General features: G+C 71.7%; 94 protein-coding genes, 2 tRNA genes and 1 pseudogene (1 of these 97 cut by a window edge). 61 read left to right on the top strand and 36 right to left on the bottom strand.

Translation table 11 applies throughout. From position 1 onward, the window contains the following. Positions 1 to 353 precede the first annotated feature (353 nt). On the bottom strand, positions 354 to 1,280 hold the full coding sequence (locus K4S16_RS28100) for a LysR family transcriptional regulator (protein WP_149262024.1): 927 nt from the start codon (positions 1,278 to 1,280) through the stop codon (positions 354 to 356). Between the two features lie 133 nt (positions 1,281 to 1,413). On the opposite strand from K4S16_RS28100, the gene K4S16_RS28095 reads away from it, so the two are divergent. The 5 genes from K4S16_RS28095 (at position 1,414) to K4S16_RS28075 (ending at position 9,935) form a co-directional block, all read left to right on the top strand. Then, positions 1,414 to 2,130: an alanine--tRNA ligase-related protein gene (locus tag K4S16_RS28095; RefSeq protein ID WP_149262023.1), complete on the top strand. Its 717-nt coding sequence runs from the start codon at positions 1,414 to 1,416 to the stop codon at positions 2,128 to 2,130. An 88-nt stretch (positions 2,131 to 2,218) separates the two neighbouring features. Continuing rightward, positions 2,219 to 3,712 carry a CHAT domain-containing protein gene (locus tag K4S16_RS28090; RefSeq protein ID WP_160161060.1) on the top strand — a complete coding sequence of 498 codons (1,494 nt, stop codon included), beginning with the start codon at positions 2,219 to 2,221 and terminating at the stop codon, positions 3,710 to 3,712. A 67-nt stretch (positions 3,713 to 3,779) separates the two neighbouring features. Next, the gene (locus K4S16_RS28085) at positions 3,780 to 6,077 is read left to right on the top strand and encodes a helix-turn-helix domain-containing protein (protein ID WP_149262021.1); all 2,298 of its coding nucleotides are present in this window, start codon (positions 3,780 to 3,782) and stop codon (positions 6,075 to 6,077) included. Between the two features lie 6 nt (positions 6,078 to 6,083). After that, positions 6,084 to 8,915, top strand: a complete 2,832-nt coding sequence (locus K4S16_RS28080; RefSeq protein ID WP_149262020.1) for a toll/interleukin-1 receptor domain-containing protein — start codon at positions 6,084 to 6,086, stop codon at positions 8,913 to 8,915. Positions 8,916 to 9,092: 177 nt separating this feature from the next. Further along, a complete protein-coding gene (locus K4S16_RS28075; RefSeq protein WP_149262019.1) occupies positions 9,093 to 9,935 on the top strand; it encodes a hypothetical protein in 843 nt (280 codons plus the stop codon). 165 nt (positions 9,936 to 10,100) lie between these two features. Here K4S16_RS28075 and K4S16_RS28070 read toward each other — a convergent pair whose 3' ends face one another. Then, positions 10,101 to 11,615: a PLP-dependent aminotransferase family protein gene (locus tag K4S16_RS28070; RefSeq protein ID WP_160161059.1), complete on the bottom strand. Its 1,515-nt coding sequence runs from the start codon at positions 11,613 to 11,615 to the stop codon at positions 10,101 to 10,103. Positions 11,616 to 11,891: 276 nt separating this feature from the next. Here K4S16_RS28070 and K4S16_RS28065 point away from each other — a divergent pair, with 276 nt between their 5' ends. The 22 genes from K4S16_RS28065 (at position 11,892) to K4S16_RS27960 (ending at position 33,645) form a co-directional block, all read left to right on the top strand. Continuing rightward, entirely contained in the window at positions 11,892 to 13,025 is a 1,134-nt protein-coding gene (locus K4S16_RS28065) for a CapA family protein (RefSeq protein WP_149262017.1), read from the top strand. A 213-nt stretch (positions 13,026 to 13,238) separates the two neighbouring features. Next, a complete protein-coding gene (locus K4S16_RS28060; protein ID WP_160161058.1) occupies positions 13,239 to 14,270 on the top strand; it encodes a BMP family ABC transporter substrate-binding protein in 1,032 nt (343 codons plus the stop codon). A 7-nt stretch (positions 14,271 to 14,277) separates the two neighbouring features. Further along, positions 14,278 to 15,843, top strand: coding sequence for an ATP-binding cassette domain-containing protein (locus K4S16_RS28055; RefSeq protein WP_149262015.1), 1,566 nt, complete (start codon positions 14,278 to 14,280; stop codon positions 15,841 to 15,843). After that, entirely contained in the window at positions 15,840 to 16,943 is a 1,104-nt protein-coding gene (locus tag K4S16_RS28050) for an ABC transporter permease (protein ID WP_149262014.1), read from the top strand. Before K4S16_RS28055 ends, K4S16_RS28050 begins: the two co-directional genes overlap by 4 nt. Beyond that, positions 16,936 to 17,832, top strand: a complete 897-nt coding sequence (locus K4S16_RS28045; RefSeq protein ID WP_149262013.1) for an ABC transporter permease — start codon at positions 16,936 to 16,938, stop codon at positions 17,830 to 17,832. Before K4S16_RS28050 ends, K4S16_RS28045 begins: the two co-directional genes overlap by 8 nt. Beyond that, positions 17,829 to 19,058, top strand: coding sequence for a Tm-1-like ATP-binding domain-containing protein (locus tag K4S16_RS28040; RefSeq protein WP_149262012.1), 1,230 nt, complete (start codon positions 17,829 to 17,831; stop codon positions 19,056 to 19,058). Before K4S16_RS28045 ends, K4S16_RS28040 begins: the two co-directional genes overlap by 4 nt. Positions 19,059 to 19,136: 78 nt before the next feature. Further along, positions 19,137 to 20,735 carry a GMC family oxidoreductase gene (locus K4S16_RS28035; protein ID WP_200842162.1) on the top strand — a complete coding sequence of 533 codons (1,599 nt, stop codon included), beginning with the start codon at positions 19,137 to 19,139 and terminating at the stop codon, positions 20,733 to 20,735. Then, positions 20,732 to 21,205, top strand: coding sequence for a hypothetical protein (locus tag K4S16_RS28030; protein WP_149262010.1), 474 nt, complete (start codon positions 20,732 to 20,734; stop codon positions 21,203 to 21,205). The genes K4S16_RS28035 and K4S16_RS28030 overlap by 4 nt, the downstream gene beginning before the upstream one ends. A gap of 46 nt (positions 21,206 to 21,251) precedes the next feature. Then, positions 21,252 to 22,115, top strand: coding sequence for a phosphoenolpyruvate hydrolase family protein (locus K4S16_RS28025; protein ID WP_149262009.1), 864 nt, complete (start codon positions 21,252 to 21,254; stop codon positions 22,113 to 22,115). Then, positions 22,112 to 22,480, top strand: a complete 369-nt coding sequence (locus tag K4S16_RS28020; RefSeq protein ID WP_149262008.1) for a cupin domain-containing protein — start codon at positions 22,112 to 22,114, stop codon at positions 22,478 to 22,480. Before K4S16_RS28025 ends, K4S16_RS28020 begins: the two co-directional genes overlap by 4 nt. Next, positions 22,477 to 23,835 (top strand): MmgE/PrpD family protein, encoded by a 1,359-nt coding sequence (locus K4S16_RS28015; protein WP_149262007.1) that lies wholly within the window; start codon positions 22,477 to 22,479, stop codon positions 23,833 to 23,835. The genes K4S16_RS28020 and K4S16_RS28015 overlap by 4 nt, the downstream gene beginning before the upstream one ends. Continuing rightward, positions 23,832 to 24,533: an MmgE/PrpD family protein gene (locus K4S16_RS28010; protein WP_149262006.1), complete on the top strand. Its 702-nt coding sequence runs from the start codon at positions 23,832 to 23,834 to the stop codon at positions 24,531 to 24,533. The genes K4S16_RS28015 and K4S16_RS28010 overlap by 4 nt, the downstream gene beginning before the upstream one ends. Continuing rightward, complete coding sequence (locus tag K4S16_RS28005; protein ID WP_149262005.1) at positions 24,530 to 25,165, top strand: cysteine hydrolase family protein; 636 nt, start codon at positions 24,530 to 24,532, stop codon at positions 25,163 to 25,165. Before K4S16_RS28010 ends, K4S16_RS28005 begins: the two co-directional genes overlap by 4 nt. A 23-nt stretch (positions 25,166 to 25,188) precedes the next feature. Then, positions 25,189 to 25,491: an NIPSNAP family protein gene (locus K4S16_RS28000; RefSeq protein WP_149262004.1), complete on the top strand. Its 303-nt coding sequence runs from the start codon at positions 25,189 to 25,191 to the stop codon at positions 25,489 to 25,491. Next, positions 25,488 to 26,987: an aldehyde dehydrogenase family protein gene (locus K4S16_RS27995; RefSeq protein WP_160161057.1), complete on the top strand. Its 1,500-nt coding sequence runs from the start codon at positions 25,488 to 25,490 to the stop codon at positions 26,985 to 26,987. Before K4S16_RS28000 ends, K4S16_RS27995 begins: the two co-directional genes overlap by 4 nt. Then, positions 26,984 to 27,316 carry a Dabb family protein gene (locus K4S16_RS27990; protein WP_149262002.1) on the top strand — a complete coding sequence of 111 codons (333 nt, stop codon included), beginning with the start codon at positions 26,984 to 26,986 and terminating at the stop codon, positions 27,314 to 27,316. Before K4S16_RS27995 ends, K4S16_RS27990 begins: the two co-directional genes overlap by 4 nt. After that, positions 27,313 to 28,179, top strand: coding sequence for an NAD(P)-dependent oxidoreductase (locus K4S16_RS27985; RefSeq protein WP_149262001.1), 867 nt, complete (start codon positions 27,313 to 27,315; stop codon positions 28,177 to 28,179). The genes K4S16_RS27990 and K4S16_RS27985 overlap by 4 nt, the downstream gene beginning before the upstream one ends. Next, a complete protein-coding gene (locus tag K4S16_RS27980) occupies positions 28,176 to 29,084 on the top strand; it encodes an alpha/beta fold hydrolase (protein WP_149262000.1) in 909 nt (302 codons plus the stop codon). The genes K4S16_RS27985 and K4S16_RS27980 overlap by 4 nt, the downstream gene beginning before the upstream one ends. Further along, the gene (locus K4S16_RS27975; protein WP_149261999.1) at positions 29,081 to 29,566 is read left to right on the top strand and encodes a VOC family protein; all 486 of its coding nucleotides are present in this window, start codon (positions 29,081 to 29,083) and stop codon (positions 29,564 to 29,566) included. Before K4S16_RS27980 ends, K4S16_RS27975 begins: the two co-directional genes overlap by 4 nt. After that, on the top strand, positions 29,550 to 30,794 hold the full coding sequence (locus K4S16_RS27970) for an amidohydrolase family protein (protein ID WP_149261998.1): 1,245 nt from the start codon (positions 29,550 to 29,552) through the stop codon (positions 30,792 to 30,794). The genes K4S16_RS27975 and K4S16_RS27970 overlap by 17 nt, the downstream gene beginning before the upstream one ends. A 270-nt stretch (positions 30,795 to 31,064) precedes the next feature. Beyond that, on the top strand, positions 31,065 to 33,050 hold the full coding sequence (locus K4S16_RS27965; RefSeq protein WP_149261997.1) for a DNA translocase FtsK: 1,986 nt from the start codon (positions 31,065 to 31,067) through the stop codon (positions 33,048 to 33,050). A 49-nt stretch (positions 33,051 to 33,099) separates the two neighbouring features. After that, the gene (locus tag K4S16_RS27960) at positions 33,100 to 33,645 is read left to right on the top strand and encodes a hypothetical protein (protein WP_149261996.1); all 546 of its coding nucleotides are present in this window, start codon (positions 33,100 to 33,102) and stop codon (positions 33,643 to 33,645) included. A gap of 710 nt (positions 33,646 to 34,355) precedes the next feature. Here the strand turns inward: K4S16_RS27960 and K4S16_RS27955 are convergent. The 4 genes from K4S16_RS27955 to K4S16_RS27945 form a co-directional block, all read right to left on the bottom strand. Next, positions 34,356 to 34,766, bottom strand: coding sequence for a DUF4304 domain-containing protein (locus tag K4S16_RS27955; protein WP_160161056.1), 411 nt, complete (start codon positions 34,764 to 34,766; stop codon positions 34,356 to 34,358). Positions 34,767 to 34,919: 153 nt separating this feature from the next. Then, positions 34,920 to 35,084: a hypothetical protein gene (locus K4S16_RS44515; protein WP_160161055.1), complete on the bottom strand. Its 165-nt coding sequence runs from the start codon at positions 35,082 to 35,084 to the stop codon at positions 34,920 to 34,922. A gap of 897 nt (positions 35,085 to 35,981) precedes the next feature. Next, positions 35,982 to 36,055 (bottom strand) — tRNA-Phe (locus K4S16_RS27950). A 20-nt stretch (positions 36,056 to 36,075) separates the two neighbouring features. Next, positions 36,076 to 36,153 (bottom strand) — tRNA-Asp (locus tag K4S16_RS27945). A gap of 271 nt (positions 36,154 to 36,424) precedes the next feature. Between K4S16_RS27945 and K4S16_RS27940 the strand changes: the two genes are divergently transcribed. The 3 genes from K4S16_RS27940 (at position 36,425) to K4S16_RS27930 (ending at position 40,696) form a co-directional block, all read left to right on the top strand. Next, a complete protein-coding gene (locus K4S16_RS27940; protein ID WP_200842161.1) occupies positions 36,425 to 37,843 on the top strand; it encodes an amino acid permease in 1,419 nt (472 codons plus the stop codon). A gap of 87 nt (positions 37,844 to 37,930) precedes the next feature. Then, entirely contained in the window at positions 37,931 to 39,637 is a 1,707-nt protein-coding gene (locus K4S16_RS27935) for an adenylate/guanylate cyclase domain-containing protein (RefSeq protein ID WP_149261994.1), read from the top strand. A gap of 117 nt (positions 39,638 to 39,754) precedes the next feature. Continuing rightward, positions 39,755 to 40,696, top strand: a complete 942-nt coding sequence (locus K4S16_RS27930; protein ID WP_200842160.1) for a glycerophosphodiester phosphodiesterase family protein — start codon at positions 39,755 to 39,757, stop codon at positions 40,694 to 40,696. Here K4S16_RS27930 and K4S16_RS27925 read toward each other — a convergent pair whose 3' ends face one another. Continuing rightward, positions 40,697 to 41,578 (bottom strand): LysR family transcriptional regulator, encoded by an 882-nt coding sequence (locus K4S16_RS27925; protein WP_149261993.1) that lies wholly within the window; start codon positions 41,576 to 41,578, stop codon positions 40,697 to 40,699. It abuts the gene before it with no gap. Positions 41,579 to 41,770: 192 nt separating this feature from the next. Here K4S16_RS27925 and K4S16_RS27920 point away from each other — a divergent pair, with 192 nt between their 5' ends. Continuing rightward, positions 41,771 to 43,117: a HAMP domain-containing sensor histidine kinase gene (locus tag K4S16_RS27920; protein WP_149261992.1), complete on the top strand. Its 1,347-nt coding sequence runs from the start codon at positions 41,771 to 41,773 to the stop codon at positions 43,115 to 43,117. A 125-nt stretch (positions 43,118 to 43,242) separates the two neighbouring features. On the opposite strand, the gene K4S16_RS27915 is transcribed toward K4S16_RS27920, so the two are convergent. After that, entirely contained in the window at positions 43,243 to 44,697 is a 1,455-nt protein-coding gene (locus K4S16_RS27915; RefSeq protein WP_149261991.1) for a cyclic nucleotide-binding domain-containing protein, read from the bottom strand. Between the two features lie 907 nt (positions 44,698 to 45,604). Between K4S16_RS27915 and K4S16_RS27910 the strand changes: the two genes are divergently transcribed. The 3 genes from K4S16_RS27910 (at position 45,605) to K4S16_RS27900 (ending at position 48,735) form a co-directional block, all read left to right on the top strand. Then, a complete protein-coding gene (locus K4S16_RS27910; protein WP_149261990.1) occupies positions 45,605 to 46,477 on the top strand; it encodes a helix-turn-helix transcriptional regulator in 873 nt (290 codons plus the stop codon). A 255-nt stretch (positions 46,478 to 46,732) separates the two neighbouring features. Beyond that, positions 46,733 to 46,945 (top strand): DUF397 domain-containing protein, encoded by a 213-nt coding sequence (locus tag K4S16_RS27905; RefSeq protein WP_149261989.1) that lies wholly within the window; start codon positions 46,733 to 46,735, stop codon positions 46,943 to 46,945. Between the two features lie 284 nt (positions 46,946 to 47,229). Continuing rightward, positions 47,230 to 48,735, top strand: coding sequence for an alpha/beta hydrolase (locus tag K4S16_RS27900; RefSeq protein ID WP_149261988.1), 1,506 nt, complete (start codon positions 47,230 to 47,232; stop codon positions 48,733 to 48,735). 50 nt (positions 48,736 to 48,785) lie between these two features. On the opposite strand, the gene K4S16_RS27895 is transcribed toward K4S16_RS27900, so the two are convergent. The 12 genes from K4S16_RS27895 to K4S16_RS27840 all read right to left on the bottom strand — a co-directional run bounded on the left by K4S16_RS27895 (position 48,786) and on the right by K4S16_RS27840 (position 62,912). Then, positions 48,786 to 49,469: a maleylpyruvate isomerase family mycothiol-dependent enzyme gene (locus K4S16_RS27895; RefSeq protein ID WP_149261987.1), complete on the bottom strand. Its 684-nt coding sequence runs from the start codon at positions 49,467 to 49,469 to the stop codon at positions 48,786 to 48,788. Continuing rightward, the gene (locus tag K4S16_RS27890) at positions 49,466 to 52,402 is read right to left on the bottom strand and encodes an AAA family ATPase (RefSeq protein WP_149261986.1); all 2,937 of its coding nucleotides are present in this window, start codon (positions 52,400 to 52,402) and stop codon (positions 49,466 to 49,468) included. The genes K4S16_RS27895 and K4S16_RS27890 overlap by 4 nt, the downstream gene beginning before the upstream one ends. 58 nt (positions 52,403 to 52,460) lie before the next feature. Further along, positions 52,461 to 53,078 (bottom strand): alpha-ketoglutarate-dependent dioxygenase AlkB, encoded by a 618-nt coding sequence (locus K4S16_RS27885; protein WP_149261985.1) that lies wholly within the window; start codon positions 53,076 to 53,078, stop codon positions 52,461 to 52,463. Positions 53,079 to 53,141: 63 nt separating this feature from the next. Further along, entirely contained in the window at positions 53,142 to 54,026 is an 885-nt protein-coding gene (locus K4S16_RS27880) for an ADP-ribosylglycohydrolase family protein (protein ID WP_149261984.1), read from the bottom strand. 21 nt (positions 54,027 to 54,047) lie between these two features. After that, the gene (locus K4S16_RS27875) at positions 54,048 to 55,982 is read right to left on the bottom strand and encodes an AarF/ABC1/UbiB kinase family protein (RefSeq protein WP_149261983.1); all 1,935 of its coding nucleotides are present in this window, start codon (positions 55,980 to 55,982) and stop codon (positions 54,048 to 54,050) included. A 104-nt stretch (positions 55,983 to 56,086) separates the two neighbouring features. Continuing rightward, positions 56,087 to 56,953 (bottom strand): helix-turn-helix transcriptional regulator, encoded by an 867-nt coding sequence (locus K4S16_RS27870; RefSeq protein WP_235037112.1) that lies wholly within the window; start codon positions 56,951 to 56,953, stop codon positions 56,087 to 56,089. Positions 56,954 to 57,120: 167 nt separating this feature from the next. After that, positions 57,121 to 58,158: an XRE family transcriptional regulator gene (locus tag K4S16_RS27865; protein ID WP_149261982.1), complete on the bottom strand. Its 1,038-nt coding sequence runs from the start codon at positions 58,156 to 58,158 to the stop codon at positions 57,121 to 57,123. Between the two features lie 16 nt (positions 58,159 to 58,174). Beyond that, a complete protein-coding gene (locus tag K4S16_RS27860) occupies positions 58,175 to 58,816 on the bottom strand; it encodes a hypothetical protein (protein ID WP_149261981.1) in 642 nt (213 codons plus the stop codon). A 28-nt stretch (positions 58,817 to 58,844) separates the two neighbouring features. Further along, complete coding sequence (locus tag K4S16_RS27855; RefSeq protein ID WP_149261980.1) at positions 58,845 to 59,633, bottom strand: glutamate ABC transporter substrate-binding protein; 789 nt, start codon at positions 59,631 to 59,633, stop codon at positions 58,845 to 58,847. Between the two features lie 97 nt (positions 59,634 to 59,730). After that, positions 59,731 to 60,309 (bottom strand): hypothetical protein, encoded by a 579-nt coding sequence (locus K4S16_RS27850; RefSeq protein ID WP_149261979.1) that lies wholly within the window; start codon positions 60,307 to 60,309, stop codon positions 59,731 to 59,733. Positions 60,310 to 60,456: 147 nt separating this feature from the next. After that, positions 60,457 to 61,131, bottom strand: coding sequence for a hypothetical protein (locus K4S16_RS27845; RefSeq protein WP_149261978.1), 675 nt, complete (start codon positions 61,129 to 61,131; stop codon positions 60,457 to 60,459). A 143-nt stretch (positions 61,132 to 61,274) separates the two neighbouring features. After that, the gene (locus K4S16_RS27840) at positions 61,275 to 62,912 is read right to left on the bottom strand and encodes an FAD-dependent oxidoreductase (RefSeq protein WP_149261977.1); all 1,638 of its coding nucleotides are present in this window, start codon (positions 62,910 to 62,912) and stop codon (positions 61,275 to 61,277) included. A 336-nt stretch (positions 62,913 to 63,248) separates the two neighbouring features. On the opposite strand from K4S16_RS27840, the gene K4S16_RS27835 reads away from it, so the two are divergent. The 4 genes from K4S16_RS27835 (at position 63,249) to K4S16_RS27820 (ending at position 67,031) form a co-directional block, all read left to right on the top strand. Continuing rightward, a complete protein-coding gene (locus K4S16_RS27835; protein ID WP_149261976.1) occupies positions 63,249 to 63,707 on the top strand; it encodes a nuclear transport factor 2 family protein in 459 nt (152 codons plus the stop codon). Positions 63,708 to 63,799: 92 nt separating this feature from the next. Next, positions 63,800 to 65,074, top strand: coding sequence for a hypothetical protein (locus K4S16_RS27830; RefSeq protein WP_235037111.1), 1,275 nt, complete (start codon positions 63,800 to 63,802; stop codon positions 65,072 to 65,074). Further along, complete coding sequence (locus tag K4S16_RS27825; protein WP_149261975.1) at positions 65,074 to 65,859, top strand: SDR family oxidoreductase; 786 nt, start codon at positions 65,074 to 65,076, stop codon at positions 65,857 to 65,859. The genes K4S16_RS27830 and K4S16_RS27825 overlap by 1 nt, the downstream gene beginning before the upstream one ends. 14 nt (positions 65,860 to 65,873) lie before the next feature. Beyond that, positions 65,874 to 67,031 carry a sulfotransferase gene (locus K4S16_RS27820; protein WP_149261974.1) on the top strand — a complete coding sequence of 386 codons (1,158 nt, stop codon included), beginning with the start codon at positions 65,874 to 65,876 and terminating at the stop codon, positions 67,029 to 67,031. A gap of 168 nt (positions 67,032 to 67,199) precedes the next feature. Here the strand turns inward: K4S16_RS27820 and K4S16_RS27815 are convergent, their stop codons facing one another. Then, positions 67,200 to 68,621, bottom strand: coding sequence for a DHA2 family efflux MFS transporter permease subunit (locus K4S16_RS27815; RefSeq protein ID WP_149261973.1), 1,422 nt, complete (start codon positions 68,619 to 68,621; stop codon positions 67,200 to 67,202). A 133-nt stretch (positions 68,622 to 68,754) separates the two neighbouring features. Here K4S16_RS27815 and K4S16_RS27810 point away from each other — a divergent pair, with 133 nt between their 5' ends. The 4 genes from K4S16_RS27810 to K4S16_RS27795 all read left to right on the top strand — a co-directional run bounded on the left by K4S16_RS27810 (position 68,755) and on the right by K4S16_RS27795 (position 72,295). Beyond that, entirely contained in the window at positions 68,755 to 69,738 is a 984-nt protein-coding gene (locus K4S16_RS27810; protein WP_149261972.1) for a sigma-70 family RNA polymerase sigma factor, read from the top strand. Positions 69,739 to 69,819: 81 nt separating this feature from the next. Further along, on the top strand, positions 69,820 to 70,596 hold the full coding sequence (locus K4S16_RS27805; RefSeq protein WP_149261971.1) for a class I SAM-dependent methyltransferase: 777 nt from the start codon (positions 69,820 to 69,822) through the stop codon (positions 70,594 to 70,596). Positions 70,597 to 70,723: 127 nt separating this feature from the next. Next, positions 70,724 to 71,269, top strand: coding sequence for a copper chaperone PCu(A)C (locus tag K4S16_RS27800; RefSeq protein WP_149261970.1), 546 nt, complete (start codon positions 70,724 to 70,726; stop codon positions 71,267 to 71,269). A gap of 153 nt (positions 71,270 to 71,422) precedes the next feature. Continuing rightward, on the top strand, positions 71,423 to 72,295 hold the full coding sequence (locus K4S16_RS27795) for a diacylglycerol kinase family protein (RefSeq protein WP_160161054.1): 873 nt from the start codon (positions 71,423 to 71,425) through the stop codon (positions 72,293 to 72,295). Between the two features lie 21 nt (positions 72,296 to 72,316). On the opposite strand, the gene K4S16_RS27790 is transcribed toward K4S16_RS27795, so the two are convergent. From K4S16_RS27790 to K4S16_RS27780, 3 genes are all read right to left on the bottom strand, one after another. Then, complete coding sequence (locus tag K4S16_RS27790; protein ID WP_200842159.1) at positions 72,317 to 73,165, bottom strand: class II glutamine amidotransferase; 849 nt, start codon at positions 73,163 to 73,165, stop codon at positions 72,317 to 72,319. A 273-nt stretch (positions 73,166 to 73,438) separates the two neighbouring features. Beyond that, positions 73,439 to 73,996, bottom strand: a complete 558-nt coding sequence (locus K4S16_RS27785; protein WP_149261968.1) for a snapalysin family zinc-dependent metalloprotease — start codon at positions 73,994 to 73,996, stop codon at positions 73,439 to 73,441. Positions 73,997 to 74,027: 31 nt separating this feature from the next. After that, positions 74,028 to 74,750 carry a trypsin-like serine protease gene (locus K4S16_RS27780; RefSeq protein WP_149261967.1) on the bottom strand — a complete coding sequence of 241 codons (723 nt, stop codon included), beginning with the start codon at positions 74,748 to 74,750 and terminating at the stop codon, positions 74,028 to 74,030. 447 nt (positions 74,751 to 75,197) lie between these two features. Between K4S16_RS27780 and K4S16_RS46985 the strand changes: the two are divergent. Together K4S16_RS46985 and K4S16_RS27770 are read left to right on the top strand one after the other, a co-directional pair. Continuing rightward, a pseudogene (locus K4S16_RS46985) lies at positions 75,198 to 75,374 on the top strand (DNA-binding response regulator); the annotation flags it as partial. A gap of 208 nt (positions 75,375 to 75,582) precedes the next feature. Next, the gene (locus K4S16_RS27770; RefSeq protein WP_149261966.1) at positions 75,583 to 75,804 is read left to right on the top strand and encodes a hypothetical protein; all 222 of its coding nucleotides are present in this window, start codon (positions 75,583 to 75,585) and stop codon (positions 75,802 to 75,804) included. 14 nt (positions 75,805 to 75,818) lie between these two features. On the opposite strand, the gene K4S16_RS27765 is transcribed toward K4S16_RS27770, so the two are convergent. Further along, positions 75,819 to 76,568, bottom strand: coding sequence for a TIGR02206 family membrane protein (locus K4S16_RS27765; RefSeq protein WP_149261965.1), 750 nt, complete (start codon positions 76,566 to 76,568; stop codon positions 75,819 to 75,821). A 221-nt stretch (positions 76,569 to 76,789) separates the two neighbouring features. On the opposite strand from K4S16_RS27765, the gene K4S16_RS27760 reads away from it, so the two are divergent. Beyond that, positions 76,790 to 77,032 carry a hypothetical protein gene (locus K4S16_RS27760; protein WP_149261964.1) on the top strand — a complete coding sequence of 81 codons (243 nt, stop codon included), beginning with the start codon at positions 76,790 to 76,792 and terminating at the stop codon, positions 77,030 to 77,032. A 31-nt stretch (positions 77,033 to 77,063) separates the two neighbouring features. On the opposite strand, the gene ppk2 is transcribed toward K4S16_RS27760, so the two are convergent. Then, a complete protein-coding gene (ppk2, locus tag K4S16_RS27755) occupies positions 77,064 to 77,867 on the bottom strand; it encodes a polyphosphate kinase 2 (protein ID WP_149261963.1) in 804 nt (267 codons plus the stop codon). 178 nt (positions 77,868 to 78,045) lie between these two features. Here ppk2 and K4S16_RS27750 point away from each other — a divergent pair, with 178 nt between their 5' ends. The 3 genes from K4S16_RS27750 to K4S16_RS27740 are packed head-to-tail and all read left to right on the top strand — an operon-like array spanning position 78,046 to position 81,315. Further along, positions 78,046 to 79,569 carry an NAD(P)/FAD-dependent oxidoreductase gene (locus K4S16_RS27750; protein ID WP_200842158.1) on the top strand — a complete coding sequence of 508 codons (1,524 nt, stop codon included), beginning with the start codon at positions 78,046 to 78,048 and terminating at the stop codon, positions 79,567 to 79,569. Between the two features lie 17 nt (positions 79,570 to 79,586). Continuing rightward, on the top strand, positions 79,587 to 80,708 hold the full coding sequence (locus K4S16_RS27745) for a hypothetical protein (protein ID WP_149261962.1): 1,122 nt from the start codon (positions 79,587 to 79,589) through the stop codon (positions 80,706 to 80,708). 4 nt (positions 80,709 to 80,712) lie between these two features. Further along, a complete protein-coding gene (locus tag K4S16_RS27740; protein WP_149261961.1) occupies positions 80,713 to 81,315 on the top strand; it encodes a TetR/AcrR family transcriptional regulator in 603 nt (200 codons plus the stop codon). 51 nt (positions 81,316 to 81,366) lie between these two features. Here K4S16_RS27740 and K4S16_RS27735 read toward each other — a convergent pair whose 3' ends face one another. From K4S16_RS27735 to K4S16_RS27725, 3 genes are read right to left on the bottom strand one after another with little or no spacing between them, the layout of a single operon-like run. Further along, on the bottom strand, positions 81,367 to 81,951 hold the full coding sequence (locus K4S16_RS27735) for a TetR/AcrR family transcriptional regulator (protein ID WP_149261960.1): 585 nt from the start codon (positions 81,949 to 81,951) through the stop codon (positions 81,367 to 81,369). Between the two features lie 56 nt (positions 81,952 to 82,007). Further along, positions 82,008 to 82,736, bottom strand: a complete 729-nt coding sequence (locus K4S16_RS27730) for an ABC transporter ATP-binding protein (protein ID WP_149261959.1) — start codon at positions 82,734 to 82,736, stop codon at positions 82,008 to 82,010. Next, positions 82,733 to 83,863, bottom strand: a complete 1,131-nt coding sequence (locus tag K4S16_RS27725; RefSeq protein WP_149261958.1) for an ABC transporter permease — start codon at positions 83,861 to 83,863, stop codon at positions 82,733 to 82,735. Before K4S16_RS27725 ends, K4S16_RS27730 begins: the two co-directional genes overlap by 4 nt. 129 nt (positions 83,864 to 83,992) lie before the next feature. On the opposite strand from K4S16_RS27725, the gene K4S16_RS27720 reads away from it, so the two are divergent. Next, positions 83,993 to 85,096 (top strand): hypothetical protein, encoded by a 1,104-nt coding sequence (locus K4S16_RS27720; protein ID WP_149261957.1) that lies wholly within the window; start codon positions 83,993 to 83,995, stop codon positions 85,094 to 85,096. Positions 85,097 to 85,160: 64 nt separating this feature from the next. Here K4S16_RS27720 and K4S16_RS27715 read toward each other — a convergent pair whose 3' ends face one another. Next, the gene (locus K4S16_RS27715; RefSeq protein ID WP_149261956.1) at positions 85,161 to 88,145 is read right to left on the bottom strand and encodes a WD40 repeat domain-containing protein; all 2,985 of its coding nucleotides are present in this window, start codon (positions 88,143 to 88,145) and stop codon (positions 85,161 to 85,163) included. 267 nt (positions 88,146 to 88,412) lie between these two features. On the opposite strand from K4S16_RS27715, the gene K4S16_RS27710 reads away from it, so the two are divergent. The 4 genes from K4S16_RS27710 (at position 88,413) to K4S16_RS27695 (ending at position 92,656) form a co-directional block, all read left to right on the top strand. Next, complete coding sequence (locus K4S16_RS27710; RefSeq protein WP_149261955.1) at positions 88,413 to 89,705, top strand: CaiB/BaiF CoA-transferase family protein; 1,293 nt, start codon at positions 88,413 to 88,415, stop codon at positions 89,703 to 89,705. Positions 89,706 to 89,795: 90 nt separating this feature from the next. Then, positions 89,796 to 90,626 (top strand): ABC transporter ATP-binding protein, encoded by an 831-nt coding sequence (locus K4S16_RS27705; protein ID WP_149261954.1) that lies wholly within the window; start codon positions 89,796 to 89,798, stop codon positions 90,624 to 90,626. Next, positions 90,623 to 91,498, top strand: a complete 876-nt coding sequence (locus K4S16_RS27700; protein ID WP_149261953.1) for an ABC transporter permease — start codon at positions 90,623 to 90,625, stop codon at positions 91,496 to 91,498. Before K4S16_RS27705 ends, K4S16_RS27700 begins: the two co-directional genes overlap by 4 nt. Before the next feature lie 27 nt (positions 91,499 to 91,525). Continuing rightward, positions 91,526 to 92,656, top strand: a complete 1,131-nt coding sequence (locus tag K4S16_RS27695) for an ABC transporter substrate-binding protein (RefSeq protein ID WP_149261952.1) — start codon at positions 91,526 to 91,528, stop codon at positions 92,654 to 92,656. A gap of 112 nt (positions 92,657 to 92,768) precedes the next feature. Here K4S16_RS27695 and K4S16_RS27690 read toward each other — a convergent pair whose 3' ends face one another. From K4S16_RS27690 to K4S16_RS27680, 3 genes are all read right to left on the bottom strand, one after another. Continuing rightward, positions 92,769 to 93,974 (bottom strand): amidohydrolase family protein, encoded by a 1,206-nt coding sequence (locus K4S16_RS27690; RefSeq protein ID WP_149261951.1) that lies wholly within the window; start codon positions 93,972 to 93,974, stop codon positions 92,769 to 92,771. A 97-nt stretch (positions 93,975 to 94,071) separates the two neighbouring features. After that, entirely contained in the window at positions 94,072 to 96,201 is a 2,130-nt protein-coding gene (locus K4S16_RS27685; RefSeq protein ID WP_149261950.1) for an acetate--CoA ligase family protein, read from the bottom strand. 123 nt (positions 96,202 to 96,324) lie between these two features. Next, a complete protein-coding gene (locus K4S16_RS27680) occupies positions 96,325 to 96,972 on the bottom strand; it encodes a TetR family transcriptional regulator (RefSeq protein WP_200842157.1) in 648 nt (215 codons plus the stop codon). Between the two features lie 234 nt (positions 96,973 to 97,206). Here K4S16_RS27680 and K4S16_RS27675 point away from each other — a divergent pair, with 234 nt between their 5' ends. Both K4S16_RS27675 and K4S16_RS27670 read left to right on the top strand, forming a co-directional pair. Further along, the gene (locus K4S16_RS27675; protein ID WP_149261949.1) at positions 97,207 to 99,564 is read left to right on the top strand and encodes a LuxR C-terminal-related transcriptional regulator; all 2,358 of its coding nucleotides are present in this window, start codon (positions 97,207 to 97,209) and stop codon (positions 99,562 to 99,564) included. A gap of 9 nt (positions 99,565 to 99,573) precedes the next feature. Next, complete coding sequence (locus K4S16_RS27670) at positions 99,574 to 101,643, top strand: AAA family ATPase (RefSeq protein ID WP_149261948.1); 2,070 nt, start codon at positions 99,574 to 99,576, stop codon at positions 101,641 to 101,643. Here K4S16_RS27670 and K4S16_RS27665 read toward each other — a convergent pair. Then, positions 101,633 to 102,541, bottom strand: a complete 909-nt coding sequence (locus K4S16_RS27665; protein WP_149261947.1) for an FAD:protein FMN transferase — start codon at positions 102,539 to 102,541, stop codon at positions 101,633 to 101,635. The genes K4S16_RS27670 and K4S16_RS27665 overlap by 11 nt on opposite strands. 621 nt (positions 102,542 to 103,162) lie before the next feature. Between K4S16_RS27665 and K4S16_RS27660 the strand changes: the two genes are divergently transcribed. Both K4S16_RS27660 and K4S16_RS27655 read left to right on the top strand, forming a co-directional pair. Continuing rightward, a complete protein-coding gene (locus tag K4S16_RS27660) occupies positions 103,163 to 103,882 on the top strand; it encodes a hypothetical protein (RefSeq protein ID WP_149261946.1) in 720 nt (239 codons plus the stop codon). A gap of 179 nt (positions 103,883 to 104,061) precedes the next feature. Further along, the gene (locus K4S16_RS27655) at positions 104,062 to 105,573 is read left to right on the top strand and encodes an RtcB family protein (protein ID WP_160161053.1); all 1,512 of its coding nucleotides are present in this window, start codon (positions 104,062 to 104,064) and stop codon (positions 105,571 to 105,573) included. A 54-nt stretch (positions 105,574 to 105,627) separates the two neighbouring features. On the opposite strand, the gene K4S16_RS27650 is transcribed toward K4S16_RS27655, so the two are convergent. Next, complete coding sequence (locus K4S16_RS27650) at positions 105,628 to 106,659, bottom strand: dipeptidase (protein WP_149261944.1); 1,032 nt, start codon at positions 106,657 to 106,659, stop codon at positions 105,628 to 105,630. Between the two features lie 84 nt (positions 106,660 to 106,743). Here K4S16_RS27650 and K4S16_RS27645 point away from each other — a divergent pair, with 84 nt between their 5' ends. Then, positions 106,744 to 107,238 (top strand): hypothetical protein, encoded by a 495-nt coding sequence (locus K4S16_RS27645; RefSeq protein WP_149261943.1) that lies wholly within the window; start codon positions 106,744 to 106,746, stop codon positions 107,236 to 107,238. Continuing rightward, a complete protein-coding gene (locus tag K4S16_RS27640) occupies positions 107,210 to 108,079 on the top strand; it encodes an alpha/beta fold hydrolase (protein ID WP_200842156.1) in 870 nt (289 codons plus the stop codon). Before K4S16_RS27645 ends, K4S16_RS27640 begins: the two co-directional genes overlap by 29 nt. Positions 108,080 to 108,111: 32 nt before the next feature. Here K4S16_RS27640 and K4S16_RS45225 read toward each other — a convergent pair whose 3' ends face one another. Then, complete coding sequence (locus tag K4S16_RS45225) at positions 108,112 to 109,656, bottom strand: serine/threonine-protein kinase (protein ID WP_200842155.1); 1,545 nt, start codon at positions 109,654 to 109,656, stop codon at positions 108,112 to 108,114. A 258-nt stretch (positions 109,657 to 109,914) separates the two neighbouring features. On the opposite strand from K4S16_RS45225, the gene K4S16_RS27630 reads away from it, so the two are divergent. Continuing rightward, on the top strand, positions 109,915 to 110,529 hold the full coding sequence (locus K4S16_RS27630; protein WP_149261942.1) for a hypothetical protein: 615 nt from the start codon (positions 109,915 to 109,917) through the stop codon (positions 110,527 to 110,529). Between the two features lie 20 nt (positions 110,530 to 110,549). Then, positions 110,550 to 110,560, top strand: the beginning of a protein-coding gene (locus tag K4S16_RS27625) for a sensor histidine kinase (protein ID WP_235037110.1). 1,120 nt of this gene lie beyond the right edge of the window; the window shows 11 of its 1,131 coding nt (coding positions 1–11); it begins with the start codon at positions 110,550 to 110,552; the stop codon falls past the right edge of the window.

Below are 110,560 nucleotides of genomic sequence, written 5' to 3'. Positions count from 1 at the left end.
CGAGGGCTTCAACATCTGCTAGCTCGACCCCAGGCGCGGCTGGGCCCTGTAGGTCGTGGACTAACGTCCTGACCTGATGTGCCCGGCGCCGGTGACCAACCGCTGCCGGGTACATCCACGTCCGGCATGACGCCAGCCGCCAGCCGCCCAGTTGAGGCAAGGAACGGTATTGGACTCGACTGGTTCCGGGTCTTTCGGCTGGAATGAGGTGCGGGCAGGGCGGGAGCGAACCGCCGGCCTTTCGCTTTGCCGACGACGGCGGCACTCTGACCCTTGGCGCCGGGTGGATTCCAGGGTGGTTAGGAGCTGCCCCTGCGTGCCTTGTGTCGTTTGATTGCCGCGGCTGCGGAGGGTCAGAGGTTGAAAGGCAGCTTCTTGGTGAGGGCGACCGACGTCTGACGGAGGGCGTCGCGGAAGGACATGGCCGTGGTGGTGGAGGGCATGGGGCGGTGGACTACCAAGACTCTGCGGGCCTCGGTGACTCCCAAGGGTCGAACCCTTACGCCTCGCTGCTCTGTGAAGACCGTGACGGACGACGGCATCACTGTGGCGCCGGCGCCTGCGGCGACCAGCGCGAGGGTGACGGCGTAGTCGCGGGTTTCGAATTCGATCCGCGGGGTGGCGCCCGTTCCCGCGAGCATCCTTTCGAGGGCGAGGCGGTTGGCATGGCCGGGGCCTCCAGAGATCAGGGGCACTTTTGTCAGCTGCTCCAGAGGCAAGGCTTCGCGGTCTTCACCGGTGAGCCAAGCCTCCGGAAGGACGGCCACCAGCGGGTCAACGAAGAGTTCCTCTGCGACGAGCCCTTCGGGATCGGGTGCGGTCATTCCTGGATAGACATGTGACAGCAGCAGATCCAGTTCGCCGGTGCGGACGCTGTCGTAGCCGCCCGGCGGCTCGACCTCTACGAGTGAGAGGCGGACGGCCGGGTGAGCGGCCTTGAAGGTCACGACGGTGGGGGCCAGCAGGATCAGAGCGCCGGAGGTGAAGCTTCCGAGCCTGACCTCTGAGGCGCGTAGCTGCGCGACGTCCCGTACAGCCTGTTCCGCTGCGCCCAACCGTTCCAGGATCGCGTCGATGTGGGTGAGCAGTGCGCGTCCTTCGGCGGTGAGCTCGACGCCCCTGTGGGTGCGCGTCGCGAGGACGGCGCCGGTCTGCCGCTCCAGCTTGCTCAGTTGCTGGGACACCGCGGAGGGGGTGTAGCCGAGTTCCTTGGCGGCGCGGGCGATCGAGCCCGTCCGGGCGACCTCGGCGAATATCTTCAGCCGCACTACATCGAGCATAAGCAGAGGTTAATGCCTCTTCTATGAACCGGCTTGTCTGCTTATTGCCTGGCTGGTCACACTTGACGTACAAGACCCGGGCCCGCGCCGTTCGCATCCGGCCTACCGGCCCCCCACCACACAGAGGACCTCCATGCCCACGCGGCTGCTCTATCTGGACGACTCCCAGCTCACCGAGGCGGACGCCACGATCCTGAAGGTGCACCATGACGAGGGGGGCACCACGGTCGTCCTAAACGAAACGATCTTCTATCCGCAGGGTGGCGGCCAGCCGACCGACCGCGGGCGGCTGACCACCGATCAGGGCGTGCTCGACATACGGCGCGTCTCGTTCGCGGACGGGGAGGTGCTGCACACCGGTGCCGCGGAGGGCGTGCTCGCTGAGAGCGCGGTCGCGCGCCTGGAGGTCGACGCGGCGCTGCGGCACCAGCACGCGCTGCTGCACACCGGCGGGCACCTGGTGATGACGGCGGTGGACCGGCTCGTCGGTTACCGCCCGACGAAGGGCTACCACTTCCCGAACGGCCCGTACGTGGAGTTCGACCGCGCACTACCAGTGGAGGAGCGTGAGTCGTTCGCGGCGAAGGTCCAGGAGACCATGGACGCGATGGTGTCCGAGGACACGGAGGTGACGAGCTACTTCTGCGAGCCGGAGGAGCTCCGGGCGAACGGCGTGTACGTGCCGACCGAGATCCCGGCGGGAAAGCCCACCCGGGTCGTGGTGACGGCCGGGTACCGCTCGCCGTGCGGCGGCACTCACGTGCGTCGGCTGGGCGAACTGTTCGGGCTGCGTGTCAGGGGCGTCAAAGTGAAGTCGGGCCGAACTCGAGTCAGTTATCTGGTCGGCTGAGGTGGCCGGACAGGCGGGGGACGACCCGCATCAACAGCACATCGAAGGGCTGGTCGCGTCCTACGAGGAGCTCGTCGAGCTGATGCAGATGGTGAGCCTGCACCGGCAGGAGGTCACGACCGGCGACGGCTCCGCCGATGTGCGCACCGTGCTGGCGCCCAGTCCTGATGAGTCACGTGCATCCAGGAAGCTGTTCGCGGAGTACATGGCGCGGGTGCGTGTCGTCCTGGCGTTCCTGCGCAGGGTGGACACGGGGACGGCCGAGCGGTTCGCCCGGACGGCCGAGGAGCTGTCCAGCTACTTCCTCCTGCGTCGCCAGGGCGGCGACATCTCCTTCGACCTGTGGAGGGAGCTGTTCGCGCGGGAGTCGGCTGCGCTCGTGGGGCGGCAAACGCGGCTCATCGCCGGCAACGAAGACGCGTTCGCGCTGCTGCGGGCGCGCAAGCCTGCGTGGCAGGTGGACTTCGATCTGAGTATCGTGCGCAACGGGGACGAGTTCCGGCTGGACGCGCGGTCCCCGCTGGGGTCGGCCAGAAGCACGCTGAAACTCGACCTCACCCCGGACGAGTTGGAGCACTTCGTCCTGGCCTACTGCGGACCTAGGCCCGTCGTCCGGCGCGGCGGCGTGCCGAAGGCCTTGGAGCCGTTGGCGGAGTTCGGCGGCAAGCTCTTCGAGGGGCTGTTCCGGGAGTCGGTACGGGATCTTCTTCAACAGACCCGCGCGCAGGCGCTGGGCGCGGGCAACGGGCTGCGGATCCGAATGCGGCTGCCCGAGGCGCCGGAACTCCAGACCATTCCGTGGGAGCTGCTGTACGACGGGACAGACTTCCTCTGCCTGTCACCGCATCACTCGCTCGTCCGGCACCTCGACCGTATGGCGACACAGGCCGCGACGATTCGAAGCCACCCTCTGCATGTGCTGGTCACGGTGAGCTCGCCGCGGAATCTGCCGAGCCTCGACACCGAGGCGGAGATCGAGACCATCAAGGTGGCGCTGGGCCCGCTGATCGAGCTCGGGCTTGTGAAGCTGAGCTTCACCCGGGACGCGACCCTGCTCACGCTGCAACGGACGTTGCGCAGGGCCAACGAGTCGGGCCAGCCTGTGCAGATGTGGCACTTCATGGGGCACGGCCACATCGACCCGCAGGACGGGCTGGCGATGCTCGACTTCGAGTCGAAGGACGGCCGGAGCGCACCGGTTTCCGGATTCCACCTGGGCACACTGTTCCGGAACCACCCCCATCTGCGACTGGTGGTCCTCAACGCATGTGAGACCGGGGCCATGGACCAGCTCGACACCATGTCGAGCCTCGGCGGCGCGCTCGTCGAGCGCGGGGTCCCGACGGCGGTCACGATGCAGTTCCCCATTACCGACGATGCGGCGGTCACGTTCACAGAAGAGTTCTACGCCTCGCTGGTCGACGGCCTGACCATCGACGCCGCGGTCACCGAGGCGCGGCGGGCGATCTTCTTCGTTCCCAACCACTGCGAGTGGGCCACGCCCGCCGTGTTCGCGCGCCACCCGGACGCCGAGGTTCTGCTCCGACCGGAGCACGGCGATCCCGATACCGTCAAGATATAGCGGTAGGCCTTCCGGAGCCGCGCCAGCGCCGGGCTGCCGGGGCATCGACGGGATCAGGCGAGGTTTCATGGACCACGCTCCGGACTTCGGTTCCGAACTTCGTCGGCTGCGCCAGGCCGTCGGCTGGTCGCTGGCCGAGCTGTCCCGCAGGACGAACTACAGCAAGGGATATCTCAGCAAGATCGAGACCGGTAGGGCCCGTGCCAATCCAGTCCTGGCGAAGCGGTGCGACGACATCCTCGAAACCGGCGGTGTGCTCCGCGGCCTGCTGGCGCGCGGCGCGCGCCCGGACCGTTCGCCGAGGCCCCCTTCCGAGGCCACGACGCCGTGGGGCCGCCCGTCGGGGCTGCCTCGCGACACCGTTCACCTCCCGGGACGGGACGCCGAGATCGTAGAGATCGTCGAGTCCATGTCAGACAGGCGCGTGGACGCCCCGGGCGTTGTCGAGGTCTGCGCGATCGTCGGGATGGCGGGCGTCGGCAAGACCGCCCTGGCCGTCCGCGCCGCGCATATGCTGCGGGAGCGCTTTCCCGACGGATGCCTTTTCATCGATCTGCACGGATATGCCGATACGGCGATGGTGCTGCCGGCGGACGCCCTCGACCGCCTTCTCCGCCGATTAGGCGTACCCGGTGAGGCCATTCCCCTGCATGTGGACGACCGGACCGCCCTGTTCCGCGACCGCGTCGCGGAACAGTCCCTGCTTCTGCTTCTCGACAACGCCCACAACGCCGCGCAGATCCTGCCGCTCCTGCCGGGTACGAGCGGCTGCCGCGTCCTCGTTACCAGCAGAAACGAACTCAGCGCCCTGGAGGACGTCCACCGCGTGCGGCTCGCTCCGCTGTCGCACGCCGACGCGGTCGGCCTGCTTCGCGTGCTGGGCAGGATTCGGCCCGGGACGGGAGGGACGGCGCTTGACGAGATCGCGGAGCGGTGCGGACGGCTTCCCCTGGCGCTTCGCATCGCGTCGGCTCAGTTTCGCGCTGACCTGGACGCCGAGATGTCGTCCCCGACCGCCCAGGCGTGGAAGCGGCTCGCCGATTTCGACGACGGTGAACGGAGCCTGGACGGGCTGTTCGACGCTTCGTTCCGTTCGCTGACGCCGGACCTGCGCCAGACGTACCTGCTGCTCGGGCTGCATGCGGGCCCGGACTTCGGCTTGGGCGCGGCCGCGGCCCGGGCTGGCATCGGAAGGCCGGCGGCCCGTAGGCGAATGCGCCGGCTGCTCGACGCCCACCTGCTGACCGGGCGCGGATCCGGTCGGTTCCAGTTCCACGACCTGCTGCGCCAGTTCGCCCGCGAGCGCGCGGCGGCCGCGCTGCCGCAGGCGGAACGAGACGCCGCCCTGCGCCGAGAAGCCACCTACTACCTGTGGTCGTTGGAGGCGGCCGACCGGCTCATCACTCCGCACCGCTACCGCATCGACCCTGTGGACGAAGACGTCCACGTGGAGGCGCGGGTCCACGACGAGTACGACGAGGCGATCGAGTGGATCGTCACCGAACAGGACAATCTCCTGGCGGTGTGCCGGGCTTCCTTCGCGGCCGGGCTGGACGGCCATTGCTGGCGGCTGGCCTACGCATTGCGGGGTTTCCTGTTCGTCGCCAAGACCATGGACGTGTGGATCGAAACGCATGAACTCGCTCTCCGCGCAGCGCGCAGGGCCGGTGACCTGGACGCCGAGGCCAAGACGCTGAACAATCTCGGCCTCGCACTGATGGAAATCGATGACCGCGACGCCGCCGCCGTCCACTACGAGCGGGCGCGTCGCATCTCCAGGCGCATCGGCGATGCGTACGGCGAGCACACGGCGGTCGCGCACCTGGCGTGGGTCCACTTCTCCCGGGGCGATCCGCACAAGGCTCTGGAGGAAAGCCGGAGGGCGCTGGCCTTCGTGGAACGTCACGGTCTGCCCCGCAACAAGGCGATCCTCTCGCGCGACGTGGCCCTCATCGAAATCGAGCTGGGCAGGTACGCCGACGCCATTTCACGCTTGTACGCGGCACTCGAGGAATTCATGGCGCTCGGCCTTCACGTCGACGCGGCCATGGCGCTCAACTGCCTCGGCGAGGCCCACAGAAAGCTCGGGCAGCCGACGCGGGCGCGGGATCTCCTGCTCCGCGCGGCGGAACTCGGTCGGTCGTGCGGCAGCCGGCACGAGGAGGCTCGCGCCCACGGCAACCTCGGCTGGATCGCCGCCCACAGGTCCGACCGGTCCCGCGCCCTGGCGCACTGGAACATCGCCCTGGCGAACTACACAGAGCTGTGCGACGCGCGCCGCACCGAACGCGTCCGCGCCTGGATCGACGCCTTCCTGACCACACCCGCGGATCCGGCCATGAACGGCCGCGCCGACGAAAGGTGAGACCAGATGCCTGACACCGACGGCTACGACGTCTTCTTCTGCTACTCGTGGAAGGACAAACGGACAGCAGACGCCCTGGTCGAGGCACTGAAGGCGCAGCAGGTGGACGGCCGCCCCCTGCGGGTGTTCCAGGACGACAAGGAGATGGCGGACTATGACCCCATCACTCCAACGGTCAACGCGGCGCTTGCCAGATCGCGCTGTCTGGTGGTGCTCTACTCGGAGAACCTGCCGTCCAGCGCGTATTGCCGCTTCGAAATGCGGTACTCCCTGTCGGCGGCGCATCGTCTCGACGGGACGTCGCAACGCGTCATGGCGATCCCGTGGAACATCGAATACGAGCGGATACGCCCGGGACGCCTGGGAGACCTGCGCCTTCCCTCTCCGCGCGGTGTCAACCCGGCGGAACTCGCGGCATCGGTCGTCGCGCGTGTTGCGAAGACCGACGCCTGCGTGTTCGGTGACGCGCCGAGCCCGCCGGAACCCGACTGGCAGCCGTCCCCGCTCGTCGGCACCCGTGAACACTTCGGCAGGGACATCGAACTATGGGAGGTGCACGACGCGCTCCACGGCCACCAGGACCCGGGCATGGGCGGCGCGCCGGTGGCGCGGATCGTCGGCCTCGGCGGCCAGGGCAAGACCATGCTGGCCGAGTACTACGCGCGGCAGTTCGCCGCCGACTATCCCGGCGGGGTGTTCGTCCTGCGCGGGTTCGGGAGCCACCTCGCCGAGAAGGCCGACCGGCACCATGTGCGGGCTCGCCGCGCCGACCAGGTGGCGGACTTCGCGCACCGCCTGGACCTGGACGTCCGGGGCCTGGACACGGCCGCGATCGACCGGGCGTTCCGGGCCCATCTCGCCAGTACCGGGCGGCCCTACCTGTGGATCGTCGATGACCTTCCGGCGGCCGTAGACCGGGACACGTTCCTGACGCTGCTCGCGCCGACCCTCGACGGTCACACCCTCATGACCACCCGCTACCTGCCCGCCGACTACGGCTGCCCGTGGGGCGGGGAAGTGCGGCTGGACGGTCTCGACGCCGGCGCGGCACTCGGCCTGCTCACCAGCAAGCGGCCCGCCCGGGACGCCCGTGAGCGGCGCGACGCCCTTGCCCTCGCGGAACGGCTGGGCATGCATCCGCTGGCGCTGGCGGTCGCAGCGGGACTCGCGGCCCGTTCCGACCAAGGCGGGTTCTCCGGGCTGCTCGCCGCGATCGAGCGGCCCGGCCCCGACGTTCTCGAACTCGGCGAACGGCTGTGGGGAGAGCTGCCCACCGGGCACAGGGCGAGCATCGCCGCGACGATGCTCCGCAGCGTCGATCGGCTCAGCGGCCCCGGACGGGAGGTGCTCCGGGCCGCGAGCCTCATGGCCCCGACCCCGATTCCACGGCCCCTCATCGAGGGCGTCCTCGCCCGAAGCGATGGCACCGGCGAGCCCGCCGCGCGGGACCTCGTGACGGCGGGCACCGCCGACGCGGTCGGCTGCTCGCTCGCCGCCGTCGTGCCCTCGGGCGGCACCGCGCTCCTCAGCGTGCACGCGATGGTGAGCCGAACCTTGCGGTTCGCCGACATCGACCACACGAGGCGTGCTCTGCTCCAAGCCGAGGCGGTCAACGAGCTCACCGACCGCATCGAAGGCAGCAAGACGACGTACGTGCACCGGGCTCTGGTCGACTACCTGCCGCACGTCCACGAGGTGGCCGGGGCGCTGGCGGACGAGGACGAATGGCATCTGTTCAACGAGACCGGCCGCGTCCACGCGGAACTGGGCGACGGCCGCGCGGCGCTGACCTGCTATGAGCGCCTGTACCGGGCATGCTCGGCCGCCCTCGGCGCAGGACACCGGACCACGTTGACCGTCCTGGCCGGCCTCGGCATCGCCTACGACCTGGTCGGCGACCACGGAACCGCACTGGCGTACAAGCGGCGCGCCTACGAAGGGCTCGCGGCGCTCTTCGGCCCCGATGACCTGGATGTCCTCATCGCCTACAACAACGTCGCCGTCAGCCACCACGAGCTTGGCGCCTACGACACCGCCCGGAGGATTTACGGCGAGGTGTACCGGGCACGACGCCGCCTGCTCAATGTCCAGCACCCCGACACCCTGGCCGCGCTGAGCAATTACGCCATCGCGACGGGGAATGCGGGAGACCACAGGCTCGCGCTGAGGCTCAAGCGCATCGTCCACGAACGTTGCCGCGTCGTCCACGGAGACGATCACCCCGCCACGCTCGACGCCCTGAACAACCTGGCCGCCAGCCTCAACGCCCTCAACGACAAAGCTCAGGCACATGACATCCTCACGGCCGTGTACGAGGCGCGGCGGCGTGTGCTCGGCGAGGATCACGCCGACACGTTGACGGCGCGGAAGAACATGGTGATGACCGCGGAGGCACCTGAACGGCTGTTACCGGATCTGGAGGTCGTCTACCGGCTCCGGCTGGAGAAACTCGGGCCCGGACATCCCGAGACGGTGCACACCCTCCGCAACCTGCTGGAACTGTCTCTGCCCCGCGAGGCCGTCACCGCGGCTCACCGTCGGATCGACCTCGGCGACGACGAGGCCGACGTGCTGGTGGCGACGCTGCTGGCCCTGGAACTGCACGAGAGCCGCGTCCGGGAGTTCGGAGCGGACGACGTCCGGTCACTGGTGGCGTGCTGCTTCCTCGCACACGCCACCGCGCTCCAGGCGGCGGGCCCCGGTGCGCTGCCCTTGATCAGTGATGCCGTGGCGGGCCTGGTCGAGGAACTCGGTGGAGGCGACCCCCGCGTCGGGGCCGCAGCCCTCCTGCATGACTGGATCGCGGTCGTCGAGGATGGTGAAGATCTCGCCGAGTAACGAGAGTGTCCGGGACGTCGAGAACCGACCTGGTCACCATCGGTTTCCTGTTGCCAGTTCCTCTTGGCAACCGTGGGCGTCTTAGCGGTCGCTTGCAGGACCCCCATCATCGGCATGGACGGGACATTTGGCGGGGTGCAGGTGCACCGATCGCCCGACCGGCTCAGGGGATCCTCCATGGCTACTCCGATCACCGACCCTCAGGCTTCGAAGCCCTCCGATCTGCGCGATCCGCTTTTCGTGGCGCGCTCGATTACCGCGGCCGCGCTGTCACGGGGGCACATCGCGGAACTCGTCAGCGGCACCGTCGTCGCCCTGCAGATCAAGGATTTCGTTCCAGCGGATCTCTGCCGGGCGGCCATGGCGAGGATCGCCGACCCCGGCTTCCCCATGGACCGCTACGACAGGGCCCGCGTCGATCCTCCGATCGCCCGCTTCGGCCCGGTGCTCAACGAGTACAAGGAAGGCGGAGGCCTGCGGTCCGACTACTGGGACGACATCGCGCTCGCGCGCCACGTCTGGCGCACATGGATGCACGACGCCGATCCGCTGGGCTTCTCGATCAGCCGCCTGTCGGCGGCCTGGCAGGGGCGGCTGCGGCCCGCGCGCATTTCAGGCCGGGAACTGTTCGCCGGAGCGATCCGGGAAATCAACAACGGTGCGCTCATTCACTTCGATGACGTCCGGCGCGAGTACGGCCACGATCTCTTCGACGAAGGCGCTCCCGTGGTCCAGTTAGCGTTCAACGTGTGGATGTCCGTGCCCCCCGAAGGTGGCAGAACCCACATCTACCGGCACCAGTGGGATCCGGCGGACAGTGCGTCGAGAAGTGGGTACGGCTACCACCGAAACGTGATCGACGGCGAGCAGGAGATTGTCCTGTCCGTCGAACTCGGCGATGCCCTCCTTTTCGATCCCCGGTATTTCCATTCGGTCGATCCCAGCCCGCAAGGACGCAGAATCGCCGTTACGTTCTTCCTCGGCCTCAACAGCCGAGGCGAACTCATCATGTGGTCCTGACGAACGGCGGCTTGCCTGCGGCTCATCGCCCCGGCGGCCTTGCCGCCGGGCTCGCGCCGCCGCACATCAACGTGCCTCGCGGCCAAGCGCAGAGCCTGCCCACGAGTGGGAGCACCATCAAGTCCGAACGGCCACTTCCGACCTACCGTCCGCCGAAGCCCGAGGCTAGGGCGTGAGCAGGGCACTGGGCTGGCCCATTAGCGCGACGACGGCCTCACAGATGGCCGTGGCGAGTTGCGGGGCGTGCTCTGTGGGAAGTGCGCCCGCGTTGATCCGCAGGTGGCGCTGGTGGCCGGGGGACAGGAAGAAGGGCTGCCCGGCTGCCAGCAAGAACCCTCGCTGCGCCGTGGCTTCTACCACTCGATCGGCATCACAACCACCGGGGAGCGTGACCCAGACGTGCAAACCGTCAGTGTCGTACTCGGGGACGAACAGGCCGATCTGCTGGGAGGCGCCGGCCTGCCGGAGGGCCTCGCGGACGGCGGCCCGGCGGTGCGCGTACTCGGTGCGCGCCTCCGCGAGAAGTTCGTCGAGTCGGGGGTCGGTGAGCGTCGCCGCAAGTACGCGCTGGGACGTCCGGGACGTCCATCCGTCGGCGAAGGACTTGGCCAGCGTGAGCGGATGGCGGATCGGCTGCTTGGCGAGGGCCACCGCCAGCCGCATGTCAGGGGCGATGGACTTGGAGAACGAGCGGAGGTACACGACGCGGTCCCGTAGCCGGGGATCGGTGTACAGCGAGCCTGGTCGCAGGGTCGCGGCCTCGGCGAACTGGTCGTCCTCGATGATCCAGACGTCGGGATGGGGCGCGAGGGCGTCTGCCAGCGCGCGTCGGCGCTGCGCCGTCCAGCAGCAGCCGGTCGGGCTGTGGGCGCGCGGGGTGAACAGCACGGCCGAGACACCCGCGTCGACGGCACCGAGCAGCCCCTCGACGGTGACCCCCGCCTCGTCCAGCGGCATGGGGACGAGCCCCAGTCCGTGGAATTCGAGGGTGTCCATGGCGGTCTGGTAACCGGGCTCCTCGACGCCCACCAGGACGGTTTCGCCAGGGGAGCGACGTTGCAGCAGCATGGCGAGCAGCGCCAGGAACTGCTGCGTGGAACTGGCGACGAGCAGATCGTCGGCATCGGTCTCGATCCCGTCGTGGGCGAGCCGTTTGGCGAGGGCATCGGCCAGTTCCGGCTCGGTGCTCAGCGTCGCCGGATACTCCAGGTCCTGCGCCTGCAACCGGGCGGCGACGTCCCGGTAGGCGCGCTTGACGACCGCCAAGGGAAGCAGCCGCGGGTCCGGGCCGCCGCGTGTGAGGTCGCGCGCGGTGGGATGGCTGTGCTTCAACCGCGCCTCGGTCTGGGCGAGGACCTGGCGTCGCCAGGCGCTCCCCCCGCGAACGGGTCCCACGGCCTCACCGCCACTGGAGGGCGGTGCCGTCTGCGGAAGGTCGGGAGCCTCGCTGACGAACGTGCCGCGTCCGGCCTCCCCGTGGACCAGGCCGAGGTCGCCGAGCCGGGCGTAGACGCTCATGACGGTCGTGACACTGAGACCCAGGTCGGTCGCCAGTTGCCGGACGGACGGCAACCGCTCACCGGGGCGCAGCTCGCCTGACCGGATCGCCTGGGACATCTCATGCGCCACTCGCTCGTAGAGCGGACGCCCGTTGCCCGATGAGTCTCGCAGGGTCGCCATCCGCCGTTGCACCTCAAGCATCACGCATACATTTTACCAGTACGCATAACTGTTGGCGGGCGAACCAGGATGCGCCAGCGCCCGATGCCTGCTGAAAGGCCTTTGCGCCAGGGCCTTTCGCGCACTCGGGTCCCCCGGCGATGTGCGGTGCCCGGCCAGGAGCTGTGGACGGAGACACGTCAGCGTCATCGCTGATTGTACTCCTAACGTATTGACTGTGTTAGGCGAGCGTGACACCGTGACGTCCGTTCTCACCGCCGTACCGTCTGGTCCGGCATGGCCGGACATGACCGCCGTTTCGACGGTGTGCGCCGGTACGGCGACCATCCGCAGTGCAGGAAGGCGCCGCCCGTGATCTCCCATCTGACCGCCACCGGTGACATCGTTCTCACCAAGTCCCTGGCCGAGGTGCCCGCCGCCCCCGGGTTCACCGCGCTTCAGGAGGTGCTCGGAGCGTCCTCCTGCGTGCTGTCGAGCGTTGAGCTGCCCTTCTCCGACCGGGGTCACCCCTCCGACCGGATCCTCAACTTCCGAGCGCGTCCGGAACTCGTCCATGAGCTGGCCGCCTTCAACCTGAAGGTGGCGACGCTCGCCAACAACCACAGTTCCGACTACGGCTGGGACGCCCTGGACGACACCGTGCGGCGACTGCGCTCGGTGGGAGTGACGGCGATCGGTGCGGGAGAGGATCTCGCGGCCGCCGAGGAGGCCGCCGTCCTGGAGATCGCCGGCCGCCGCGTGGGGATCCTCGCCTGGTCCTGCCTGCTGCCGCTGGGGGCCGCGGCCGGCCCGTCCAAGCCGGGTATCTCTCCCGTGCACGTAGAGACCGAGTGGGTGGTGAACGGGGAGTTCCAGCTGGAGGAACCGGGCGTGCCCCCGGTCATCCGCACTCGGGTACGCGCGGCCGACCACGAGCGGGTCATCGGCCGCGTGCGGGAAGTGCGGGAGCGCGTCGACGTCGTGGTGGTCACCGTGCACTGGGGATTCGGGTTCGGCAGCGCGCGCGCCGAGTACCAGCGGGTGTTCGGACACGCGCTCGTGGACGCGGGGGCCGACATCGTCCTCGGCCATCACGTGCACGCCCCGCAGGGGGTGGAGGTGTACCGGGATCGGGTCATCGTGTACAGCCCGGGCAACTTCGTCGCCCAGCAGCCGAGGGAGAACATCACCCCGGAGATCGAGGAGATCTACGACGCGTTCAGCCGGGACGCCTTCATCACGGTCGTCGACCTGGCCGGCGGAGACGTCCCGCAGGTGTCACTGGTGCCGATCATGACGGCCGACCACGGGCTCCCCGTCCTGGCGGACCCGGAGAACGCCCGCCGTATCGCGGACCGGCTGGCCGTCGAGTCGGCGGATCTCGACACCGTCGTCGCGTTCGACGGCGCTCGCGTGACCGTCACCGGCTGAATCCCGCCCGCCGTGCCCGCCGGTGCAACGCCCCGGCGGGCACGGCCTCTCCGTCTGCTGCAGCAAGGTGTTCCAGAGCAAGCGTACTGATTGTTATGCATACATCCTCTAGACACCAGGATGACAGCCGTGTACGTTCGCAGAACCGCCGGGCGCAGGACCCGGCGGACGAAGGACCGTGTCGGTGAACGGGCCGACAGAACGGAGCCTGTTATGCGTCTCGGAACAGGGCCGCTGAACCGCCGTCGTTTCCTCGTCGCCGCGAGCCTGGCCTCGGCTCTCGCGCTCACCGGATGCGGGACCGGAGACCAGCGGGGAGGCGGAGACGAGAAGTCGGTGGCGCTCGTCACCCCGCAGAAGGCCGGGGACGGAGGGCCGACCGACAACCTGATCGCCGGTCTGAACACGCTGAAGGCGGCCGGCTACACCACCCGCCACGTGGCCGCGCCCGACCCCTCCTCGCACGAGTCGACGCTGCGCAGCCTGGCCCAGTCGGGGACGCCGGTGATCGTCGTGTCGTTCTCGGACTTCACGCAGGTGCTCAAGACCGTGGCGCCCGACTTCCCCAAGACCAAGTTCGTGCACATCTACTCCGACCCGTACAAGCCCGAGATGCCGAACGTCCAGACGGTCTCGTTCGACACGCAGGGCCCCTCGTACCTGGCCGGTGTGCTGGCCGCCACCGTGTCGAAGACGGGCGTCGTGGGGTTCATCGGCGGAACCGCGATCCCCTCGCTGAACGCCGACTATCACGCCTTCGAGGCGGGGGCGAAGGCCACCCGCGCCGGCATCGCCGTCAAGAGCGCGTTCGTCGGGTCGTTCGGCGACCCGGTGAAGGGCCAGCAGATCGCCCAGACCATGTTCAACAACAAGGTCGACGTGGTCCTCGCCTACGCGGGCGGCTCCTCGGTCGGCGTCGTGAAGGCCGCCGACCAGGCCAAGGCCTTCGTCATCTACGACAACGCGGAGAGCGCCCAGACCGCTACCAGCGTGATCGCGGTCGCGTCGCAGCACTACGGCGCCACCATGGCCAAGCGGGTGCTCACCATCGCCGACGGGACCTGGAAGCCCGGTGGCAGCGAGGCGGGTCTCGCCGACGACGGCACCTTCCTGGAACGCGCCAAGATGTTCCGGCCCGGTGCCGGGGCCCCGGACCTGGACTCGGCGTTCCAGAAGGTCGGCGAGACCAAGCAGAAGATCATCGACGGTTCCGTCGACGTGCCCGTCAACACCGACAACGTGTGAGCGAGCCATGCGAGCCCGACCACACGAGAGAACCGGACCCGCCGCGGCGGGCGGCCCGCACCGCGCCGGAGCACCCGTCACCTGCCAGGACGTCTCGGTACTTTTCGGTGACTTCCGTGCCCTCGACGGAGTCAGCGGGACCTTCACACCGGGCAAGGTGCACGCCATCGTCGGCCAGAACGGCGCCGGCAAGACCACCTTCGCGCGGGTGCTGGCCGGACTGGTCGAACCCTCCGGTGGCACCGTCCGGGTGGGAGAGCACCTGCTCGCCGGAGGGAACGTCGCCGAGTCGCGGAGACAGGGCGTGGAGCTGGTCCATCAGCACTTCGCGCTGCCCTCGGACTTCACCGTCGCCCAGGCACTGGAACTGTTCAACGACGAGCCCCGACCCCTCGGCGGCTTCTCCAAGGCGGGGTTGCACCGCAGGGCGCGGACGCTGCTGGAGGACGGGGGAGCCGCCGTCGCCCCGGACGCCCTGATCGGCAGGCTGCCGATCGAGACGATGCAGGCGGTCGAGATCGCCCGCGCCCTCGCCTCCGGCCCCCGCGTGCTGGTCCTGGACGAACCCACGGCGGTTCTGCCGCCGCCCGCGATGCGCGGGCTGTTCGACCGGCTGCGCGACCTGGCCGCCGCGGGCCTGTGCGTGATCGTGGTGCTGCACAAGCTGGACGAGGTGTTCGCGGTCGCCGACACCGTCACCGCGCTGCGCGCCGGCAGGCTCGTCCTGGAGCCGACGCCCATCGGCGACCTGGAGCCGGCTGACGTGTCGCGGGCCATCATCGGCGACGCATCGGTCAAGGCGGTTCCGGTCGTCGCGAAACCCGCGCCGGACGCCGCGGCGGTGCTGAGCACGACCCGGCTGACCGCGCGGTCCGGGTCGCACGACGCGGCCGCGACCGACGTGTCGCTGGAGATCCGCGCAGGAGAGATCGTGGGCGTCGCCGGCGTCGAGGGCAACGGGCAGCGCAGCCTCGTCGAGGCGCTCGTCGGGATGGCGCCGCTGCGGGGCGGGACGGTGTCCCTGGCAGGCGCCGACATCTCGGGGGCCTCGGTGCGGCGGCGCCGTGACCGCGGCCTGCGCGTCATCCCGTTCGAACGCAACGTGGAAGGGGTCAGCCTCAGCAGCGCCCTGTGGGAGAACCACGCCGCCCCGCGGCGCGCCGGGGACGGGCCGATGCTCGATCCAAGGGCCCTGCGGGAACGGTGCCGCGAGGCGCTGGACCGCTGGCGGGTCGCGTACCGGGCCGAGACCCAGCCGGCCGGGAACCTGTCCGGCGGCAACATCCAGAAGACCGTCCTGGCGCGCGAGATCACCGGTGACGTGCGGGTCCTCATCGCCGCGCACCCGACACGCGGGCTGGACATCGCCGCGGCCGGTGACGTGCGGGCGGCGCTGGTGGACGCCGCGGCGTCCGGCGCCGCCGTCCTCGTCGTCAGCGCGGACCTGGAGGAGATGTTCGAGGTGTGCCATCGCGTACTGGTGATGTTCGCCGGGCGCGTGGTGGCCGAGTTCGACCGGCCCTTCGATCTGGACCGGGTGGGCGGCGCCATGGTGAGGGGTGAGGCGGCGTGAGGTTTCGGCCAAGGCCGGCCGCGGCCCGGCCCGTCGCGGTCATCGGCGCGTCCCTGCTGCTGGTCCTCGGCATATTCGCCGTGTCCGGCTATGACGTGGGGGCGATCAGCGCGGGGACGATCGACGGCAGCGTCGGCTCGCCGGCCGCGTGGACGCAGACGATCCGCTGGGCCATTCCGCTGCTCGTCATCGCGCTCGGAGTCGGGCTCGCCTTCCAGGCCGGCTACTTCAACATCGGCGCCCAGGGACAGATGTACGTCGGGGCGATCGGCTCCCTCGTCGTTGGCCTGGGGTGGCGGGACGGTCCCGCGCTCGTCGTGGTCCCCTGCGCCTTCGCGGTGGGGATCGCGCTCGGCGCGCTGTGGTCGCTGGTGCCCGGGGTGCTGCGGACGCGGCTCGGTGCCGACGAGGTCGTCACCAGCCTGATGATGAACTTCATCGCCGTGCTGCTGCTGGAGTGGGTCTGCACCGGCCCGCTGAAGAGCCGCGACGGCACCGGCCAGGCGGCCACGACCGACCAGCTGCCAGGGGCCTTCCGGCTCAGCGACGGCAGCGGTGTCTCGCCCATCCTGCTGATCCTGTGCGCCCTCCTCGTGGCGGGCGCCGTGGTCCTGACCGGCCGTACGCGGCTCGGTTTGGAGATCCGCCTCGTCGGACGCAACCCGGTGATGGCGCAGTGGATGGGCATCCGCGCCTCCCGGGTCGGCCTGGTGGTCTTCGCGCTGAGCGGTGCGGCGGCCGGGCTCGCGGGCGCCGTCGAGACGTACGGCCCGTCGGGCAGCCTGCGGGTCGGGTTCTCGCCGATGGTCGGCTTCATGGCGGTCATCGTGGCGCTGGTCGGCACGTTCGGTCCGCTCCGCACGCTGCTGGCCGCGGTGTTCTTCGGCGCGCTGCGCGCCGCCACGATCTACCTGCCGGTCGTGAGCGACCTGCCGCAGGCGGGTCTCGACATGCTCAACGGGATGGTCGCCTTGTGGATCACGGTGTCCACGGTGCCCGCCCTGCTGAGACGCCGGCGGACGCGGGCCGCGGCCCGCGCCGGTGATCCGTCCGGTGGGCCCGCCCACCGCGATCCGGAGGTGGTGAACTCCCGTGGTTGACTTCCTGGGGACCTGCCTGCAGGCCGCCACGCCCATCTGGCTGGCGGCGCTCGCCGGAATGTTCGCCCAGCGCAGCGGCGTCCTGCACCTCGGCTTGGAGGGGCTGATGCTCAGCGGCGCGTTCGTCGCGACCGCCACCGCCATCCGCACCGGGTCGGTTCTCGCGGCCATCGTGGCCGCCATCGTCGTGAACGCGTTGCTGTCGCTGCTGTTCTGGGTGCTGGTCACGCATTTCAAGGCGAACGTGCTCATCGTCGGGCTCGGCCTGTCGATGACCGCCGCCGGTGCGACGGGCTACGCCCTGGTGGCCTTCTTCGACACCGAGGCGGCCATCGAGTCGCCTGTCGGGCTGCCGCGGCCGCTCGGCGGGATCGGCGGGCCGCTCGCCGACCTGTCGGTGCTGACGTTCGCGGCGTTCGCGCTGACCTGGCTGTCGTGGTGGACGCTCCGGCGGACCCGGGCGGGGCTGAAGCTCAGCGCCTGCGGCAGCGACCCGTTCGCGGCGCGCAGCGCCGGCGTCCCGGTGGACCTCTACCGGATGGCGGCGCTGCAGGTCGCCGGGTTGCTGTGCGCGCTGGCCGGCACGGAGCTGTCGCTGGCCCAGGTGCGGTCCTTCTCCGACAACATCGCGCAGGGCCGCGGCTACCTCGCCTTCGCGGCGGTCCTGCTCGGCGGGCTGGCCCCGGTCGGAGTCTCGGCGGCGGCGCTGTTCTTCGGGACCGCGCTGGCCTTCGGCATCCAGTCGCAACTGGACTTCAACGGCGTCCTGCCGCCGCAGTTCGTGCTCATGCTGCCCTACGCGGCGACCATCGCCGCCATCTCGGCCACGGTCGTGATCAAGCGGCGCCGGGGAGAGCAGCCCCCAGTGATCATGGAGCGGACGCTGTGAGCCGGGTCGTCCTCGCCGGAGCGCTCGACACCAAGGGCGCCGAGTACGCCTACGTCCGGGACCTGCTGGCCGCCGCGGGCATGCGTCCGCTGCTGGTCGACACGGGTGTCCGCGGGGAGCCGCAGACCCGGCCCGACGTGACCCGCTCGGAGGTGGCGCGGGCCGCGTCCCGCGACCACCGGGAGATCGCCGCGCTCGCCACCCGGGCGGAGGCGCTGGCCGCCATGGCCGAGGGGGTGGTCGCCCTGCTCGGGTCTCTGCGGCATGCCGGCGAGGTGGACGCCGCCTTCGGCATGGGCGGCTCGGGAGCGCTGAGCGTGCTGGCGCCGGGCTTCCGGTCCCTGCCGCTGGGGGTGCCCAAGATGATCGTCACCACGATGGCCTCCGGTGACACCCGTCCCCATGTGGGAGCCAGCGATCTGCTGCTGGTCCCTTCCATCGTGGACATCGCCGGACTCAACACGGTGAGCCGCTTCGTCCTGGAACGTTCGGTGGCGATGCTGGCCGCCCAGTTGGGGCGCCCGGTGCCGTCCGCGAAAGGCGGAGAAGGAAAGCCGATGGTGGCCGCCAGCATGTTCGGGGTGACGACCGCCGGCGTGTCGCAAGCCTGCCGGCTACTGGAGTCGCGGGGCCTGGACGTCCTGGTCTTCCACGCCAACGGGCTCGGCGGCAGGACGCTGGAGTCGCTGGCCGAGGACGGATGGCTGTCGGGGGTCCTCGATCTGACGACGACGGAGCTGGCCGACGACCTCGCCGGCGGCGTGGCGAGTGCGGGGCCGGACCGCCTGACCGCCGCCGGCCGGCGCGGGATCCCGCAGGTCGTGTCCACCGGGGCGCTGGACATCGTCAACTTCGGGGCGCCGGAGACCGTACCGGAGCCGTACCAGGAGCGGCGGCTCTACTCGCACAACCCGACGGCGACGCTGATGCGCACCGACCCGCGGGAGGCCGCCGTCCTCGGCGAGCGGCTCGGCACGAAGCTCTCGGCCGCGCGCGGACCGGTCGTCCTGCTGCTGCCCGCCGGCGGGACGTCGGCCCTGTCGGAGCCTGGCGGCGCGTTCCACTGGCCCGAGGCGGACGCGGCGCTCGAACGAGCGCTGCTGGACTCCCTGGCCCCCCACGTCGCCGTGGAGCGTTCCCCGGCGGCACTGAACACCCCGGCGTTCGGCGAGCAGGCGGCGCAACTGCTGCTGGCCCGGCTCGCCGGGACGCCGGCGGCACGGTAGCCGCGGACCGTGATGGACACCTCGCCCGGACGGCCCGGTACGGGCGGCCCGGAGGAAAACGAAGGAAAGGACGGGGATGTGCGCGACGACTGCGACGTCCTGATCGTCGGTGCCGGCCCCTCGGGCGCGGTCGCCGCCCAGGAGTTCGCCCGCGCCGGGATGCGGGTCACGTGCCTGGAACAGGGGGACTGGCCCGACTACGAGAAGGCGCGCGCGGGCCATGCCGACTTCGAGCTCGTGTCCCGCAAGCACTGGAACTGGGATCCGAACCAGCGCCGCGCCGGCGGTGACTATCCCATCGACGACGCCGAGTCGGACGTCACCGCCCTCATGTACAACGGTGTCGGCGGCAGCACCGTCCTATACGCGGCGCACTGGGAACGCTTCCTGCCCTCGGACTTCCGCACCCGCACCATGGACGGTGTCGGCGACGACTGGCCGATCGGATACTGGGACCTGGAGCCCTACTACGACGAGGTCGAGCGGCAGTTCGCCGTCAGCGGGCTCGAAGGCGACCCGGCCCTTCCCCCGAGCACACCGCCGCCGCTGCCGCCCGTCCCGCTGAACAAGCTCGGCCGGCGGGGCGCGGAGGCGCTGAACAGGCTCGGTTGGCACTGGTGGCCCGGCAGCAACGCCATCGCCACCGCCGAGTACGGCCCCCTGCACGCGTGCGCGCAGCGGACGGCCTGTCCGTTCGGCTGTCCCACCGGAGCCAAGGCGTCCGCGGACCGCACCCACTGGCAGTCCCTTGCCAAGGACAAGGTGCGCCTGACGGTGCGGGCGACGGTCGAGCAGGTGCTCCTGGACGACCGGGGCCGCGCCACCGGCGTCGTCTACCTCGACGCCGACGGAGTCCGCCATGACATTCGCGCCGGCGTCGTGGTGCTGTGCGCCAACGCGATCGGCACGCCCCGCATCATGCTCGCGTCGGCCGACGGGTCCGGGGTCGCCAACTCCAGCGGCCTGGTCGGCAGGCGCCTCATGATGCACCCGTTCGGCAACGCGATCGGGATCTTCGACGAGGACCTGGAGTCCTGGCGCGGGCCGCTCGGCCAGTACCTGCACTCCCTGGAGTTCTACGAGACCGACCGGTCGCGCGGCTTCGTGCGCGGCGCGAAGTGGAACCTGATCCCCTCCGGCGCGCCGCTGTCGTTCATGCTCCCGGGCACCTGGGGGGACGAACCGGTGTGGGGACCGAACTTCACCCGGCTGCTGCGCGAACGGCTGGGCCGCTCGGCGATCTGGGGTGTCATCTGCGAGGACCTGCCCGACCCCGCGAACCGGGTGCTGCTGGACGAGGGGACCACCGCGGACGGAGTCCCGGGCGTCCGGATCCAGTACCGCACGTCCGACAACACGCGGGCGATGATGGCCTGGCACCTGGAGCGCCTTTCCGAGGTGCTCGACGCCATGGGAGCCACCAAGAAGATCCTCAATTCGGGCCTGCGCGGCACCGGATGGCATCTCATGGGCACGGCCGTGATGGGCGAGGATCCTCAGGCCTCCGTGGTCGACCCGCACGGCCAGTGCCATGACGTGCCCAACCTCTACGTCTTCGACGGCTCGGTCTTCCCGACGTCCTCCGGCGTCAACCCCACCGCGACCATCGCGGCCAATGCGCTGCGCTGCGCCCGGTCCCTGGTCGCTCGCCGCCGCGAAGTGGAGGTGGCCTCGTGACCACCGCGGAGAACGGGGAGACGCGGGACATGACCGTGCCGCCGGAGGCCCGCCAGCGGCTAGGGCAGGTCGCGGACGCGCTGATCGAGGCCGGCGCCGGGCTCCCGTCCGGGACGCAGGCCGGTGTGCACACCGATCTGCTCGACCAGGTGATCAAGGCGCGTCCCGACCTCGTCCCGCCGCTGCTGCTGGCGCTGGACGAGCTGGGACCCGCCCTCGACCTCGCGGCGGTCGAGCGACTGGCCGAACGGCGGCCGGAACTGCACGAGGTGCTGACGCTGGTCGTCGCGGGCGGCTACCTGATGTCGCCGCGCGTCGCCGCGCTGCTGAAGTACCCCTTCCAGGAAGCCAAGATCGTCGATCCGCGAGAGATCGCGGTCATCGTCGATGAGGGCCTGCTCGACCCGGTCGCCGAACGCGCGCCCCTCTACCGGCTGCCCCCCGACGCACCGCCGGAGCACCGCCCGTGACCGGGCGGGAGGCAGCCCGTCCCACACCCACTTGGAGGTAACGGCAATGAGCCGCCAGCACTACGTCCCCCTTTTCCACGAGCGGGTCCGGTCGGGCCGCGCCCTGATCGGCGCGGGTGCCGGCACCGGCCTGTCCGCCAAGTGCGCGGAGGAGGCCGGCGTCGACTTCATCGTCATCTACAACGCGGGCAGGTTCCGTATGGCCGGGCGCGGGTCGATGGCCGGGATGATGCCCTACGGCAACGCCAACGACATCGTCGTGGAGATGTCCGCAGAGGTCCTCCCGGTCGTGCGCAGGACACCGGTGCTCGCCGGCGTCTGCGCCACGGACCCGTTCAAGAACATCCCGCTGTTCCTGGGGCAGCTCAAGGAACTCGGGTTCGCCGGCGTGCAGAACTTCCCGTCGGTCTGCCTGTTGGACGGCAGCGTGCGGGCGGACCTTGAGGCCACGGGCTACGGCTTCGACAAGGAGGTGGAGATGGTCCGCACCGCCCGCGAGATGGACCTGATCACGGCCGCCTACGTGCGCACCGAGCAGGAGGCGCGTGACATGGCCGCCGCGGGCGCCGACATCGTCGTGGCGCACGTCGGGCTGACGGCCGCCGGCATGATCGGCGCCAGGTCCCCCATGTCGCTCGCCGACGCGGCGGCGCGCACGCGGGAGATCCGCGACGAGGCCAAGTCCGCGCGCGAGGACGTGCTGGTCGTATGCCACGGAGGACCGATCGCCACGCCCGGCGACGCCCAGGAAGTGCTGCGGATGGTCCCGGGCGCGGCCGGTTTCCTGGGTGCGTCCAGCATGGAGCGGCTGCCCGCAGAGACCGCCCTCGTCGACACCATGCGGCGCTTCACCGAGGTCTCCGTCGAACCCGTCGCCGACGGTCCGCACGAGAGGGAGGTCGTGGCGTGAAGCTCTTCCGTACCGCGGACCTGCTGAAGGACCCCGCACCGGTCCCCGAACCGGAACGCTTCACCGGCGCCGCGTTCAGCTCCTCCGTCCAGGGGTGCCCTACCAGCAAGGCGACCACCGCGCTGATCCGGCTCGACCCGGGCGTGCGCGGCCACTGGCACAGCCACGCCGACGGCCAGGTGATCCACATCGTGGCGGGTTCCGGCTACGTCGGGCGCCGCGGCCGCGACCCGTTGGAGGTGACCGAGGGCGACATCGTGTGGATCGAGCCGGGGGAGGAGCACTGGCACGGGGCCTCCGACGCCGGGCTGGCCCAGCTGGCCTTCTCCTTCGGCGCCATCACCTGGCTGGAGCCGAGCACATGACCACCGGTGCCGCACCCTCCTACGAGGAGATCGCCGAGGCGGTGCTCGACTGCGCCTCCCGGCCGCTCCACGGGGAGGTGGCGAAGGCCGCGCGCCGGACGCTCTTCAACGTCCTGGCAGTGGCTCTGGGAGCGTCCGGCTCCCCCCAGGTCGGCAGGCTTGCCGCCGCCCTGGCCGCACCGACCGGCATGCCCGCGGCTCCGGGTGTGCGCGGGAACGCCGGCCCGGCCGACGCGGCGCTGCTCACCGGCTTCGCCGCGCACCTGGACGATTTCGACGACACCCACCTGGAGACGGTCATCCACCCCGGGGCGAGCGTCCTCGGTGCGGCCTGGGCGGCGGGCTGGCCCGCCGGCGCATCCGGGCGGGACCTGCTGGCGGCCTTCGCCCTCGGCTGCGAGGTGCAGCTGCGGCTCGGCCTGGCGGTCAGTCCGGAGCATTACGACCGGGGCTGGCACATCACCGGTACCTGCGGGGTCGTCGGAGCCGCGGCCACCGCCGGACTGCTCGGCGCGCCCGGTCGCGACCGGCTGGCGGCCGCGCTTCGGCTGGCGTCCCTGCAAACGCTCGGGCATCGGGAGGCGTTCGGTACCGAGGTCAAGCCCTTCCATGCCGGGAAGGCGGCCGCGGGCGGGGTACTGGCCGCCGCCGAGGCCGCCCGCGGCCGGTTCACCGGGGGCGCCGCGGCCGTCCTCCCGGACACCGGCGGGCTGCTGCGCGCCCTCGCGCCCGGGGGGCGGTCCCCTGACCGCCTTCTCGACGGGTTCGGGACGCGTTGGGAGCTTGCCGACAACACCTTCAAGCCCTATCCGTGCGGCATCGTCGCGCACCCCGGCATCGACGCGGCCGTTGGAGCCCACGACCGCGGTGTAGCCCCGGCGGACGTCGTCCGGATCCGCTACCGCTGCCATCCGCTGGTTCCGGAGCTGATGGGGCGGCTCGACCCGCGGACCGGTCTGCAGGCGCGCTTCTCGGCGGTGCACGGGGTGGCCGCCGGCCTGGCCCGCGGCACCGGCGGGCTCGCCGAGTTCGGCGACGCGGCGGTGGCCGACCCGGTGCTGGCCCGCCTGCGGGCGCGCGTCGAGCTGTGCCCGGAACCCCGCATGCCGCGGGACTCGGCCGTACTGGAGATCCACACCGTCGACCGGGGAACCGTCGTGTCGGCCGTCGAGCACGCGCGGGGAAGCCTGCTGCGCCCGCTGACCGACGACGAGCTGATCGGCAAGGCCGAGGCCCTGGTGCCCGGCCGGGCAAGGGCGATCTGGGAGGCGGTCGCGCGCCTGGGGGAGGGTTCCGGACCGGGGACCGTCCAGGCATTGCTGGAGGAGTCCCAGAGGGAAGTGGTGGTCCGATGACCGTTAGCGAGGGGACGACCGCGAGCGTCGCCGGCTTCGTCGCCGAGACGCCCGTCCCGCCGGACGCGGCCGCCGCCGCGACGGCTCTGTGCGAGAACCTGTCCGGACTGGAGGCGGCGGCCGGCCGCGACCAGCGGGCGGCGGTCGGCTACTGGGTCGCCTGCGCCCTCCTGCACCACGCCGGCAGCGCCGACGACCGCGCGACGGAAAGTCTGGCCGCCGGGCTGGAACCCGCTCTGCGGGTGCGCGACTCGCTCGACGGCCACGTCGTGGGCGGGTGGGATCCGGTGTGCGCGGCCGTGCTCGTCGGCTCCGCCTGCGCCGCCGCCCGCCACGACGGCCTGGACGGGGAGGCGACGGCCCGCGCGGTCGGTATCGCCGTCACCCAGGCGTCCGGGCTGGAGATCCTGTCAGGCACCCTGCTCGGAACGTTCCAGCGATGCCTGGCCGCCCGCAACGGACTGGAGGCCGCCCGGCTGGCCGGCGCGGGCATGACCGCTCCGGTCACCGGCCTGGAAGGAAGGCGCGGCCTGTACGCGCTGATGGCGCCCACCGCGGACCCGGCCGCCGCGGCCGACCGGCTCGGCCGGCGGTGGCTCGTCACCGCGCTCCCGACCGAGGCGGGCCGGTCCCGCCCGCCCGGCGCGGAGGCGCGGCGGCCGGACCCGATCGAGCACGCCACGGAGGCACTGTCATGACGGCGACCGCCACGCTGGCCGACCGGCTGCGGCCGGACCGGACGGCGCTGATCCTCATCGACCTGTCCAACGACTTCGTCCATCCACGCGGCAAGGCCGCCACCGTGGGCGGCCGGGACGTCAGCCACGCCCAGCGGATCCTGCCCGTGGCCGCCGACCTTGCCGAGGCTGCCCGCGATGCCGGGGTGGCCGTGATCCACAGCCAGCACACCACGCTGCCGGGCGGCGCCTCCGACTCACCGGTGTGGCGGGACGCGCGCTCACGCGCCGCGTACTCCGCCCCCGACATCTGCCTCGACGGATCCTGGGGGCAGGAGATCGCCGAGGAGGTCGCGCCCCGGCCCGGAGACCATGTCGTCAAGAAATACCGCTACGGCGGCTTCACCGGGACCAACCTGGAACTGATCCTGCGGAGCCTGGGATGCGACAGCGTCCTCTGCTGCGGCGTCTCCACCAACGTCTGCGTGGACACCACCGCCCGCGAGGCGTTCGCCCGCGACTTCCACGTCACCATCGCCGCCGACGCCTGCGCGTCGTGGGACATGGGTCTGCACGCCGCGGCGCTCCGCACCGCCGAGAGCCGGTTCGCCGTGGTGGCGGCGACCGGGGACGTCCTTGCCGCCTGGACCTGACCGAATCCGACGAGGAGGCCCACATGATCGCAGAACTGCGCTACTACACCATCACGCCAGGCCACACCGAGGCGCTGCTCGACCAGTTCGTCGGCACCAGCCTCCCCCTGTTCGACAAGCACGGCATCACCGCGCACGGCCCCTGGCTGCGGCGGTTGACCAAGGGAGAGCAACTCGTCTACGTCCTGGAGTTCGCCGACGAGCACGACCGCGAGACCCGCTGGACGGCGTTCCGCGAGGATCCCGAATGGCAGGCGGTCGTCGAGGCCGGCCGGGGCCAAGTCCCGCACATCGCGGGCAGCGAGATCGTGGAGCTGAGCCGATGAGCTCCCGTGACACCGCCGTCCGCGTCCACGGCCACCACATCGCCGGGGAGCGGGTCGACGGCCCGCTCCTGGAGCGACGCGCCCCGGCCTCGAACAGGGTCGTGGCCCGCTACGCGGCCGGCACGGCGGACGACGTGGACGCCGCGGCCTGCGCCGCCGCCCGGGCGTTCGCATCCACGGAATGGCGGCGCACCCCCGCGATGGCCCGCGCCGCGCTCCTGGAGAACCTGGCCGCACTTCTGGCACACGACGCCGACCGGCTCGCCGCCCTCGACTCCGAGGAGGTCGGGAAGCCGCTGGCGTTCGCGCGCGGCGACATCGAACTCGGCATCGCGCACGTCCGGCAGGCCGCGGCGCTCGCCCGCACGTCCAAGGGCGAGGCCTACACCGGCCTGGCGCCCGCGTACACCGCGCTCGCGACCCGGGAACCGGTGGGGGTCGCCGCGCTGATCATCCCGTGGAACTTCCCGGCGCTCGTCCTCCTGCAGAAGCTCCCCTACGCCCTGGCCGCCGGATGCACCGTGGTGGTCAAGCCGTCGGAGTTCACCTCCGGCAGCGCGCTGGAGATCGCCGCCCGCTGCGAGGACGCGGGCTTCCCGCCCGGTGTGGTGAACGTGGTCACCGGCACGGGGCCCGGCGCCGGGCTCCCCATGGTGACCCACCCCCTGGTCTCCTACGTCTCGTTCACCGGATCCACGCGGGTCGGCCGGGAGGTGATGCGCGCGGCCGCCGACTCTCTCACCCGGGTCGGGCTGGAACTGGGCGGCAAGACCGGCAACGTGGTCTTCGCCGACGCCGACCTGGAAGCCGCGGCCGACGGCATCGTCTTCGCCGCCTTCGCCAACCAGGGGGAGTCGTGCGTCGCCAGCTCGCGGCTGCTCGTGGACGAGACCGTGGCCGACGATTTCACCGCCGCCGTCGCCGCCCGCGCGTCCGCGCTGCGGGTGGGGATGCCCGACGACCCCCGGACCGACATCGGGGCGCTCATCCACCACGAGCACCGGGACCGGGTCCACGCGGCCGTGCTCGCCGGGGTCGACTCCGGCGGGAAGGTCCTGACCGGGGGGAGTCCACCCGACGACCCCGAACTGGCGGAGGGCGCCTTCTACCAGCCGACCGTGATCGCCTCCGTGGACCGCGAGTCGCCGGTGTTCCAGAAGGAGATCTTCGGGCCCGTCCTGTCGGTGACGACGTTCGGCACCGACCGAGAGGCCGTCGACCTGACGAACGCCACCGAGTACGGCCTCGCCCAGTCCCTGTGGACCAGGGACCTCGACCGCGCCTTCGCGGTTAGCGGCGAGCTGCAGGCCGGCACCGTCTGGGTGAACACCGCCAGCGACGGGTCACCGGCGCTGGCGTTCGGCGGCGTGAAGGCGTCCGGCTTTGGACGCGAGGGTGGCGAGGAGGGGATGCGGGAGTTCACTGAGTACAAGACGGTGCAGTTCCGCAGCGAACCCCGTGTGAGCCCGTTCGCCAGAGAAGAGTCGGCCCGATGAGCCTCGTCCACATCGTGCTCGTCAGGCCCCGGGACGGACAGGAGTCACGGGCAGACGACCTCACCTCCCGGCTCGCCGCGCTCGCCGCCGAACTGGGCGCCGGCGACGTCTACGCCGGTCCCGACGTGAGCATCGAGCCGTTCGGCGGCGGCTACACGACCGGGCTCGCCATCGCCTTCCCCGGCGAGCGCGCCCGCGACGCCTACCTTCGAAACCCCCGGCACGCCGAGTTGGCCCGCGAACTGCCCGCGGCGGCCGATTCGGTGCTGGTCGTCGACCTGCCGGCGGCCGCCACCGGCCTCGCATCCCAGGGAGCGCAGCGGACATGACGGAGAGCATCGGCTTCATCGGCCTTGGCGCGATGGGCCTCGGAATGGCCGGCAACCTCGTCAAGGGCGGCCACGAAGTACACGGATACGATCCCTCACCGGAACGCCGCGAGAAGGCCGCCGAGGCGGGCATCCGGCTGGTGGACTCCCCCCGCGAGGCGGCCAGGGCGTCCTCTGGCGTGATCCTCTCCGTGGTGCGGGACGCCGCGCAGACCCGCGAGGTCCTGCTCGGCGAGCATGGCGTCGCCCGGGAGGGCCGCCCGCTCACCGTCGTCGTGGCCAGCACCCTCGACCCATCCACGATGCGCGCGCTGGCGGCCGAACTCGGCGGACACGGCGTGACCGCCGTCGACGCGACCATGTCCGGGGGACCCTGGGGCGCCGAGGCGGGCGCACTGACGCTGATGGTGTCGGCCGCACCCGAGGTGTTCGGGCGGCTTCGCCCCCTCCTGGACCTCATGGGCCGCAACATCTTCCATGTCGGTGAGGAGGTGGGCACTGCCCAGGCGGCCAAGCTCGCCGTGCAGCTCACCTTCGGCGTCAACATGATGGGCGTGTACGAGGCGATCCGGCTGGCCGACGAGTTCGGCGTTGGTGAAGACCAGTTGATGGAGATGCTCTCGGTCAGCGTGGGCGGCAGTTGGGTCGTGGACAACTGGCGGCGTGTCAAGCCCTGGTGGGAGCACTACGTGCCCGGCGAGGACCTCGACATCCTCCTGAAGGACATGCGGTCGGTGCAGCGGGAAGCGGACAGTGGCGACTTCCCCATGCCCGTCACCGCGCTGGCGTTCCAGCTCATGCGGCATGTGTGGCCGGCATGGGCCGCGCTCAAGGCCGCCCGGGCGGGGGAGGCGCCGGAATGACCACCGTGACGACCCCCGACGGCACTCGCCTGGCGGTCGAGGTGGAAGGGGCCGGTCCGCCCCTGCTCTTCCTGCACGAGGTGGCCGGTGACCTGCACGACTGGCGAGCGCAGGTGGCGCATTTCGCCGACCGGTACACCTGCGTCCGTTACAACGCTCGCGGCTACCCGCCGTCCGACGTCCCAGTCGGCTCGGACAGCTACGGGCAGCACATCGCCGTCCAGGACGCGATCGCCGTCCTGGACGGGCTGGCCTTCGACGCCGCCCACGTCGTAGGGCTCTCGATGGGCGGCTTCTGTGCCGTCCACCTGATGCTGCAGCACCCGGAACGCTGCCTCAGCGCGACGGTGGCCGGGGCGGGGTACGGCTCGGCGCCGCACCAGCGGGCCGGGTTCACCGAAGAGGCGCGCACGGCCGCCCGCATGTTCCGGGAGGACGTGCGGGCCGCCGCGAACGCCTACCAGAACGGCCCCACGCGCGTGCAGTACCGGCTCAAGGACCCCGACGGATGGCGGTCGTTCGGCGAACGGCTCGCCGGACGGGACCCGATCGGCATGTCGCTGACGTTCTCCCAGGTTCTCGCCGAACGTCCCTCGCTTTACGACCTGCGCGACCGCCTGGCGGTGGTGCGGACCCCCGTCCTGCTGGTCGTCGGCGACGAGGACGACGGCTGCCTCGACGTCAAGGTCATGCTCAAACGGACCATCCCCGGGGCCGCCCTGGCGGTGCTGCCGCGTACCGGCCACACCCTCAACCTCGAAGAGCCCGCGGCGTTCAACGCGGTGCTCGACGACTTCTTGGAGAAGGTCACCCACGGCCGCTGGGCGTCCAGGGATCCCGCCACCCTCGGCCGCGGTCTTGTCGGCATGACACCCGAACGGCTCGAAGCGAAGGAGTTGCCATGACCACCGAAAGAGACGACGCCCCCGCCGTCCGGCAACTGCGCCTCGTCATCGAGGCGGAGGACTACGGGGCCGCCGTCGCCTTCTTCCGCGACGCGCTCGGCCTGCCCGAGCAGGCCGCGTTCTCGGGCGAGGGCGACGCCCGGGTAGTGATCCTCGACGCCGGCCGGGCCACGCTTGAGATCGCCAACCCGGCGCAGAAGCGGCTCATCGACGAGGTGGAGGTGGGCCGGCAGGTCGCGCCGAAGTTCAGGGTCGCGTTCGAGGTCGGCGACACCCGCTCGGTCAACGAACGACTGCTGGACGCGGGCGCCGAACCCGTCGCCCCGCCCACCGTCACGCCCTGGCAGTCGCTCAATGCCCGCCTGGATGCGCCCGGCGGCGTGCAGATCACCCTGTTCGAGGAGCTGACGACCCTGGAGGAGCGCAGCGCACTGGACGGGTTCGGCACCGAGCAGGGACAGCCCGATGCCACGGGAACCTGAACCACTGCTGATCCGCGGCGCCCGCCTGCTCGACTCGACCACCCCGGTCGACGTCCACCTGGCGGGCGGGCGGATCGCCGCGATCGGCGACCTCCCGGCCCCGCCGACCGTGAAAATCATCGACGCTGAGGGCGGGCTTCTGGCGCCCGCCTTCGTCGAACCTCATTTCCACATGGACAAGGCGCTCACGCACCCGAACCTGCCCCCGAGCGCCCATGACCATCCCCTGGACGCCGCGCTCGAGCGCACCCGGCACGTCAAAGCCCGCTACACCCCCGAGGAACTGAAGGACCGCGCTACCACCGCGATCCGGCTCGCCGTCGGCCATGGCGTGGGAACGTTGCGCGCCCATGTCGACGTCGACCCGGTGGGCGGACTGTCGGCCCTCGGCGTCATGGCCGACCTGCGGGACCGGCACCGCCACCTGATCGACATCCAGCTCGTGGCGTTCCCCCAGGAGAGCATCGTCCGCGACCCCGGAGCCCTGCGGCTCCTCCGCGAAGCCCTGGCCTCGGGCGCCGACGTACTCGGCGGGGCCCCCGACGTAGAGGAGCCGCAAGACCGGCTCCGGCACCTCGACCTGCTCGTCGAACTGGCAGCGGAGACCGGCGTGGACCTCGACGTCCACTGCGACTACAGCTACGACCCCGCCCAGCGCGACCTGGAGGAACTCGCGCGCAGAACCATCGGCGCCGGCCTCACCGGCCGCGTCCGAGCCGGCCACTGCTGCGCCCTGGACGCCTACGACGAAACGACCGCCAACGAGGTCGTCGAAGCAGTACTCGCCGCCGGGATCGCCGTCTGCGTCTGCCCGATGGGCAACCTGCTGCTGGTCGGGGACGCCCCATGCCCGCCAGGCAGGGGAGTGGCCCGTCTCAGGTCGCTGCTCGCCCGGGGCGTCACCGTCGCCGCGGGAAGCGACAACATGAACGACATGTGGTTCCCGTTCGGCCGCCTCGATCCGGCGGAAGTCGCCATGGTGACCGCCATTGCCGCCCGCATGTGGTCGGACCGGCAGCTCAGGCAGGTTTTCGACATGGTGACGGTGAACGCGGCGCACTATGTCGGCGCACCGGCCGAAGGCATCCATGTGGGAGCCGTGGCGGACCTTGTGCTGTTCTCGGCCACTCGGCTCACCGACGTGCTCCGCAACGCCCCCGGCCGCCGTACCACCATCAAGCGGGGCCACGTGGTGGGCGGCACCGACTCGTCCGTCTGGACGGCCTGAACGCACGCAGGACTGATCATCGCGGATCCCGGACGCCTCCCCTTCCAAATACTCGGTACTTCTCCCGTGCCATGCCGCATAGGGCCGGATCGCCAAGGCTTGACCGTTGCTCGGCTCTGTAGGAGTCGCCCTGGTACAGCCGGTGAAATGTCCTAGGCTTGGTGGGAGCCGTGCGGCTGGGGCGGTGGACGGCGTGAGGGCGGGATTGTGCAGCCGGGACTGGAATTGGCGGGCCGGTATCGCCTGGAGGCATTGCTGGGTCGCGGCGGTATGGGTGAGGTGTGGCGCGGGCTCGACTTGCTATTGGAGCGTCCTGTCGCGTTGAAGGTTCTGCTGCCCAACTGGCGCGATGAGATCGAAATGGTCCAGGCGATGGGCCGGTTCCGCCGCGAGGGCCGGGCCGCCGCCCGCCTGTCCCACCCGTCCATCGCCGCGGTCTTCGATGTCGGTGAGGACCGCGGGCACCCGTTCCTTGTGCTGGAGTTGCTGGCCGGACAGGACCTGCGCAAGATTCTGGAACAGCGACCCGGCGGCCTGCCCATCGAGCAGATAATGGATTATGGGGCCCAGGTGGCCGAAGCGCTGGCGGCCGCGCACGCGGCCGGTGTGGTGCATCGCGATATCAAGCCGGCCAATCTGATGCTGCTGCCCGGAGGGCAGGTGAAGATATGCGACTTCGGCATCGCCAGACTCCAGGGCGCCACGGCGGGACTGTCGGCGGCAGGCGTCCGAATGGGCACCTTCGCCTACATGGCCCCCGAGCAGGCTGCCGGCAAGCCCCTGGACGGGCGGGCCGACCTTTACGCCCTCGGCTGCACTCTGTTCCACATGCTCACCGGTCGGCACGTCTTCCCCGGCGACGATCTGCAGGCCGTCGTCGCCCAGCACCTGGCCAGACCCGCCCCTTCCCCCTGCGCGCTGCGCCCCGACACCCCCACCGATCTCGACGCGCTCATCCTGGCCTTGCTCGCCAAAGACCCCCAGGATCGGCCTGCGGACGCCGCCGCCGTAGCCCGCGAACTGAAGCGCATCGGGCGCCTGTCATCGCCGGTCAACGCTCAGTACGTGCTGCCCGACCCGTCGACGCTGCGGCCGGGCAGCGTGTCCAAGCCGCGCACGAAGGCCAACGACACGGTGGTGAACGCGCTCACCGGCGTGCTGGAGCAGTTCGACATCGACGCGCAGGTCACCGGGTTCACCCGCGGCCCGACGATCACCCGGTACGAGATCGAGCTCGGCCCGGCGGTGAAGGTCGAGAAGGTCACCGCGCTGACCAAGAACATCGCCTACGCGGTGAAGAGCGCCGACGTGCGCATCATCTCCCCGATCCCCGGCAAGTCCGCGATCGGCGTGGAGATCCCCAACACCGACAAGGACATCGTCAGCCTCGGCGACGTGCTGCGCTCGCCCGCCGCGACCAACGAGCACCACCCGATGATCGTCGGGCTCGGCAAGGACGTCGAGGGCCGCACGGTCGTGGCGAACCTGGCGAAGATGCCGCACATCCTCATCGCGGGCGCCACCGGGGCCGGCAAGTCGACGTGCATCAACGGCCTGATCACCTCGATCCTGATGCGCGCCACCCCCGACGAGGTGCGGATGATCCTGGTCGACCCCAAGCGGGTCGAGCTGACGATGTACCAGGGCATCCCGCATCTGATCACGCCGATCATCACCAACCCCAAGAAGGCCGCCGAGGCCCTCGACTGGGTCGTGGGGGAGATGGACCGCCGCTACGACGACCTGGCCGCGTCGGGGTACCGGCACATCGACGACTTCAACAAGGCGGTGAAGGCGGGCAAGCTCACCGCGCCGCCCGGCAGCGAACGCGTCTACACCCCGTACCCGTACATGCTGGTGATCGTGGACGAGCTGGCCGACCTGATGATGGTCGCGCCGCGCGACGTGGAGGACTCGGTCGTCCGCATCACCCAGCTGGCCCGCGCCGCCGGCATCCACCTCGTCCTGGCGACGCAGCGCCCGTCGGTCGACGTCGTCACCGGGCTCATCAACGCCAACGTGCCCTCGCGGCTGGCGTTCGCGACCTCCTCGCTGTCCGACAGCCGCGTCATCCTCGACCAGCCGGGCGCGGAGAAGCTCGTCGGCCAGGGCGACGCGCTGTTCCTGCCGATGGGCGCGAGCAAGCCCATGCGCATCCAGAACGCGTACGTGTCGGAGAAGGAGATCCACGGCGTCGTCGACCACTGCAAGAGGCAGACGACGGCGAACCACTACGGACGTGCACAGCACGGCTGAGCCCAGTCGTAGCGGCTACGCTGCGGCCATGTCGGCAAGAGAGGACCAGGTGTTCGATGCGGTCGTCCGGCGGATCGCTGCGGGCGGCTATATCGACGAGGTGCCACCCGGCCGATCGGCGCCGCTGCGACCGGCACCGCCCTCCGCGGTCGCGGAGGCCGAGGAACTCGCCGGCCGACCGCTGCCATCGCTGCTGCGTCGGCTCTACCTGGAGGTCGGCAACGGCGGTTTCGGTCCGGGGTACGGGCTCCTCGGTCTCAGGGACGGGCACCGAGCCGGCGGCCTGAACGCGCTGACGGGGATCAAGGGGGGTGTCCTCACCCTGTGTGACTGGGGTTGCGGAATCAGCAGCGTGCTCGACCTCACTGACGATCAGGTGTGGGGCTCCGACCCGAACCCGGCGCCGGACGGTGTGCCATGCGCGTTCCCGCAGCACATGACCATCGTTGACTGGTTCTCCAAGTGGACGGAGGGCACGCTCTACCAGCCGTGGCTGGTCCAAGACCCGACGAACGGGGAGTGGCGCGGCGCGACCGACGCCGAGTACGCAGAAATGCTCGAGGACGCGTTCGACCCCAACGGCTCTCCGGCCTGACAAGAGAGCTCCGCCCCCGCCGCCGAGAAGGGCATCCCCGTCTTCACCGACGAGAACTCACCAAGCTCAGCGATGGTCAATTGCGCCAAAGCATGTCGCCGCCAACACCGATTGACCGACATCCGTGAGAGAACCAGACCCCGTCCACTCGCACAGCGAACGAGCAGACGCCGGACGAACCGGCGACTGAGCCTCCACCCCGCGTATACCTCGTCGCCCGAGGCCAGACGGCACTCGCCGCGCGCTCCGCCCAAGGCACCCCGCCAATGTAAATCCTGGCTCACATCGGTGGCCGACCGTCTGCGTCTTGATGTCGTGCGCGGCGGCCAAACACAACGCTCCGGAGCGCGTGGCTCCGGGGCGTCTCTGCTGCTCGCAAGTGTGGGCAGGGGCGGGGTCGAACCGCCGACCTTCCGCTTTTCAGCTTTAGCTACACCCCTGGCGCGCCAGCATCGACTGAGGCTGACTGGCTGCCACTGTGCTGGGGATGGCGCCTGCTGTTGCTGTCAGTCTCAGCCCGTCTTGATGAAGGTCACGCGCTGCGCGGGCAGGTTCGGGCGGGCCTGGTAGCCGGTATCCAGCCAGACGGCTTGAGTGTGCTTCGGGTCAGTGCCCCACCAGGCTGGATGATCGTAGGCGCTGCGGGCAACGTCGTGTTGATCACCGTGGCCACTTCTGTGAACGCCATCTCGATGCGCTCGCGAGCAGTCTCAGGGTGTGGTCTGCCGGCGAATCGCCGGTAGCACGTGATCCCGCACTCCTGCGATCACCTCGCGAGCAACGGCCTCTGTCGGCTCCCCGTCCTTGAGTTGCCACCAGACGTCTCGTGGTTTCGGTGGCAGTAAATGGCCGATCCGGTGCTGCCACAGCACGTTGGGCGCGTAGTAGCGATTGGGGTTCGGTTGTTCGGGAAGGTGCGACCTCTGTTCACGCCGCTGATCCCAGTCGGCCTTCGAGAACGCAAGCACGTTGATCGTGAACGAGATCACGTCAGGAGCCGCCCAATAGGAGCGTTGAAAACCGATCATTGCCCAGTGGTCGGGAACGTCCAAGCGGTAGGTCTGGCCGGACCCCTTGAACCCCATCTCTCGGAGGGCCGGAGCAATCTGGTTCTTGAGCATCTCCCTAAAGCTGGCCTGCACTCGGGCTTTTGCGTCCACCATCAGGCTCCGGTTGTCGTTGCTGCGATGCCAATGGACGGATGACTCTCGGACCACACCAAGTCACGGACGGGCATTCGCACGGTCGCCATCCCCGATGCGATCAGGCCCCACCTAGTCGCACACCTGACCAAGTACACCAAGAAAGATGACGATGCCCTCGTCTTCACTACGGGCTTCTCTGTAGCCGTAATGACTCAGGAACTTCTCGCGGCCACGTTCCTGATACTCAGTAAATGCCTTAAGAACGGCTTCACACGTGATCTCTGTGAGCGCCATGGAGCAGAGCGTACGCCCAATCGGAGACGTTCGTCGCTGGCTTGAGTCCGCCACGGTCGGCAACCTGAAGCATCCGCCAGGTCGGTGCGCGTGCTGCCTGGCCATGCAGCGCGGACGGCCTGCGCCGGGGGATGCGCGTGACTGCATACCTGCACGTCGGACCTATCTTTACCCTATCTGGGGACAGCCCACGAGCGTCCAGGCATAATACTTCTCGAAGCTCTACCGGGAGGTACCCCACCCCGCTGCCTGGCATGGCGGGGTCGTCTCCCCTGGACGTCGTCCAGGACAACCGAATAGCAAGACTGCACGCCCTTGGGCGCGCTCATGCACGCATTGCGGAAGACGCCTGGCCAGGCAGGCACGGCCTTGAAACCCTCATAAGAGGTCGCTGCTTCCGTCTCTGCGCTGCACGGGTGCGTCTTTTTGTGTGCCTGGAAGCTGTCTGTATGCCTGGAAGGAGGTGAATTGATGGGATGGCCCGAGGAAGTTGGGCGGGCGGCCCGGCTGGCTGTCGAGATGGCCCTCGGTAGCTGGTCCGGGCTCGCCCGCCTGTGCGCCTTGCTGCTCTCGGCAGCGGTGGCAGGCGCGGTGTTCCTAGCCGTTCTCGACACAGTGCGCGCCCTCGTAAGCGGCTAGCGTGGCGAGAGAGGAACATTCCCACTGTACGCGCCGGCCCTCTGCTCGGCCGAAGGTTCGTCGAGCGAGGGCCGGTGCGGCTCCCTCTGGGGGCATCTCAGCGTGTCCGGCGTCCGCTCGTGCGGGGCAGCGCTTCGGCGCGTATTCGGCACAGACGCTCGCCGAGGGCCGGTGACGGTCGGACACAGCCGGACGGACGAGAGAAGCGCCCGGACCTGTTCTTGCAGGTCGGGCGCTTCTTTGTGAAGCTTGATCAGGTGGGCAGGGGCGGGGTCGAACCGCCGACCTTCCGCTTTTCAGGCGGACGCTCGTACCGACTGAGCTACCTGCCCAGGACGCGCGTCGGCGCGTCTGGCGGTCCTGACGGGATTTGAACCCGCGGCCTCCACCTTGACAGGGTGGCGAGCACTCCTAACTGCTCCACAGGACCTTGCTGCTCCGAGCCTAGCGGCTCTGGAGGGGTGTCTTGGCCGGTTTTCCCGGCGCTTGGCGACGTCCGAGAGCATACGCGATGGCCGAGTGCGTCGCCAACTCGATTACCCCGGGCGGGGGAGGGGACGAACGGGGCAGGGAGATACCGGGCGGGCAGGTGTGTTTCGTGTTTGTGCTTGGGGCTCCTACTCTGTCCGGGTTACGCAACCGTGCGTGATCGGAGGGTGGCGCCGCTTCCCCTGTGGGGACGGCTGTAGAGAGGAGGCCGCGTGGTCGCGAAGCTCCCAAACGACCAGAGCGCGGAGGACTACCAACGCGGGCTTGGCACCCGCCAGATCCAGATGCTGGCCATCGGCGGGACGATCGGCACCGGGCTGTTCCTGGGCGCCGGAGAGAACATCGCCAAGGCCGGGCCGAGCCTGATCCTGACGTACGCCGTGGCGGGGCTGGCCCTGTTCTTCGTCATGCGGGCGCTCGGCGAGCTGTTGACGTACCGGCGGACGGAGGGCGGGTTCGCCGGGTATGCCCGGGAGTTCCTCGGGCCGTTCTGGGGCTACGCCACGACCTGGACGTACTGGATCATCTGGGTGACGACCGGGATGGCGGAGCTGACCGCGGCCGGCAAGTACATCCAGAAGTGGTGGCCGGGCGTCGAGCAGTGGCAGACGGCGCTGGTCGCGCTGGTGGTGCTGTTCGTGGTGAACCTGATCTCGGTGAAGCTCTTCGGCGAGCTGGAGTTCTGGTTCGCGATGATCAAGGTCGCGGCGATCGTGATGATGATCCTGGTGGGGCTCGGGGTGCTGGTCTTCGGGTTCAGCGACGCCGGGGACACCGCGCGGGTCGGGAACCTGTGGGACCACGGGGGCGTGTTCCCCGAAGGGGCCGGGGCCACGATCATGACGCTGCAGATGGTGATGTTCGCCTACCTGGGCGTCGAGCTGGTGGGCGTGACGGCGAGCGAGGCCAAGGACCCGGAGAAGAACATCCCGCGGGCGATCAACGCGCTGCCGCTGCGGTTCGCGCTGTTCTACCTGGGGTCGCTCCTGGTGATCCTCGCGGTGGTGCCCTGGACGGCGTTCAAGGGCGGGGCCAGCCCGTTCGTGCTGGCGTTCGACCGGATCGGGATTCCGGGCGGCGGGGACATCGTCAACTTCGTGGTGCTGACGGCGGCGCTGTCGTCCTGCAACGCGGGCGGGCTCTACTCGACGTCCCGGATGCTGCGGACGGCCGGCGTCAACGGGGACGGCCCGAAGGTGCTCGGACGGCTCAACGGGCGTGGTGTGCCCGTGCTGACCGTCGTCATCTCCGCGCTGGTCATGGGCATCGGCGTGGTCGTCAACGCGGTCGTGCCGGACAAGGCGTTCGAGTACATCACGTCCGTCTCCACCGGTGGGGCCCTGCTGGTGTGGACGGTCATCCTGCTCGCGCACATGGCCTACAGGCGGCGGGCGGCGGCCGGTGAGCTGCCGGAGGCGTCGTACCGGATGCCGTGGGCGCCGTACACGAACTGGGCCGTGCTGGCGTTCTTCGCGTTCGTCACGGTGACGATCGCCTGGGAGGCCGACACGCGGATCGCGCTGTACGTGATGGGCGCGTGGGCGGCGCTGGTCGTGGTCGGCTGGCCGTTCGTCCGGCGCAGCTCCCAGGAGGCGCGGGTTCCGGTGGCCGTGGCCGAGGAGAGCGTCTGAGGGAGGGGCGTCCCGGCGGTCGGCCCGCCGGGACGCCCTCCGCCGTGGGATGATCCCCCTGGCGGTTCCTTCCCTCCGGAGGCGCGCGTGACCAGCAGGCTCGAGATCCGGGTGCGGTGGGTCCTGCTGTTCGTCGTGGGCGTCGCGAACGCCGTCGGCGCGCTGGTGGTGCTGTTGTTCGCGACGTTCGTCGTCCCCGATCCGCCGCTGGACGACCGCGACTACGTGCACCTGGTCAACGCGGTCGCGTTCTTCAGCTACCCGGTCATCGCGGCTCCGGCGGCGCTGCTGTGCGGGTTGTGGCTGTGGCGCCCGGTGGTCACGTTCGTCCGGGACGGGGGCGAGCCCGACCGGCGGCAGCGCCGGGCCGTGCTGCTCGGGCCGCTGCGGCTGACGCTGCTCGTCGGAGCGCTGTGGGCGGTCGGCGCGCTCGGCTGGGCGGCGCTCGACCTGATCCTGTTCACCGGGCGGCTCGCGGTGAAGACGGGCCTGACGTGCCTGCTCGGCGCGGGCACGACCTGCACGATCGTCTACCTGCTGTCGGAGCGGCTGCTGCGGCCGGCGGCGGCGCTGGTGCTGGGCGCGGAGCGGCCGAAGCGGCTCCGGCTGCCCGGGGTGACGACGCGGGTGATGCTCGCCTGGGCGCTCGGGACGGCGATCCCGGTGTTCGGGCTGATCTGCGTCGCGATCGCGGCGCTGGCCTCGCCCGACATCAACGTCGCCCAGCTCGCGATCACGATCCTCGGGCTCGGCGGCGCCGCGCTGCTCGCCGGGGTCTGCGTGATCTACATGGCGACGCGGGCGATCGCCGATCCGATCAAGGCGGTGCGCAGCGGGATGGCGCAGGTCGAGCGGGGCGATCTCGGCGCCGAGGTGGCCGTGTACGACGCGAGCGAGGTCGGGCAGCTGCAGGCCGGGTTCAACCACATGGTCGCCGGGCTCCGCGAGATCGAGTGGCTGCGCGACCTGTTCGGGCGGCACGTCGGCGAGGAGGTCGCCGACCTGGCGCTGGAGCGCGGCGTCGTCACGCTCGGCGGCGAGACGCGCGAGGTGGCCGTGCTGTTCGTCGACCTGACGGGGTCCACGAGGCTGGCCGACACGCGCAGCCCGGACGAGGTGGTCGGGCTGCTCAACAAGTTCTTCGGCGTCGTGGTGTCGGTGGTGGCGAAGCACGGCGGCTGGATCAACAAGTTCGAGGGGGACGCGGCGCTGGCGATCTTCGGGGCGCCGACGCAGCTGGAGGACTCGGCCGGCGGCGCGCTCGGCGCGGCCCGGGAGCTGGCGGTGCGGCTGCGCGCCGAGGTGCCGATGCTGGACGCGGGGATCGGCGTGTCCGCCGGCCCGGTCGTCGCCGGGTACATCGGCGCCGAGGAGCGGTTCGAGTACACGGTGATCGGCGATCCGGTGAACGAGGCGGCCCGGCTCAGCGACCTCGCGAAGGACGAGGAGGGGCGGGTCCTCGCCTCGGCGACCGTCCTCGACCTGGCGCACCTCGCCGAGTCGGACGAGTGGGACGTCGGACGGTCGGTGACGCTGCGCGGCCGGAGCCGTCCCACCCGGCTGGGCATGCCCCGCCACCCGGCTCCTCCCGCGGTGCCCGCGCCGCGGCCAGTGCCGAGGGCGGAGCGGACCAGGTTCCCGCGCCCGCTGAGGCGCAGCAGGAGGCTGCTGTTCGGCGCGCTGGTCCTGGCGAAGGCGGCCAGGAGCGCGCGTGCCGCGGAGGCGGACGAAAGGGACGGCACCGACGAGTCCGGAGGCCGTTCGGGCGGATCGGCCGTGTCTGACTCGTCCTGACGGGACCGGATGCGTATCGTCACCATCGATACACAGTCTGCTACCAATCCGTCACCCCGGTGTCACCGGACGGTCCGAGGGTTGGGGCGGACAGCCCCGGCTCCCGAGAGGTGACTGATGCACCGGCGGAATCGTCTCGCGCTCATCGCCGTCCTGGCCACCGCGGCCGTCGCCGTCCCGGCGGCGCCCGCCGCCGCCCGGCCAGGCCCCGACCCGTTCCTGTCCCCGCCGGGCGCCCCGGAACCGCGCCCGCGCACCGCGACGGCCCCGGATCCGGACGCCGACGTCGTGGACGTCGCGCACCGCGGCGCGTCCGCGTACGCGCCGGAGAACACGCTCTCGGCGTTCAGGCTCGCCAAGGCCAAGGGCGCCGACATGTTCGAGCTGGACGTCCAGGAGACCGAAGACCACCAGCTCGTGATCATGCACGACACCACGCTCGCCCGGACGACGAACGCGGAGGACCTCTACCCGGAGCGCAGGCCCTGGCGGGTCGCCGACTTCACCCTCGCCGAGATCGGGAGGCTGGACGCCGGCGGCTGGTTCGCGAAGCGGTACGCGGGCGAACGCGTCCCGACGCTCGGCCGGGTGCTGGCCGCGATGCGCGGCAGCGGCCTCGGGCTGCTCCTGGAGATCAAGAGCCCCGCGCTCTACCCGGGCATCGAGCGGCGCATCGCGGCGGAGCTGAGGAGGCACCCGTCCTGGCTCCGGTACGACCCGCACGAGCGGCACCTCGTCGTCCAGTCGTTCGACTGGGGGTCGGTGCGGCGGTTCCACGCCGTCCTGCCGAGGGTGCCGACCGGCCTGCTCGGTACCCCGGACGTCGACGACCTGCCGGACCTCGCAGAGTACGCGGACCAGGTCAACCCGCCCTTCGGCGGCCTGACCGAGTCCTACGTCGACGAGGTGCAGGACTCGGGGATGGACGTCCTCACCTGGACGATCGACGACCCCCGCGACATGGAGCGGGCCGTCGACCTCGGCGTGGACGGGATCATCACCGACAGGCCGGACGTCCTGCGCGGCGTCCTGGACGACTCCGACGAGCGGGCGGCCTGATCAGGCGGGCGTCCGGCGCGCGCGGGCGATCAGCGCCCGCGCCGCCGGGCCGCGCGGCCCCTCGGCGCGCCAGGCCAGGGCGATCCGGCCGGTGAGCCGCGGGCGGACGACCGGCAGCGCGTGCAGGTCGTCCGGGCGGCCGCGCGCCGCCGACTCGGGCAGCACGGCGACGCCGAGGCCGTGCGCGGCGATCTCCGCCAGCACGGGCGGCTCGCCCGCCTCGAACGCGATGCGCGGGCGGAACCCGGCGTCCGCGAACGCCTCGTCCAGGACGGCCCGCAGCCCGGTGCCCTTCGGCAGGCAGATCAGGTTCTCCTCGGCGAGGGCCCGCAGGGTGACCGTCGACCTGCGGGAGAGCGGGTGGCCGCGGCCGACGGCGGCGAAGAGGTCCTGCTCGATCACGACCTGCGTCGCGATGCCCTCGGGCGGTTCGGCGCCGATGCTGAGGAAGGCCAGGTCGATCCGTCCGGTGCGAAGCCCCTCGGTCAGCCTGGCGGTGTCCTCCTGGACGACCGTGATCTCGACGTTCGGATGGTCGCGGTGGAAGCCGGCCAGCATGCCGGGGAGGTCCAGCGACCGGATCCAGTCGATCGTGCCGATCGTGACGTGCCCGCGGAGCAGGCCCGTCAGCTCGTCCACCGACAGGCGGGCGCCTTCCACCGCCGCGAGCGCCGCCCGCGCGTAGGGCAGGACGGCCGCGCCGACCTCGGTCAGCCGGACGGTCCGCCCGGAGCGGTCGAGCAGCGGCTGGCCGAGCTCCCGCTCCAGCTGCCGGATCTGGGCGCTCACGCCCGGCTGGGCGACGTGCAACCGGGCCGCGGCCCTCGTGAAGCTGGCCTCCTCCGTAACCGCCACGAAGTACTCAAGTTGGCGCAGCTCCATAACCGAGCATTCTAGTCCGCAGGCCCATCAGCGCTCTGGCTTCTTCCTGACCGGTCGGTTCGGCAACCATTTCTTTGGCCTGTCTTGTATGCGTCACTGCTGTTCAGAGGACTGATTTCGGCGTGTGCGGTGATTACCTCACCTGCGGGAGGTCGGGTGAGCGGACGGCGCACATGGTCCATACGGGTGCGGATGACCGTTATTGCCGGGACGGTCACCGCGATCATCTGCGCCATCGCGACGACGCTGATCCTCGTGGCGGCGCGGGGATCGGAGAGCGACTCGTCCCGCGGCGAGGCGACCGCGGCCGCGTTCCGGCTGTCGTACGTCCTGCGGCGCGAGTCGGCGCCCGCCCGGCTGGACGCGGGGGAGGGCGTCATCCTCCAGGTCCTGGACGAGAACCGGTCGGTGATCGCGGGGACGCCGGGACGGGTGCCGGCGGGCCGCCCGCTCGCCGACTTCGTCCCGTCCGCGACGCGCGTGTACTCCACCCGGAGGGTGTGCGCGCCGGTGCGGCGCCACCGATGCCTCTGGGTGATCGGCTTCCGCGTCTTCAAGCCGGGGGGCGACTGGCTGATCTACGCGGCGGTCCCGATCGTCCCCTGGTACGTGCACCCCGGTCTGATCATGTTCCTGGCCAGCGTCTCGCTGCTGGTGATCCTGCTGGGGTGCCTGCGGGCCTGGGCGACGGTGGACCACACCCTCGCGCCGGTGGAGGCGATCCGGGCCGAGCTGGCGGAGATCACCGCGCAGCAGTCGGGCCGCCGGGTGACGGTTCCGGAGTCGCGGGACGAGATCAGGCGGCTCGCGGAGGCCGCGAACGCGACCCTGGACCGGCTGGACAGTGCCCTCGAACGGCAGCGCACCTTCACCTCCGACGCGTCCCACGACCTGCGCAGCCCCATCGCGGCCGCGCGCGCCCAGATCGAGGAGGCCCTGCTCTACCCCGACGACGTCGACTGGCCGCAGACCGCGCGGGGCGTCTTGCAGACCCTGGAGCGGCTCCAGGCGATCGTGACGGACCTGCTGCAGCTCGCCCGGCTGGACGCCGCCGCCTGGCAGGAGGTCGAGACGGTCGACCTCGGCGCGCTGGTCACCATCGAGCTGGCGCGCTCGGAGCGGACGAAGCGGATCGTCCCGCATCTCCAGGAGGGCGTGACGGTGTGCGGCGACCGGCTGAGGCTCGTCCGGCTCCTGACGAACCTGCTGGACAACGCGGAGCGGCACGCGGAGTCGCGCGTCGACGTCACGGTCTCGCGGGAGGACGACATCGCCGTGCTGGAGGTCATGGACGACGGCGCGGGCATCGCGGAGAAGGACCGGGACCTCGTGTTCCAGCGCTTCGCCCGCCTGGAGGCCAGCAAGGCCCGCGACCCGGCGGGCTCGGGCCTCGGCCTGCCGATCGCCCGGGAGATCGCGCGGCTGCACGGCGGCACCCTCACCATCGAGGACAGCGAGCGCGGCGCCCGGTTCGTCCTGCGGATACCGCGGCACCACGACGGCCGGCCGGTCGACCAGCCGCAGCCGCGGCGGGGGTGAAAGCGGAGAACCCCGCGGCGACGGTGCGCGCGGGGTCGTGGCGGCCTGGACGGCCGGGGAGGCGGGACGGCCTGGTGCGGCCCGCGCGGGGGGGCGGGCCGAGTGGGCCGGCGGCCGGTCGGACGTCAGAAGGCGGGGAGGGCGGGCAGGCCGCGCAGGTGGATCCAGCCTTCGAGGTCCGACTCCTTCACCCGGCAGGTGATCCGCTCGTACTCGGCGGCGGTCACCTGGCCGGGGCTCGGGACGATCACGGAGTCGTAGACGAACCGGGACGCGATGACGCCTAGGTCGGCCCCGGTCGCGGCGAGCCGCTCCTTCAGCGGGCCGGCGTCGAGGAGCCGGGCCGCCGTGATGATGGACGAGCCGGACACGCCGGGCGGATCGGGCATCACGGGGCCGACGTTCACCGCGACCCTGAGCTGGACGCGGACGGCCCCGCTCGCCCGGTGGTTGTGGCCGCGCAGCCGCCGGCCGAGCGACACCATCATGGGGTCGACCACGGTCGCCGTGGGCACCTGCGGCGGGATGACGATGAGCGCGCCGTCGCCCCGGTCCTCGACGTGGCAGGCGTGCCAGGGGACGCCGGACTCCTCGAACGCTTCGCGGAGGGCCCGGTACATGGCGCGGCGCACGTCGATCCGGTCGACGTCGTTGCGGGCGGGCGAGCTGAACCCGGCCACGTCGGTGTAGACGATGGTGCAGTTCTGGCCGGCCCAGGACGGGCCGTCGTCGTCCGGGAGGACCATGGGCTGCGTCGGCCGATCCCAGGACGTCTCGACGGCCGCCTCCAGGGACCGGACCTGCCGCCGGGAACGGGCGGGCACGGTGCGGGCCGGCACGGTCGGGGGCGCCGTCGGGGTCGCGGACGCCCCGTTGACCACGGCCGTGGGCTCCACCATGCGGGCCTCGCCGCCGCCCCAGGGCTCGTGCGCGGCGCTCGGGGCGGCCACCGCGAACGGCCCCGCCATCGCGTACGGGTAGTTCGGGACCACCGGGATCTGCGCCGTGGCGTAAGGCTGCGGTGAGCCGTACTGCGCGGCGGTGCCGTACGGGTGGCCCGCGCCGGCGGGGTAGTGGACGCGCTGCGGCGGCCGGCCCGGACCCTGCTCGGTCATCCGGTTGTACATCTCGCGCTCGAGAACGGCGACCACGTGCGGGTGGTCGCTCAGGTAGGCGACGAACTCGTGCGTCGTCAGGCACAGGACATGGAGGGGGTCCATGGCGACGACGGTCGCCGAGCGACGGCGCAACTGCAGGGCGGCGCGCTCGCCGATGATGTCGCCGGGCCCGCGGAAGGCGACGAACCGCTCGCGGCCGTCCCGTTCCACGGAGACCCGCACCGTGCCCGACTTGATCACGAAGGTGTGGTCGGCCTCCTGGCCCTCGGTCCACAGCACGGTGCCGGCCGGGTGGACGACCTCCTGCGCCAGGACGAGGAAGGCGGCGCGCTCGATGGTGGTGAGCCCGTTCCAGAACCCGGGCCGCCGAACGTTCTCGGCCGGCCGGACGGGCCGCTGCCGCGGGACGATCTCGGCGGGGACCATCTTGTCCGGGTCGTGGTGGCGGGCGTGCTCGTTCATCGGGCCACCTGCCCGACGTCCGGCCCGGCGGGAGGCGACTCTCCCGCCGGACGCGCGGGGTGGGCGGCGAAGGTGGGGGACGGTACGTGCTGTCTGGACATGTCAGGGACCCCATGCCTCGAATCGCGACTCACGGGTCCGCCGGGCACCGGTCAGGTCCGGTGGGGGCGGTGACCGGAGTCACATCACCTATGGTCCGCACCGCGTGATCGCGGTTAGACTAGATGAGTCCGCAGAGACATTTTGGCAGGTCAGCCCGGATCTTTCTGCGTCTTCGCAGAGGATGCGCGCGGAGCGGCCCGGCTGTCTCGTGCGGCCCAGGGAGTCGCTCTCCGCTCTCCCGCCGGTCGTCATGGCTGCCAAACCGGTGATCGGTGGGAAGCGGCGGGCGACTCTGTCGCCTTCGCTGGCTCTGTTGCCTTCGCTGGCTTCGCTGCTTCGTGCGTCTTTCGTCCGGTGTCGCCTCTCGCGGCGTTCCCGGATGCTGGTCTCCCCTTGCGACCTCCCCGTGTGGCGCGTGCGCCCCTCTCGTTTCCCGGCCCTTTGTCGTTCCCGCCTGCGGCCGGCCCGTCTCCGCCTGCGGTCGGCCCCGGCCGGGATGCGCCTTGGGTCCGGCCGGGTCTTCACCCTGTGTTCAACCTCATCCGCTCCCGGATGTGGCATCGCGTCTCGTTGCATCACGTCGTCTGCTAATCTGCTATGTAGCACATTACAACAGAGTCCGACGGTATGCAGCACTCTGGAAGCTACCCACGCGAGTTTTGGGCGATATGGCGGGGTCTGGTGGGCGGAGCGAAGATCAGATGTCCAAGACATGTAGCGCCGTGTGTGGAAGTGGGATGCCAGGTCCCCGACTGCCATGTAGCATCCAGTTTGGTGGCATGCACTACTCAGAGTGAGCGAACCCATGGCCAGTGACCAGGGCCCGATAGTCCAGAGTGCGTTGCTTCGCACCGAGCTCGTCCGCCTGCGCAAAGAGAAGAAGCTGACGCAGGAGCAGGTGGCGCGGCAGTTGGAGTGGTCCCCGTCCAAGCTCATCCGGGTGGAGGGCGGCAAGAACGCCATCACCCGCACCGACCTCCAGGCGCTGCTCGCCGTATATGACGTCACGTCGGAGGGACGGCAGGAGCGGTTGCAGGCCCTCGCCCGCGGTGCGCGCGAACCCGCCTGGTGGAACGCCTACCGCGGCGAGTTCGACCCCAGCTTTCTCAACTATGTGGGCTACTCCGCGGGCGCCGCGTACATCCGCCAGTTTCACGGGACGGTCGTCCCGGGGCTCATCCAGACGCCGGAATACGCCGAGGTCCTCTCCACCGGCAAGGTGTCCGAGCAGGCCCGGGTGCTGGCCGCGCGGTTGCGCATCCAACGGCAGCAGGAGCTCGCCAAGCGTGAGAACCCGCCCCGTCAGCACTACATCATCGACGAGGCGGTCGTCCGGCGGCACGTCGGCATCAAGAGCGATCCCGCGATCATGCCGGCCCAGCTCAACCACATCGCCGACACGGCCGAGCGCGATGACCTGCTGACGGTCCGGATCATCCCGTTCAAGGCGGGCGCGCACCTCGGGCTGGACGGGCCGTTCAGCCTCCTGGAGTTCGACGGCGACCTCGACGACGTCCTCTGGCTGGAGGCGCGCCCGGGCGCGAGCGTGATGATCACTGGTGAGGACGACCGGATCACCGAGTACCGCGACACCTTCGAGCTGCTGCTGGAGCAGGCGCTGCCGGCCGACCAGTCGATCGCGATGCTGCGGCAGGCCGCCGAGGACCTCATGGCCTGACTCCCGACCGCAACTCGACCCACGTGACGGAGGTGACGGCCGCATCGGACACCGACAAGGCGAGTAGCCCTCATAGCACGCAGGGTGATCTTGTGTTCCCTTGTAGGCGGGATAAGTAGAACCGTTTACACTCGTGATCGGGAAATTTTCCACAAGGTCGTGGTTTGTCGTGCCCTGCTGGTGCTCGCCCGCGGGTGTTCTTGCCCGATCGGTTGGCGAGACGGCACCCGCCGGCAATGGATGGAGGGTTGCTGGATGGTGTACCGGTCGAATCGGGGAGCGGCGCTGAACTGGCGCAAGAGCAGCGCGAGCACCGGCGGTCAGGAATGCGTCGAGGTGGCGGCGGCCGGGCAGGCGGTGCTGGTGCGCGACTCGCGCGACATCTCCGCGGGGTTCCTCGCTCTCGCGCCCGCCCAGTGGAAAGCCCTCCTGGCCGCCATCCGTGACGGGGGACTTGAGCGGCGTTGAGGCACGGAACCCATTTCCGTTGTCAATCTAGTGAATTGTCGAGTATTGCGGAACGTTGCGCGAGTTTACTGGCGATTTTTGACAGGAACCGGAGAAGCGTGGACGAGTGAGCACACACCCTGAGCGAACCCTGATCCGACCCTGAACCGCCCCTGATCACCCTGTTCCGGTGCGGGGACCGCACCTACCTTGATCGTCAGCGGTCCCCGGCCACGGCCGGGCCGGGGACCGTCGCCCGCCTCTGAAGGGGCGGGCTTCTGACGTCCCCCACCGGAAGGTCCTCCATGCTGCGCAGAAACAGGCTCGCCGCCCTGGCCGGGGCCGGGGCCGGGGCCGTGGCGCTGGCAGGCGTCGCGCCCCCCGCCACCGCGTCGCCCGCGCCGCGCTCGCCGTCCGTCCAGGCCGCACCGCGCTCGGCGCCCGCCATCGACTGGCGCGCGTGCGGCGACGACGGCAAGGCGGAGTGCGCGACCCTGCGGCTGCCGATCGACTGGTCCCGCCCGGACGGCCCCGCGTTCGGCCTCGCGATCGCGCGCCGCAAGGCCCTCGACCCCGATGCCCGCGTCGGCACCCTCGTGTTCGGTCCCGGCGGCCCCGGCGACTCCGGAGTCCAGCGCGTCACCAGGATCGAGAGCGGCATCGACCGGTTCAGCGACCAGCTGCGCCGGCGCTTCGACATCGTCAGCTTCGACCCGCGCGGCATCGGCGCCAGCCATCCGGTCACGTGCTCGGCCGACCTCGTCCGCGCCGCGCCCTCGCCGATGATCAAGAGTGCGGCGCAGTTCCGGGCGACCCTCGCCCACAACGCGCGCCTGCGAGCCGACTGCCGCGCCCGAACCGGCCCCCTCTACGACCACGCCGACACGCTCAGCACTGTCCGGGACGTCGACGCGATCCGCGCCGCCTTGGGCGAGTCGAAGCTGACCTTCCACGGCAGCTCGTACGGCACGCTGCTGGGCGAGATGTACGCCGAGACGTTCCCGGGGCGCGTCCGGGCGATGGTGCTGGAGAGCGTCGACGACCACAGCATCCCCGACGCCCGGCGGTTCCTGACCTCCGAACTGGCCGCCGCCCAGGACTCGTTCGACCGGTTCGTCGCGTGGTGCGGGCGCACGCAGGAGTGCGCCCTGCACGGCGAGGACGTCCGCGGCGTATGGCGCGACCTGCGTGCCCGCGCCGCCCGGGGAGAACTGCCCGACCCGTCGACGCCGGGGGCCGCGCTGCCGGAGTTCGGCCTCGTCCTGATGGCCTACAAGCGCTTCTACGGCCCCGACTGGGCGCAGCTCGCGTCCACACTGGCCGCGCTGGACGCGGCCCCGCCGCTCAAGCCGGGCACGCGCACGGCGGCGGCCCCGAAGGCGGGGGAGACCACGACCGACCCCTTCACCGCGCAGTTCTGCTCCGACTGGAGCCTGCCCGTCCGCGACTACGGCGAGTACGCGAAGATCATGCGCCGCACGGAGAAGGTCGCCCCGGACATGACCTTCGCGCGTCCCGTCATGGCGATCTCCGCGTGCCTCGGCTGGCCGCAGCCAGTCCGCAACCCGCAGCACCGCCTGCACGTCGAGGGGAGCGCGCCGATCCTGCTGGCCAACGCCGTCCACGACCCCGCCACGCCCTACGCCTGGGCGAAGACCGTCGAGCGGCAGCTCGGCCCCACAGGCCGCCTGCTCACCTACGAAGGCGCGGGCCACGGCAGCTACAACCGCGGCCCCTGCATGCAGAACACGATCGACGCCTACCTGATCTCCCTCACCCTCCCCCCACGCGGCACGACCTGCCCCGCGTAGCAGCAGTAGGCGTCAGTAGCAGCAGTAGGCGTCAGTAGCAGCGGTAGGCGTCAGTAGAGGAAGGGGAGCGTGACTCCCTCGGCGCCGGTGAGGCCGGTGCCGGGGGAGCGGCCCATCAGCCAGGCGAGGAGCGCGGCCGCGGAGCCGGTGACGAGTACGTCGCCGCGACCGTGCTCCTCACCCGTGTCGGTGGCACGGATCCTCAGGTCCGGGGCCCCGTCGCGGCGGGAGTAGGACGCGGTGACGGCGGTGAGCATCCGGGTGGTGAGGGAGGCCGGCCAGTCGGCGGGCCCGAAGCCCGCGTCGAGGTCGACGTGGTGGACGAGCACCTCGGTGAGGCGGGCGTCGGCGGCGCGGGACGCGGGGTGGCGTGCGCCCGCGGTCCACTGGACGACCCGTCCCCACGCCTCGTCCGGCATGAGCGTGAAGGCGGCCGCGAACCGCTGGGCGCTCTGCCGGACGTCCTCCAGCAGAACGCGCGCCGGACGGTACGCGCCCTCCTCGATCTCTGCGGCGCGAGCCTCCAGGCTGGGGTACTCGCGGGTCTCGACACCGGTACGCGCCCAGGTCAGCAGGCGGGTGCCACCGTCGGCGTTGCGGGCGACGTGGGTCAGGACGTGACCGCGCGTCCAGCCCGGAAGGAGGGACGGCTCGCGGACGTCGCGGTCGTCCAGCCGCTCGGCGGTAGCCAGCAGGGCGTGCGTCGCGGCGGTGATCTCGGCGAGCGAGATCACGGGGTGATGTCTTCGGGGAGGAGGGTGGTGAGTTGGTCGGTGGTCAGGTCGGCGCCGGTGTTCGCCAGTTGTTCCGTGCGGCGGGCGTGGGCGGTGACGGCGGAGCGGAAGAGCTTGTCGACCTCGCGGCCGTTGCCCTCCCGGAAGCGGTCGCGGTCCGCCTTCAGGCAGGCCGCGAGGGCCGCCCGGGTCGGGTCGGGGACGAGGTAGTCCGCCGCCTCCGCCTTGCCCAGGAAGATCGAGACGAGGCCGTCCACCTCGTAGGGGCGGAAGGCCAGCGTGCGGGCGAAGCGGGAGGCCAGGCCCGGGTTCGTGGACAGGAACCCCGCCATCTCGGCGGTGTACCCGGCGGCGATCACGATGACCTCGTCGCGGTGGTCCTCCATCAGCTTGACCAGCGTGTCGATGGCCTCCTGCCCGAAGTCGTGGTCCGTGCCGGCCCGGCGCGACAGCGTGTACGCCTCGTCGATGAACAGGACGCCGCCGCGCGCCCGGTCGAACACCTCGGCCGTCTTCTGCGCGGTGTGCCCGACGTACTGCCCGACCAGGTCGACCCGCGCCGCCTCGACGACCTGGCCCTGCGCGAGGACGCCGAGGGCCGCGAGCAGTTCCCCGTACAGGCGCGCCACGGTCGTCTTGCCGGTGCCCGGCGGGCCCGCGAAGACCAGATGCCCGGTGAACGGCTCGGCCTCCAGCCCGGCGGCGCGCCGCCGCCGCGCCGAGGCGAGCAGGTCCAGCAGGTCGCCGATCTCCCGCTTGACCTCCTCCAGCCCGGTCATCGCCGACAGCCGGGCGAGGACGGCGCGGACCTGGCCGGCGTCGCGGGCCTCCCCGAACCGCGCGGCGAGGCCCGTCTCGACGTCGAGGTCCTCGGCGAGCAGCAGGCTCAGCTCGTCGCCGGACGGCAGTTCCTCCAGCTCGGCGAGGCGCTGCGCCTGCCTCTCCACCGCGGCCTCGAACACCCGGCGCGCCGCCCGGCCGTTGCCGAAGGCCGCGTCCCGCCGCTGCGTGGTGAAGTGCTCCAGGATCGCCGTGCGCGCGTCGCCGGCCAGGCGGTAGCCGTCCTTGGCCGCGTGCGCCTCGGTGATCTGGAGGAGCTCGGCCGGGCTGTAGTTCTCGAACTCGACCGTCCGGGAGATCCGCGATTTCAGTCCCGGGTTGGCGGCGAGGAACTCGCGCATCTCCGCCGAGTACCCGGCCGCGATGACGACGACCTCGTCGCGGTGGTCCTCCATCAGCTTGACGAGCGTGTCGATGGCCTCCTGCCCGAAGTCGGTGCCCGTGGTCTTGCGGGCCAGCGTGTACGCCTCGTCGATGAACAGCACGCCGCCGAGGGCCCGCGCGAACGCCTCGGACGTCCGCAGCGCCGTCCCGCCGACGTTCTCCGACACGAGGTCGGCCCGGCTGACCTCGACGACCTGGCCCTTCTCGACCACGCCGAGCGCCGCGAGGATGCCGCCGTACAGCCGCGCGACGGTCGTCTTGCCCGTGCCGGGCGGGCCCGCGAAGACCATGTGCCGGCCGATCGCCGGGCCGGGCGGCAGGCCCGCGAGGCGCCGCTGCTCGGCGACCTTCTGCAGGTTCGTCAGCTTGCGGATCTCGCGCTTGACCCCGGCCAGGCCGACCATCGCGTCCAGTTCGGCCAGCAGCGCGTCCGCCGACGCCCCGGCGGGCCTCGCCTCGGCCGGCGGCGCCGGCCTGGCCTCCTCCTCCGCCGCCGGCTCGGTGACCTGCGCGGTCACCCCGCCGTCCGGCTCCTCGTCGAGCCTGTCCGGCCCCCGGTTGCGCTCGCTTGTGAGGCCGCTCGCCTGCACGCTCGCGCCGCGGCTCGCGGTGACGCCCGGGCCGTGGTTGTCGACCACCGTGCAGCCGCGCAGGGTGAGCTCGCCGCCCGGTTCGACGCTCACCCCGGCGAACCCGCTGCCGCTGACGGTCGTCGCGTCCAGCAGGGCGCGCGCCCCGGGGGCGAGCCGCGCGCCGAGCTTGCCCGCGTCGGCGATGCGGCCCCGGACGACCGTGACGTTCGCGTGCTCGGTGAAGGACAGGCCGTGGGCCCCCGGTCCGAGGACCTCGCAGTCCTCCAGCAGCGCGACGCCCTTCTCGACGACCACGCCGGTCCGGTGCGGCGCCTCCATCCTGATCCGCCGTGCGGTCAGCGAGCCGCCCGTCGCCACCCACAGCGCGTCCGCGCCAGCGTCCGTGATCAGGCAGTCGTCCGCGACCGCCTTGCCCTTCTCCACGGCGATCAGGGACGACTGGCCGGAGCCGTGGAACGCGCAGTTGCGGATCGCCGCGTCCGCGCGGTCGTCCACCCGGATCCCGGCGCTCGCCGGGGAGCTGATCGTGCACTGCTCGATGAGCGGCCGCGACCCCTCGGTCACCCAGATGCCGTGGCCGCCCGCGTCGCCGATCCGGCACGACCGGATGCTCACCGAGCTGCCGCTGCGGATCGCGACCGCGTTGCCGTCCGTCCCGGTGACGCCGGTCCCCTCCATGAGCCCGGTCGCGGCGCTGTACACGACCGCTCCGTCCTGCACCTGGCAGTCCCTGAGCGCGAGCCGGGCTCCGTGGGCCGCGCGCACGGCGAGGTCGGAGCGGCTCACGAACTCGCACTGCTCCGCCAGGACGTTGCCCTCCGCGACCTCCAGCGCGAGGCCCTCGGCGCTCCAGTTGCGGACGATGAGTCCCTGCAGCGTCACCTGCCCGGTGAGCTCGACGGTCGCGTCCATGGCGCCGTCCAGCGTGACCGACCCCGGCCCGCCCACGGCCGTCAGGACGAAGTCGCCCGAGCTGCGGAACCCGGTGTTCGGATACAACCCCGGCTCGACCAGGATGTGCCGCCCGGCGGCCCCGAACGGCATCGGCGCCTGGAGCGCGTCGAGCACCGTCGGATACGCCCGGGGGGAGGTCTGTGACACGACCAGACGCAGCAACGGGCCTCCTCACGAATCACCGCTTATGGTGCCATGAGGCGTGCGGCGCACGCCCGGGTCAGCGGACTCCGCGAGGCCTGAACTGGACGCTGATCCGGGGGCCCTTCACGCGGGCGCTCTTGGGGATCGCGTGCTCCCACGTCCGCTGGCAGCTCCCGCCCATGACGATGAGGTCGCCGTGGCCGAGGTCGCGGCGGATCGCCGCTCCGCCCCCGCGCGGGCGGAGCAGCAGGCTCCGCGGGGTGCCGACCGACAGGATCGCCACCATCGTGTCGTGCGTGGCGCCGCGCCCGATGGTGTCGCCGTGCCAGGCCACGCTGTCGCGGCCGTCCCTGTAGAGGCAGAGCCCGGCCGTGCGGAACGGTTCCCCGAGTTCTTCGGCGTAGTGCTCGTCGAGCGCCGCCTTCGCTTCGTCCAGTACGGGATCGGGCAGTTCGGCGTCCTCGTCGTAGAACGCCAGGAGGCGGGGGACGTCCACGACTTTGTCGTACATGCGCCGGCGTTCGGCCCGCCATGGGACGGACGTGAGCAGCCGCTCGAACAGCGCGTCAGCGTTGGGAATCCACCCCGGCAGGACGTCCACCCAGGCGCCGCGCTCCAGCTCGGTACGCCGCACCGCGCTCAGAGGCCGCGGGCCGCTCTCGTCCGTACCGTCCAGCAACGACGCTTGGAACATCCCCCCACTCTACCCATCCGGTCAAACATGTGTTCGATCACCGGGACGTCCTCGCGCGGCCGGTCAGGAAGGGTTGATCCACTCCGGGAGGGGTTCGGTGACCCGCCGCCACGCGTTCGGCAGGTCGTGGAGGTCGAGTCCGGCGGCGATGATGCCTCCGACGATGGCGCAGGTGGTGTCGATGTCACCGCCGGCCGTCGCGGTGGTCCAGATGGCCTGCTCGTAGTCGGCGAGGTGGTGGGCGGCGGCCCAGATGGTGAAGGGGACGGTGTCGTGGGCGGCGACCGTGCGGCCGTTCCCGAGGAAGTGGGCCGCCGTCCGCGGGTCGGACACGGTCAGCAGGTGGCGCGCCTCCTTGATGCCGTCGCGGACCTTGCCCTGCGGGACGTGTTCGAGGATCCGGTCGACGAACACGCCCGGCGGCAGGGGACCGCCGGCGGCGAGGGCGGTGGCCACGGCGACGGCGACGGCTCCGGCGACCGCCTCGGGATGGGTGTGGGTGACGGTGGCCGAAAGCGCCGCCTGGCGGGCCGCCTGGGCGGGGTCGTCGGCGAAGAACGCGCCGAGTGGCGAGACGCGCATGGCCGCCCCGTTGCCCCAGGAGCCGGAGCCGTCGAACAGGTCGCCGGCCAGGGTCCGCCAGTCCCCGCCCTCGCGGACCAGACGGAGCAGCCGGTTGGTCGCCGGGCCGTAGCCACGGTCGAAGTCGTGCCGCCGGGCGAAGGACGCGGCGAGCGCGTCCTGGTCGACGGTGCCGTGGGCGGCCAGCGTCAGGTAGACCGAGCAGGCCATCTCGGTGTCGTCGGTCCACTGCCAGGGCGCGGGCGGGAGCGACCTGGAGGAAAGGTGGTGCTGGTTGGCGGGGACGAAGAACTGGGATCCGAGCGCGTCCCCGAGGGCGAGTCCGAGAAGGGAGAGCCGAGCGCGCTGAAGACGATCAGGTGGCATCGCCGCTCATCCTCGCAGAGGTCAGCGGCGGAAGACGACCGTCAGGACGCGGAGGGAGAGGACCGAGCAGATCACCAGGCCGCAGTAGCCGAAGAACTGGAAGAGGGTCACGTCCCGGGTCATCGCGGGGCCGTCCTTCAGGCCGAGCAGCATCACCGCCATCACCCCGGCCGTCGACGCGAGGATGGTGAGCAGGACCTGCTGGAGCAGGCCCGCGACCGTGCGGCGGTCCGACTCGTCGGCGAACAGGCGGACGTTCACGCTCAGGCGGCCCGCCTCCGCGGCGGCGGCGATGCGGTCCAGGCGGCGGGGGAGGCGGCGCAGCATCGGCAGCAGGCTGAGCAGCTCGTCGTTCGCGGCCTCGCGCAGGGAACCGGGCCGGAGGCGTTCCCGCAGGTAGGACTCGCCGAACGCGTGCGCCTCGGTGACGATCCCGAAGCCGGGCGCGAGCCCGGTCAGCCCGCCCTCCAGTGTCGCCAGCGCGCGGAACACGGCGGCGATCTCCGCCGGGACGGCGAGGTCGAACCGCGCGACCAGCCGGAACAGGTCGGTGAACATGGCCATGTCGGGGGTCGTCCCGGGGCCGAGATGGCGGGCCATGAAGGCGCCGAGCGCGCGGGCGAGGCCCTGCTCGTCCAGCTCGTCCGGGCGGGCCACGACCTCGAGGAACGCGTCGGTCACCGCCACCGCGTCGCCGCGGTTCATGGCGAGGAGCATGCGCTGGAGGCAGCCGCGCAGCTCGGTGTCCAGCCGCCCGACGGACCCGAAGTCGATCAGGCCGAGGCGGCCGTCGTCGAGCAGCAGGATGTTGCCGGGGTGCGGGTCGGCGTGGAACACCCCGTCCAGGACGATCTGGCGCAGCACCGTGTCGAGGAGGGTGCGCGCGAGTCCGGTCCGGTCCAGGCCGCGGGAGTCGATGCGCGGGCCCGCCTTGCTCAGCGCGACGCCGTCCAGGCGCTCCATGACGAGGACGCGGCTCGTGCACAGGTCGTCGTGGGGGCGGGGGATCACGACGTCGCCGCCGCGGGCGGTCGCCGCCACCGAGGCCATGTTGCGCGCCTCGACGCGGAAGTCGAGCTCCTCGCGCAGCGCGGTCGCGAACCCGGCGGCGAGGTCCACGACGCCGAACGACCTGGCCCACCCGGCGCGCTCGTGGAGCGTCCGGGCGAGGCGGAGGGTGATGTCGAGGTCGCGCTCGACCACCGCGCGGACGCCGGGCCGCTGGATCTTGACGACCACCTCCTCGCCGGACCGGAGCGTGGCCCGGTGCACCTGCGCGATGGACGCGGCGGCGAGCGGGACCCGGTCGAAGGAGGCGAAGACGTCCCGCGGGTCGCCGAGCTCCTCGCGGACCACGCGCTCGATCTCCGGCCACGGGACGGGGGAGGCGCTGTCCTGCAACCGGCCCAGCTCCTCGACGAACTCCGGCGGGAGCACGTCCCGCCGCGTCGACAGCACCTGGCCGAGCTTGACGAACACGACGCCGCCCTCCTCGAGGGCGCGGGTGAACGAGCGCGCCGCCGAGGTGCTCGGGCGGGAGCGCCCGCGCAGGTAGGGGCCGAGGCCGTGGCGCAGGAAGATGAACGAGATCCGGCGGTACCGGCGGGTGCGCGCGATCCGCGACCGCGCGCCGCCGAGCCAGTGCAGCGGCGACGGCACCGTCCCGGTCGGGACGAACGCCTCCCACAGCACCAGGATCGTCATCGAGACGAGGAGCGCGCACGCGAAGCCGAGGCAGATGAGCCACAGCAGCGGCCCCGGGTGCCGGTCCCCGCGCAGGTCGCCGATCAGCGCGCTGATGATCGGGCTCGCGACCGCCTGCCCGGTCGCGCCCGCCACGAGCGTCCGGAACAGGGGGAACCGGGCGTTCAGCAGGCTCCTCGCCCCGTACGCCATGACCCAGGTGTTGATCGCCGTTCCGATGAGGAAGGCGACGACCGTCGCCGAACCGTTCATTCCCGCCGCCCGCTTGATCGTCCGCTATGCCACGGTGGACGCTAGTGAGCGCGGGTGCGGGCGCGATTCCCGCCGGCGGGGGATGCGCTCCTCCCGGCGGGGGATCAGAGGTCGCCGAGCAGGTCCTTCAGGAAGGTCGTGGTGCGGGCGGGACGGGCCGCGCGGATGCCCAGCAGGTCCATGATCTCCCGGTAGCGGACCGCCTCCTGGCCCTCGGGGTAGCGGGCGCCGGTCAGGTGCTCCAGGTAGACCACGTCGTCGAGGTCGTGCTCGGCGAACCGGACGATCGTGATCGGCCCGCCCAGCGCCAGGTGCCCGCCCGCCGAGAACGGCAGGACCTGCACCTTCACGTTGGGCATCTCCTCCGACATCTCGATGAGGTGCTCGACCTGGCCGCGCATCGTCTTCGGCCCCCCGATCGGCCGGCGCAGCGCCGCCTCGTCGATCACGGCCCACAGCGTGGTCGCGCCGTTCCTCCGGTGCAGGATCTGCTGCCGCCGCATCCGGAGGTCGAGGCGCCGTTCGAGGCCGTCGTAACCCGCGTCATGGTGTTCGAGGCCGATAACGGCCCGCGCGTAGTCGCGCGTTTGCAGAAGGCCCGGGATGTATTGCACCTCGTAGGCGCGAATCGTCGCCGCCGACTGCTCCAGGCCGAGGTACTGCTCGAACCAGCTCGGCACGATGTCGCCGTAGCCCTGCCACCAGCCCGGCCTCTTCGCCTCCCGGACGAGCTGGACGAAGCCGTTCCGCTCGTCCTCGTCCTCGACGCCGTAGAGGGTGAGCAGGTCGAGGACGTCCCGGATCTTGAAGCCGTGCCGGCCGAGTTCGAGCCGGCTTATCTTCGACGCCGATCCGCGGATCACCTCACCGGCCTCGACCCGGCTGAGCCCGTTCTCCTCGCGCATCCGCCTTAACCGCGCCCCGAGCTGCATGCGCAACGCGGTCGGACTCGCCAGCCGATTGTCGATCACCCAGGTCTCCAGCGTTCCATACGGTGGTCCGGCAATTACTCTCGGAGGGTCTCACAGGCAATGGTGGACGCGCAGGGAACCCCGGGACAGGGATACATATCTGTCGCAGCCGCTTTACAAATCCCGCCATTGCGTTGAAAGCGCGGGAGGGAGCGTTCCAGAACGGGTCACCGCCGCGGGACGAGCAGGTCGAGGTCGGCGCGCGTGACCCGCGCCTCGCCGGCGACCCGGTCGCGGTCGGTGCCGGCCTCCTCCACGACCTCCAGCGCGCGGGTGAGCATCGTCGGCTGCTCCAGGGGCCGCGCCGGGCCCGGCTCCTGCCGCCGCCAGCCGCGCGAGCTCAGCGTGCTCATCGCGGTCCGGTACACGGTCTCCGTCATGATCCCGAGGGTGCGGGCCCGGTAGAGCAGCGCCGCCATGCTGACGCCCCAGGACGCCTTGAGCTCGGCCAGCCGCTCCCAGTCGGGGCCCGCGGGCAGCTCGCCGGCGATGTCGGCCTCCGGCATGAGGAACTCCGCCGCGAACCGGTGCGCCTGGTCCTCGACGATCTTCTCTCCGGGTTCGGCGTCGGCGTGCATCACCAGGTGCCCCAGCTCGTGGGCCGCGTCGAAGCGGTTGCGCCAGTAGTCGCCCTTGGCCGGGTTGAAGAACACCATCGGCCTCGGGTGGACGCCGACGCTGAACGCGTCCACCCGCTCGGCCGCCCGCGGCAGCACGAGGACGAGCACGCCGTGGGACTCCAGCAGCCGGACGACGTGCGGTACCGGCCCGGCGCGTTCGACCAGCGCCTTCCTGGTGAGCCTGGCCGCCTCGGCGGGGCCGGGGCCGGCGATCTCCTCCGGGGAGACCGGGTACTCGGGAAGGTCGACCTCGGGGAGGTCGACGAGCCTTTCGAGGACGGCGACGACGTCGGTGGCGATCCGCCCGTAGGCGAGCGCCTGGTCGCGCTCGATCTGCGTCGTCGACCGGAGCGAGCGGAAATGGGCCCCGTCCATGGAGACCGGGCTGCGGCCGCTCTGGAAGAACTCGACGGGCACGCCCAGCGCGATCGCCAACCGCCGCACCGTCGGCTCCTCGGGCCGCTGCACGCCCGCCTCGTACTGCCCGATCGCCTTCGGCGTCGTCCCGACGGCCTGCGCGAGCTGGTTCTTGCGCAGGCCTCTGAGCCGCCGGGCGAGCGTCAGCCGCTCGCAGTCGAACAGCACCCCGCGCCACCTTCTGCTAGGCCGTCTTCGTCTCCCCGCGGAGCCGCATGGGGACGTCGTCCTCGCGGTCGTCCCACAGCGGCATCGTCCGCTCGACGAGCTTACGACGTGGATCGGGCCCGATGGTGTCGTCCAGGGGTTTGACCCAGTGCCAGGCGGTGCCGCCGTCCGCGTTCCACCTGGGGCGGCCCAGGAAGAGCTCCATCTCCAGCGGCGCCTCGGTGGCGCTGTGCGCGAGCACCAGCGTCACGACGCCGGGCGTGTCGCGCGCCTCGATGCCGAGCGGGAGGGCGAGCTGCGGGTCCTCGATGAAGGACTGCCGCGCGACGGCCTGCTTGGTGGGGCTGTCGCGGTCCCACCGGATGGCCCTGACGTTCCCGAACTCGTGCCGCTTGAGCAGGACGCGGTACGCCCCGTACCGCCAGCCGGGCGAACCGTTCAGATCGTCGCGGACGACCTGCGGCTCGCCCTCGAAGACCCGGTCGATCTGCGAGGCGAGCACGTCGAACGCGCCGACCCCGTACGTCCGCTCCGTGAACCCCGCCGCCCGGCTCAGCCCGCCGAAGACGGCGAGCGTCGCCTCCCTGTGGGCCTCCCGCAGGGCGTGCAGGAAGCCCGCTGCCAGGAGCTCGTCCCAAGCATCCCTGTCCTCAGCCACGCTCCGACCATAGCCAGAGCCGCCGACATTACGAGCAGCCCTCGAACTCGGGGACCTCGCGGACGAGCGTGAGCCCGCTCTTCCCGAACCACTTGTCGAGCAGGCGGCCTGCCGTTCCGTCCTGGTACATCGTCGTGATGGCCCGGTTCACCGCCTCGCATCCGTCCGCGTCGCCCTTGCGCATCCCGACCCCGTAGCGCTCGTCGGTGAAAGGCGCGTTGACGATTCTCAGGTCCGGGGCCGCGAACCCGGCGAGGACCAGGTCGCCCGTGGAGATGGCGTCCACGGCCCCGGACCTGAGCTTCGCCACGCAGTCGCTGTAGGACGATCCCGGGACGAGCCTCGCGGCGATGCTCAGACCGACCACCACCCGCTCGGTCGACACCGACCCGCTGGCCTGGCACATCCTTCGTCCGGCCAGATCGCGCACGCTCCGGACGCGGGTTTCGCTCCGCCGCACCATGACGTCCTGATGAGCGACGTAGTAGGGCCCGCCGAAGTCGACCAGCCTGGACCGGTCCGGTGTGATCGAGTAGGAGGCGAGCACCAGGTCGACGGCGTGCTGGTCCAGAAGCCGCTCCCGATCGTCGGACCTGACCTCGCGGAACGTCACGCGGGACGCCCCGAGGCGGCGGGCGATGTAGCGGCCCACATCGACCTCGAACCCTTGGAACACTCCGTCTTTCCTCAGCCCCAGCCCGGGCTGGTCGGACTTGACCCCGACGACGATGACGTCCTGGCGGTGGATCGAGGCTTTGGCGGTCGCACATCCGACGAGCGCGAGCGCGAGAGCGAGAAGCACGAGAATGGCGCGCACGCACCATGACTAGCGAGGAGAAACGGCCGCCAGATGAACGCGGGACGGCCGTCCAATACCGGCGGATGAATCTGCCGGCCCCCCTTGGCCGCCGCGATCAGCGGCTCCCGCCGCGGTCGCCGACCGCGAAGAGCCGCACTTGCCGCAGCCGCGGCTCCGGTCCGACCCGGCCCTCCCGCACCCACAGGGCGTGGACGGTCATCAGCACGAGCTGCCGGGCCCCGACGAAGAACAGCACGGCCAACGGCAGCTCGCCGAGCAGGGCGGTCAGCACGCTGACGACGAACTCTCCCGACCCCCACGAGAGCCAGACGTCGAACCAGGCGTCGCACAGCAGCAGCGTCCCGCTGACGAGCTGCCCGAAGATGGCGATCTGGAGCCGTTTCCAGATGGCGAAGGCGGTGGCCCCGATCGCGAGGGTCAACCCGACGTCGAACCCTATCCAGGCGACGGCCCACTGCCCCGCGGTGAAGTGCTGCGGCAGCGTGAACCCCAGCACGACGGTCCAGGGGACGAGCCAGACGCAGCAGGCCACCAGCCCCGCCAGCACGGCCCAGCGCCGCCGCCGGTACCGGGGCTCCTCAAGCGGATCCGCGTCCTCGACCGAGATGAGGGCCCGCAGCAGCGCGGTCCGCTCGTCCCTCGAAAGACCCCGGACCTCCTCGGGTGTCAGCACCGGCCCACCTCCTCGACCGCCACCCTAAGAAGGCGCGGTGCCCTCCGGCTATGGCGAGAACGGCGGATTCGAGGCCGCGACCGGCCTGATGGCCGCCGAGGCGCTTGCCTTCGGCGGCCATCACACGGGGAATTCGTCTCTCGGAAGTCAGCTCCGGACTCCGGGTGCCCCCTGAGCCAGGCGACCGGTGGTTCCTCGCTCACCCCTGAGCGTGACGATGCCCATCATGAGGAGCCAGTAGCTGAGGATGGCGCCCATCGAGGCGGTCGTGCCCCAGCCGTTGGCGGCGTAGAAGAAGGCCGGCTTGTTCCCGAAGAAGAGCGACGGGATGAAGACGAAGTTGACGCCGCCCAGTACGTAGGCGGACGTGCCGGTCCAGCGCGGCAGCGCGCCGGTCCTCCTGATCGCGAATCCCAGGGCGGTCAGGAAGAACACCAGCAGCATGCGCCCGATGGACCCGTAGAGGATGTACGTCCCGCTGACGTCGATGGTCGGGTCGATCGGACGGTCCGCGGCGATGACGGCGCCGGCCTCCAGCCCGCTGGAGACCAGGGTGACGAGAACGTACGCGAGCCCGGCCGCGAAAGCGAAATTCCCGACCCATTCGTACCGAGCGTCGACGCTCTTGACGAACTCGCGGAAGCTCGCCACGAACACGAGCATGAATCCGAGGGCCAGGATTCCCAGCAGGAGCCGGCTGAGGACATTGGAGTCCGGCGGCGGCCCCGAGTAGACGAAGTACAGCGGAACCTCGACGACGAGGAGGACGGCGGCGGCCAGGCACGACCCTCCGGTGAAGCGCCGGGCGAGAACTGTGTCCACGAGACTGCCTTTCTCAGTTGCGAGCGCGAATCGGCATCTGCGTGAACACTTTTCCGGGAATTCCGCGACCTGTCCGTGGGCGTGCCTCCCACATCGCGGTAGAGCTACGCCCACCTCCGAGACGTCCACTCGGCGTGGGCGGTTCAGAGCGCCAGGAATTCGTGGACCGAGCGGACGGCCGTGGCGCCCTCGCCCACCGCGGAGGCGACCCGCTTGATCGAGCCCTTCCGCACGTCGCCCGCCGCGAACACGCCGGGCATGCTCGTCTCCAGCGGCATCGGGTCCCGGCCGAGCGGCCAGCGCGCCGGGGCCCTGTCGTAGATCTCGCGGCCCGTCAGGAGGTAGCCCTGCTCGTCGCCGGCGATGCCGTCCGGGAGCCACCGCGTGTGCGGCTCGCCCCCGATCATGATGAAGAGCGCGGCGGCCGGGACCCGCTCGGTGGTGCCCGCCTCCCGGTCGGCGAGCGTCAGGGACTCCAGCCGTTCGGCGCCGCCGCAGCCGACCACCTCGGTCCGCGTGCGGACGACGATGTTCGGGGTCGACTCGATGGCGCGTATCAGGTAGGTCGACGCCGACTTCGCCAGGCTGCCGCCCCGGACGACCAGCGTGACCGTGCGGGCGTGCTTGGCCAGGTGCAGGGCGCCCTGGCCCGCCGAGTTCCCGGCGCCCACGATGAAGACGTCCTGGCCCCGCATGGCGCGGCTCTCGCCCACGGCCATGCCGTAGAACACGCCCGAACCGACGAGGGCCTCCAGGCCGGGGACGCCCAGCCGCCGCCAGTCGACGCCCGTGGCGATCAGCACCGCGCGGGCGCTGACCTCGGAGCCGTCCGCCATGCGGACCACCCGCCGGTCGCCGCGGGCTTCGAGGTCCACCACCCGCTGGGCGAAGGCGATGTGCGCGCCCATCAGCCATGCCTGCTCGCAGGTCCGCTCCATCAGGTAGCCGCCGGAGACGCCGTGGGGGAACCCCGGATAGTTCCTGATCATGGGGCTGGTCCCGGCCTGCCCGCCGGAGAAGGCCTGTTCCAGCAGCACGGTGTCGAGCCCCTCGGACGCCGCGTACACGGCCGCCGTCAGGCCGGCCGACCCGGCGCCGACGATGGCGACGTCGCAGGTCTCCAGGTCGTTCGTGACCTGGACCCCCATCGCGCACGCGAGGTCGGGCACCTGCGGGTCCACGAACGCCCTGCCGTCGTAGCGGATCACCACGGGCAGCCGCGACGCGTCGAGGCCGGCCTCCCGCAGCAGCCGCCGCCCGGCCTCCTCGCCGGGCGGGTGGACCACGAACGGCAGGTTGAAGCGCGCCATCACGTCGCGCAGCCGGAGCATGCGGGGGTCGTCCATCTCGGCGACGACGCGGAAGAGCTCGAACGCCGGCTCCTGCTCCTCCGTCCACGAGGACAGGAACTCGCTCACCGCGCGGTGCATCGACTCGTCGTTCGTCCAGGGCCGCACGAGGTGGTAGTCGGCGAGGCCGAGTGCGATCGCCTGGACGGCCGGGCTGGTCGAGGAGTAGTCGCGGTCCACCATCAGCACGCGCTTGGCGCCGGGGTAGAGCTCGTGCGCCCGCACCAGGACGTCGGAGCAGGCGTCGTCCACCATCAGGAGCGCGACCGGCTCGTCGGACTCCGCCATCTCCTTCAGCGCGCCGCACGCCTCTTCGGGCGAGCCCGCGCTCTTCACCGTGAACGCGTCGCCCAGCCGCCGCTCCAGGTCGGCGAGCAGTACGCGTCGCGAACCCGCATCGTGGTCGACCACGAGAATGACCGGTGCCGTCACCTCTACCAGCGTAATCGCCGCGAAAGGGCCCGCCGGGGGGACGCGGGCGCCCGGCCCCGGCGTCGGCGGGCGGCGGTCCGGGAGGAACTCCGGCGCCCGTCCTCACCGTCCAGGTGCCGCTTCCCTTACCGGCAGCGGGATCCCGGGACGGGGAACTTGGTGGATCTCGCCCCGCCCGTTGGCGTTCGTCCCCTCGGCCGTCGATCGTCCAGTGCCGACCTTTTGCTCGATGTTGACGGGGTCGCGATGGGCGCCTTCCCTCCCGGCCGTGATGGCCGGACTGATGGGTAGAACGTGTTCTTGTATTTTTCGGGTGGAGCCGGGAGGCTGGGGCCCATGGATCTGGTCGCACTGGAAGAGATTCGGCGGTTGAAGTACCGGTACCTGCGGTGCGTCGACCTCAAGCTGTGGGACGAGTTCGCCGAGGTGTTCACCGAGGACGCGGTGGCGGAGTACGACACGCCCGTGCTCGGCGAGACGCTCCGGCTGGAGGGCCGGGACGCGATCGTGGCGTACATGCGGTCCAACCTCGGTCCGGACAAGATCAGCACGCACACGGCGGGCTGCCCGGAGATCGACCTGGACGGGGACCGCGCCACCGGGACCTGGTCGCTGGACGACACGATCATCCTGCCGAAGGACCGGCTGCTCATCCGGGGCGCGGCCTTCTACCACGACGTGTACCGGCGGGACGGCGACGGCTGGCGGGTCGAGAAGACCGGGCACAAGCGCACCTACGAGTACATGGTGTCGCTGGACGACGCGCCGAGCCTGAAGTTCACCACCTCCCATTGAGCGGGACCCGGGCATTGCCCCCCGCATAGAACACGTTCTAATCTGCGTCCCGCCAGAGCACGGCCTCGCGCCCGCGATCCGAGGAGAGCCCGGTGGCCACCGACTCAGCCGAAGGCAGCACCCACAGCCAGGGCAGCACCGACAGCCAGGGCGGCACCGCCGGTCAGGGCGGTACCGACAGCCAGGACGCCGCGACGCGCTCGTTCGCCGAAGCGGTCGTGGAGGCGGAGCGGATCATCCGCGCCGCGCCGCACGTCAAGAACGACCAGGACCTGGCCGAGGGCCTCGACTACCTGGCCGGAAGCATCAAGGCGTCGCTGCACATGGTGGGCGCCTACCAGCGGGACTACCCGTTCTTCGCCTCGTCCACGGGGCCGTACACCAAGCTCGGGCTCGACAACCCCGACACGCTGTACTTCCACGCCTACATCCGGGACGACGCCGAGTACGTGGTGACCGGGCGCCGGGGCACCACCGCCGACCTCAGCTTCCAGGTCATGAACGGCGACTACTCGCCGGCGAAGTCGCCCGACAGCCTCACCGCGTTCGACGACCGCGAGCTGGACATCGCCGAGGACGGGACGTTCCAGCTGCGGTTCGGCCCGCCGAAGCCGGACGCGGGGCCCGGATACGTGGCCCTCGCCCCCGGCTCGGCGATGCTCATCGTGCGCGAGGTCTTCAGCGACTGGGCGAACGAGAGGCCGGGGGAGATCCGCATCCACCGCGCCGACACGCTCGGGACGTCCCCGCTGCCGGTGCCGTCCGACCGGATGGCCAGGCGCTACGAGATAGCGGGCAAGATGCTGGTGTCCAGGATCCGCACCTTCCTGGCCTTCCCCGAATGGCACTACCTGCAGTTGCCGGTCAACACGCTGACCGAGCCGCGTCCGACGCCCGGCGGGCTGGCGACGCAGTTCTCGTCCGTCGGCCACTACGACCTGGACGACGACGAGGTCATGGTCATCACCGCCCCGGCCGCCGACCGGAAGGCGGCCCCCTACCAGGGCTTCCAGCTCGGCAGCATGTGGTACGTCTCGCTCGACTACATCAACCACCAGACGAGCCTCACCGCCGACCAGGCCCGCGTGGACGAGGACGGCATGATCCGCTACGTCGTCAGCGAGCGCGATCCCGGGCTCGCCAACTGGATCGAGCGCACCGGGCACCGCCGCGGCTACCTGCAGTTCCGGTGGCAGCGGCTCGCCCGCGACCTCACCCCGGAGGACGGGCCGACCGCCGAGGTCGTGCCGTTCGACGACCTGCCGCGCGTGCTGCCCTACTACGAGAGCCAGCGCGTCGGGGAGGCGGAGTGGGCGGAGCGGATCGCCGCCCGCCAGACCGCCGTGGCGAAGAGGATGCTCGGCTGATGGGCGCCGGACTGCTGGACGGCAAGGTCGTCGTCGTGTCCGGTGTCGGCCCGGGGCTCGGCCGGGGGCTCGCCCTCCAGTGCGCCAGGGCCGGTGCCGACCTCGTCCTGGCCGCGCGCAACGAGGAGCGGCTCGCCGAGGTCGCCAAGGAGGTCGAGGAGCTCGGGCGGCGCGCCGCGACCGTCCCGACCGACATCCGGGACGCGGCCGCCTGCGAGCGGCTGGCCGAGGCCGCGGGGGAGGCGTTCGGGCGGGTGGACGGCCTGGTCAACAACGCCTTCGCCACGCCGCCGCTGACCGATCTGACGAAGGTCGACCTCGACGCGGTGCGGGCGGGCTTCGAGACCAACGTGCTCGCCGCGCTCCACCTGACCAGGCTGTTCGTCCCCGCGCTCGAGGAGTCCCGCGGCTCCGTCGTCATGATCAACTCGGCGGTGCTGCGGCATTCGCGGCGGACGTTCGGCGCCTACAAGATGGCCAAGGCGGCGCTGCTCGCGATGGCGCAGAACCTCGCCACCGAGCTCGGGCCGCGCGGGATCCGCGTCAACACGATCGCGCCCGGCTACATCTGGGCGCCCAACCTCAAGTGGTACTTCCAGCACCTCGCGGAGAAGCGCGGGGTGACGGCGCAGCAGGTCTACGACGAGAACGCCGCGACGACGGACCTGCGCAAGCTGCCCGAGCCCGACGAGGTCGCCGACGCCGCCGTGTTCATGCTGTCGCCGCTGGCCCGCGCCGTGACCGGGCAGTGCCTGGACGTCAACTCCGGCGAGTGGCACCACTAGGAAGGGCGTACCCGATGACGAACGGTCGCGACAGCGTGGGGACCGTCGAGGACCTCCATGCCTCGGCCAGCAAGATCACCGGATCGGACGACTTCGGCGGCGACGAGTACCTCGACGGGCTGAAGGTGCTCCTGGAGTCGCTGGCCGCGGACGCGGGGCTCACCCCGTTCGGCAACAAGGCGCAGCGCGCGATGCTGCGCGGCGCCCTGGTCGCCCGGCAGTTCTCCGAGACGGCCTGGCGGCGCCATCCCGAGTACGCGGACGTCCCCGTCGAGCGGCCCGTGTTCGTGACGGGCCTGCCCCGCACGGGGACCACGGCCCTGCACCGGCTGCTCACCGCCGACCCCGCGCACCAGGGCCTCGACCTGTGGCTGGCCGAGGTGCCGCAGCCCCGCCCGCCACGCGAGACCTGGGCCGACGACCCGGTCTTCCAGGCGATCGACGCCGGATACCGCCGGCACCACGTCGAGAACCCCGAGTTCATGGGCGTGCACTACATCTCGGCCGACTCCGTCGAGGAGTGCTGGCAGCTGCTCCGGCAGAGCATGCTCTCGATCTCCTTCGAGTGCCTGGCGCACCTGCCGACCTACTCGTCCTGGCTCGCCGGGCAGGACTGGACGGACGCCTACCGCAGGCACCGGCGCAACCTCCAGCTCATCGGCCTGAACGACCCCGGCCGCCGCTGGGTGCTGAAGAACCCCAGCCACCTCTTCGCCCTGGACGCGCTGCTGGAGGTCTACCCCGACGCGCTGGTCGTCCAGACGCACCGCACGCCGCGGACCGCGATGGCGTCGATGTGCAGCCTCGCCGCGCACGCCACCGCCGGATGGTCGGAGGTGTTCACCGGCGCCACGATCGGCCGCGACCAGCTCGACCTGTGGAGCCGGGGCCTCGACCGGTTCCGCGCCGAGCGGGCGCGGCACGACCCCGCGCGGTTCGTGGACGTCCACTACGACGACTTCGTCCGCGACCCGATCGGCACGGTCGAGTCCGTCTACGCCCGGTTCGGGCTGCCGTTCACGGACGAGGCCCGCGCCGCCATGACGAGCCTCCACGCCGAGAGCTCCACCGGCGCCGCGAAGCCCGCGCACCGGTACTCGCTCGAAGACTTCGGCCTCACCGCCGAGCAGGTCGACGAGCGCTTCGCCGACTACACCGCAGCTCTCCGCTGAGCCGCGCCTCCGCCCGACCGCACGGCCGGGTCGGGCGGGCGCCCGCCGACGCGCCCGAGCGTGCTCATCGTGCCAGGACCCCTGCCCCGGTGCGGTCGCGTCGACCTGCGGCATCTGGACATGCCGCAGGTCGACGCGCCGCCGACCAGGTCGGGGCCGGGTACTGCCTCAGCGGGTCGGCTCGGGTGCGCGCCGCGGAGCGGGCGGGACCGGTGACGTCCGGGCGGCCCGGTCCGGTCCGGGCATGAACAGGGCGGCGAGCGCCCCGGCGAGCGACAGGGCGCCGGTGAGCACGAGGGCGGGCCCGAAGCCGTCGGCGAAGGTCCGCGCCGTGCCGTAGCCGCCCTCGGCGCCGAACACCGCGGCCGCGACCGCCACGCCGAGCACCGCGGCGAACTGCCGCAGGGTGTTGAACACCCCGGACGCCTTGCCGATCTCCCGCGGCGCCACCGAGTTGATGATCGCGGTCTGCGCGGCCGGCATCGCCATGCTGACCCCGGCGCCCGCGACGACCATGGGGGCGATCAGTTCCGGATAGGCCGTCGCGGTCCCGGCGGTGAGGCCGATCCAGCCGAGCCCGATCCCCTGCAGAGCCAACCCGGCGGCGGTGAGGGGACGTGACCCGACCCGGTTCACCAGTGCCCCCGCGACCGGGGCCACCACGGTCACGGTCCCCGTCCACGGCATGAGCTGGAGCCCGGCGGTCATCGGCCCGGCCCCGAGGGAGGTCTGGAGGAACTGGGCCATGAAGAACAGCGAGCCGTACAGGGCCGCGTACAAGAGGAGCCCGGCGGCGTTGCCCGCGGCGAAGCCGCGCGAGCGCAGCAGGCGCATCGGCACCATCGGCTCCCGGACGCGCAACTCCCAGGCGACGAAGCCCGCCAGCAGCAGGGCCCCGGCCGCCAGCGCGCCGGCCACCTCGAAGGAGCCCCAGCCGGAGCCGTCGGCGCGGATCAGGCCCCACACCAGCCCGAGCGCGCCCCCGGTCACCAGCAGGACGCCGCCGAGGTCGAAGGAGGCCCCGCCGCCGCGGCTCTCCGGGACGTACCGGAGCACCAGCGGGATGACCGCCAGCCCGATCGGCACGTTGAGCCAGAAGATCCACTGCCACGCCAGCCCCTCGGTGACCACTCCGCCGACGACCGGCCCCGCCACCACCGCGAGACCGGTCACCCCGGCGAAGACGCCGAGGGCCCTGGCGCGCCGCTCGGGCGGGAACCCGTTGCTCAGCAGCGCCATCGCGAGCGGCATCACCAGCGCGGACCCGCACCCCTGGACGGCGCGCGCGGCGATCAGCCAGCCGATGCCGGGGGCCGCCGCGCAGGCCACCGACGCCGCCGTGAACAGGCCGAGCCCGCCCACGAACATCCGCCTGCGCCCGAAGCGGTCGCCCAGCGCGGCGCCGGTCATCAGCAGAACGGCGAAACTGAGGCCGTAGGCGTTCACGGTCCATTCGAGTTGTTCCATGGTGGCGGACAGGTCCAGCCGGATCCTGGCCAGCGCGGTCGTCACCACCGTCGCGTCCAGCGCCACCATCAGCGACGCCGTCGCGGTCAGGCCGAGCAGCCGGCCGCTTGTTCTCCGCGCCATGCGCGTTCCCTCCGAGATTGTCAGGCGACGTTCCTCATCGCCTGTACAAACCGGCCGAGCGGGCGGGATTCAGCGGGCGGAGGCCGACGATTCCAGCCCCGGCCTCCGGTCAGTACATGGGGAGGTGCGTCCTATGAAGACCGAAGAGAGAGATGCCGGGCCCGAGGAGTTCGGGCGCTTGACGGACCCGTTCCGGCGGGAGCTGATGGCCTACTGCTACCGCATGCTCGGCTCCGTGCACGACGCGGAAGACCTGGTCCAGGAGGTGTATCTGCGGGCGTGGCGGTCGTACGCGTCCTTCGACGGGCGGGCGTCGCTGCGCACGTGGCTGTACCGGATCGCGACGAACGCCTGCCTGAACGCCCTGGAGCACAGCAGCCGGCGGGTGCTGCCGTCCGGTCTCGCCGGGCCGTCCGCCGACGCGCCGCCGCGCGGGTCGCGCGTCCCCGAGGTGACCTGGCTGGAGCCCCTGCCCGACAGGCTCTCCGGCGCCGCGCCGGAGGACCCGGCCGCGGTCGTGGCCGCGCGGGCCGGCCTGCGGCTGGCGCTGATCGCCGCGCTGCAGTACCTGCCGCCCAGGCAGCGCGCCGTGCTGATCCTGCGGGACGTGCTGGCCTGGCCCGCCGCCGACGTCGCCGGAATGCTCGGGATGACCGGCGCGGGGGTCAACAGCACGCTGCTGCGCGCCCGGTCCCGGCTGGAGCGGCTCGTCCCGGCCGGTGAGGAGATCACCGAACCGGACGAACCGGAGCAGCGCGAGCTGCTCGACCGGTTCGCCAGGGCCTTCGAGACCGTGGACATCCCCGCGCTCACCCGGCTGCTCACCGAGCAGGCGGCCTGGGAGATGCCGCCCGTCCCGCAATGGTTCACCGGCCGGGAGGCGATCGGGCGGCTGCTCGCGGCACGGCTCCCCTCCGGTTGCGGCCGGGGCCTGCTCGTGCCGGTCCGCGCGAACGGCCAGCCCGCCTTCGCCGCGTACCTGCGCGGTGAGGACGGCGCCCTGACCGCGCATTCCGTCATGGTGCTCTCCCCTGCCGATTCAGGAATCGCGCATATAGCGAGTTTTATGGATCCTTCCCTTTTTGAGTATTTCGACCTTCCCCGGGTTCCCGGTTGATCGAGTTCGTTCCGTTACGCGGCGCGGCGGCCGGGTAGGGCATCCGGCAATTGCCGAGGTGCTCTTTGGGGGACGAGCCCGATGACGAAAGCGCTGCCGCCGACCAGCAGGAACCGCGCGAGCCTGACCTACCGGCTGCGCTATGCCGCCCAGAATCCAGACAAGATCGGTACATATCTGTCCCGGATGGCGCGGGACCTGAAATTCCGCGTCTCCAGCCGCGGCCATGTGGCCTACTACCGGGCCGTCATGAAGTCGGACGCGGCCAGGAACCCGGAGGCCGCCGTCGGCAGCCCCACCCACGAGCGCTGGCTCGCCCTCGGCCAGATGCAGTTCGACTACCTGCTCAGGCACGGCCTCAAGCCGGACGACCGCATCCTGGAGATCGGCTGCGGCAACCTGCGCGCGGGCTGGCGGTTCATCGACTACCTCGACCCCGGCAACTACTACGGCATCGACATCTCACCCGACATCCTGCTCGCCGCGCAGCAGACGCTCGTCCGCCACGGCCTCCGCGAGAAGATGCCGCACCTGACCCTCGTCGGCGACCTGAAACTGGAGTTCCTCCCCACGGAGCACTTCACGGTCGTGCACGCGCACAGCGTCTTCAGCCACTCGCCCCTGGAGGTCATCGACGAGTGCCTCGCGCACGTGGGACGCGTCCTGGCCCCCGGCGGGTTCTTCGACTTCACCTTCGACCGCACGGAGGGGGCCGAGCACCACGTCCTCCGCGAGGACTTCTACTACCGCACCGAGACCTTGACCGCGCTGGCCGGGAGGCACGGCTTCACCGCCCGCTTCATGGACGACTGGGAGGAACTCCCGCACGGCCAGTCCAAGATCCGGGTGACCCGCTGAGGCGGCCCGCGAGAGGCGGCGTGCGCCCGTGCCCACCTTCCCGCGGCTTTGCGCACCTGGGAGTTTGGTCCGCTGCGCGCCGAGGGATCTTCGGCAGGTCGAGGGTGATCTCAGATCGGGGAGACGGATGGACATCGCTCGGACCGGCGTGCTCGCCCCGGCCGCGCCCGCGCTGCTGGCCGGCGCGCTGCTGGCGGGATGCGGCGGCAACCCCGTCTCCACCGACGTGTCGCCCGCGTCGGGCGTCGCGGGGCAGGTCGGGCAGGTCGCCATCCGCAACCTCTTCGTCCTCGGCGGCGAGGGAGGCGCCGTGATCAAGCAGGGCGGGTCGGCGCCCGTCTACCTGACCATGGTCAACTCGCCCAGCTCGATCGAGAGCTTCGGCGTCTCCGGGAGCCAGGCACCCCGCACGGAGGACGACACGCTGACGTCGGTCTCCTCGCCGCAGGCCGCCTCCACGGAGATCATCGGTGGGCCCGTCCGGCTCCCGGCGGGGCAGGACGTCCAGATCGGCCCGTCGGCCAAAATCGTCATGCGCGGCCTCAAGAAGCCGCTCTCGACCGGTCAGTTCATCCTGCTCACCCTGCACTTCCAGCGGTCCGGCAGCGGTTCCCTGAACGCCCCGGTCCAGGCTCGCCAGGGCGACCTGCAGAGCTACTCCCCAGCCCCCTGACGCCGTCCACCCGCATGGGACGCCGTGATGCGTCCGACACCTGCGGTCCGCATCATCGGAGCGCGGAAGGGAAGGCAGACCCGTGTGGGAACCCCCCAGGCCTCCGTCACCGAGCAACGCCCCCGGAGGCTCCGCACGGCCGATCTGAGGACCATGCTTCTCTTCACCAACGCCCAGGCCGGTACGCATGACGCCGAGACCCTCGACCGGGTCGCCGCGCTGCTCCGGGACGCCGGGCAAGAGGTGACCGTCTGCCCGTGCGTCGCGCCCGGAGACCTCGACGAGGCGCTGGACAGGGATCGGAAGGCGGTCGTCGTGGCCGCCGGCGGCGACGGATCCATCAACCGCCTGGTCGGCACCCTGCACCGGCGCGGCGAGCTGGACCGGACGGTCGGCCTGCTGCCGATGGGCACCGGGAACGACCTCGCCCGCAACCTCGGCATCCCGCTCGACCCCGAGGAGGCCGCCCGCCTGCTGCTGGACGGCGGCCGGCGCGAGCTGGACATGATCGTCGACGAGGACGGCCGCGCGACGCTCAACGCCGTGCACGTGGGCATCGGAGCCGCGGCAGCGGAGAGCGCGACCCGGTTCAAGAGCTCGCTCAAGGCCGCGGCGTTCCCGCTGGGCGCGGTCCTGGCGGGCGTGCGCCACTCCGGGTGGCGGCTGCGGGTCGAGGCGGACGGCGAACTGGTCGCCGAGGGCAGGTTCCTCATGGCCGCGATCACCAACGCCTCCGGCATCGCGGGCGGCTCCGCCCAGCTGGCGGCGGACGCGCACCCGGGGGACGGGAGACTGGAGCTGGTCGTCTCCACCGCCACCGGCCCCTTCGCGCGCGTCGCGTACGCCCTGCGCCTGCGCGACGGCAGCCACCGCTACCGGGACGACGTCCTGCACACCAAGGCCTGCGAAGTGACGATCAGCGGGCAGGAGTTCCGCGTCAACAGCGACGGCGAGGTCTCCGGTCCCTACACGAGCCGCACCTGGACGCTGCGCCCGTCCGCGTGGCGGCTGATCGCCCCGGCCTGACAGAGGGCCGCCCCCGAGAGGTCAGGCGGTGGTCTCCTGGTGCACCGTGAGCGGGACGAGCGGGTGGAGTTCGCTCACGCCGGGACGCACGATCGCGTAGGAGCTCTCCGGCACCTCCTTCCACGCGCCCTCGAGATGGTGGATCGGCTCGGACACGACGAAACGCGCTTCCGTCCCGAGCTCCTGGAGGACGTCCAGCTCGGGGTAGAGCCTGCGCAGTTGGGCGATGTCGGTGGAGCAGAAGAGGGACCTCGTGCGTCCCAGGCTGGAGTAGCGGAACACCCAGATCGACTCGCCCTGGGTGGTGGCCACGGTCATCTGCAGGGGATCGGGCACGCCGTAGCGCCGGCCGAGGTCCTCGACGAAACCGATCGCGCGGGCGACCGCGCCCGGCGGGTCCTCCATCAGGCCGAAGGTGAGCGACAGGTAGAACAGGGCCTCCGAGTCGGTCGTCCCCTCGATCTCGGCGTAGAGCGACGGGTCGACCGCGAGCATGACGTCCCGCTTCAGCCTGGTGAAGTCGGCGATGGACCCGTTGTGCATCCACAGCCACCGCCCGTGCCGGAACGGGTGGCAGTTGCTGCGCTGCACCGCGGCGCCCGTCGAGGCCCTGACGTGCGCGAACAGCAGCGGAGTGCGGATCTCCCGGCTGATCTCGAGCAGGTTCGGATCACTCCAGGCCGGGTTGATGCTCTTGTACACGGCGGGGATCCGCCGCTCCCCGAACCAGCCCATGCCGAAGCCGTCCCCGTTCGTGGTCTCCTCTCCCAGCCGGGCGCGCAGGCTCTGGTTGATCAGGGAGTGGGCCGGCCGGAAGAGCAGGGCCTCCGCCAGGGCGGGATCCCCGGAGTAGACCATCCACCTGCACATCGCCACCCACCTCGCATCGCTTCGCCGCCGCGACGACCGGGGCCCGTCCGGCCATGCGGCCAGGACCAAACCCCCCTTTTGCTTCATCCCTACCCGGTGAGGCCCGCGAGCCACCCGTGCGGGACGACTCCGCGCTGGGGGGACGCCCGGGGCCATGGAGCCGGAAGCGCGGCACCGCGGGCACGTGGAGCCGGTGTGCCCGCGGTGCGGTGCGGTAGGTGGCGCTGTGCGGTCAGTGGTGCGGGGCGGACAGTGGTGCGGGGCGGTCAGCGGTCAGAAGACGAAGCAGTCCGCGAACCGGGTCTCGCGGCTGAGCGCGGCGGAGGCGAAGCCGCCCGCGTTGCGGGTGACCTGGGCCGCCTCGGTCGGGTGCGGGGTGGTGCTCTGGCAGGACGTCGGGGAACTGTGCCCGGACATCAGGTAGTCGCAGCGTCCGTTGCGGTTGTCGGGCAGGCCGAGGGCGTGCCCGAGCTCGTGCGCGGCGATCCTCGGCGGGTAGAAGCCGTCGTCGACGGCCTGGCGTCCCATGTAGATGGTGGCCCGGCCGAAGCCGCCCATGTAGGTGCGCGGCCAGCCGTCGTCGGCGTAGACCTTGACGGTGGCCTGCGCGCCGGTCGCGGGCTTGAGCTGGATCGCCGGCACGGCGGCGTTCCAGGCGGCGGCGCCCTGGTCGACGGCCGCCCTGAACTCCTGCGCCGCGCCGGCGTCGTAGTAGATCGTGCGGACCGCGACCGGCGCCGCGGCCGACGCGGAGTCGACGACCAGCGCGGGCACGAGGAAGGACAGCCCGAGCGTGACGGCCAGCGCCGTCACGATCTTGCGAATCACCATGGAGAACTCCTACAGGTGGGGGGAGCGGGGGTCAGCCGCCGATCTGCTGGTTGATCCATGACAGGTACGGCGCGATGCCTGTGTAGAGCGTGGTGGTCGCGCACTCGCCCATGTTGTCGCCCGGGCCGTGGGTCTCGCCGACGAGCGTCCAGGCGCCGCGGCTGCCGACGACGGCGGGACCGCCGGAGTCGCCGTGGCAGGCGGAGTGCGTCCGGTCGCCCGACACGCAGACGTCGTTCGCGGTGCCGCCGCCGGCCGCGCACCGGCTGCTGGGCAGGACGGTCAGGTCGATCTCCTGGAGGACGGTGGCGGTCCGGCAGCTCGGCCAGCTCATGCAGCCGAAGCCGAGCAGCCGCACGGGGGTTCCCGCGGCGGGGTTGGACTGCGCCATCCTGACCGGAGCCGACTGGGCGGGGGTGGACAGGTGCATCAGTGTGAGGTCGGTTCCGGACCGGGTGGTTCGCCGGTCGATGTAGCGGACCTCGCCGCCGGAGTTCTTGTAGGTCGAGCCGATCCGGGCCTGCGACGCCGGGCCGCAGTGGTTCGCGGTGACGATCCACTGGGGCGCGACCAGGCTGCCGCCGCAGCCGTTGCTCAGCGACACCATCCAGGAGTACGTCTCGGTGGCGTTGTGGCCGCCGATGATCGGCACCCCGCCCGCACCGGGCGGTTCGGCGGCGTTCGCGGACGTCACGCCGCACATCGCGAGCGCGAGCGCGCACGCGACCAGCGCCGCATGCATCAGTCTGCGCATGACGGTTCTCCAATCGGGGGGTATTTCCGCGGGGCTGTATGGAGTCCGGTGAAGAAGCGGTTCCGGCCGCCGCGGGCGGGCCCCGCTCGCGCTGACATTCCTCCACGGCCTTGCGCCGGAGCGTGTTCGCGAGAAAAATAACCGCCGTCGAAATGAATCGGCCCCGCAAGTGCCGGCACGCACCGCGGCGCCTTGACATCCTCGCGTGGATCACAGTTACGGGAGGTTAGTTGAGGGCGGGACCGCCTTCTAGAAGATGAAAAGCGCTAGATATTCAATGTGTATTTCGAGGGTCATAGAAACCCGGCTTTTCCTGTGCGTTCACGCCGGTGTCCGGCGAGTGCGGCCGCCCGTGGTCTTGCGGGGCCGCCCCGGCTCCGGCGGCGCGGGCGACCATTCACAACACGGAATACCGACCGGCCCGTGCTCGCGATACAGGGAGCCGCCGTCATCCTCACCACGTTCGACCTCGACGAGCCGCTCTACGCCGCGCTGCGGGCCGGGGCGAGCGGCTTCCTGCTCAAGTCCGTGCGCCCGCCGGAGCTGGCCGAGGCCATCAGGGTGGTCGCCCGAGGCGAGGCGCTGCCGGCCCCGACCGCGACGCGCCGGCTCCTCGACAGATTCGTGGCCGTCCAGCTGAGGGCGCAAGCTCGGTGCCCGCGACCGCGTCCATGCCGTCGTGATGGCCTACGACCTCGGTATCGTCCGCCCCCGCCCCTCAGCCTGAGGTCGCATCCGCAAGACCCCTCACGCGGCCGAGGCCCACCGGCTCCGCACCGCCCTAACCTGATCACAAGAAGTGAGAACGCCATCACCAAGGGCAGGTGAGCAGATGTTCAGGTCACGGCGGGTGCACGAGGACGAAGCGTGGGAAGGCACCGTCACCGCGAAGTCCCGCAGCAACCCGGACGGGTCGAATCTCTACCATTACCTCAAGGTCACCTTCACCGACGGCAGGACGAGGAAGATCCGCGTCGACGGCTCCCTCTGGAGCTCGCTGAACCCCGGCGACCAGATCGTCAAGCGAGCGGGATCCGACCCCGCGAAGAAGTAGCGGCGCCTTCTGGACTACGGGCGCTGACGCGCTGCTTCGGGCGGGCGGCTTGCGCGGGTCCAGGGCCAGGTGATCAGGGCCCAGCCGAGAAGGATGATCAGGGTCTCGACCATTACGTACCAGGGCCAGGGGCCCATCAGGTCCAGGACCGAGCCGGAGCCGGGCTTGTCGTTGAGGTATCCGTAGTTCGTCCCCGCGCTGAGGTTGAAGACGAAGGTGGCTACCGCCCATGCCGCGGTGGCGGCGACCGCGAACCCGTAGTCGCTCCAGTCCGGCCGCATGCCGAGGCCCCAGGTCAGGTACACCGCGGACCACACGATCATCAGGTGCATCCCGAAGAAGCCGAGGTAGTCGATGCCGGGGTAGTCGCCGCCGTTGAGCGCGGGCGTGAGCAGGCCCTGCACCGAGAGGGTGAGCCCCCAGTAGTAGGTCAGCGCGAACCAGCGCCGGCCGAACGTCCACAGCGCGCCGACCGCCGTCAGCCAGGCCACGTCGCACAGTTGGAGCGGCAGCGACCCGCCGATCCGCCACTGGCCGGGGAGCAGGGTGTGGACCTGGGTTCCGACCATCACGTACACGATCGCCAGCGCGTACGCCTTGCCGAATCCCCGCGCCTGCTCACCGAAGGCCGCGCCCGGCTCCGCTCCCGCGCGCTGGGATCGGCCGACGAGCACCAGGCCGACGCAGCCGACCGCGAACAGCCCGAGCGCCGCCCAGTGCGAGGGGCCGTACACGGCGAAGCGCCCGGCGTCGGTCAGCGGCATCCGGCGATGCTAACCGCCCCGGCCGCCCGGCGGCTGCGTTGGTTCCACCCGGCGGCAGGGAATCGTCCGACGCGCGGACGCCGTCTCCGGTGCTGAGAGTGACCTCTGAGTACTCCAGGGTGATGCAAGAGATGGCTTCGCGGGGTGATGTGCGGTCTCGGACGGCGGGCGAGCATGGACGGCGAGTGAAGTCGTGGTCCGGACGAGGGAAGGAGCGCAAGGTGCGGAAGGTCGCCACGGTTCTCGGGCTCGTCGTCGGCCTGTTCTTCGTCGCGCGCGCGGTCGCCGAGCCGTTCGTGATCGACATGACCGACCCCGCGACCTACCGGGAGGACTGGGGCGGGCCCAGCCTGGCCGGAGTGCTGCTCGTGCACTGCGGTCCCGGGGTGCTCTGCGCGATCGCGATCATCGTGATGCTGCTGCGGCGGCGCCCCGGCGCGCGGAGGGGCGAACCCGGCGTCTGACCGTACGCGGGGTGACGCCGGGGCGGTGGCGCTATTCGAGCAGGGACGCGGAGTGGTCGGGGACGTAGGTCTGCATTTCGCGCGGCGGGCGCTCGTAGCCCTTCGGGGGCGGGCGCTCGGGGAGCGGCAGGTGGGGCGGCTCGACGGCGTGGTAGGGGATCGTCGACAGCAGGTGGGCGATCATGTTGATCCGGGCGCGCCGCTTGTCGTCGCTCTCCACGACGTACCAGGGCGCCTCGGGGATGTCGGTGTGGACGAACATCTCGTCCTTGGCGCGGGAGTAGTCCTCCCAGCGGGTGATGGACTCCAGGTCCATCGGCGACAGCTTCCACCGCCGCATCGGGTCCTCCATCCGGCTGCGGAAGCGGCGCTCCTGCTCGTTGTCGCTGACCGAGAACCAGTACTTGCGCAGCAGGATCCCGTCCTCGACCAGCAGGCGCTCGAAGATGGGGCACTGGTGGAGGAAGCGCGTGTACTCCTGCTTGGAGCAGAAGCCCATGACGCGCTCGACGCCCGCCCGGTTGTACCAGGAGCGGTCGAACAGGACGATCTCCCCGGCGGCGGGCAGATGCTCGGTGTAGCGCTGGAAGTACCACTGCGTGCGCTCGCGGTCGGTCGGTACGGGCAGCGCGACGATCCGGGCGACGCGGGGGTTGAGGTACTCGGTGACGCGCTTGATCGTGCTGCCCTTGCCGGCCGCGTCCCGTCCCTCGAAGACCACGACGACGCGGGCGCCCTCGCTGCGCACCCACTCCTGCAGCTTCACCAACTCCGCCTGGAGGCGGGCCAGCTCCGGCTCGTACACGTTCCGGGGCAGGCGCTTGACCTTGCTCATGAGGACATCTCTACCCCAAGGAGGGGCGCACCGGACGTCCCGGGCGACGGTGAGCGGGTGGATCCGGCGTGTCCGGCCGTCCGGGAGGCCTCTTGACCGCGCCCGACCGGGGTCATACATTCACTCACGATATGTATGAATGACTGGCTGTAGGAATGACTGTCTGGGCGGTGGCGGTATGCGGAACGAGACGGCCGTGGTGCTCGGCGGCAGCGTGGCGGGGCTGTGCGCCGCCGGAGTGCTAGCGCGGAGCTTCGACCGGGTGGTCGTTCTGGAGCGGGACCGGCTCCCGGCGGACGCCGAGCACCGCCGGGGCGTCCCCCAGAGCAAGCACCCGCACTTCCTCCTCAACTCCGGCCGGCGCGCGATCGGCGAGATCTTCCCCGGGTTCGAGGAGGCGCTGATCGCCGCGGGCGGGATGCACCTGATGCCGTCGATGGACGCCGCCTACTGCGAGAACGACGGCTGGGCCCCGCGCAAGTCGGGTTCGATGACGATGGTCTACAGCTCCCGGGTGCTGATCGAGCGCGTCCTGCGGGACAAGGTCCGCGAGGTGCCCTCCATCGAGATCCGCGAAGGCGTGACCGTCACCGGGCTGCGGTCGGTCGGGGCCGGGGCCCCGAGCGGCCGCGTCGAGGGAGTCGAGTACAGCACCGCCGAGGGCGAGGACGGCTACCTGGCCGCCGGCCTGGTCGTGGACGCGCTGGGCCGCGGCTCGTCGGTCGTCGACTGGCTGGGCGCGGCCGGCTGGGACGTGCCGCCGCAGCAGACCCTCGACGCCAAGGTCACCTACACCTCGCGGTGGTACGACCTCCCGCCCGCCGACCGGCGCCCGGAGTCGTGGTGGTGGAAGCACCTCGTCATCACCCCGACCCAGGACGGCGGCGACCACCCCGCCGAGCACGAGTTTCTCAGCAACTTCTTCCCGATCGAGGGGGACCGGGCCATCGTGTGCATGGGGTCGTGGGGCATCGAGATGCCGCGCAAGGCCGAGGCGTTCGAGGCCGCGGCGGACCGTGTGCGGACACCGGTCTTCGGCCGGGCCGCCCGCGCCTGCACCCCGACCTCCGAGGTGCACCTGACCCGTTCGACCGGCAACAAGTGGCGCCGATTCGACCTGCTCAAGGCGCCCCCGGTCGGGCTCGTGAGCATCGGCGACTCGATCTGCGCCTTCAACCCCTTCTACGCCCAGGGGATGAGCTCCGCCGCCCGCTCCGCGCTCATCCTCGGCGAAATGCTGCGCGTCCGCGGCGCCGTCGACCTCGCCTTCACCCGCGAGTTCCTCCGCCGGCAGAGGGCGTCCCTCCAGGTGCCCTGGATGCTGGCGATGGCCCGTGACCAGGCCTACGACTTCGCGACGGGAACCGAGACCGCCCCTGCCTGGCGCCGCAGGATCACCGCGCGCCTGAGCTGGCCGATCTTCAACGCCATCACCGCCGCCGGCCGCGAGGACGCCTACGTCGAGCGGACGTTCGCCCAGGTGTTCAACCTCGACAGGTCGCTGGGGCAGATGGCCGCGGACCCGCGGTTCTGGTTCGGCGTCGTGCGCTACAAGCTGCGGCAGCGGCTCGGCCGCACCATCGTGCCCGGCGGGTTCGACGACCAGCGGGACCCGCCCGGCACCGACTTCACCGGCTACGCCGGCCCGCGCGGCGCCTCCCCGTCCGGCGGCGCCCGCGGCGACGACCTCGTCGGCGCCTGACTCCGAGGGAGCAAGCGATGGGGTACACCTGCGACTCGGCGGCCGAGCGCGTCGCCGAGCGACTCGGCTTCTCCTGCCACGGCGCCGATCCCGTGATCAGCGTCCGCAATCCGTTCGGCCTCGCCGACGGCACCATGCCGGCGCTGGAACTGCTCGTCATCGGCGGCGCGGTGTTCGCCCTGGTCCATGCGTGGCGGCGGTGGCGCCGCGACGGCGACCCGGTCAACCTCTCGCTGTGGTTCGCCTCGGTCGTCTACCTGGCCGTGATCGAACCGCCGCTGTACTTCCCCGGCTGGTTCGGGCTGCAGGAGCACGTCGGGTTCATCTTCTCCCACAACGTGTTCACGGTGCAGTTCATGTACGACCGGCTGCCGCTCTACATCGTGGCCTTCTACCCCGCGATCTCGCAGCTCGCCTACGAGCTGGTCCGGGCCCTGGGCGTCTTCGCGCGGCGCGGACCGCTGGCCGGGTCGCTGGCCGTCGCGTTCGCGTGCCAGGTCTTCTACGAGGTCTTCGACCAGCTCGGCCCGCAGCTGCGGTGGTGGGCGTGGAACGCCGCCAACGAGAAGATCAACCAGCCCGCGCTCGCCTCGGTGCCGATGAACAGCATGCTCCTGTTCGCCTCGGTGTCCTTCGGCGCGATGACCTACCTCGTGGTCCGCCTGGTCGGTCGCGGGGACGGCCCAGCGCTGACCGGGCCGCGGATCGGCTGGCGCACCGTCCTCGCCGGCGCGGTGACACCGCTCGCGATGATCATCGTGAGCGCGCCCAGCGGCGCCTTCCGGGACCACCTCGGGGCCCAGCGGGCCGTCCTCGGCGTCGAGCTCGCCGCGGTGTGGATCGCCGGCCTCTACCTGCTCGCCGAGGCCTGGCGCGCGAGCCGCGCACGCGAGGCCGCCCCGGTGGCTTCGCCGCTGTTCGCGCGGACGTATCCGGCGCTGTACCTCGGCGTCCACGTCGTCTTCTGGCTGGTCGCGCTGCCCGCGTACCTGGCGTCGAGCGACGGCGTCACCGAGCAGGGGACGCCGGTCGGGAGCCTTTGGTACGCCGCGCTGTGCGCCGTCGCCGCCACCGTGTTCACCGTGGCCGCGGTGCGCGCGACGGCGCCCCGGACGACGGCGGAGCCTGTGCGATCCTAAGACCATGGGGCACCACGGCTGGGGCGGCCGCCCTCCCGCGTCGGAGGCCGAGGCCCGGCAGCGCATCGTCGACGCGACGGTCCGCTGCATCGACAGGCACGGCGTCGTGAAGACGACCCTGTCCGACGTCGCGGCCGAGCTCGGTGTGACCCGCCAGACCGTCTACCGCCACTTCGGCCGCATCAGCGACATCATCGGCGAGGTCGCGGCCCAGGGCGCCGAGGCGTTCGTGGACCGGCTGATCGCCCACCTCGAGGGCATCGGCGACCCGGCCGAGGCCGTGGTCGAGGGCATGATCTTCTGCGTGCGGACCATCCCGAGCGAGCCGCAGCTGAGCCTGCTGCTCCAGCTGGAGGACTCCGCCGCCTTCGGGCGCGGGGCCACCACCGCGGACGCCATCGCCTACGGCGCCGAGATGCTGCAGCGCTTTCCCGTCGACTGGGCCGCCGCCGGCATCGGCGAGGACGACCTCGACGGGCTCGCCGAGATCGTCATGCGCCTGCTGACCTCGCTGCTCCAGCACCCGAGCGAGCCGCGGAAGGACGAGGCCGAGCTCCGCGCCGTCCTGAACCGCTGGCTGGCCCCCGCCCTGCGCGCCCGCGCCTGACCGCGAGCGTGCCGCGCGAAGGCGGCGGCCGCGGTGGCGGGACGGTCCCGCTTACTCCGTCGCGGAGCGCAGGTACGGCGTGAGCAGTTCGTGGGCGAGCCGGCGGGCCGCGCGCTCCGCGAGGCCCTCCTCGATCATCCGTGTCAGGGCGTAGACGACCGACTGGATGAGTTCGGCCGTCCGGTCGGGGTCGGACGCGCCGTGCTCCGCCAGGGCCGCGCGGAGCGGCGTCTGGAGCTCGTCGTGCAGCAGCCGGCTGGAGTTGGCCAGCGTGTCGGTGCGGCCGGTGGCCGCGAGGGCGCGGGCCAGCGCGTGGTCTCCGCGGGCGACGAGGCGGAGGTTGGCGTAGACGTAGGCCAGGATCCGGTCGCCGGGCGTCCCGGCCTTGGCCATCTGCGCCTCGACGTAGGCGGACCAGCGCGGGAAGGTGTCGACGATGAGGGCGTCGAGCAGATCGTCACGGGACTTGAAGTAGGCGTACACGCTGGAGCGGGCGAGCCCGGCCCGGCGGGCGACGTCCGCCAGGCTGGGGGCCCGCTCGGCCTCCTCGGACAGCAGGCCGCGGGCGGCGTCGAGCAGGGCGGCGCGCTGCGCGGCGCGGTGCTCCGCCACGGTCGGCGCCTGGATCTTCGGCACGCGGCCCCCTTTCCCCTGTCCCGTCGTCGCGCCCGCCGGGCGGCCCGGCCGGGGCGTCAGGCGAGTGCGGTCAGGCGCCCGTCGATCATCTCGTACACCGTGTCACAGTGTTCGAGGACGTCGTGGTCGTGGGTCACCATGATGGCCGCCACGCCGTACTGCCCCGCCTCGCGGGCGAGCAGCCGGACGATCTCGTGGCTGCGCGCCCGGTCCAGCGCGGCGGTGGGCTCGTCCACGAGCAGCACGCTCGGCTCGGTCACCAGGGCGCGGGCGATCCCGACCCGCTGCCGCTCCCCGCCGGACAGCTGGTGGGGACGCCGGTCGGCCTTGCCGGCCATGCCCACGTCCTCCAGCAGCGCGAGGGGGTCGCGGCCGGACCGCGCGCGGCGCGGCCGGAAGCGCATCGGCAGCCGGAGCTGGTCGACGGCGGAGAGCGCGGGGATGAGGTTGCCCGACTGGAAGACGAACCCGACGTGCTCGCGCCGCAGCTTCGCCCTGGCCCGCCCGCCGGCGGCCGTGAGATCGACCCCCGCCAGCGTGACCGTGCCCTGGTCCGGGCGGGCGAGGCCGCCCGCGACCGCGAGCAGGCTCGACTTGCCGGCGCCGGACGGGCCGACGATCGCGGCAAGCTCTCCGGGGCGCACCACCAGGTCGACGTCGTCGAGGGCCTGGACGGTCTCGGCGCCGTCGCCGTGCCGCAGGCCGACGCCCTCCATGACCAGCCCGGGGCGGTCGGTCGCGCCGGCCTCCTGCGGCCCGGCGGTCGGCGTGGTCTGGCCGGTCATCGGTTTCCTCCAAGGACGGTGGCCGGGTCGATGGACGCGATCCGGGCGACGGCGGCCCCGGCGCCGACGAGCCCGAGCAGGACGAGGCCCGCGGCGGCGGCCGTGACGCTCGGGGCGCTGAGGGCGAACGGCATCCCGCCGCCGGTGATGAGCGAGCCGAGCCCGACGCCGATCCCGGCGCCGATCGCGACGGAGGCGATGAGGAGGAGGAACGCCTGGGTGAGCGCGTCGCGGAGCAGCCAGCCTCTCGACGCGCCCATGGCGCGCAGCACGGCGACCTCGTGCTTGCGCTGGATGGCCCAGACGGCGAAGAACGCCCCGACGACGAGTGCGGAGATGGCGTACAGGAACACCTGGATGAGCTGGAGCGTGGACGTCTCGGCCGTGTAGCCGGGCGAGGCGCCGTAGGACTCCTCCAGAGTGAGGCTCTCGGTCCTGGCGGCGGCGTCGCCCGCGGCCAGGTCGACCGAGGCGCCGGACTTCGCGCGCACCGCCACGGCGGTGATCTCCTGCGTGGCGTGCGCGGGCACCGGGTCGCCCGGCGCCGCACCGGCCTTGATCAGCTGCCAGGTGCGCAGGGGCACGTAGGCCACGTCGACGTGTCCGAAGGTGTTCTGCCGCGGGGTGGCACCGACGACGCGCAGCTTCGTCCCGAGGCGGGCGACCGTGACCGTGTCGCCGATGCGCAGGCCGGCGTCCAGGGCCGTGTCGCTGACGACGATGCCGTCCGCGCCGCTCAGGCGCGCGCCCTCGCTCACCTCGGGGGAGAGGAACGAGTCCGGTGCCACGCCGAACAGCGCGAGGTCGATGTCCACGCCGCGGTCGCTCTTGGTGTTGACGAGCGTGTTCCCGTAGGGGGCGGCCTCCGCGACGCCCGGCCGGCTCCGCCAGGCGTCCACGGCGGACATGTCCACCACGCTCCGGGAGAAGGCGGAGTCGTGTTGGACGCCGCGCTCGAACGCGAAGGAGGTGACCGGCAGGTTCTGCAGCCCGGACACCCCGTCCCGGACCAGTCCCACCGACAACCCGGACAGCATCACCATGAGGACCGCGATCAGCCCGACGACGGCGCCCATCAGCCCGAACCGGACCTTGGCGAACCGCAGCTCACGAAGTGCGAGGAACATCAGCCCACCCGCGCTTTTGTCGACATCATGTCGTCAAGATACCAACACGATGTCGCCAACCTGCCGCGGGGGCCGAGTCCCCGTGACCGGAGGCGCTCCCGCGAACTGATCGCGACATTTGCGACAGATGTGACAGTGCTGATCTTCCTGGCGCTGAGCCAGGTGAGCGGGCCGCAGGGCCCGGCCCGATTGGAGATCATCTTGTTGCCGCATGCTCGTCCCGCCGTGGCGCTCGCCCTGGCCGTCTCGCTGGCGGCCGGCGGCTGCGGGATCGTCGGGAAGGCCAAGGAGGAGGCCGGCGCCCCCGGCGAGAGCGCCCCGCCGCCCCCGCCGGCCCCGGCGCTGACGGAGCAGCAGGTGCGACCGGTCCTGGCGCGCTATGTCGCGCAGTCCAACGCCGTCCACAAGCTGCTGAACGCCAAGGGCGCCGCCACCGTCTACACCGGTTCGTCCCTGCAACTGGAGGCCGCGAAGTACCGGATCTTCAAGGCGAACAAGCTGCGGTTCAAGCCGGCCAGGTACGGGCAGGTCCTCGGGGCGAGCCCCAAGTTCACCGGCCACCCCAAGTGGTTCTTCGCGGTCATGACCGACCGCGGCGCGAACCCGCCGGTGCGGGACCACATCGTTTTCGTCCAGGACCGGGAGGGCGGCCCCTGGCGCGCCGCCTACGCGCCGCTGGCCGCCAAGCCGGTGAAAGGCCCGATCGCGCCGGGCGTGGACGTCGCCGACTACCCGGACGTCGTCCCGGAGGCCGACGCCTCGCTCGTCCTCGCGCCGAACCAGGTGGCGCCCGCGCTGGCGGACGCCGTCAACCGGGGCTCGCAGAGCGGGCACCTCCGCTCGTTCACGGTGCCGGCCTGGGCGAAGCAGAAGCGCGCCAGCCTGCTCCAGGACCGCAAGACCTTCCGCGCCCAGCGCTGGGCGGGCACGGCGGCCTACTCGGGGGCCAAGACGCCGGTGTACGCGGTGCGCACCACGTCCGGCGGCGCGCTCGTCTGGTCGGCGATCGAGCTGACCGAGTCGTTCCGCCATGCGGGCAAGGGCGCCGGGATCACCTGGAAGCACCGGGACTGGGGCGACCTGCTCCGCCCGTTCACCGGCCGCTCCAGCATGAAGCGGGCCATCACCACGGTCGAGCGCATCGAGCTGCTCACCTACGTCCCGCCGAAGGGCCGGGGGACCGTCAAGGTGATCGCGTTCCGCTGGGCTCCGATCCGCGTCACCGGGAGCTGACACCGCCGCTCCGCGCCCCTGCGCACCAGCGGATGCGGGCAGGGGCGCCGGACGACGCCCGCGGCTAGAACGGGGGCCGGTCGAAGCCGGTGAAGAGGAGCCAGATCGCACCGAACGCCGCCGAGGGGCGGTCGTTGAAGTCACCGCGCTCCGGCAGCCGTTCCAGGAGGTCGAGGACGGCTGAGATGTGCCCCCGCTCCGCGGCGGCCCTGATCAGCTCCTCGATCGGGCGCCGGCGCTGCGAGTGCGGAATCCCCTGGATGCGGGCGTAGCGCTCGGCCAGTTCCCGGACGTCCTGGTCGGTCGGCGCCGGCGGCCGCACCGGTGGCGTCCCCCGGCGGGCCGGCTCGAAGAGCTCGTCGCCGACCGCCCAGTTATGGTCCCCCCAGGTCTCCAGCAGATCGGCGAATCCCAGCTCGGCGAGGACCGTCAGCACCTCGTACGGGACGTCCCAGCCGGGCAGGTCCTGGAACTCGCGGGCCAGGTCGAAGCGACCGGTGCGCAGCAGGTGGACGAGCCACTCCGCGTCCCAGAAGAAGCTCCCGTGCGGATGCCCGGAGCGGTCGTCCAGGAGGGCCCGGACGAGGTCGTCGCGCCCGCACTCCAGCATCGAGTGCATGACGGCGATGTGGTCCTGCCACGGGTTGGGCTCGATGGTGATGGCCGCGCGGGCGTGCCGGAACCACTGCTCGGCGGTGCTCGTGTCCCCCATCGCCTGGCAGGCCGCGCCGAACGAGGCGGACCTGTCGGCGTCGAACATCTTCTGGTCCACCGAGGGCATCAGCGACCGGGCAAGGGAGAAGGCGTTGCGGGCGGAGGGGACGTCCCCGGCCCGGGCGAGGACCACGGCGACGTCGGACGCCGCGGCGAGCCGGCCCGCCGGTTCGGGGATGTCGCCGACCAGGGCCATCGCGGCCTCGGGTTCGCCGTGCCGGGCCCGGAGCCGCGCGGCGGCCCGCAGGTGGTCGGCGATGTGGGAGCCCCAGCTGTAGCGGTCGAGCCCGGCGAGCGAATCACGTGCCGCCTCGAACAGGTCGTCCATGGTCGCGGTGTTCGGGGGCGGCCACTCGGCGGGCGCACCGGCGTCCGCCTCCTCCAGTTCCTCCCGGTACTCGCGCAGGATCTCGCCGTCCTCGGAGTCCAGGACGTCGGCGGCGGCGAGGGCGCCGGGCAGGACGCGGAGCTCGCCCCAGCGCACCGGCCAGGCATGGCGCCACCCGATCCCCCAGGTGAGGAGGGCGTCCAGTTCCTCCTCGCGGCCCTCCGGAGCTATGACGGCGTCCGGCTGGAGGGTCATCGCCCAGTCGTCCTCGCCGAGGGCGAAGATCCGCCCCTCGAACTCCTCGGCGAGGTCGTCCTCCACCGGACGCGGGCCCGGCGGGACGTACAGCGAGTAGAAGTCGCCGACGACCTCGCCCGTCTCGGCCTTGACGAACTGCATGACCGCGTCGTCGAGCAGCACCAGCGTGTCGTCCGCGCCCCAGTACACGGCGTCGGCGCCCCCGGCGGGCACGCTCCGGACCGGCCGGGGGTCCGCCGGGTCGGCGAACGACCAGACCTCGGCGGTTCCCTCGATGGTCAGGAAGGCGGCCCGTTCGCCGCCGGGCGCCCAGGCCCAGGCGTTGCGGTCGCCCTCGCGGTCCCCCCACCCCGCATGCGGGATCCTGGCGCTGAAGACCAGGCGCTCGCCGTCGAGGATGTGGACGCCGCCCGTCTCGGCGGTGCCCGTGGGCGGTGTCAGGACGGCCAGCCGGTCGGCGGCGCGGCCGGGCGCCCAGTGCAGCGAGACGGGCCCGCCGAGTGCGAAGGGGCCGCAGCGGATCCGCCCGGTGGACGCGTCGCGCAGGAACAGGCCGCGGCGGGTGACGGCGGCGACGGTACGGCCGTCCGGACTGAGCCGGGCGAACTTGCCGGGCGCGTACCAGACGACCTCGCGCGTCGCGGCGTCCACGCCTATGGCGTTGCCCCCGAACAGCCGGGTGCCGTCGGGCGACCACTCCGGATCCTCGATCCACTGCCCGACCTTCCAGTCGTCCTCGTACCTTTCGAGCTCCGCGAAGCGGGCCCGCACGGACTCGGGCAGCCGGCGCGCCATCAGGTACGGGTGGTCGGTCTCCACATGGTTGGGCAGCCAGTTCAGGTGGCCGTGCTCCAGCGGGACGACGCAGCCCTGGAGTCCGCCGTCGCCGTTGGTGCCGCAGTGGTAGTAGACGCTGCGCCCGTCGGGGGAGAGGGCGAACTGCGAGGGGCGCGAGTTGCCGTCCGACACGCTGATCGTGGCGAGCCGCTCGCCGTCGAAGGACCAGACGCCCACCATGTTCGTGGAGTGGGCCAGGGCGATGCGGGAGGAGTCGGCGGACCACTGGATCGTGCGCTCGTAGCCGGGCCATCCGATGCCGCCGTCGATGCGGCGCACGGTGTTGACGCACCGTCCGGCCGCGACCTCCCAGATCTGCAGGACGCCGCCCGCGTCGTAGTCGTCGCCGACCCAGCTGCCGGTGGCCAGGTAGCGGCCGTCCGGGCTCATCGCGTGGGCGACGATCTCCGTGTCGTGGCCGTACGGGTGCTGGAGCCGCGCCGCGCCGGTGTCGATCAGCCGCCGGGTGGCCAGCCGGTGGGCGTCGGTCACGCCCTCGGCGCGTTCGAGTTCGGCCAGCCGGGCCCGCAGCGGTGGGACGTCGCGGGCCGGCGCGAACGCCGACCAGTCGGCCCCGTCCAGGAGCGAGTACAGATCGTGGGACGCCTGCGCCTCCGCCAGTTCGGCGGCCGGCACGAACGGCCGGGGAGGGGCCTCGACCGGCGCGGCCCCGCCTTCCTCCCGCTCCAGCATGCCGATCAGCGCTTCCTCGTCGAAGTACGGCGTGCGGAGCATCGCGTCGTTGCGGGGAATCGGCCCTGATTCACCGGGACCGAGGAAGATGAGGTCCGTCTCCTCGGTCGCGTCCTGCGCCACGCGTGCGCCGAGCGCCCGGAGCCGCCGTACCGCGGACTCCCTCTCGATCTCCCAGAACTCCCCGTACAGCACGACCGTGCGCCCTCGCAGCTTCATGATCATCGGACCTTACCGACCGGCTCCGGCGCCGTCGGCCGATCTACGACATTCATGGAAAGCGGCCTGAACGCGGCTTCTCGGCGGTCCTGCCGCGCGGTGCCGACGGAGACCGGCCGCCCTCGAACCGGCGTTCTCGAAGGCCGTCCCGGAGCGGACCGGAACCTGACGGGCTTTCAGTTCCGGCTTCGCGGCGTTAATCTGACGGACAGTCAGAAACGGGTGGGAACGCCGCCCGTCCGGTCGGCTCTCGGAGGCGCGGTCCCGATGGAAACCCCTACCCGGCCCGGCGCGCCGCTCGCCGGGGTCCGGATCGTCGAGGCGTCGATGCTCGGCCCCGGCGCCGCCACCACCCATCTGGCCGACCTCGGCGCCGACGTGATCAAGGTCGAGCCGCCGCGGGGCGACTACCTGCGCGAGACGACCTGGCCGCTCGTGTCGGGGGTGTCGCTGATGCACCTGCACATCAGCCGGGGCAAGCGCAGCATCGTGCTCGACCTGCGCACCGCCGAGGGGCGGGAGGTCTTCCTCGACCTGGCCAGGAGCGCCGACGTCGTCGTGGAGGCGATGCGGCCGGGCGGCCTGGAGCGTCGCGGCGTCGGGCCCGACGTGCTCGGCGAGGTCAATCCGCGCCTGGTGTTCTGCGGCATCTCCGGGTACGGCGAGACGGGGCCGTACCGCGACCTGCCGAGCCACGGCGTCGCCTTCGACACGTGGGCCGGGCTAGTCCGCCCGGAACCGACCGGGGACGGCCACTGGGCGATCCCCGAGCACCCGTCGACGGGCATCAACGCCGGGCCGCTGTTCGCGGCCCTCGGCATCCTCGCCGCCGTCGTCCGCGCGCGGGCGACCGGGGTGGGCGGGCGGCTGGAGGTCGCGCAGTCGGACGCCGCCGCGTCGATGGACTGGCTGCGCAGCGAGACCTGGCGGGCCTACGAGCGGCCCGAGAGCGAGGTCACCGGCAACCGCGCCGACGGGTACCGGCGGCGCGAGCCGGGAACGGCCGGCATGCGCGACGGGGTGCGGTACCAGTTCTACGCGACGGCGGACGGCCACATCCTGCTCATGGCCTCCGAACGCGAGCTGTGGCGCAACTTCTGTACCGCCGTCGGCCGCCCCGACCTGTTCGAACGCCATCCGGGCTCGCGCTACGCCGACCACGCCGTCGGAGACACCGTGCTGCGCGACGAGCTGAAGGAGATCTTCGCCGGGCGCCGCAGCGCCGAGTGGATCGCGTTCGGCGTCGAGCACGACGTGCCGATCGCGCCCGTGAACACGCCCCGGACGCTGGCCGCCGACCCGCAGTTCCAGGACCGCCTGCCCTGGCTGCCGGCCGAGCGCCTCGGCACCGACCAGCTGCCGAGCCCGATCAGGTTCGTCGGTGAGCGGCGCCGGATCCCGAGCCGGGCTCCCGAGCTGGGCGAGCACACCGGGGAGATCCTGCGCGACGTGCTCGGCTACGACCCGGCGGCGATCGCGCGGCTGCGCGAGTCCGGCGCGCTCGGCGGACCGGACGCGGCGGGCGGGGCCCGCCCGGTCTCCGGCACGGCGGGCGGCTGAGCTCGCTCCGGAGAGGGTCGCCGTTGGCTATTGCACATATCTGACGACCCGTCATATTGTCACTTCCACTGCGTCCTTGGAGGTGAGACCATGGAACTCGCCCAGAACAGAACGAGTTCTGCGATCCCACGGCACGATCCGGAACCACCGCCCGCCGCCGTCCGCGCGACCGGCGTCGAGCGCCGGTTCCGCCGGGGCCGCGCGGACGTGCACGCCCTCGGGCCGATCGACCTCGACATCACGGCGGGCGAGTTCTGCTGCATCGTCGGACCGTCCGGATGCGGCAAGTCGACGTTCCTGCGGCTGGTCGCCGGGCTGCTGCGGCCGAGCGCGGGACGCCTGGAGATCCGCGCCGCCGCCCCGCACCCGGCCGCGATGATCTTCCAGGACTACGGCATCTACCCCTGGAAGACCGTCCTGGCCAATGTCCGCTTCGGGCTGGACGTCCAGGGCGTCCGGCGGAAGGAGGCGACGAGGCGGGCCCGCGACTGGCTCTCCCGGATGGGCCTGACCGACTTCGCCGACGCCTACCCCGCCGCGCTGTCGGGCGGCATGCGGCAGCGGGTGTCGATCGCCCGGGCCCTCGCCGTCGAGCCGGAGATCCTGCTGATGGACGAGCCGTTCGCCGCGCTCGACGCGCAGCTGCGCACCATCCTCCAGGAGGAGCTGCTGGCGATCTGCGAGGCGGACCGGCGCACCGTCCTGTTCGTGACGCACAGCCTGGAGGAGGCGATCGTCCTCGGCGACCGGGTGCTGGTGATGAGCGCCCGCCCCGGCCGCGTCCTGGCCGAGCGCACCCCGCCGTTCGGCCGCCCCCGCAGCGGGGACGTCCGGCACTCGCCCGAGTGCGCGGAGCTGAAGGCCGAGTTGTGGGACCTGCTTCGGGGCGAGATCGAACCGGCTGGAGGCGGCGCGAGATGACCGGACAGCAGACCCTGCGGGCGGCGTCGGCCGAAGAGCGGATCATCGTGCGCGAACCGGGAGCCGCCGAGCGGTCCCCGGCCGGGGCCGCGGCCCGCCGGCGCACGCTGGAACTCGGGCTGGCGATCGGCGTCCCCGTCGTCCTGATCGGGCTGTGGCAGGTCGCCTCGGACCAGGGCTGGATCGACGCGCGGCTGTACCCCGCGCCGACGACCATCGTCGCCAACGGCTGGGACCTGGCCGTGGACGGCAAGCTCTGGCCGGACGTGTGGGTGACGACCCGCCGGGTCGTCCTCGGCTTCCTGATCGGCACCGGCATCGGCGCGCTGCTCGGCCTGGTGATGGGGACCTCGCGGACGGTGCGGGCCGCGCTGGAGCCCCTGCTCGACGCGCTCTACGTGGTGCCGAAGCTGGCGCTGCTGCCGATCTTCCTCAACATGTTCGGCATCGGCGAGGGGCCCCAGCTCGCGCTGGTGGCCGCCACCGTCTTCTTCTTCGTGTGGATCTCCACGATGTCGGCGTTCCTGGCCGTCCCCGAGGGGTACCGCGAGGCGGGCGCGGTCTTCGGGGCGGGCCGGTGGCAGATGTTCCGGCACGTGCTGCTGCCCGGCGCGCTGCCCCAGATCATGGTCGGGGCCCGGATCGCGGCGGGGGTGTCCGTCCTGGTCATCGTGGCCTCGGAGTTCGTCGCGGCGACCGACGGGCTGGGCTACCTGATCTTCAATTCGCGGGCGCTGTTCCAGAACGACGTGATGTACGTCGGCATCGTCTGCGTCGCGGTGCTCGGCGTGGTCTTCTCCGAGATCATCCGCTTCCTCGGCCGGCGGCTGACCCCCTGGGCGCCCGGTGACCGGGACCGCGTCCGTACCTGACCAGGCGTTCCAATGCCGGAGGACAAGATGAGAATCCCCCTGTTCGTTCCGATCATCGCCGCGGCGGCGCTCGCCGCAGGCGCGTGCGGCGGAGAGGGCGCCGTCAGCGCCGACTCCCCGCGCAAGGCCCGTCCGATCAGCCCGGTGGCGGACTGCGGCGCGACGGCTTGGAGCGATCCAGCCGACCTGGCCCCCGACCGCGCCCCGGCCCGGTGCAAGGCCGGCGCGCCCGCGCCGAAGCCGCTGGCGAAGAAGACCAAGATCACGGTGTCCTCCAGCACCGGATCGGCCGAGTTCGTGGCCCCGCTCAAGCTCGGCATCGCCAAGGGCGAGTTCGCCAAGGAGAACCTGGAGGTGGAGTTCAAACAGCTCCCGGTCGCCGACTCGATCCCGCTGCTGGCCAAGGGGGACCTCGACGCGATGTGGTCCGCGCCCGAGGCGGCGTTCTTCAACGGCCTCCAGCAGAAGTTCGAGCTGCGCTGGGTGCTCGGCAACTACTCGTCCAACCCGAAGTCCAAGTCCGGGCTCTGGGCCCGCGTCCCGAACGGGACCGCGCCCGAGGCCGCCAGGCTCGACAACGCGCAGATCGGCTCGCTCATCGGCAAGGGCAGCGTGATCACCTACCCGATGAGCCAGGTGCTCGGCCGGCACGGCACCAGCCTCAAGAAGGTCCGCTTCACCAGCCTGACCGGGCCCGCCGACACGGTGACCGCGCTGGAGAACGGGGGTGTGGACGCGGCGTGGATGGTCGACCCGGTCTGGAAGCAGGTGGACGGCAAGCCCGGGATCCAGTTCCTCGGCGGCCAGCCCCTCGGCGAACCGCTCGGCGGCCTCATCTACGGGCCGGGGATGCTGCGTGAGAACCCGGACGCGGGCGTGGCGTTCGTCCGCGCCCTGATCCGGATCGTGAACACGTACTTCGTCGGGGACTACAAGAAGAGCGCCGCGTTCGTCGAGGAGCTCGCGTCGAGCCTCAACCTCAAGCCGGAGAGCCTCACCGCCGTCCCGCCCCCGATCTGGGACTGGGAGATCCGCAAGGGCACCACCGACCGGTTGCAGAAGGCCTACGTCGAGGGCGGCGCCCTGGGCAGGACGGTGCCCGAGTCGGAGGCCGTCGACCGCACCTTCTACGCGGAGGCCGTGGGCCACAAGCCCTGACCTCGCACTCCGGCACGACATACGGCATGGCACGGCCCCGGAACCGGGAGACGGTTCCGGGGCCGTACGGCGTTCCGGGCGTCGCGGGCGTCGTGGTGCCGGCGGGGCCCGCTCAGACCAGGTCGAGCTTCAGCATCCGGATCGCGTTGCCGCGGGTGATCTTGTAGACGGTCTCGGCGTCCAGGCCCTGGAACATCTCCTCGGCCACCTTCCTGGTGTGCGGCCAGGTCGAGTCGGTGTGCGGGTAGTCGGTCTCGAAGGTCACCCGGTCGGCGCCGATCCGGTGGAGCGACTCCAGCCCGTGCACGTCGCGGAAGAAGCAGCCGTACACCTGGCGGTGGAAGTAGACCGACGGCGGCTCGGGGATGGTGTCCCGCACGCCGCCCCAGGCGCGGTGCTCCTCCCACACGTCGTCCACCCGCTCCAGGACGTAGGGCAGCCAGCCGATCTGCCCTTCGGAGTAGGCCACCTCCAGTTGCGGGAAGCGGACCAGGACCCCGGAGAACAGGAAGTCGCACAGCGAGGCCATCGCGTTGTTGAACGAGAGCGCGGCGGAGACCGCGGGCGGCGCGTCGGCGGAGGTGGCAGGCATCTTGGACGACGACCCGATGTGCATGTTCACGACCGTGCCGGTCTCCTGGCAGGCGGCGAAGAACGGGTCCCACGCGCCGGAGTGGACGCTCGGCAGCCCGAGGTGCGGCGGGATCTCGCTGAAGCAGACCGCGCGCACGCCCCGCGCGGCGTTCCGGCGCACCTCCCGCGCCGCCAGCTCGGCGTCCCAGAGCGGGATCAGGCACAGCGGGATCAGCCGCCCGCCCGAGTCGCCGCACCACTCCTCGACCATCCAGTCGTTGTAGGCCCGCACGCAGGCCAGACCGAGCTCGCGGTCCTTGGCCTCCGTGAAGGTCTGGCCGCAGAACCGGGGGAAGGTCGGGAAGCACAAGGACGCCTCGACATGGTTGAGCTCCATGTCGGCGACCCGGGCCTTGGGGTCCCAGCAGCCCGGCCGCATCTCGTCGTAGGTGATGGGGGACATCGTCATGTCGTCGCGGTCGAACCCCACGGCGGCGACATGGCGCTTGTGGACGTAGACGAGGTCCTCGTAGATCCAGCAGTCGGCCTGCGGGCCGTCGTCGTCGAAGGTCTGGCGGTAGGTGCCGCCGCCGAGGTGCTCCATCGCGCCGACGCCCCGGCGCTCGACCCGGGGGCCGCGGTCGCGGAGCCCCGCGGGCAGCCAGTTCCGCCAGACGTGCGGCGGCTCGACGACATGGTCGTCCACGCTGATGATCTTGGGTAGCTCGCCGAAGGACAGGCTCATGTCTCACATCCGAACTGAATCTGATGGACCGTCAGAAACAAGGTAACGGCGCGCCGCCGATTCCGGAAGGCGGTCGACCGGTGAAACTGACAGGTCGTCAGGCAGGCGCGGTGACGGCCAGCGCGTCCAGTGCGACGGCGCCGCTCGGCAGGACGGCGAGGGGGTTGATGTCCAGCTCGGTGAGGACGCCGTCCAGCTCCAGCCCCATCCGCTGCACCTTCATGATCACGTCGACGAGCGCGCCGACGTCCGCCCTCGGCCGGCCCCGGGCGCCGTCCAGCAGCGGGAACCCGCGCAGCCCGGCCAGCATCCGGTGGGCCTCGGCGGCGTCGAACGGCGGGACCCGGAAGGCCACGTCCTGGAGCACCTCGACGAAGACCCCGCCCAGCCCGGCCATCACCGTGGGCCCGAACAACTCGTCCTGGGCGAGGCCGACGACCGTCTCGACACCGCCGCGCACCTGCTCGCAGACCAGCGCCGCGTCGACCCCGGCATGCGCGGTGACCCGGCGGTACGCCTCGCGCACCTGCGCCGCCGAGCGCAGGTCCAGCCGCACCAGCCCGAGGTCGGACTTGTGTGCCATGCCCGGCCCGCACCCCTTCAGGACGACCGGGAACCCGATCGACGCCGCGGCGCGGGCGGCCGCCGCGGCGCTGCCCACCAGCTCCTCGCGGGGCGTCCGGATCCCGTACGCGCGCAGCAGCTCCTTGGCGGTGTGCTCCGAGGCAGGTCCGGCGGTGAGCAGGCGCCGCGCCTCGGCGGCGGCCGGCGAGGGAGTCCTCGGCAGGTCGGAGAACGGGGACCGGTACCGGGCCTGGAACTCGTGGAAGTCGAGATAGGCGCGCACCGCCCCGACGCAGTTGGCGAAGGTGCGGAACACCGCGAGCCGCCGCGAACCGAGCAGGATGTCCCGGTACGCCGGCTCGGTTCCGGCCGGTGAGCCCCAGACCACGCAGATCGGCTTGTCGGTCCGCTCGGCGATCTCCGCGAGGTCCCGGGCCAGGACGTCGCTCATCGGCGGGAACGCCCCGGTGATCGGGCAGATCAGCACGCCGACCGCCGGATCGGCCACGATCGTCTCCAGGATGCGGCGGCCGCGCCAGTCGCCGACCGGATGGCCGCCGTTGTCGACCGGGTTGGAGACCCGCAGGTAGTCGGGGATCCACTGGTGCAGCGCCTTCTGCGTCGCGGCCGACAGCTCGGGCAGATCGAGCCCCGCCGCCGAGCACAGGTCGGCCATGTGCGCGCCGGTGCCGCCCGAGATGGCGTAGACGCACACCCCGCCGCTCACCGGCGGCTTCGCGCGGGCCAGCAGCGCGGAGGTGTCCAGCAGCTCGTCGAGCCCGTCGACCCGGGTCACGCCGAACTGCCCGAGCACGGCGGAGGCGACCGCGTCGGACCCGGTGAGCTTGCCGGTGTGCGAGGCGGCCATCGAGGCGCCGTCCCGGGTCCGCCCGACCTTCACCACGACGACCGGCACGCCGCGCCGGGCCGCGTGGTCGGCGGCGAGCATCAGGGTGCGGCCGTCCTTGAACCCCTCGACGTACCCGGCCACCGCGCCGACCTCCGGCAGGTCGGCGAAGTGCCGGAGGAAGTCGGCGAACTCCAGGTCGGCCTCGTTCCCGGTCGGCGCCCAGTGCGACACCCGGACGCCGAGCTCCTGCGCCTGGAAGATGGGACGCCCCTGGTGGCCGCTCTGCGAGATGAGCGCGATCGCCGGACCGTCGAGGTCGTCGCGGAACTCCTCGAACGCGTTGAGGTTGGTGTTCGGGCCCAGCACCCGGGGCCCGTCCAGCGCGAGCCGTCCCATCCGCTCCTGGGCGTTCCTGCCATCGTCGCCCAGCTCGGCGAAGCCGGACGCGAATACCACGGCGAAGCGGGCGCGGACGGCCGCGAGCTCGTCGAGCACCCCCGACGGATCGCCGACGAGGACGGCGGCGACGTCGATCGGCTCGGGCACGTCGGCCACCGACCGGTGGCAGGGCTCGCCGTCCACCCGGTCGCGGCCGGGGTTGACCGGATGGACGCGGGCTCCGACGCGCTCGGCCCAGGCGCGCAGCCTGCGGTAGACGGCGGTGTTCGGCCGCCCCGGCGTGTCGGAGGCGCCGACGACCGCGAGCGTGCGCGGCCTGAAGAACACGCCGAGATCCTCGTCGCGGAGCGCCAGGACCCGGCCGCTCGCGTCCCGCTCGATGTCCTCGGCCCGAGAAGGGCTGTGATCTGACATACCGTCAGTTTAACCTCGAAGAGACATCTATCTGATGGGGCGTCAGATTCATCCTCGTGACAGAGGGCCGTACTCGGCCATGCCGGATCACGTGCGCGTCCGGGACCGTCCCCCAGAGGCCGGCTACTTGGGCGGGCGCCTGCCCGACACGGCCCAGAAGACGAGTTGGGCCATGCTCTCCCGCAGGTCGGCGACGCTGATCTCCCAGGACTCGTAGCCCTGCTGGTGGGCGGCGTTGTGCGCCAGCATCCCGACGAGCGCCCCGGCCAGCGCCTCGGGGTTGACGTTCTCGGCCACCCGCCCGCGCCGCTGCGCGTCGGCGATCACGGCGGCGAGCGCGGTCATCACGTTGTTGAGCATGCGGACGCGCAGCGCGTGGAAGCGCTCGTCGCCCTCGATCGTGGCGAGGTCCACCACCCGCAGGACCGCCTCGTTGTCGCGCCAGAAGTCCAGGAAGCCGTCGACCAGCATCTGCGCCGTCTCGTAGCCGGACTTCCCGGTCCAGGGCTGGTCCTCGACGAGCGGGCGCAGCCGCTTGCCCGCCTCGGCCATGTCGGCCGCGATGGTGAGGACGGCGGCCTCGATGTCGGCGAAGTACTGGTAGAAGGTGGCGGGGGACGTCCCGGCCCGCCGGGCCACGTCGATCACCGTGATGTCCCGGTAGGGGGAGGTGGCGAGCATCTCCGTCAGGCGCTCCAGCAGCCGCTGCCGGGTCGCCTTGGCACGCCGGCCCGCGACTCTGCCGTCTGAGGTCAGCACGGTTTCTGGCATACCGTCAGTTTAGGGCCTCCGAACCGCCCCAGGGGCGCGCCCGGGCCCGTCCCGGCCCCCGCTCTGGCCGCTCGATGACGAAGGGACGGTCGATAGCTGTTTGAGTTGTTTGTCCTGCTATCTCGTGAGGCCGCTGCGTTTTGACCAGTTCATTGCTGAATGTCGGCGAATCAGGTGGTTAGGGTGGGAGCCGATCGGGTGTGACACGGTGCGGACGCACTGTGCGGGGCGGTGATGGCTTCAGCGGTATCGAACGCGGCGAGCGAGCATCGGCTGTCGCGGCTGCCCGCGGACACGACGAGCTTCGTGGGGCGGCGGAACGAACTGGCCGAGCTCAGGCGCATGCTGTCGGAATCGCGGATGGTGACCCTGACGGGCGTCGGAGGAGTCGGCAAGACGCGGCTGGCCACGCGGCTGGCGACGGTCGTGCGGCGGGCGTTCCCGGACGGCGTGTGGGTGGTCGAACTCGCCGAGGTGGAGAAGCCGGAGCTGCTGGCCGCGACGGTCATGGAGGCGTTGGAGATCCGGGACCACTCCCATCGCCCCTCGGCGGACGTGCTGGTCGAGCACCTGTGCGACAAGCACATGCTGGTCGTCCTGGACAACTGCGAGCACCTCCACGACGAGTGCGCGGTGCTCGCCGAGAGGCTGCTGCGCTCGGCCTCGCATCTGCGGATCCTGGCCACGAGCCGGCACGTCCTGGGGATCGCCGGCGAGCAGACGCTCTCGGTGCCGCCCCTGTCGCTGAACAGCCTCGACCCGCGCGGGACGGCCCGGCCGCAGCCGATGTCGGAGGCGGTGCACCTGTTCGCCGACCGCGCCCGGTCGGTGGTCCCCGACTTCGCCGTCACCGACGCCAACCGGGCGGCGGTGGAACGGGTCTGCCGGCGGCTGGACGGGCTCCCGCTCGCCATCGAGCTGGCGGCGGTGCGGCTCCGGGTGCTGTCGGTGGACCAGTTGCTGGACCGGCTCGACGACCGCTTCCGGCTGCTCACCGGGGGATCGCGGGCGGTGCTGCCGCGGCACCAGACGCTGCGCGCGCTGATCGACTGGAGCCACCTGCTGTGCACGGAGCCGGAACGCGTGCTGTGGGGCAGGATGTCGGTCTTCGCCGGCGGCTGCGATCTGGAGGCGGCCGAGGACGTGTGCTCGGGCGACGGGATCCTCCGCGCGGACGTCGTCGACCTGATCGCGGCCCTGGTGGAGAAGTCGATCCTGAGCCGTGAGGACCATGACGGCGTCGTCCGGTACCGGCTGCTGGAGAGCATCCGGCAGTACGGCCGGGAGCGGCTCGCCGAAGCCGGGCAGACGGCGCGGTTCCGGCGCCGGCACCGCGACTACTACGGGAGGCTGGCGGCCGAGGCGCGCGTCCGGCTGTTCGGGCCCGACCAGATCGCCTGGCTCGACAGGCTCCAGGTCGAGCACGCCAACCTGCGCACCGCGCTGGACTACTGCCTGTCCGCCCCGGGCGAGGTCGGGGCCGCCCTGAGGATGGGCGCCGACCTGCTCTACCACTGGATCACCAGTTTCTACCTGGCCGAGGGGCGCCGCTGGATGGACCGGGCGCTGGCCCTGGACACCGGAGCCGACGAGGCCCGCGCCAGGGCGCTGTGGTCCAACGGCTGGCTGGCGATCATCCAGGGCGACCTGGACGGCGCCGCCGCGATGCTGGCGGAGAGCCGGGCCATCGGGGAGCGGCTCGGGTGCGGCGAGGTCCTGGGGTACGTGGCCCTGTACTCCGGGATGATCGCCATGTTCCGGCAGGACGCCGACGCCGCGATCGGTCTCTACGAGGAGGCGGTGGAACGCCACATCGCCGCCGGGGACCCGGTGGGCCAGGCGCTGGCGCTGATCCGGCTCTCCCTCGCGCACTCCTTCCTGGGCGACTCGGCACTCGCCGTGTCCATCGGCGAGCAGGGGATCGCGGTGTGCGAGGCCCACGGGGAGGGCTGGCACAGGGCGTACGCGCTGATGGCCCTGGGCGTGGAGGTGTGGCGGCAGGGCGACGCCGCCCGCGCCACGGCGATGGAGCAGGAGAGCCTGCGCTTCAACCGCTCGCTCGACGATCCTCTCGGCCTCGGGGTCAATCTGGAGGTGCTGGCCTGGGTCGCCGCCACCGAGGAGCAGCACGCGCGGGCGGCCCGGCTGCTGGGAATCGCCCAGTCCGTATGGAAGGCGGTCGGTGCGGTCCTGTCCGGGTACGGGCACCTCGTCCGGTACCACGACGCGTGCGTGGACGACACGCGCCGGGCGCTCGGCGAGCAGGCGTTCCGTACGGAGTTCGAGCGCGGCGCGGGCCTTCCCGGCGAGGACGGGCTCGCCTACGCGCTGAACGAGGCGGCGCCCGCGGGCGCGGGGGAGGAAGACGTCGAGGAACCGTCCCCGCTGACGCCCCGGGAAACGCAGATCGCGCGGCTGGTGGCGGAGGGGGAGAGCAACAAGGGGATCGCCGCCACCCTGGTGATCTCCCAGCGCACCGTGGAGGGCCACATCGAGCACATCATGAACAAGCTCGGCTTCAACTCCCGGGTCCAGATCGCCGGATGGGTCCACGACCGAGGGCGGGAGACCGGCACGGGGCCCGGGGGGTGACGGCGCGCCATGCCCGAACGTGAGATCGCGCCGGACCGGGACGCGGACCGCACCGCCTTCGTCGGACGCGTCCACGAGGTCGCGGAGGTGCGGCGCCTGCTGCCCGGGACGCGGCTGCTGACCCTCACCGGCGCGGGCGGCGTCGGCAAGACCCGGCTGGCGCGCCAGGCGGCGTCGACGCTGCGGACGTGGTTCCCGGCCGGGGTCCAGTTCGTGGATCTGGCCGCGGTGCGGGACGTCCGTCTGCTGGAGACGTCGGTGGCGGCCGCGCTGGGACTGCGCGACACCTGCGGGCGGTCTCTGCCCGCCCTGGTGGACCACCTGGCCGACAAGCGCCTCCTGCTCGTCCTCGACAACTGCGAGCACCTGCTGCCGGAGTGCGCCGAACTGGCGGCACGGCTGCTGAGCGGTGCGCCGCGGCTGCGCGTCCTCGCCACCAGCAGGCAGGCGCTCGGGGTGGGGGGCGAGCAGGTGCTGGTGGTGCCCCCGCTGGCGGTCCCGGCCCCCGGCGCCGCCGTGCCGGACATCGCGCACAGCGACGCGGTGCGCCTGTTCGCCGAGCGGGCGGCCCAGGCGCGGCCGGGGTTCACGGTGGACGAGGCGACCGCGCCCGCGCTGGCCCGGCTCTGCCGGCGCCTGGACGGTCTCCCGCTCGCCATCGAACTCGCCGCCGCGCGGCTGCGCACGACGCCGCTGGAGGAACTGGCGGACGAGCTCGACCGGCGCTTCGACCTGCTCGCCCGTCCCGACACCGCGGCCCCGCCGCGGCACCGGGCCCTGTACATGACCATGGACTGGAGCTTCGGGCTGTGCACGCCCGGCGAGCGGCGGCTGTGGACGAGGCTGGCGGTGTTCCCCGGGGAGATGGACCTGGAGACCGCCGAAGCGGTCTGCTCGGGCGACGGGATCGAGCCCGAGGACGTCCTCGACCTGGTCTCCGGGCTGGTCGACAAGTCCATCCTGATCAGCGTCCGCGGCGCGGGCCGCAGCCGCTACCGCATGCTGGAGAGCATCCGCGCCTACGGGCGCGAGCTGCTGGCGCACGACGACGAACCGGCGCTGTTCCGCCGGTACCGCGACCACTACCGGTGGCTGGCCGAGCGGAACCGGATCGATCAGCTGGTCCCCGACCAGTTCGACCGCTACCGGGCGGCGCTGGCGGAGATCCCCAACCTCCGGCTGGCGCTGGATCTGTGCATGCGTCCGCCCGGCGACCCGTCCGGCCTGCGGATCGCGGTCGCCCTGTGGTCGGCGTGGCTGCTCGCGGGCGCCCTTTCCGAGGGGCGCCACTGGCTGGAGCGCTCCCTCGGGCTGGTGAGCCCGACCGACGACGACCGCCTCATGGCGCTGTGGGTCGACGTCCTGTTCGCGGCCTACCAGCATGATCTCGAAGCGGCCGAACGGCGGGCGGACGAATGCGCCCTCACCGCCAAGGGGTGCGGGGACGAGGCGGCGGGCGCGTTCTGCCTCCAGGCCCGCGGGATCGCGGCGCTGGCCCGCGGTGACACCGGCGACGGTTACGCGCTGCTGCGGGACGCGCGTGCCCGCCATCGTGCGAGGGGCGATCTGGACGCCGTGGCCGTGAACCTGCACTTCGCCGCCTCGTTCGGTGTGGCCGCCCACAGCCCGGAGGAGGGGGCGGCGCTGGGGGAGGAGCTCCTCGCCCTGGCCGAGGACCACCATGCGCAGATCTTCAAGGCGTACGCCCTGATCACCCTGGGGTACGCGGCCTGGTGGCAGGAGGACCCCGCCCTGGCCTGGGCCAGGATGTGCCGGGCGGCCACCCTGCTGATCGAGATCGGCGACTCGTGGGGACTCAGCCAGTGCCTGGAGGTGCTGGCCTGGGCCGCCTGCGCGCAGGGGGACCACGACAGGGCCGCCCGGCTGCTGGGCGCGGCGGGCCGCCTCTGGCGGGCCTTCGACATCCCGCCCCTCGGATTGCAGACCTTCACGCGTTCCCACCGGGACTGCGAGGCCCGGGCCCGCCGGGAACTCGGCGAACGGGCGTTCACCGCGGCCTACGCCGCGGGCGCGAAGCTGAGCCTGGACGGCGCGGTCGCCTACGCGATCAGCACTTGAGTGCCGGGGTGCACGCCGGCACCGCCGGCGGGTGGCCGGGACCGGCGGGCCAGTCGCCCACGGTGGTCACCCGGCCGTCGGCGTCCACCAGCCGGGCCCGCAACTCCCGGGACCCCAGCCAGGTGGCGGCCGCGCTTCCGGACGCCAGCGCGGCGATGCCGGCGGTCTTGGCGGCGACGCAGGCCAGGCCGATGACCGAGACCGTATGCCACGGGTGCTGCTCGCGCACGATCGGCCGCACGCCGGCGGCGCGGGGGACGACCTGCGACCGCCCGGCCCCGTGGCCCGGCGCCCGGCCCGGCGCGGGCGGGGAGTAGGTGGCGAGCCCGGGCGCACGCAGCACGATCTCCTGCTCGGGCCACGGCTCGCCGCGGTGCCCTCGGCCGCGGCCGCCGGCCACCCGGACCGGCCAGCCCGCGTCCGGCATCGGTCCGGCGGTGGCGACGCTGCCGGGGAAGCAGACGCAGACGCCGCACCCGGCCTGCCCGGCGGCGGACTCGGCCGCCCGGTCGGCGGCGAACGCCACCGCCATGCTCCCCAGGTCGAGGGTCGTCCCGGCGGGGATCGTCACCGTTCCGGGCGGGTCGTCGATCACGACCGCCCCGCTTCCGGCGCCGTCGGCGCCGACGAGCGGGTCGACGAGCCCGCCGGTCAGGTCGCAGGCGTGCAGGGCCGTCCACAGCACCGCCAGGAAGGTGGAGCCGATCCGCACCGGACGGCCCGCGGCGGCGTTGACCCGGGCCAGATCCGAATCGTCGCGGAAGGCGCCGCACGCGGCGTCGATGTCGTCGATCACGTGGTCGACGGCCTGGCGGGCCGCGCCGAGACGGCCTGGGTCGTCCACCATCACGGTGGCCACACCGCCCCAGAGAGGGAAGTCCTCCGTGCCGTGGGTCATCGAACCGCTCCAAGGACGAGTCGGGAACGCGCAGCCGGCCACCGCCGCGACGGGCACGCCCGACCACCGCGCGGTGCCAGCCTGCCCGCCGGGCGACGGCTTCCGCGGCCGTCGAAGATCGCGATCCGGGCGCCGGCCTGGCCCCGCATCCGCCACAGGACGCGGCCGGTGAGCGCGCGGCGTGATCGGGTGCGTGCGCGCACGGGCGGGACGGTCGGCGCCGGCGAGGATTCACTCTTCCCGGCGCGGGAGTCGCTGTGAGATCGCATCGATGACCAGCCTGCTCCGGGCAGCCGGGAACGGGGAGGGGAGAAACCCCCATACGGCTACCCGAACACCCCCCCGGCGGGATCGCCGCCCCGCCGTCCAGCGGATTCTCGCGAGACGGAGGTGTCGTCCGGCGAACCTGCGCACTTGGTTCCCGCTTTGATCGACCTTCGGTGGCCGACGGACGACTTTGGTGGGCTGCGGGCCGTTGGGGCGCGTCATTAGCGTCCAGATCATGAACGTCGAACCGCTGGGCGTGCTGTTCCTTCTGGCCGGGGTCGGCCACCGGCTGCGACGGCACGGCGAAGGCGCTGCCCAGAGCCGGGTCGAAGCGATGGCAACGAGGTCCTGACCATGCGACGGCACCAGTGGGAACACCCGGAAGCTCCGACGACGCTGGCCCGGCCCGTCTGGGCTTGGACGACCCTCTACATCGCGGCGGCGGCGCTCATGGCCGGTCTCGGCTGGCTGGTCAAGGTGCTCGCGAACTGGTTGACGACCCTGGAGTGGGCGCCGATGCGCGGACCGGCCCGGCTGCTGGTCTCGATCCCCGAGCCGTGGCTCACCGCCGGCCTGGTCGCCCTCGGCGCCGTCGTCGGGCTCGGCCTGATCTTCTCCGACGCCCTGGAGCAGGTCTCGGTCGCCGTGTCCGACGATCGGGTGGTCCTCAGGCGGCCGGGCCACGTCCAGGAGATCACCCGCGACCGGGTCGGCCCGGTCTTCCGGGACCGCGGCCATCTCGTCCTGCTCGGCCGCGGGGGCGAGGAGATCGCCAGAGAGAAGTGCGACCTCAGCGCCCGGAAGCTCGCCGCGGCCTTCACCGGACACGGTTACGCCTGGACCGACGGTGATCCCTACCTGGACGACTTCCGCCTCTGGGTCCCGAAGACCCCCGACCTGTCCGAGCACGCGAACTCGCTGCTCAAGGTGCGCGCGGAGGCCATGGAAGGCTCGCGTTCCGCCGAGGTCGTCAAGGAACTGCGCCGCGAACTGGCCCGGATCGGCGTCGTCGTCCGAGACAACGGCAAACAGCAGTACTGGCGACACTCCACCCCCAACCCGCCCGCCAAGTGATCGCGGTCGTCGGACATATTCGGTTGGCCGGGCGGTGGGGGCCTGGTTAGTGTTCGTCGCACCTCGCGGCTGCTGAACCTCGGGGAGTCCGTCGCCCACCGGGCGATGTCCCGTGCGTCCGCTCTGGACGGTCACGTCTCTGACCCATGCCCGAAATCCGGCAGCCACAAGGAAAGCCCATGACCGCCTCCCAGCAGGATCCCCGCCTCGTCCGTACCGACGACTACTGGCTCAATCTCCCCAACCGGTGGGACACCCCCGTCGACATCTGCGCCGGCGCCGACGTGCCGATCGAGCCCAGCGCGGTCGATGAGATCCTCACCGTGCTCCAGACCGCCGACACCCTGGCGCGGCTCGCCGACGCGACCGGGGACGAGGAAGCGGCCATCGAGCGCGTCGCGCTCACCCCGGACCTGCACAAGGGTGCCGGGATCCCGATCGGCACCGTGCTCCGGACCAGCGGGGCGCTGATCCCGCAGGCCGTCGGCAACGACATCAACTGCGGCATGCGGCTGGAGACGACCTCGCTCACCGTCGACCAGGTCCGTCCCCGACTGGACGCGTTGGAAGGCCGGCTGCGGCACCTGTTCTTCGAAGGAGGGCGGCGGATCGCGCTGTCGGGGATCCAGCGGGAGGCCCTGCTGCGCGACGGACTGCCCGGCCTGCTCGAAGTACCGGGCGACCCCGCGAGCGGAATCTGGTCGCAGCGCCGGCCCGAGGACGGGCGGCCGGGCAGGACCCACGGGGAGCGGTACCCGACCGCGACCGCCGAGCCGTTCCGCGACTGGATCGACAGTGCGGGCGGCACCAGCTACGACAGCATCATCGGCAGCGTCGGCGGCGGCAACCACTTCGCCGAACTGCAGTACGTCGCGTCGGTCCACGACCGGCAGGCCGCCTACGCCTGGGGGTTCGAACCCGGACAGGTCGTGCTGATGGTGCACAGCGGCTCGCTGTCGCTGGGCCACCAGGCCAACGCCGACGGCCTGGAGCGGGCAAGGAAGGCGTGGCCCGCGCACGTCCCGACCCCGGATAACAAGATCCTCCCCATCCTGCTCGGCGAGCGGAACGAGGCGGCGCTGCGGCGCTATCTCGACGCGTTCGGCAACGCCGCGAACTTCGCGGTCGGCAACCGGTTCTTCCTCTCGCTCATGCTGCGCCAGGGGCTCGCCGCCGAGTGCGGCGCCCTCACCGGCGAACTCGTCTACGACGCCCCGCACAACCTGTTGTGGCGGCACGACGACGGGTCGGTGGTGCACCGCAAGGGCGCCACACCCGCGGGCGGGTACGCCGACATGGCCGATGGGCCGTACGCGATGTGGGGCGAGCCGGTCATCGTGCCGGGGTCGATGGGGGCGGCCAGCTACGTCCTGCGCGGGTACGGCAACCCGCGGACCCTGGCCAGCGCATGCCACGGCGCCGGCCGCCGAGTGCCGCGCGGCGCGGCGTCCCGCGCGAACGACACCGAACTCGACGCGTTCCTCAAGGAGTTCCGTGTGGTCACGCCCCTCGACCACCGCGACCCGGCGGTCACCCGCCGCGCGGACGTGATGGCCGCCTGGCGCCGCGACCTCAAGCAGGAGGCGCCATGGGTGTACAAGGACATCGGCCCGGTCGTGTCCAGCCTCGCCCGCGCGGACGTCGCGGCCCCGGTCGTCGAGCTACGCCCCCTCCTGACCGTCAAGGGCTGACCCGCCGGGCGTCCTGCCTCCGCTTGCCGCGCGTTCCACCGCCTTGGCGGGTGGTCAGTTGAGGTGGGTGGTGAGGAGGCGGTGGAGGTTGCCGCCGAGGATCTTGCGGATGTCGGGCTCGGGACGGCCGCGGGCGAGGAGTTCGTCGGTGAGCAGGGGCAGGCCGGACGGGCCGGCGAGGCCGGGGAGGGTGGCCATGACGTCGAAGCCGGCGTTCGCCGCGGGGTCCTCGCAGCAGGGCGGGGTGAGGTCGGTGAAGACCTCGTGGACGAAGTCCGGGCCGAGGCCGACGTGGTCGATGCCCGCCACCGACGCGACGTGGTCGATGTGGTCGGCCAGCCGGGCGACGGTGTAGCCGGAGGGGTCGGCGGTCAGGAAGCCCGGCAGGAAGTTCACGCAGACCACGCCGCCGGTAGCCGCGACGCCCCGGATCTGGTCGTCGGCCAGGTTGCGGTGGTGGTCGCGTAGGGCGCGGGCACTGGAATGGGTGGCGACCACCGGCCGGGACGCGAGTTCGAGGACGTGCTCCACCCCGCTCGCCCCCAGGTGGGAGATGTCCAGCAGGATGCCGAGCCGCTCCATCTCGGCCACGGCCTCGACGCCCGCGGCGGTCAGGCGGCTCGCGGTGGCGTCCTCGCCGCTGCCGTCGGCGAGCGGGGTGCGCCCCCAGTGCGCCATCGAGGCGACCCGGACGCCGAGCCGGTGCACGGTCGCGAGGAGCTCGACGTTCGCGTCCAGCCCGGGCATGCTCTCCAGCGCCAGGACCAGCGCGATCTTCCCCTCGTCCAGTGCCGCGTCGATCTGCGGGCCGTCGAGGCAGAGCCGGACGTCCTCGGGGTTCCCCTCGGCGATCGCGTGCGCGCACTCGATCATCCGGAGCGTCTCGCGCAGCGCCCCCTCGGGCCTGAACCGGTCGTCGATGAACACCGGGAGCACCTGGAGATCGACTCCGCCCGCGCGGAGCTGCGGCAGCCACCGCTCCCTGAAGAAGGACGCCCAACGGGCGGGCGGGCGTGCCACCACCGCCATCAGCAGGTCGTTGTGCGCGTCGGCCACCACCGCGCTCTCGTGCAAGTCGCCAGGCATGACCGGCACTGTAACCGGCCGTGCCCGGATCTCCCGGCTGGACTACTTGACGTTTGAGAGCAAGTACTTGCTATCTTGTGTCAAGTGACGACCACGGAAGACCATGTCGAGCTGGTGGCCGAACTCGTCCGGCTGCTGGAGACGCGGATCCTCGATCCGCTGGAGATCCTCCTGGCCTCGGACGAGCCGATCGAGCCCATCAGGGCGCGGCTGCGGGTGGAGGCCGAGGTCTGGGCCGCCCAACTGCTGGGCCCCGACCGGGAGCGGGCCGCCATGACCGCGGCCCGGCTCGTCGGGGTGTTCTTCCCCGGCGACGCGGCCTTCGATCCGTCGGCCTCGTGGTGGCGGACCGCGGTGGGGCGCGCCGTGGCCCGCTCGATGGTCCACCCCGCCGAGGCCGTGCCGTACTCCACCGCCGGGGCGATGCTCGGCATCACCCGGCAAGGCGTCCACGACCTCGTCAAGCGCGGCAAGCTCGACCGGCATCCCGACGGCGGCGTCACCACCTCGTCCATCCGCGACCGGCTCGACCGCCCCCAGGAGAACACCCGTGCCATCGCACGACTCGATCATCGATGACCGTCCCGTCCCGCTGGCCGTCCGCGACCACGGCGGCAGCGGGACCCCGGTCCTGCTGCTTCACGGCCTCGGCGGCACCCTTCTGCACTGGGACGCGGTCGCGCCGCTGCTGACCGGCGCCCACCGGGTGGTCGCCATGGACCTGCGCGGTCATGGGCTGTCCGGCGACGGGCCGTGGGAGTGGGAGGCGGTCCTGGACGACGTCCAAGCGGTCATCGACCATCTCGATCTGGACGCTCCGGTCCTGGTGGGCCACTCACTCGGCGGCATGGTCGCGGTGCAGTGGGCGCTGCGCCACCCGGACGGGCCCGGGATCGTCAACCTCGACGGCCTGCGCTCGGCCGAGACCGACCCACGGCACTACGCGGGCATCGAGCAGGACGAACTGGCCGCGCTCCTGGCGGAAGTGCAGACCATCTTCGACGCGCAGGCCGAGGCGATGGCCCAGCCGCTGAGCGAGGCCCACGCGGCGATGTATCCCCAGCGGTCGCTGCGCACCCTCGATGAGGGCGTCTACCTGCGGCCGGGCGCCGCGCTGGCCGGGCAGATCAGATACGACCCCCGCTTCCAGGACAGCGTCGCGGCGGTGGCCGGCATCCGCTGCCCGGCACTGTTCGTCCTGGCCACCGAGAACCTGCCCGGCCTGCCGGGCCGCGTCGGCGACCTCATGACGGCGCAGCGCGCGGGCATCCGCCGCGACCTGTTGCCCCTCACCGCCGACCGGCCGCACCTGCGCGTCCTCGACCTGGCCGCCAGCCACAACATGGTCGCCGAACAACCCGAGCAGATCGCCCAGGCCGTCCTGAGCCTCCGGTCGCAGCCCACCGGGCAAGGCGCCTGAGGGACTGCCGCGCCCCTCGGCGGCAAGCCCCTCTAGTGGCGGGAGAACTCGGCTCTGACCTTGCTCGACCAGATGAACGGCTGGACGCAGAGCCAGAGCAGGCCCAGCAGCATGAGAGGGGCGATGAGGGGGGCGTTGTCGTCCGAGTCCAGGTCCAGCCCCGACCCTGCCACCTCGTAGAGGGGCACGACCCAGAGCAGGGCCACCATGCCTTCGACGAGCACAACCATGGTGAGCAGGGCATGACGGGCGGGCGGGTCCGTCACCCGTGCGGCAAGTGAGGGGTTCGCCGCGATGAAGGCGAACATGAACGCGAGCGTGCTCAGCACCCAGGAGATTCCGAATTCGCCGCTGGGCTCGATGACCGGGACGGGGTCGTCCCGACCATGGCCCTCCACGATGAGGGCTTCTATATGAACGCCGCCGAGGATCGTGAACACGAGGGCGAGGACGAGGGTCGGTCTGTGCGGCAGGAACCACAGCCCGCACATGAAAATGAACGCCACGACCACGGGCACCAGCAGGATGATCGATTTGTATGAGCCCCAAAAGAGCGGGAGGGGAAGCATGTCGCTGTCTCCCGCCCAGGGCCCTTTCAGGAAGGTCAGGAGGGCGAGCGCGGTGCACAGGAGGGCGACTCTGACGAGGACTGTCCGGTAGCGCAGGACCGGGATCTCGCTGATGGGCGGCTGTAGGAGCGCGGTGCGGGGCGGCCGGTGAGGAAAGGGCGGTCCGGTGTCGGCCGCGGTCTCGGCGGTGGGGGCCAGGACGGCGTTGAGCAGGTCGCGGACCTGGGCGGGGGAGAGCCGTTCGTCCGGGTTCTTGCGCAGCAGGCCGTTCAGGACCTGCGCCAGCGGGCCGCCGCACTGGGGAGGGGGCAACTGCCCGGTGGCGATCGCGACGAAGACGGCTCCGTGGCTGGGGCCGTCGAACGGGCGGCGGCCCTCGACCGCCGCGTACAGGGTGGCGGCCAGGGACCACAGGTCCGAAGCGGGGGTGACGGCCTTGCCCTCGACCTGTTCGGGGGACATGTAGGCGGGCGTGCCCAGCACCATGCCCGAACGGGTGATGGTGACGTCGCCCTCCAGTGCGGCGATGCCGAAGTCGGTGAGGAGGACCCGGTCGCCTTCGAGGAGCACGTTGGCGGGCTTGACGTCGCGGTGGACGACGCCCTGCGCGTGGGCGGCCGAGAGGGCGTCCAGCATCGCGAGCCCGATCGCGGCGACCTGGTTCTGGGGAAGCGTCTTCTCCTCGGCCAGCAGCTGTTCGAGGGAACGGCCGCGGACCAGTTCCATGACGATCCAGGGCCGGCCGTCGTCGCCCATCACCCGGTCGTAGACGGTCACGATGCCGTTGTGCCTCAGGCGGGCCGCGGCGCGTGCCTCGCGTTCCATCCGGGCGTACCAGACGCGCCGCTCCTGGTCGGTGGCCTGTTCGGGCACCCGGAGCTCCTTGACGGCGACCTCGCGGTCGAGGTCGAGGTCATGGGCGCGCCACACCGCGCCCATGCCGCCCTGGCCGATCCGGCCGAGATTCCGGTACCGGCCCGCCAGTACCCCCTCGTCGTCCCAGCCCATGATCAGAACCTATCGGCCCGGAACGTTCGGAAGAAGCTGATCCGACCAACTGGCAGACATCACTGTCTGTTTGGTCGCATGGCGACCCCGCGGTCGCAGGCCGCGGGACCGATCGGGCTGGACGCCGCTCTTGAGACCCCGTCCGGCTTGACGGACCCCTCTCGCGATGGAGGTGAGAGTTCGCTCGCTCCGGCGATGTCCACGCAGCCGCGGGAAACCAGGATTGCGGAGGTCATCACCACCAAAGGAGCAAACGAGATGAACCCCCGCATCGCCTTCGTCGCCGCCCCCGTCCTCACCTTCACCTACGGCGTGATCCGCATCCTGGACGGCCTGGACGGCAGCCGTGGTCCCGGGCTCGCCTGGACCACCGGCCACCTGGCCTTCATCGGCGCCCTGGTGTTCTTCGCCATGACGTTCCATGAGATCCGGAGGCTGGCCGGTCGCGGACGCCTGGCCACCGGACTGGTCGCCGCCGGATACATCGGCATCACCACGCTGATCGCCCAGTTCACCATCGACCTCGTCGTGGGGTTCCGGTCGGCCGACCACGCCGCGATGGACGTGTTGTTCGATCAGGTCCAGTCGGTTCCCGGGGTACAGCAGGTCGTCTACGGCTTCGGGCCGCTGCTGTTCTTCGTCGCCCAGATCGGACTGGTCCTCCAGCTGGCGATCCAGCGCCGTGTCAAGGCGTGGATGCCCGTCCTGGTGATCGCCGACGTCCTGGTGCCGTTCGTGGAGAAGGACCTCATGCCGCTGGGCGCCGCCTGCCTGCTGATCTCCTTCCTGGCGCTGGCCCGCGTCTCCCGCGCGTCCCGCCCGGCCGGCGGCCGGCACCGCGTGGACGAGTCCGCCGTGCCGGCCGCCGCGTGATGAGGGGAGAATGCCGAGTCGTGTCCCTTCT

It is taken from the genome of Actinomadura sp. K4S16 (assembly GCF_008327685.1).
Taxonomy (GTDB): domain Bacteria; phylum Actinomycetota; class Actinomycetes; order Streptosporangiales; family Streptosporangiaceae; genus Spirillospora.
This window is presented reverse-complemented; position numbering and strand designations above follow the sequence as displayed.

Coding starts and splice junctions, on each gene's coding strand:
- K4S16_RS27925 (WP_149261993.1), bottom strand. CDS start 41,578: ATGGAGCTGCGCCAACTTGAGTACTTCGTGGCGGTTACGGAGGAGGCC.
- K4S16_RS27800 (WP_149261970.1), top strand. CDS start 70,724: ATGGACATCGCTCGGACCGGCGTGCTCGCCCCGGCCGCGCCCGCGCTG.
- K4S16_RS27835 (WP_149261976.1), top strand. CDS start 63,249: ATGGATCTGGTCGCACTGGAAGAGATTCGGCGGTTGAAGTACCGGTAC.
- K4S16_RS27975 (WP_149261999.1), top strand. CDS start 29,081: ATGACCACCGAAAGAGACGACGCCCCCGCCGTCCGGCAACTGCGCCTC.
- K4S16_RS27990 (WP_149262002.1), top strand. CDS start 26,984: ATGAGCCTCGTCCACATCGTGCTCGTCAGGCCCCGGGACGGACAGGAG.
- K4S16_RS28000 (WP_149262004.1), top strand. CDS start 25,189: ATGATCGCAGAACTGCGCTACTACACCATCACGCCAGGCCACACCGAG.
- K4S16_RS27750 (WP_200842158.1), top strand. CDS start 78,046: ATGCGGAACGAGACGGCCGTGGTGCTCGGCGGCAGCGTGGCGGGGCTG.
- K4S16_RS27915 (WP_149261991.1), bottom strand. CDS start 44,697: ATGAACGAGCACGCCCGCCACCACGACCCGGACAAGATGGTCCCCGCC.
- K4S16_RS27905 (WP_149261989.1), top strand. CDS start 46,733: ATGGTGTACCGGTCGAATCGGGGAGCGGCGCTGAACTGGCGCAAGAGC.
- ppk2 (WP_149261963.1), bottom strand. CDS start 77,867: ATGAGCAAGGTCAAGCGCCTGCCCCGGAACGTGTACGAGCCGGAGCTG.
- K4S16_RS27880 (WP_149261984.1), bottom strand. CDS start 54,026: ATGCCACCTGATCGTCTTCAGCGCGCTCGGCTCTCCCTTCTCGGACTC.
- K4S16_RS27995 (WP_160161057.1), top strand. CDS start 25,488: ATGAGCTCCCGTGACACCGCCGTCCGCGTCCACGGCCACCACATCGCC.
- K4S16_RS28080 (WP_149262020.1), top strand. CDS start 6,084: ATGCCTGACACCGACGGCTACGACGTCTTCTTCTGCTACTCGTGGAAG.
- K4S16_RS28090 (WP_160161060.1), top strand. CDS start 2,219: ATGGTGAGCCTGCACCGGCAGGAGGTCACGACCGGCGACGGCTCCGCC.
- K4S16_RS27675 (WP_149261949.1), top strand. CDS start 97,207: ATGGCTTCAGCGGTATCGAACGCGGCGAGCGAGCATCGGCTGTCGCGG.
- K4S16_RS27985 (WP_149262001.1), top strand. CDS start 27,313: ATGACGGAGAGCATCGGCTTCATCGGCCTTGGCGCGATGGGCCTCGGA.
- K4S16_RS45225 (WP_200842155.1), bottom strand. CDS start 109,656: ATGGGCTGGGACGACGAGGGGGTACTGGCGGGCCGGTACCGGAATCTC.
- K4S16_RS27920 (WP_149261992.1), top strand. CDS start 41,771: ATGACCGTTATTGCCGGGACGGTCACCGCGATCATCTGCGCCATCGCG.
- K4S16_RS27665 (WP_149261947.1), bottom strand. CDS start 102,541: ATGACCCACGGCACGGAGGACTTCCCTCTCTGGGGCGGTGTGGCCACC.
- K4S16_RS28075 (WP_149262019.1), top strand. CDS start 9,093: ATGGCTACTCCGATCACCGACCCTCAGGCTTCGAAGCCCTCCGATCTG.
- K4S16_RS27815 (WP_149261973.1), bottom strand. CDS start 68,621: ATGGCGCGGAGAACAAGCGGCCGGCTGCTCGGCCTGACCGCGACGGCG.
- K4S16_RS27955 (WP_160161056.1), bottom strand. CDS start 34,766: ATGCTCAAGAACCAGATTGCTCCGGCCCTCCGAGAGATGGGGTTCAAG.
- K4S16_RS28060 (WP_160161058.1), top strand. CDS start 13,239: ATGCGTCTCGGAACAGGGCCGCTGAACCGCCGTCGTTTCCTCGTCGCC.
- K4S16_RS27685 (WP_149261950.1), bottom strand. CDS start 96,201: ATGTCAGATCACAGCCCTTCTCGGGCCGAGGACATCGAGCGGGACGCG.
- K4S16_RS27745 (WP_149261962.1), top strand. CDS start 79,587: ATGGGGTACACCTGCGACTCGGCGGCCGAGCGCGTCGCCGAGCGACTC.
- K4S16_RS27900 (WP_149261988.1), top strand. CDS start 47,230: ATGCTGCGCAGAAACAGGCTCGCCGCCCTGGCCGGGGCCGGGGCCGGG.
- K4S16_RS27690 (WP_149261951.1), bottom strand. CDS start 93,974: ATGAGCCTGTCCTTCGGCGAGCTACCCAAGATCATCAGCGTGGACGAC.
- K4S16_RS27710 (WP_149261955.1), top strand. CDS start 88,413: ATGGAAACCCCTACCCGGCCCGGCGCGCCGCTCGCCGGGGTCCGGATC.
- K4S16_RS27910 (WP_149261990.1), top strand. CDS start 45,605: ATGGCCAGTGACCAGGGCCCGATAGTCCAGAGTGCGTTGCTTCGCACC.
- K4S16_RS28100 (WP_149262024.1), bottom strand. CDS start 1,280: ATGCTCGATGTAGTGCGGCTGAAGATATTCGCCGAGGTCGCCCGGACG.
- K4S16_RS27795 (WP_160161054.1), top strand. CDS start 71,423: ATGCTTCTCTTCACCAACGCCCAGGCCGGTACGCATGACGCCGAGACC.
- K4S16_RS27875 (WP_149261983.1), bottom strand. CDS start 55,982: ATGAACGGTTCGGCGACGGTCGTCGCCTTCCTCATCGGAACGGCGATC.
- K4S16_RS28055 (WP_149262015.1), top strand. CDS start 14,278: ATGCGAGCCCGACCACACGAGAGAACCGGACCCGCCGCGGCGGGCGGC.
- K4S16_RS27770 (WP_149261966.1), top strand. CDS start 75,583: ATGTTCAGGTCACGGCGGGTGCACGAGGACGAAGCGTGGGAAGGCACC.
- K4S16_RS27670 (WP_149261948.1), top strand. CDS start 99,574: ATGCCCGAACGTGAGATCGCGCCGGACCGGGACGCGGACCGCACCGCC.
- K4S16_RS27715 (WP_149261956.1), bottom strand. CDS start 88,145: ATGAAGCTGCGAGGGCGCACGGTCGTGCTGTACGGGGAGTTCTGGGAG.
- K4S16_RS27700 (WP_149261953.1), top strand. CDS start 90,623: ATGACCGGACAGCAGACCCTGCGGGCGGCGTCGGCCGAAGAGCGGATC.
- K4S16_RS28025 (WP_149262009.1), top strand. CDS start 21,252: ATGAGCCGCCAGCACTACGTCCCCCTTTTCCACGAGCGGGTCCGGTCG.
- K4S16_RS27680 (WP_200842157.1), bottom strand. CDS start 96,972: ATGCCAGAAACCGTGCTGACCTCAGACGGCAGAGTCGCGGGCCGGCGT.
- K4S16_RS27820 (WP_149261974.1), top strand. CDS start 65,874: ATGACGAACGGTCGCGACAGCGTGGGGACCGTCGAGGACCTCCATGCC.
- K4S16_RS27780 (WP_149261967.1), bottom strand. CDS start 74,750: ATGCGCAGACTGATGCATGCGGCGCTGGTCGCGTGCGCGCTCGCGCTC.
- K4S16_RS27695 (WP_149261952.1), top strand. CDS start 91,526: ATGAGAATCCCCCTGTTCGTTCCGATCATCGCCGCGGCGGCGCTCGCC.
- K4S16_RS27730 (WP_149261959.1), bottom strand. CDS start 82,736: ATGACCGGCCAGACCACGCCGACCGCCGGGCCGCAGGAGGCCGGCGCG.
- K4S16_RS27650 (WP_149261944.1), bottom strand. CDS start 106,659: ATGCCTGGCGACTTGCACGAGAGCGCGGTGGTGGCCGACGCGCACAAC.
- K4S16_RS28005 (WP_149262005.1), top strand. CDS start 24,530: ATGACGGCGACCGCCACGCTGGCCGACCGGCTGCGGCCGGACCGGACG.
- K4S16_RS27885 (WP_149261985.1), bottom strand. CDS start 53,078: ATGTTCCAAGCGTCGTTGCTGGACGGTACGGACGAGAGCGGCCCGCGG.
- K4S16_RS27785 (WP_149261968.1), bottom strand. CDS start 73,996: ATGGTGATTCGCAAGATCGTGACGGCGCTGGCCGTCACGCTCGGGCTG.
- K4S16_RS27810 (WP_149261972.1), top strand. CDS start 68,755: ATGAAGACCGAAGAGAGAGATGCCGGGCCCGAGGAGTTCGGGCGCTTG.
- K4S16_RS44515 (WP_160161055.1), bottom strand. CDS start 35,084: ATGGCGCTCACAGAGATCACGTGTGAAGCCGTTCTTAAGGCATTTACT.
- K4S16_RS27660 (WP_149261946.1), top strand. CDS start 103,163: ATGCGACGGCACCAGTGGGAACACCCGGAAGCTCCGACGACGCTGGCC.
- K4S16_RS27705 (WP_149261954.1), top strand. CDS start 89,796: ATGGAACTCGCCCAGAACAGAACGAGTTCTGCGATCCCACGGCACGAT.
- K4S16_RS27805 (WP_149261971.1), top strand. CDS start 69,820: ATGACGAAAGCGCTGCCGCCGACCAGCAGGAACCGCGCGAGCCTGACC.
- K4S16_RS28015 (WP_149262007.1), top strand. CDS start 22,477: ATGACCACCGGTGCCGCACCCTCCTACGAGGAGATCGCCGAGGCGGTG.
- K4S16_RS27740 (WP_149261961.1), top strand. CDS start 80,713: ATGGGGCACCACGGCTGGGGCGGCCGCCCTCCCGCGTCGGAGGCCGAG.
- K4S16_RS27655 (WP_160161053.1), top strand. CDS start 104,062: ATGACCGCCTCCCAGCAGGATCCCCGCCTCGTCCGTACCGACGACTAC.
- K4S16_RS27790 (WP_200842159.1), bottom strand. CDS start 73,165: ATGTGCAGGTGGATGGTCTACTCCGGGGATCCCGCCCTGGCGGAGGCC.
- K4S16_RS27965 (WP_149261997.1), top strand. CDS start 31,065: ATGGGTGAGGTGTGGCGCGGGCTCGACTTGCTATTGGAGCGTCCTGTC.
- K4S16_RS27765 (WP_149261965.1), bottom strand. CDS start 76,568: ATGCCGCTGACCGACGCCGGGCGCTTCGCCGTGTACGGCCCCTCGCAC.
- K4S16_RS27930 (WP_200842160.1), top strand. CDS start 39,755: ATGCACCGGCGGAATCGTCTCGCGCTCATCGCCGTCCTGGCCACCGCG.
- K4S16_RS28010 (WP_149262006.1), top strand. CDS start 23,832: ATGACCGTTAGCGAGGGGACGACCGCGAGCGTCGCCGGCTTCGTCGCC.
- K4S16_RS28095 (WP_149262023.1), top strand. CDS start 1,414: ATGCCCACGCGGCTGCTCTATCTGGACGACTCCCAGCTCACCGAGGCG.
- K4S16_RS27630 (WP_149261942.1), top strand. CDS start 109,915: ATGAACCCCCGCATCGCCTTCGTCGCCGCCCCCGTCCTCACCTTCACC.
- K4S16_RS27980 (WP_149262000.1), top strand. CDS start 28,176: ATGACCACCGTGACGACCCCCGACGGCACTCGCCTGGCGGTCGAGGTG.
- K4S16_RS28070 (WP_160161059.1), bottom strand. CDS start 11,615: ATGGCGACCCTGCGAGACTCATCGGGCAACGGGCGTCCGCTCTACGAG.
- K4S16_RS27970 (WP_149261998.1), top strand. CDS start 29,550: ATGCCACGGGAACCTGAACCACTGCTGATCCGCGGCGCCCGCCTGCTC.
- K4S16_RS28085 (WP_149262021.1), top strand. CDS start 3,780: ATGGACCACGCTCCGGACTTCGGTTCCGAACTTCGTCGGCTGCGCCAG.
- K4S16_RS27725 (WP_149261958.1), bottom strand. CDS start 83,863: ATGTTCCTCGCACTTCGTGAGCTGCGGTTCGCCAAGGTCCGGTTCGGG.
- K4S16_RS28065 (WP_149262017.1), top strand. CDS start 11,892: ATGGCCGGACATGACCGCCGTTTCGACGGTGTGCGCCGGTACGGCGAC.
- K4S16_RS27825 (WP_149261975.1), top strand. CDS start 65,074: ATGGGCGCCGGACTGCTGGACGGCAAGGTCGTCGTCGTGTCCGGTGTC.